Source organism: Sorangium sp. So ce145, assembly GCF_051525985.1.
Lineage (GTDB): Bacteria > Myxococcota_A > Polyangia > Polyangiales > Polyangiaceae > Sorangium > Sorangium cellulosum_B.
The window spans coordinates 8,532,826-8,647,055 of the sequence record NZ_CP150315.1; the positions used below are offsets into that span (position 1 = coordinate 8,532,826).

Annotated in this window: 96 protein-coding genes, 1 tRNA gene and 2 pseudogenes (1 of these 99 running past the window's edge); 56 read left to right on the top strand and 43 right to left on the bottom strand. The window is 71.3% G+C overall.

Annotation, left to right across the window (positions count from 1 at the left end):
- Window positions 1–985 carry the 5' portion of a hypothetical protein gene (locus WMF34_RS31500; protein WP_437990117.1) on the bottom strand. The gene continues 119 nt to the left of window position 1, outside the view, so only the first 985 of its 1,104 coding nucleotides appear in the window; the start codon lies at window positions 983–985; its stop codon lies beyond the left edge, outside the window.
- Window positions 986–1,205: 220 nt separating this feature from the next.
- On the opposite strand from WMF34_RS31500, the gene WMF34_RS31505 reads away from it, so the two are divergent.
- Window positions 1,206–2,258, top strand: a complete 1,053-nt coding sequence (locus WMF34_RS31505) for an RNA polymerase sigma factor (RefSeq protein WP_437990118.1) — start codon at window positions 1,206–1,208, stop codon at window positions 2,256–2,258.
- Between the two features lie 138 nt (window positions 2,259–2,396).
- Here WMF34_RS31505 and WMF34_RS31510 read toward each other — a convergent pair whose 3' ends face one another.
- Entirely contained in the window at window positions 2,397–2,786 is a 390-nt protein-coding gene (locus tag WMF34_RS31510; RefSeq protein WP_437990119.1) for a hypothetical protein, read from the bottom strand.
- A gap of 338 nt (window positions 2,787–3,124) precedes the next feature.
- Here WMF34_RS31510 and WMF34_RS31515 point away from each other — a divergent pair, with 338 nt between their 5' ends.
- Entirely contained in the window at window positions 3,125–3,694 is a 570-nt protein-coding gene (locus tag WMF34_RS31515) for a sigma-70 family RNA polymerase sigma factor (RefSeq protein ID WP_012238758.1), read from the top strand.
- 27 nt (window positions 3,695–3,721) lie between these two features.
- Here the strand turns inward: WMF34_RS31515 and WMF34_RS31520 are convergent, their stop codons facing one another.
- On the bottom strand, window positions 3,722–4,681 hold the full coding sequence (locus tag WMF34_RS31520) for an ATPase (protein ID WP_437990120.1): 960 nt from the start codon (window positions 4,679–4,681) through the stop codon (window positions 3,722–3,724).
- A gap of 1,128 nt (window positions 4,682–5,809) precedes the next feature.
- Between WMF34_RS31520 and WMF34_RS31525 the strand changes: the two genes are divergently transcribed.
- The 9 genes from WMF34_RS31525 (at window position 5,810) to WMF34_RS31565 (ending at window position 15,708) form a co-directional block, all read left to right on the top strand.
- Window positions 5,810–6,343 (top strand): hypothetical protein, encoded by a 534-nt coding sequence (locus tag WMF34_RS31525; RefSeq protein ID WP_437990121.1) that lies wholly within the window; start codon window positions 5,810–5,812, stop codon window positions 6,341–6,343.
- Between the two features lie 3 nt (window positions 6,344–6,346).
- The gene (locus WMF34_RS31530) at window positions 6,347–6,562 is read left to right on the top strand and encodes a hypothetical protein (RefSeq protein ID WP_437990122.1); all 216 of its coding nucleotides are present in this window, start codon (window positions 6,347–6,349) and stop codon (window positions 6,560–6,562) included.
- A 1,422-nt stretch (window positions 6,563–7,984) separates the two neighbouring features.
- Entirely contained in the window at window positions 7,985–9,625 is a 1,641-nt protein-coding gene (locus WMF34_RS31535; protein WP_437990123.1) for an ATP-binding protein, read from the top strand.
- A gap of 165 nt (window positions 9,626–9,790) precedes the next feature.
- Window positions 9,791–11,521, top strand: a complete 1,731-nt coding sequence (locus WMF34_RS31540) for an ATP-dependent nuclease (RefSeq protein WP_437990124.1) — start codon at window positions 9,791–9,793, stop codon at window positions 11,519–11,521.
- 337 nt (window positions 11,522–11,858) lie between these two features.
- Complete coding sequence (gene tnpA / locus WMF34_RS31545; protein WP_437990125.1) at window positions 11,859–12,071, top strand: IS66 family insertion sequence element accessory protein TnpA; 213 nt, start codon at window positions 11,859–11,861, stop codon at window positions 12,069–12,071.
- Window positions 12,072–12,280: 209 nt separating this feature from the next.
- Complete coding sequence (gene tnpA / locus WMF34_RS31550) at window positions 12,281–12,619, top strand: IS66 family insertion sequence element accessory protein TnpA (RefSeq protein ID WP_012234916.1); 339 nt, start codon at window positions 12,281–12,283, stop codon at window positions 12,617–12,619.
- Window positions 12,613–13,035 (top strand): IS66 family insertion sequence element accessory protein TnpB, encoded by a 423-nt coding sequence (tnpB, locus tag WMF34_RS31555; protein ID WP_012234915.1) that lies wholly within the window; start codon window positions 12,613–12,615, stop codon window positions 13,033–13,035. Before tnpA (WMF34_RS31550) ends, tnpB begins: the two co-directional genes overlap by 7 nt.
- Window positions 13,032–14,696, top strand: coding sequence for an IS66 family transposase (gene tnpC / locus WMF34_RS31560; RefSeq protein ID WP_012234914.1), 1,665 nt, complete (start codon window positions 13,032–13,034; stop codon window positions 14,694–14,696). The genes tnpB and tnpC overlap by 4 nt, the downstream gene beginning before the upstream one ends.
- A 325-nt stretch (window positions 14,697–15,021) precedes the next feature.
- Window positions 15,022–15,708 (top strand): hypothetical protein, encoded by a 687-nt coding sequence (locus tag WMF34_RS31565; RefSeq protein ID WP_437990126.1) that lies wholly within the window; start codon window positions 15,022–15,024, stop codon window positions 15,706–15,708.
- A 673-nt stretch (window positions 15,709–16,381) separates the two neighbouring features.
- Here WMF34_RS31565 and WMF34_RS31570 read toward each other — a convergent pair.
- From WMF34_RS31570 to WMF34_RS31585, 4 genes are all read right to left on the bottom strand, one after another.
- Window positions 16,382–17,086: a DUF4230 domain-containing protein gene (locus WMF34_RS31570; RefSeq protein WP_437990127.1), complete on the bottom strand. Its 705-nt coding sequence runs from the start codon at window positions 17,084–17,086 to the stop codon at window positions 16,382–16,384.
- Between the two features lie 208 nt (window positions 17,087–17,294).
- Entirely contained in the window at window positions 17,295–18,611 is a 1,317-nt protein-coding gene (locus tag WMF34_RS31575; RefSeq protein ID WP_437990128.1) for a hypothetical protein, read from the bottom strand.
- 122 nt (window positions 18,612–18,733) lie between these two features.
- Entirely contained in the window at window positions 18,734–21,055 is a 2,322-nt protein-coding gene (locus WMF34_RS31580; RefSeq protein WP_437990129.1) for a transglycosylase SLT domain-containing protein, read from the bottom strand.
- Window positions 21,056–21,176: 121 nt separating this feature from the next.
- Window positions 21,177–22,181 carry a hypothetical protein gene (locus WMF34_RS31585; RefSeq protein ID WP_437990130.1) on the bottom strand — a complete coding sequence of 335 codons (1,005 nt, stop codon included), beginning with the start codon at window positions 22,179–22,181 and terminating at the stop codon, window positions 21,177–21,179.
- A 110-nt stretch (window positions 22,182–22,291) separates the two neighbouring features.
- Here WMF34_RS31585 and WMF34_RS31590 point away from each other — a divergent pair, with 110 nt between their 5' ends.
- Window positions 22,292–23,380 carry a hypothetical protein gene (locus WMF34_RS31590; protein WP_157907030.1) on the top strand — a complete coding sequence of 363 codons (1,089 nt, stop codon included), beginning with the start codon at window positions 22,292–22,294 and terminating at the stop codon, window positions 23,378–23,380.
- A 78-nt stretch (window positions 23,381–23,458) separates the two neighbouring features.
- On the opposite strand, the gene WMF34_RS31595 is transcribed toward WMF34_RS31590, so the two are convergent.
- Entirely contained in the window at window positions 23,459–24,907 is a 1,449-nt protein-coding gene (locus tag WMF34_RS31595; RefSeq protein ID WP_437990131.1) for an MXAN_5187 C-terminal domain-containing protein, read from the bottom strand.
- 81 nt (window positions 24,908–24,988) lie between these two features.
- On the opposite strand from WMF34_RS31595, the gene WMF34_RS31600 reads away from it, so the two are divergent.
- From WMF34_RS31600 to WMF34_RS31610, 3 genes are all read left to right on the top strand, one after another.
- A complete protein-coding gene (locus WMF34_RS31600) occupies window positions 24,989–26,089 on the top strand; it encodes a histone deacetylase family protein (protein WP_437990132.1) in 1,101 nt (366 codons plus the stop codon).
- Window positions 26,090–26,281: 192 nt separating this feature from the next.
- A tRNA-His gene (locus tag WMF34_RS31605) sits at window positions 26,282–26,357 on the top strand.
- 185 nt (window positions 26,358–26,542) lie between these two features.
- On the top strand, window positions 26,543–26,791 hold the full coding sequence (locus WMF34_RS31610) for a hypothetical protein (RefSeq protein ID WP_437990133.1): 249 nt from the start codon (window positions 26,543–26,545) through the stop codon (window positions 26,789–26,791).
- A gap of 408 nt (window positions 26,792–27,199) precedes the next feature.
- On the opposite strand, the gene WMF34_RS31615 is transcribed toward WMF34_RS31610, so the two are convergent.
- Window positions 27,200–27,790 carry a Uma2 family endonuclease gene (locus tag WMF34_RS31615; protein ID WP_437990134.1) on the bottom strand — a complete coding sequence of 197 codons (591 nt, stop codon included), beginning with the start codon at window positions 27,788–27,790 and terminating at the stop codon, window positions 27,200–27,202.
- A 369-nt stretch (window positions 27,791–28,159) separates the two neighbouring features.
- On the opposite strand from WMF34_RS31615, the gene WMF34_RS31620 reads away from it, so the two are divergent.
- Window positions 28,160–29,428, top strand: coding sequence for a hypothetical protein (locus WMF34_RS31620; protein ID WP_437990135.1), 1,269 nt, complete (start codon window positions 28,160–28,162; stop codon window positions 29,426–29,428).
- Between the two features lie 82 nt (window positions 29,429–29,510).
- Here the strand turns inward: WMF34_RS31620 and WMF34_RS31625 are convergent, their stop codons facing one another.
- Window positions 29,511–29,792, bottom strand: coding sequence for a hypothetical protein (locus WMF34_RS31625; RefSeq protein WP_012238784.1), 282 nt, complete (start codon window positions 29,790–29,792; stop codon window positions 29,511–29,513).
- 254 nt (window positions 29,793–30,046) lie between these two features.
- On the opposite strand from WMF34_RS31625, the gene WMF34_RS31630 reads away from it, so the two are divergent.
- Window positions 30,047–30,550, top strand: a complete 504-nt coding sequence (locus tag WMF34_RS31630) for a response regulator (protein WP_437990136.1) — start codon at window positions 30,047–30,049, stop codon at window positions 30,548–30,550.
- Between the two features lie 155 nt (window positions 30,551–30,705).
- Window positions 30,706–31,140 carry a YqaA family protein gene (locus WMF34_RS31635; protein WP_437990137.1) on the top strand — a complete coding sequence of 145 codons (435 nt, stop codon included), beginning with the start codon at window positions 30,706–30,708 and terminating at the stop codon, window positions 31,138–31,140.
- Window positions 31,141–31,157: 17 nt separating this feature from the next.
- On the opposite strand, the gene WMF34_RS31640 is transcribed toward WMF34_RS31635, so the two are convergent.
- Window positions 31,158–31,844: a hypothetical protein gene (locus WMF34_RS31640; RefSeq protein ID WP_437990138.1), complete on the bottom strand. Its 687-nt coding sequence runs from the start codon at window positions 31,842–31,844 to the stop codon at window positions 31,158–31,160.
- A 141-nt stretch (window positions 31,845–31,985) separates the two neighbouring features.
- Between WMF34_RS31640 and WMF34_RS31645 the strand changes: the two genes are divergently transcribed.
- The 4 genes from WMF34_RS31645 to WMF34_RS31660 all read left to right on the top strand — a co-directional run bounded on the left by WMF34_RS31645 (window position 31,986) and on the right by WMF34_RS31660 (window position 35,710).
- Complete coding sequence (locus WMF34_RS31645; protein ID WP_437990139.1) at window positions 31,986–32,897, top strand: hypothetical protein; 912 nt, start codon at window positions 31,986–31,988, stop codon at window positions 32,895–32,897.
- Between the two features lie 19 nt (window positions 32,898–32,916).
- The gene (locus tag WMF34_RS31650; protein WP_437990140.1) at window positions 32,917–33,801 is read left to right on the top strand and encodes a protein kinase domain-containing protein; all 885 of its coding nucleotides are present in this window, start codon (window positions 32,917–32,919) and stop codon (window positions 33,799–33,801) included.
- Window positions 33,802–33,863: 62 nt separating this feature from the next.
- Window positions 33,864–35,054, top strand: coding sequence for a cystathionine gamma-synthase (locus WMF34_RS31655; RefSeq protein ID WP_437990141.1), 1,191 nt, complete (start codon window positions 33,864–33,866; stop codon window positions 35,052–35,054).
- Window positions 35,055–35,149: 95 nt separating this feature from the next.
- Complete coding sequence (locus tag WMF34_RS31660; protein ID WP_012238791.1) at window positions 35,150–35,710, top strand: hypothetical protein; 561 nt, start codon at window positions 35,150–35,152, stop codon at window positions 35,708–35,710.
- Between the two features lie 46 nt (window positions 35,711–35,756).
- Here the strand turns inward: WMF34_RS31660 and WMF34_RS31665 are convergent, their stop codons facing one another.
- Both WMF34_RS31665 and frr read right to left on the bottom strand, forming a co-directional pair.
- On the bottom strand, window positions 35,757–36,620 hold the full coding sequence (locus tag WMF34_RS31665) for a Stp1/IreP family PP2C-type Ser/Thr phosphatase (RefSeq protein WP_275935412.1): 864 nt from the start codon (window positions 36,618–36,620) through the stop codon (window positions 35,757–35,759).
- A 621-nt stretch (window positions 36,621–37,241) separates the two neighbouring features.
- Window positions 37,242–37,799, bottom strand: coding sequence for a ribosome recycling factor (frr, locus tag WMF34_RS31670; protein WP_012238793.1), 558 nt, complete (start codon window positions 37,797–37,799; stop codon window positions 37,242–37,244).
- A 331-nt stretch (window positions 37,800–38,130) separates the two neighbouring features.
- On the opposite strand from frr, the gene WMF34_RS31675 reads away from it, so the two are divergent.
- The 5 genes from WMF34_RS31675 to WMF34_RS31695 all read left to right on the top strand — a co-directional run bounded on the left by WMF34_RS31675 (window position 38,131) and on the right by WMF34_RS31695 (window position 44,123).
- Window positions 38,131–39,615, top strand: coding sequence for a sigma-54-dependent transcriptional regulator (locus WMF34_RS31675; RefSeq protein WP_012238795.1), 1,485 nt, complete (start codon window positions 38,131–38,133; stop codon window positions 39,613–39,615).
- Window positions 39,616–39,757: 142 nt separating this feature from the next.
- Window positions 39,758–40,231 (top strand): peroxiredoxin, encoded by a 474-nt coding sequence (locus WMF34_RS31680; protein WP_012238796.1) that lies wholly within the window; start codon window positions 39,758–39,760, stop codon window positions 40,229–40,231.
- A 5-nt stretch (window positions 40,232–40,236) separates the two neighbouring features.
- Window positions 40,237–40,896 carry a DNA-3-methyladenine glycosylase gene (locus WMF34_RS31685; RefSeq protein ID WP_437990142.1) on the top strand — a complete coding sequence of 220 codons (660 nt, stop codon included), beginning with the start codon at window positions 40,237–40,239 and terminating at the stop codon, window positions 40,894–40,896.
- A 76-nt stretch (window positions 40,897–40,972) separates the two neighbouring features.
- Window positions 40,973–42,166 (top strand): hypothetical protein, encoded by a 1,194-nt coding sequence (locus WMF34_RS31690; protein WP_437990143.1) that lies wholly within the window; start codon window positions 40,973–40,975, stop codon window positions 42,164–42,166.
- A 58-nt stretch (window positions 42,167–42,224) separates the two neighbouring features.
- Window positions 42,225–44,123, top strand: a complete 1,899-nt coding sequence (locus WMF34_RS31695; protein WP_437990144.1) for a DUF885 domain-containing protein — start codon at window positions 42,225–42,227, stop codon at window positions 44,121–44,123.
- 141 nt (window positions 44,124–44,264) lie between these two features.
- Here the strand turns inward: WMF34_RS31695 and WMF34_RS31700 are convergent, their stop codons facing one another.
- The 4 genes from WMF34_RS31700 to WMF34_RS31715 all read right to left on the bottom strand — a co-directional run bounded on the left by WMF34_RS31700 (window position 44,265) and on the right by WMF34_RS31715 (window position 50,288).
- Window positions 44,265–45,857, bottom strand: a complete 1,593-nt coding sequence (locus WMF34_RS31700) for a peptide chain release factor 3 (RefSeq protein WP_012238800.1) — start codon at window positions 45,855–45,857, stop codon at window positions 44,265–44,267.
- Between the two features lie 362 nt (window positions 45,858–46,219).
- On the bottom strand, window positions 46,220–46,888 hold the full coding sequence (locus WMF34_RS31705) for a hypothetical protein (protein WP_044966246.1): 669 nt from the start codon (window positions 46,886–46,888) through the stop codon (window positions 46,220–46,222).
- Window positions 46,889–47,073: 185 nt separating this feature from the next.
- A complete protein-coding gene (locus WMF34_RS31710) occupies window positions 47,074–48,939 on the bottom strand; it encodes an NAD(P)/FAD-dependent oxidoreductase (RefSeq protein ID WP_437990145.1) in 1,866 nt (621 codons plus the stop codon).
- A gap of 11 nt (window positions 48,940–48,950) precedes the next feature.
- The gene (locus tag WMF34_RS31715; RefSeq protein ID WP_012238803.1) at window positions 48,951–50,288 is read right to left on the bottom strand and encodes a hypothetical protein; all 1,338 of its coding nucleotides are present in this window, start codon (window positions 50,286–50,288) and stop codon (window positions 48,951–48,953) included.
- A 179-nt stretch (window positions 50,289–50,467) separates the two neighbouring features.
- On the opposite strand from WMF34_RS31715, the gene WMF34_RS31720 reads away from it, so the two are divergent.
- Window positions 50,468–51,406 carry a LysR family transcriptional regulator gene (locus tag WMF34_RS31720; RefSeq protein WP_437990146.1) on the top strand — a complete coding sequence of 313 codons (939 nt, stop codon included), beginning with the start codon at window positions 50,468–50,470 and terminating at the stop codon, window positions 51,404–51,406.
- Between the two features lie 39 nt (window positions 51,407–51,445).
- Here WMF34_RS31720 and WMF34_RS31725 read toward each other — a convergent pair whose 3' ends face one another.
- From WMF34_RS31725 to pilM, 5 genes are all read right to left on the bottom strand, one after another.
- Window positions 51,446–53,770: a type IV pilus secretin PilQ gene (locus WMF34_RS31725; protein WP_012238805.1), complete on the bottom strand. Its 2,325-nt coding sequence runs from the start codon at window positions 53,768–53,770 to the stop codon at window positions 51,446–51,448.
- 88 nt (window positions 53,771–53,858) lie between these two features.
- The gene (locus WMF34_RS31730) at window positions 53,859–54,512 is read right to left on the bottom strand and encodes a pilus assembly protein PilP (protein WP_437990147.1); all 654 of its coding nucleotides are present in this window, start codon (window positions 54,510–54,512) and stop codon (window positions 53,859–53,861) included.
- Window positions 54,509–55,147: a type 4a pilus biogenesis protein PilO gene (locus tag WMF34_RS31735; protein ID WP_012238807.1), complete on the bottom strand. Its 639-nt coding sequence runs from the start codon at window positions 55,145–55,147 to the stop codon at window positions 54,509–54,511. The genes WMF34_RS31730 and WMF34_RS31735 overlap by 4 nt, the downstream gene beginning before the upstream one ends.
- Window positions 55,147–55,791 (bottom strand): PilN domain-containing protein, encoded by a 645-nt coding sequence (locus tag WMF34_RS31740; RefSeq protein WP_437990148.1) that lies wholly within the window; start codon window positions 55,789–55,791, stop codon window positions 55,147–55,149. Before WMF34_RS31740 ends, WMF34_RS31735 begins: the two co-directional genes overlap by 1 nt.
- Complete coding sequence (gene pilM / locus WMF34_RS31745) at window positions 55,788–56,849, bottom strand: type IV pilus assembly protein PilM (RefSeq protein WP_012238809.1); 1,062 nt, start codon at window positions 56,847–56,849, stop codon at window positions 55,788–55,790. The genes WMF34_RS31740 and pilM overlap by 4 nt, the downstream gene beginning before the upstream one ends.
- A gap of 294 nt (window positions 56,850–57,143) precedes the next feature.
- Here pilM and WMF34_RS31750 point away from each other — a divergent pair, with 294 nt between their 5' ends.
- Both WMF34_RS31750 and WMF34_RS31755 read left to right on the top strand, forming a co-directional pair.
- Window positions 57,144–58,298: a DUF882 domain-containing protein gene (locus tag WMF34_RS31750; protein WP_437990149.1), complete on the top strand. Its 1,155-nt coding sequence runs from the start codon at window positions 57,144–57,146 to the stop codon at window positions 58,296–58,298.
- A 380-nt stretch (window positions 58,299–58,678) separates the two neighbouring features.
- Window positions 58,679–59,416: a sigma-70 family RNA polymerase sigma factor gene (locus WMF34_RS31755; protein ID WP_437990150.1), complete on the top strand. Its 738-nt coding sequence runs from the start codon at window positions 58,679–58,681 to the stop codon at window positions 59,414–59,416.
- Between the two features lie 13 nt (window positions 59,417–59,429).
- On the opposite strand, the gene WMF34_RS31760 is transcribed toward WMF34_RS31755, so the two are convergent.
- The gene (locus WMF34_RS31760) at window positions 59,430–62,156 is read right to left on the bottom strand and encodes a hypothetical protein (protein ID WP_437990151.1); all 2,727 of its coding nucleotides are present in this window, start codon (window positions 62,154–62,156) and stop codon (window positions 59,430–59,432) included.
- The gene (locus tag WMF34_RS31765; protein WP_012238813.1) at window positions 62,153–63,535 is read right to left on the bottom strand and encodes a 3-keto-5-aminohexanoate cleavage protein; all 1,383 of its coding nucleotides are present in this window, start codon (window positions 63,533–63,535) and stop codon (window positions 62,153–62,155) included. Before WMF34_RS31765 ends, WMF34_RS31760 begins: the two co-directional genes overlap by 4 nt.
- Before the next feature lie 58 nt (window positions 63,536–63,593).
- On the opposite strand from WMF34_RS31765, the gene uppS reads away from it, so the two are divergent.
- The 3 genes from uppS (at window position 63,594) to WMF34_RS31780 (ending at window position 66,850) form a co-directional block, all read left to right on the top strand.
- Window positions 63,594–64,454 (top strand): polyprenyl diphosphate synthase, encoded by an 861-nt coding sequence (uppS, locus tag WMF34_RS31770; protein ID WP_437990152.1) that lies wholly within the window; start codon window positions 63,594–63,596, stop codon window positions 64,452–64,454.
- 2 nt (window positions 64,455–64,456) lie between these two features.
- Entirely contained in the window at window positions 64,457–65,278 is an 822-nt protein-coding gene (locus WMF34_RS31775) for a phosphatidate cytidylyltransferase (protein ID WP_437990153.1), read from the top strand.
- Window positions 65,279–65,524: 246 nt separating this feature from the next.
- Entirely contained in the window at window positions 65,525–66,850 is a 1,326-nt protein-coding gene (locus WMF34_RS31780; protein WP_012238816.1) for a Glu/Leu/Phe/Val family dehydrogenase, read from the top strand.
- Between the two features lie 8 nt (window positions 66,851–66,858).
- Here the strand turns inward: WMF34_RS31780 and WMF34_RS31785 are convergent, their stop codons facing one another.
- Both WMF34_RS31785 and WMF34_RS31790 read right to left on the bottom strand, forming a co-directional pair.
- Window positions 66,859–67,548 carry a sigma-70 family RNA polymerase sigma factor gene (locus WMF34_RS31785; RefSeq protein WP_437990154.1) on the bottom strand — a complete coding sequence of 230 codons (690 nt, stop codon included), beginning with the start codon at window positions 67,546–67,548 and terminating at the stop codon, window positions 66,859–66,861.
- Window positions 67,545–67,847, bottom strand: a complete 303-nt coding sequence (locus tag WMF34_RS31790) for a hypothetical protein (protein ID WP_437990155.1) — start codon at window positions 67,845–67,847, stop codon at window positions 67,545–67,547. The genes WMF34_RS31785 and WMF34_RS31790 overlap by 4 nt, the downstream gene beginning before the upstream one ends.
- A gap of 403 nt (window positions 67,848–68,250) precedes the next feature.
- Here WMF34_RS31790 and WMF34_RS31795 point away from each other — a divergent pair, with 403 nt between their 5' ends.
- The 8 genes from WMF34_RS31795 to WMF34_RS31830 all read left to right on the top strand — a co-directional run bounded on the left by WMF34_RS31795 (window position 68,251) and on the right by WMF34_RS31830 (window position 80,193).
- Complete coding sequence (locus WMF34_RS31795) at window positions 68,251–70,347, top strand: serine/threonine protein kinase (RefSeq protein ID WP_437990156.1); 2,097 nt, start codon at window positions 68,251–68,253, stop codon at window positions 70,345–70,347.
- Window positions 70,348–71,193, top strand: coding sequence for a hypothetical protein (locus tag WMF34_RS31800; protein WP_437990157.1), 846 nt, complete (start codon window positions 70,348–70,350; stop codon window positions 71,191–71,193).
- A gap of 52 nt (window positions 71,194–71,245) precedes the next feature.
- On the top strand, window positions 71,246–72,355 hold the full coding sequence (locus WMF34_RS31805; protein WP_437990158.1) for a PEGA domain-containing protein: 1,110 nt from the start codon (window positions 71,246–71,248) through the stop codon (window positions 72,353–72,355).
- 26 nt (window positions 72,356–72,381) lie between these two features.
- On the top strand, window positions 72,382–73,950 hold the full coding sequence (locus WMF34_RS31810) for a PGRS family protein (RefSeq protein WP_437990159.1): 1,569 nt from the start codon (window positions 72,382–72,384) through the stop codon (window positions 73,948–73,950).
- A 612-nt stretch (window positions 73,951–74,562) separates the two neighbouring features.
- Complete coding sequence (locus tag WMF34_RS31815) at window positions 74,563–75,594, top strand: PEGA domain-containing protein (protein WP_437990160.1); 1,032 nt, start codon at window positions 74,563–74,565, stop codon at window positions 75,592–75,594.
- A gap of 248 nt (window positions 75,595–75,842) precedes the next feature.
- The gene (locus WMF34_RS31820) at window positions 75,843–77,225 is read left to right on the top strand and encodes a hypothetical protein (protein ID WP_437990161.1); all 1,383 of its coding nucleotides are present in this window, start codon (window positions 75,843–75,845) and stop codon (window positions 77,223–77,225) included.
- A gap of 452 nt (window positions 77,226–77,677) precedes the next feature.
- Window positions 77,678–78,472, top strand: a complete 795-nt coding sequence (locus WMF34_RS31825; RefSeq protein ID WP_437990162.1) for a PP2C family protein-serine/threonine phosphatase — start codon at window positions 77,678–77,680, stop codon at window positions 78,470–78,472.
- Between the two features lie 857 nt (window positions 78,473–79,329).
- The gene (locus tag WMF34_RS31830) at window positions 79,330–80,193 is read left to right on the top strand and encodes a helix-turn-helix transcriptional regulator (protein ID WP_437990163.1); all 864 of its coding nucleotides are present in this window, start codon (window positions 79,330–79,332) and stop codon (window positions 80,191–80,193) included.
- 750 nt (window positions 80,194–80,943) lie between these two features.
- Here WMF34_RS31830 and WMF34_RS31835 read toward each other — a convergent pair.
- The 5 genes from WMF34_RS31835 to WMF34_RS31855 all read right to left on the bottom strand — a co-directional run bounded on the left by WMF34_RS31835 (window position 80,944) and on the right by WMF34_RS31855 (window position 84,577).
- Window positions 80,944–81,900 (bottom strand): hypothetical protein, encoded by a 957-nt coding sequence (locus WMF34_RS31835; protein ID WP_437990164.1) that lies wholly within the window; start codon window positions 81,898–81,900, stop codon window positions 80,944–80,946.
- Window positions 81,901–81,993: 93 nt separating this feature from the next.
- Window positions 81,994–82,992, bottom strand: coding sequence for a CAF17-like 4Fe-4S cluster assembly/insertion protein YgfZ (ygfZ, locus tag WMF34_RS31840; protein ID WP_012238817.1), 999 nt, complete (start codon window positions 82,990–82,992; stop codon window positions 81,994–81,996).
- A 61-nt stretch (window positions 82,993–83,053) separates the two neighbouring features.
- Window positions 83,054–83,605 carry a hypothetical protein gene (locus tag WMF34_RS31845; RefSeq protein ID WP_012238818.1) on the bottom strand — a complete coding sequence of 184 codons (552 nt, stop codon included), beginning with the start codon at window positions 83,603–83,605 and terminating at the stop codon, window positions 83,054–83,056.
- Window positions 83,606–83,716: 111 nt separating this feature from the next.
- On the bottom strand, window positions 83,717–84,295 hold the full coding sequence (locus WMF34_RS31850; RefSeq protein ID WP_012238819.1) for a hypothetical protein: 579 nt from the start codon (window positions 84,293–84,295) through the stop codon (window positions 83,717–83,719).
- Window positions 84,296–84,334: 39 nt separating this feature from the next.
- Window positions 84,335–84,577 (bottom strand): hypothetical protein, encoded by a 243-nt coding sequence (locus WMF34_RS31855; RefSeq protein ID WP_437990165.1) that lies wholly within the window; start codon window positions 84,575–84,577, stop codon window positions 84,335–84,337.
- A gap of 49 nt (window positions 84,578–84,626) precedes the next feature.
- Here WMF34_RS31855 and WMF34_RS31860 point away from each other — a divergent pair, with 49 nt between their 5' ends.
- The 4 genes from WMF34_RS31860 (at window position 84,627) to WMF34_RS31875 (ending at window position 88,795) form a co-directional block, all read left to right on the top strand.
- Window positions 84,627–85,973 (top strand): vitamin K epoxide reductase family protein, encoded by a 1,347-nt coding sequence (locus WMF34_RS31860; RefSeq protein ID WP_012238820.1) that lies wholly within the window; start codon window positions 84,627–84,629, stop codon window positions 85,971–85,973.
- A gap of 7 nt (window positions 85,974–85,980) precedes the next feature.
- The gene (locus tag WMF34_RS31865) at window positions 85,981–86,679 is read left to right on the top strand and encodes a hypothetical protein (protein WP_012238822.1); all 699 of its coding nucleotides are present in this window, start codon (window positions 85,981–85,983) and stop codon (window positions 86,677–86,679) included.
- A complete protein-coding gene (locus WMF34_RS31870) occupies window positions 86,676–87,395 on the top strand; it encodes a TlpA family protein disulfide reductase (RefSeq protein WP_437990166.1) in 720 nt (239 codons plus the stop codon). The genes WMF34_RS31865 and WMF34_RS31870 overlap by 4 nt, the downstream gene beginning before the upstream one ends.
- An 89-nt stretch (window positions 87,396–87,484) precedes the next feature.
- Entirely contained in the window at window positions 87,485–88,795 is a 1,311-nt protein-coding gene (locus tag WMF34_RS31875; protein WP_437990167.1) for a MopE-related protein, read from the top strand.
- Here the strand turns inward: WMF34_RS31875 and WMF34_RS31880 are convergent.
- Window positions 88,760–89,287, bottom strand: coding sequence for a methylated-DNA--[protein]-cysteine S-methyltransferase (locus WMF34_RS31880; RefSeq protein ID WP_012238825.1), 528 nt, complete (start codon window positions 89,285–89,287; stop codon window positions 88,760–88,762). The two genes, WMF34_RS31875 and WMF34_RS31880, sit on opposite strands and share 36 nt — an antisense overlap.
- Entirely contained in the window at window positions 89,268–90,812 is a 1,545-nt protein-coding gene (locus WMF34_RS31885) for an AlkA N-terminal domain-containing protein (protein WP_012238826.1), read from the bottom strand. Before WMF34_RS31885 ends, WMF34_RS31880 begins: the two co-directional genes overlap by 20 nt.
- A 168-nt stretch (window positions 90,813–90,980) precedes the next feature.
- Here WMF34_RS31885 and WMF34_RS31890 point away from each other — a divergent pair, with 168 nt between their 5' ends.
- Complete coding sequence (locus WMF34_RS31890) at window positions 90,981–92,030, top strand: Glu/Leu/Phe/Val dehydrogenase dimerization domain-containing protein (RefSeq protein ID WP_437990168.1); 1,050 nt, start codon at window positions 90,981–90,983, stop codon at window positions 92,028–92,030.
- A gap of 3 nt (window positions 92,031–92,033) precedes the next feature.
- Here the strand turns inward: WMF34_RS31890 and WMF34_RS31895 are convergent, their stop codons facing one another.
- From WMF34_RS31895 to WMF34_RS31905, 3 genes are all read right to left on the bottom strand, one after another.
- On the bottom strand, window positions 92,034–93,782 hold the full coding sequence (locus WMF34_RS31895; protein WP_044966258.1) for a carbon starvation CstA family protein: 1,749 nt from the start codon (window positions 93,780–93,782) through the stop codon (window positions 92,034–92,036).
- Window positions 93,783–93,938: 156 nt separating this feature from the next.
- Window positions 93,939–94,742 (bottom strand): SDR family NAD(P)-dependent oxidoreductase, encoded by an 804-nt coding sequence (locus WMF34_RS31900; protein WP_437990169.1) that lies wholly within the window; start codon window positions 94,740–94,742, stop codon window positions 93,939–93,941.
- A gap of 360 nt (window positions 94,743–95,102) precedes the next feature.
- Window positions 95,103–95,660 (bottom strand): DJ-1 family glyoxalase III, encoded by a 558-nt coding sequence (locus WMF34_RS31905; protein ID WP_231864351.1) that lies wholly within the window; start codon window positions 95,658–95,660, stop codon window positions 95,103–95,105.
- Window positions 95,661–95,861: 201 nt separating this feature from the next.
- Between WMF34_RS31905 and WMF34_RS31910 the strand changes: the two genes are divergently transcribed.
- Window positions 95,862–98,363 (top strand): SUMF1/EgtB/PvdO family nonheme iron enzyme, encoded by a 2,502-nt coding sequence (locus WMF34_RS31910; protein WP_437990170.1) that lies wholly within the window; start codon window positions 95,862–95,864, stop codon window positions 98,361–98,363.
- A gap of 357 nt (window positions 98,364–98,720) precedes the next feature.
- Here WMF34_RS31910 and WMF34_RS31915 read toward each other — a convergent pair whose 3' ends face one another.
- On the bottom strand, window positions 98,721–99,314 hold the full coding sequence (locus tag WMF34_RS31915; protein ID WP_437994677.1) for a Uma2 family endonuclease: 594 nt from the start codon (window positions 99,312–99,314) through the stop codon (window positions 98,721–98,723).
- Window positions 99,315–99,763: 449 nt separating this feature from the next.
- Between WMF34_RS31915 and WMF34_RS31920 the strand changes: the two genes are divergently transcribed.
- Window positions 99,764–100,006 (top strand): hypothetical protein, encoded by a 243-nt coding sequence (locus WMF34_RS31920; protein ID WP_437990171.1) that lies wholly within the window; start codon window positions 99,764–99,766, stop codon window positions 100,004–100,006.
- Between the two features lie 331 nt (window positions 100,007–100,337).
- Window positions 100,338–101,105, top strand: a complete 768-nt coding sequence (locus WMF34_RS31925; protein WP_437990172.1) for a serine/threonine-protein kinase — start codon at window positions 100,338–100,340, stop codon at window positions 101,103–101,105.
- 408 nt (window positions 101,106–101,513) lie between these two features.
- Here WMF34_RS31925 and WMF34_RS31930 read toward each other — a convergent pair whose 3' ends face one another.
- From WMF34_RS31930 to WMF34_RS31940, 3 genes are all read right to left on the bottom strand, one after another.
- The gene (locus tag WMF34_RS31930) at window positions 101,514–102,659 is read right to left on the bottom strand and encodes a hypothetical protein (protein ID WP_437990173.1); all 1,146 of its coding nucleotides are present in this window, start codon (window positions 102,657–102,659) and stop codon (window positions 101,514–101,516) included.
- Between the two features lie 448 nt (window positions 102,660–103,107).
- A complete protein-coding gene (locus WMF34_RS31935; protein WP_437990174.1) occupies window positions 103,108–103,527 on the bottom strand; it encodes a hypothetical protein in 420 nt (139 codons plus the stop codon).
- A 165-nt stretch (window positions 103,528–103,692) separates the two neighbouring features.
- Window positions 103,693–104,085 carry a hypothetical protein gene (locus WMF34_RS31940; protein WP_437990175.1) on the bottom strand — a complete coding sequence of 131 codons (393 nt, stop codon included), beginning with the start codon at window positions 104,083–104,085 and terminating at the stop codon, window positions 103,693–103,695.
- 343 nt (window positions 104,086–104,428) lie between these two features.
- On the opposite strand from WMF34_RS31940, the gene WMF34_RS31945 reads away from it, so the two are divergent.
- The 3 genes from WMF34_RS31945 (at window position 104,429) to WMF34_RS31955 (ending at window position 107,866) form a co-directional block, all read left to right on the top strand.
- On the top strand, window positions 104,429–105,523 hold the full coding sequence (locus tag WMF34_RS31945) for a hypothetical protein (RefSeq protein WP_437990176.1): 1,095 nt from the start codon (window positions 104,429–104,431) through the stop codon (window positions 105,521–105,523).
- A 395-nt stretch (window positions 105,524–105,918) separates the two neighbouring features.
- Complete coding sequence (locus WMF34_RS31950; RefSeq protein ID WP_437990177.1) at window positions 105,919–106,893, top strand: NAD(P)-dependent alcohol dehydrogenase; 975 nt, start codon at window positions 105,919–105,921, stop codon at window positions 106,891–106,893.
- Window positions 106,894–106,906: 13 nt separating this feature from the next.
- A complete protein-coding gene (locus tag WMF34_RS31955; protein WP_437990178.1) occupies window positions 106,907–107,866 on the top strand; it encodes a helix-turn-helix domain-containing protein in 960 nt (319 codons plus the stop codon).
- Between the two features lie 65 nt (window positions 107,867–107,931).
- Here the strand turns inward: WMF34_RS31955 and WMF34_RS31960 are convergent.
- A pseudogene (locus tag WMF34_RS31960) lies at window positions 107,932–108,384 on the bottom strand (family 43 glycosylhydrolase); the annotation flags it as partial.
- Between the two features lie 460 nt (window positions 108,385–108,844).
- Here WMF34_RS31960 and WMF34_RS31965 point away from each other — a divergent pair.
- The 4 genes from WMF34_RS31965 to WMF34_RS31980 all read left to right on the top strand — a co-directional run bounded on the left by WMF34_RS31965 (window position 108,845) and on the right by WMF34_RS31980 (window position 112,783).
- The gene (locus WMF34_RS31965; RefSeq protein WP_231864353.1) at window positions 108,845–109,066 is read left to right on the top strand and encodes a helix-hairpin-helix domain-containing protein; all 222 of its coding nucleotides are present in this window, start codon (window positions 108,845–108,847) and stop codon (window positions 109,064–109,066) included.
- A gap of 198 nt (window positions 109,067–109,264) precedes the next feature.
- Window positions 109,265–110,215 carry a hypothetical protein gene (locus WMF34_RS31970; protein ID WP_437990179.1) on the top strand — a complete coding sequence of 317 codons (951 nt, stop codon included), beginning with the start codon at window positions 109,265–109,267 and terminating at the stop codon, window positions 110,213–110,215.
- Between the two features lie 532 nt (window positions 110,216–110,747).
- Window positions 110,748–112,340, top strand: coding sequence for a S1 family peptidase (locus WMF34_RS31975; protein ID WP_049876430.1), 1,593 nt, complete (start codon window positions 110,748–110,750; stop codon window positions 112,338–112,340).
- The gene (locus tag WMF34_RS31980) at window positions 112,340–112,783 is read left to right on the top strand and encodes a hypothetical protein (protein WP_437990180.1); all 444 of its coding nucleotides are present in this window, start codon (window positions 112,340–112,342) and stop codon (window positions 112,781–112,783) included. Before WMF34_RS31975 ends, WMF34_RS31980 begins: the two co-directional genes overlap by 1 nt.
- Before the next feature lie 79 nt (window positions 112,784–112,862).
- Here the strand turns inward: WMF34_RS31980 and WMF34_RS31985 are convergent, their stop codons facing one another.
- Entirely contained in the window at window positions 112,863–113,492 is a 630-nt protein-coding gene (locus WMF34_RS31985) for a hypothetical protein (protein ID WP_012238851.1), read from the bottom strand.
- Between the two features lie 186 nt (window positions 113,493–113,678).
- Window positions 113,679–113,921, bottom strand: a pseudogene (locus WMF34_RS31990) (hypothetical protein); the annotation flags it as partial.
- Window positions 113,922–114,230 lie beyond the last annotated feature (309 nt).

The window sequence follows — 114,230 nt, forward strand, 5'->3', positions numbered from 1 at the left end:
CGGTCGCTGCCCCGATCACACCGCCGGTGATGAGCAGGGCCGTGCCCACGCCCGCGGACAGGTTGCGCTCGTCTCGAAGGCGGAGCAGGTCAGCGCACGCCGGTCTGTCCGCCGCTTGAAAGCACCTGGACCCGCTCGGCGTCGCGCCGCCGTTGAGCCCGTCGCGGCGTTCGCTCAGATCGCCGTCGAGATTCGTGGCCCGGATCATGAGCAGGCTGCCCACCGACAGGGTGGCCGTCGTGGCGGCGATCCCCGCGATGCGCAGCGTCGCCGGCCACGACGCCGGCTGCCCGGGAGCCTGCGGGCGCGCAACGGGCGGCGCGCTCGAGCGCTTGGGCACGACGGGCGTGTCGCCCTTGCCGCTGCTCTCGGCCGAGCGCAGCAACTGGAACGTCATGATGGGCTCGGTCCCCGCCTGCGCGTCCAGCGTCTGGGTGCCTTCCCCGCGGTCCGGTGCCTGGGCCCGCACCATGTGCTTGCCAGGCTCGAAGAACAGTGTGTAGGTCCGCCTGGGCCGGCCGATGGACTTGCCGCCGACGAACACCTCGGCATCCGGCGGATCCACCGAGAGATAGAGGGTGGCGAGGAACGGAACGGCCTTGGCCAGGCCATCCGCGAAGCCTCTTTGCTGCTCGGGAGAAAGCGCCTTGCGCCGCTCAAGGCTCCAGGCCAGGTGCTCCGCCGCGTCACGGAACTTGCGCAGCTTGAGCTCGCAGAGGCCCAGCTCTCCGGCGATCTCGGCGGCCTCTCTCTCTGTGACGGATGTCGCGTCGATCGCCTCGAAGGCCGCCGTGTAGGCAGCGTGCGCCTCGGACCACTTGCCCGACGACCGAGCTTGCCGGGCGCGGCGAAGGTGATCTTTTGCGATCGAATCGCCGCTTCGTGCGGGGGCTGGATTCCTGTCCTCCGCACGGACCGGATGCGTCGTGCCAATCGCGACGCCAAGCACCAGGCATGCCCAGAGCGATTGCCCGACAAAACGCATGCAAGGACCCTACTTGCGCCAGCGGTGGCGCGTCAACGGCACGGAAAGTGTCATGACCTGAACGGTTAGATGAGAAAATCCCACCCCATCGGGGAATGCAGCTTCGCTGCTCTTGCGGTCGCGGACGCCGCACCCCCGCGTGTCGCACATTACCCGACCGACGCTGGGGCGCGCTGCATTTTTTTGAAGCCCTCCAGGCGGCTCAGGTGTTCTACCGGTTATGGGCGAGCCAGGCCGCACCCCCACCGGCTTCAAGTTCCTCCGGCGCCTCGCGAGACGATCCGGTGTCCCTGCGCGACACGCAGAGGACGTCGCGCAGGAGGCCTTGCTGCGGGGGCTGGAAGCGGATCAGCGGCTCGATCTCGGGGAGGGCCGGGCGGCCTACGGTGCCACCATCGTCCTGAACCAGGCGCGGAACCACGTCCGGAACGCACGCCGTCGGGGGGAGGTCCTGACCTCGTTCGACGACCACGAGCTTCAGGCGGAGGGCCCGACTCCGGAGGAGATGCTCCGCAAGCAGCAGCGGGAGGCGCTCCTCCGCGACCTGATCAGCCAGGTCGACCCCAGGTACCGCGACGTCTTGATCAAGCACGAGCTCGAGGAGGTGCCGCTCGTCGAGATCGCCTCCGAGCTGGGGCTCAACCCGAAGACGGTGAAGACACACCATCTCCGAGCGCTAAAGGACCTCGCCGCGGCCGTGAAACGGCGGAGGGCGCGGCAGCACCCGCACGGAGGGGACGACGTCGCGTGCGTCCCGTTCGCCTTCGGTCTGCGCGGCCGCGAGGGGTGGCTGAGCAAGTTGGGCCGCCTGGGCATCAAGATCCTGGCGCAGGGAGCGGTCGTCGTGCTGACCGGCGCCGTCCTCTCGACGTTGCCGGACTCGTTCAACCCGGAGTCGTGGTTGCGGGCGGTGGTGGCGCGCGCTCCTGCGCCCGCGCCGGCCGTGGAGGAGGTCGCGCCGCCGCCGGCCCAACTTCCCATGCGCGCGGCGGCCTCGCCGACCGCGCAGGAGATCGCGCGGCCCGCGCAGGGCCGAGACGCACGGGGGCTCGCTCCCTCAGGCGCGCCGGTTCGTCGCAGCCCGCTCCCCGTCCGCGCCGTGGTCCCAGCCGTCAGCGAGCGCGAGCAGCGCCTCATCGACGAGGCCCGAAGGGCCATCGAGGATCATGACGCGGTCGCAGAGGCGCGCCGATCGCTCGAGACGCACGCACGGGAGTTCCCGCAAGGACAGCTCGCCGCGGAGCGTGAAGCGCTCCTGACGCGAATTCGCTGACTCCTCGTCGTCACTCCGACAGCTGGCGGGCGGTGACGCAGGTGATGTCGTCGGACAGCACAAGGCCGAGATCTGCCTTGCGTCCCGACAAGGATGTTCACGTCCAGGAGACGAAACACGATGGATGGGATGGAGGATTTACTTGGCGCGATGTGGCTCATCTCGCCGCTCGGGCTCGCGATGATTGCCTGCGTCGCGATCGGCTTCGCGGTCACCGCGCGCGAAGCGCTGGGACGGGAGCGGGGGCTTCGCGAGGCGCGCGAGCACGCGCACGATGACGAGGAGGCCGCCCTCGCCGATGCGAAAGAGCAGGCAGCGGGGGAGCGGGACCGCTACCGGCGCCTTCTCGACTGTCACGTCGACGCGGCGCTCGCGGAGCTGACGGACGCGCGCGCGCCCCGTCCCCTGGCCAGGAACGGTCCTCGAGTCGTTCTGCGCGACGATGCCTTCGTGGAGGAGAAAGCTGGCCGAGAGCACGGGGTTGGAACCAAGGGAGGTGGAGCGCTTGCTGAGGAGCGATCTCCCCATGACGCCCGGCCTCGCGCGGCAGCTGGAGGGGAGGCCGAGCTCGCCCGTCGCGCCGCGACCCTGACGAGCTTCCCGCTCCAGCGTGACGAAGGCGGGCCGGGTTCCGCGAACGCCCCCGATTGGGAGGACGTGGAGCGCTCCGCGCTGAACACGACGCTTCCGGGAGTAGGGGACCATGGGTGAGCGCAGCCATGCTTCGCGTTCGACTGAGCAGCGACGGCTGGCGTCTTCCTTGGGGCGCAGACGCCTGCGGGGAAGGCCGCGAATCGGTGCCGCAGGAGTGCGGGTACGCGACATCATCAGATGAAGGGCGATTTCCCACGAGAGAGGGTGAAGCCATGGGTCGTCCGTCGGATGAAGACGAGCGTGCCGCCGCGTACGCGCGCTTGTTTTGCCCGGCGCTGGTTCGCGCCGTACCGCGCTGGCTCGCGAGGCTGGGGGTCCCGCTGTGGCATCGTGCCGACGTCGCAGGCCAAGTCTGGCTCAACGCCTGGGAGAGCTGGCCCAGGTTCGATCCGAAGCGCGGCAGGCCTGAACGCTGGTTGAACGCGATCGCCGTACACGTCGCCGCGCACTACCACGAGCGGTTGCAGCACCGCAGGGAGGAGCTCGTCGATTTGATCGATGTGCCCGATCCAGCACCGGATGCCTTTGCTGCGATGGAATCCCACAGCATCAGAACGGGCACCATCGACGCGGTGAACGAGCTTGATCCGCAGCTGCGCTTTGTTCTCATGGCACACGATCTGGATGGGATCCCGATGGGCCAGGTGGCAGAAGACGCGGGGCTACCTCTCTCTACGCTCTACAAGCGACGCACAAAGGCCCTCGGCGCGCTGCGCGACGGCCGATCGCCTCGTGCACGCCACGAGCCGCAACGTGATCCCCGAGGACGACGGCGCGGCTGAGGGCGCTGGCGATCGTGATGCGCGAGCTCAGGGCGATTGCCCCTCATCGCCCGGCTCGTCGTCTCCCGACGCGCTCTCCGCCGACTCGCCGTCTTCCGGCTCGGCCTCCTCCGGCTCGCCGCCATCCGTCCCCTCCTCTTCTCCTCCGCCGTGGGCGCCGCGGGAGACGGGGAACGGCGCATAGTCCTTCATCTTGTCGGTGCCCGCGTACCAGTACTCCGCGGCGGCGCGCAGCCTCCGCTCGGCGTTCACGACGAGGGTGTACGCGGCGTCGCGGAGCTTGCGCGAGCGCACCGTCTCGAGAGAGAGCGTCTTGTCGGCGAGCATGCGCGCGAGCACCGGCGAGAGCTCGCGGAGGCGGTCCGCCGCGGCGGCCTCGCCGCGAGGCGCCTTTTGAACGGCCTCCGCGTGCTCGGAGCAGAGCAAGAGGAGATCGGAGGCGTCCTGGACCAGATCCGCGTCGCCGCTGCCCGCCCGGATCGCCATGAGCCGCTTTTGCCCTTCGGGGCTCTTCTTGAAGCGGAGATCGAAGAAGCGGAGGAGCGATTGCTTGATCTGGACGGCCTCGGCGGCCGGCTTCTCGAAGGCCGCGGCGGCCCGCTCCTGGCGCTGCTGCGCCGCTTGCCAGCGCGATTGCACGACGCGCAGGAGCTCGATCTTCTCACGAAGCCCGCGGATCTCCTCGCGCGTGAGCGGGGGCTCGTCGTCGGGAAACGGCGTGCGCACGAGATCCGCCGCGTCGCGCTCGGCGGCGAGCTGGATGCGGCTCGACCAGATGACGCGGCGAGCGAGCTTGCCTGGAAAGAGAAAGGCGTTATCGCCGAGCGACTCGGCCTCTCGGAGCAGCTCGGCCTCTCGCTCGGCGCTCAGCGTGAACTCGGGCGCACCGCCCGACGAGCGGCGCGCGCCTCCGGCGTCGCTCGAAGCGCGCGTGCTCTGGGCGTTCTTGGTCCTGGATGAAACGGCGGTGGGTGCCTTCGGTGCCATGGCGATGAGATGTCTCCTTGTCGAGGTCAGCGCCCCTCCGAGCAGAGGCGCGGTCGCTCAATGAGGGAATCGGCGCCGCCGAGGCTTCGGGTCACAGGAGAGCACGATACCGACGCTTTCGTCGCAAGGGCGCAAGGGCGCAAGGGCGCAAGGGCGCAAGGAGACAGAGGCCCAGCGCAAACGGACGCCGAGGCTGCGCAGCAGCGGCGACGGCCGTGCGCAGGCGTCGCGCTATAGTAACGTAGACCACCAACTGGGCGCGTAGGAGGGCGCCGGGGCTGCGCAGGAGCTAGGTGATCGTACGATAGGACACCAAAGTGGATGCGCAGGAGGGTTGCCGGGGCCGCGCAGGAGGCACGCGATCATACGATAGGACACCCGAATGGGTGCGCAGGAGGGTCGCGGGGGCTGCGCAGGAGGGCGCCGGGGCTGCGCAGGAGGGCGGCCGGGACCGCGCAGCAGGAGCGCCGGGGCTGCGCAGGAGGGCGCCGGGGCTGCGCAGGAGGACGGCCGGGACCGCGCAGCAGGAGCGCCGAGGCTGCGCAGGAGGGCGCCGGGGCTGCGCAGCAGGAGCGCCGGGGCTGCGCAGGAGGGCGCCGAGTCCGCACAGGAGGGCGGCCGGGGCTGCGCAGCAGGAGCGCCGGGGCTGCGCAGGAGGGCGCCAAGGCCGCACAGCAGGACTGCCGGGGTGAACGACCGGGGGCCCTGGTAACACGTTCCTGAGCTACAGGTCCCTGCTCCGGGAGGACTGGAAACAGGGACCGGATCCTCGTCGACGCGACACGCTCGCCGCACTTTCTCGGACCGCCTGGATCTATACACGAACCGCTCCCCGTGGTCGCGGTACACACGAGCCTCTCCTCATGATCCGGCGTGAGTTCGCGCAGGTCACCGCGCCATGGCGCGCGTTGATGGCGACGGGGGCGGCAAGGCACCTTGACCTGCGGTGATTACGCCTGCTCTGCCTGCACCGGCTCGAGCGGGTCGAGGCGCGCCAGCGGGCGGCGCTCGAGCGGCGCGGCTGGCCGGTAGACGGCCCCGGCTGCCGCCCGTCGATGTGACGCGCGCTGGCATGCCCCTCGCTGCGCAATTCCGCGAGCGACGGATCGCGTCTCGTGGAGGTGGCACATGCACACCAGGATCGGCCGGACCATGGCGGTGCTCGTCGGAGCGTCGGCCTGCGGCACAGCGGACGAGGAGGCCGAGGCACCGGCGGACCCCGACGGTAACGTCGAGGTGCCGCCGCGGAGCTTCTACGTGGAGCTGAGTCAGGACACGACCGCGGAGAGCGCGCTCCCGCAGATCATCCAAGCCGGTCGGCACGAGTTCGCGGCGGCCTGCGCCGATCGCCCGGACGCGTCGCTCCGCATCTTCAACCCGTTCGACCCCGGCGACTTCGCTGACGTGCCCTGCGCCTCGATGGTCTGCGACGGCGAGAGCGGCGGCGCGCCGACCCAGGAGGAGAGCGGCGAGCCGATCGGAGCGGCTCAGCAACCGTGGAGCCCCATCGGCTTGGGGTGCAGCATCTTCATGTTCGGGGCCGGCATGGTCGCAACTTCCGCGGTGTGCCCCAGAGCAAGGGATCCGCGGGATGCGCAGCGCTGCTCCAACTACTCAGGTGCGGCGCTCGGCACCCTGGGAGTCCTCTGCAGCTTCATCTGAGCCATGAGCAAAGAGCTGAGGACCATCGGCATCCTGGCCTCCGGCGCGGCGATTGTCGCCGCGGCGTGGCTCGACGCGCCTGTTCCTGAGGGGACCTTCCCGCCCCTCGGCTGGCTCCGCGCCGGCCTACCCGTCTACCTGTACGTCTTCGGCCAGTGCTGGCTGGCCGAAGGTCGTGCCCGCGAGCGGCGCGCACGCGGGCTCAGGGACGAGAAGTAGGTGCGCAGGCATCGGATCCCTCCGGGGCACGACCCGTCGAGCTCGCGCCCGACGTGCTCGCCGTCGAGGAGGTCGTCGAGGCCGAACTGGACGTGGACGCCGTAGCGCTCGCCTCGGCCCCTCCGGCCCCGCCCACTCCACGCGCTCGCTTCCGACGCAACCGGCGACGCCCCCAGCCGATCCTCTGCCGAGGACCGCGGACGAGCTCCGCGATCTCATCCCCGAGGGCGAGGGCGCGGCTCAGGGCGCTGTCGAGCGATGGGGCGACGGCGGCCCGCGGCGATGGGCTGGTCGGCGCGACTCGTCGAGGCGCAGGGCTTCAGGGTGGGGCCGCTTGAGCCTAACTTCGAGGACGTGCGATCCGCCATCCGGCATCACACCCGTCGGAATGCCGGCGAACGTGATGAACGCAACGGTTCAAACGCTGCGCTTCTTTCGCCATGGAAACCAGCGACCATCTCCCTGACACTGTCGCTGCTCCCACGACGCGCTCGGCCGAGCAGGTCCAGGGCCGCAACGCCATCGCGTTCGCGGATGCGCCTCGACCCTGCTCCGGGCTGCTACTGTCCTCCCATACCGTCCACGCGTCGCCTTGCCGCTGAGATCGTCCGCATGGTGCCACCGCGCGACCGCGCGCTGCTGCTTCGGTTCGGCCTCGACCTGAACAATCCAACGGACGCGGAGCTCTTCGTTGAGGGCGTCCGAGCCGCCGAGGACGCCATCGCGGCGCAGCAGCGCTGGGAGCGAGCAGCGGCCAGCCCGTCGAGCCGCACGCGATCACCTTTAACGCGCGCTGCACGTCGTCGCGCGTCGCGCTGACGTTGCGGCCAAGCTCCCGGAGCGCCGCGTTCCGCTCTGCGCGCTGGTCGCGCTTGGCGCACAGAGTACTACTTCCTGTACCTGGTGGTGGACGTCTACAGCCGCAAGCACGTCGGCTGGTCGGTCGAGACCGAGGAGTCGATGCTGGCTGCCGGTCGCCCCCACCGGGCGTCAGGCTTCGGGAACTCGCGCAACCGATCCGTCGCCCCAGACCGCTCTCGTTGCCACGCTCTCCGAGACGCTCACCCGTGCTGTCGCACCCGGGGACGAGGCGGCGGCCCCCGGGTCGTCTATAAGGCGATCGGCCAGCTGCTCGGATTACCCCGCGGCACCGGGGGCGGCGAGCAAGCCAGGGCCGACCTACACGCCGCGTCGGATTCTGTCAGCAACAAAACCGGCAGGATTCGGGAGCCGACGCCCTCGCCATCGTTGCCGGCATGGGTGTACCGAGGAGACCATCGCACGCGCGAGCATATCGCTTCGCTAGTGCAAAGGCGCACGCCCATTGACGCAACGCGCAACAATTCAGTTCGAGTCGCTACTATGACGCTCTTGACATTCTCAAGCTAGTTCGGATTTCCTCTTCATCTGGAGACGAATCTCATGGACATTCGCAACACTGGGCACCTCATCGGCAAGGTCGCATCCGTAGACGGCTCAGCCATAGTCGTCGAGGCCGAGCGGCTGTCACTCGAACTAAGCGACGACGTCGAAGTACATGTAACAATTGGATCTTTCATCAATTGCGGCGGCACACACGGTGACGTACTGTGCGCAGTGATCCGGGTATATGAGGAACAGGTCGAACGCCCTAACCGTGAGATTCAAGGACAGCGACAAATCATCACCGTACGAAAGATCGATCTCATCGTAGTTGGCACGGTATCTGACTCACGAGGATTCGAGCGGGGAGTTGATCAGCTTCCGCCCGTTGGAACGAGCGCATTTTTCGTTACTGGTAGCGCCTTCGAGGAGATTCTGGAGCGCTCGCTAGACCATACAGCCCGATTGCGGCTGTTTCCGGTAGGAGAACGTGTCGGGACTGGTTCCGGCAGTGCTCGATTTGATCTCGATCGATTCTTCGGCCGTCATGCCGCCATTCTGGGCACCACTGGTTCCGGTAAGAGCTACACGGTCGCAGCACTGGGGCAAGCGGTCCTCCGATCCTATTCGCGCCCACGACTTATACTCTTTGATATACACAACGAATATCCTCCTGCGTTCCAAGGTGAGTTCTCAGCGCGATCTCAGTGCATCCCCTGGAGCAGCTTCAAGCTCCCGTTCTGGATGCTCACTTTCGACGAGTTCGTAGATATCTTCGGCGGCGGCAACCTCGGCTCGACTCAAAAAGCCGTACTCACAGACGCCCTACAAGCTGCGCGACGGCAAAGCCCACACAATGTGCTCGGCAAGGACGACTCTCGCATCTCTGCCGATTCCCCTATTCCATTCTCCTGGGACGACCTACACTCAAACCTGAAAAGTACGATAAATTCAAAGAAACCATCGGAACAAGGTAGCCTCCCAGCGATGCTTGAAAAGATGGATGTTCGGCGACAGGATCCACGCTTCGAATTCTTTTTCCGTTCGGCCGAGAATACGGACGCTGCCGGTGCCTTCTTCGCGAAACTATTCGGCTTGGTCGATGGCGACACCCACATTACCGTCCTCGACCTCTCCGGGCTCCCAGCAGAGGTCAGGTCAACCGCTATCGGCGTACTCGGTCGTCTGATTTTTGACTATCGATATTGGGACCCTGACCCTAACAACCTTCCAATAGCTCTCGTTCTCGAAGAGGCGCACACATATATACCGGCCGAGTCGGACAGCCGTTACCGTGTAAGCCTCGAATCGATCGAGCGCATTGCCAAAGAAGGACGGAAATACGGCCTGAGCCTCGTGGTTGTCTCACAGCGCCCCTCCAGCGTATCACCAAGTATTCTTTCACAATGCGGAACATTTGTTGCTCTTCGACTCACCTCGGACACCGACCAAGACAAGGTGCTTCGTCTGCTACCAGACACGTTGGGCAGTCAGAAGGGCGTACTTGCTTCACTGCGTGATGGGGAGGCCATCGTCTCCGGCGACGGCGTCACGCTGCCGGGGAGAATCCGCTTCAAATTTGCCGACCCCAAGCCGGGGAGCGCCGACATCCGCTTTCATCAGGCCTGGGCTGCCGGTCCACCTAACGACTATTCTCCCGTTGAGATCGCACGCCGATGGCTTCGGCAGGAGCGCCACTAGATGATTCTACATCGCATTCGCCTTGGTGGCTGGCGCTCATACGATCCGACGTCTCAAGTCGATCTCACAGACCTGAATCAAGTCAATGTTATAATTGGCCCAAACAACGTCGGAAAATCAAATCTTACGCGTTTCCTGGTCCGATTGAGAGAATCTTTGGCCGGCATGGCAAACATGGATCCATGGCGCAAGGGAGAGGACTGGAAGAAAACATTAGGCATCGACATTTCGATCGACGAAGCAGATCTTTGGCTCCGCGAATCAGGTAAGATAAGTGCAACTTTAGAGCTCTCCGTGGAATCATGTGATATTCCTGAAGACGTAGCAAACCTCGTATGTCCTGATGGGAAGCTGCGAGCTGAATGTACGATTGAGAGGTCTGCTTCCGAAGGCCGTAGCGGATCGAAAGGCAAATATCTGCTGCAGGTCATCCCAGTTACCCCGAACGGCACCCCTGTCGTGCGGAACGAGAACGGGAGCCCCAGCGTCCTATTAGCAAATAGTACGTACACCGGATTGGTTCAGAACGACCATCTTCAGCGGGGAGTGGGACTGGCGATCTGCCGCCTCCTTGCTCGTTCCATCCTTGAAATTCGAGCGCTTCGACACCACCAGCGCGAGGGTCAGACGGATAGTCCTCTTTCCACGGACGGCGGAAAACTGTTAGACGAGTTGCGCGCGCTGCATGACGACAACAATCAAGCGAGTCGCTGGAGCGCCGTTGAATACGATCTTGAGCGCTGGTTCAGCGTTCTACTCGACGAGCGGATTGAGCTTGATTTGACGTCCAATGCTCTTCGCCTGAAGCTGCAACGGGGTCAAGATGTTGGTCGCGGGCGCGCGAGCCGATCCAAGCTTTTATGCAACCTGGATGACCTTGGCTCAGGCGTCGCAGAACTCATGATGATGCTTGCATTCATGCGACTTCACGAGGGCCAGGCACACCTGGTCCTCATCGAGGAACCGGAGGCTCATCTGCACCCTGCTGCAGTACTCGAATTTGTGCGAATTGTCCAAGAAGAGATGCCTCATCATCAGCTTCTCATCTGTTCACATTCTACGGCCCTTGTAGACGGCACCAAACACGACTGGAAACTCTATCGCGCGCGCCGACTCCAAAGCGGTGGAACCGTCATTGACCAACTTCCCACCGATGCCAGACGTCTCGTTGTTCTCGAGGATCTCGGCATCAGACCGTCGCAACTTTTTTTGGCCAATTGCACGATCTGGGTAGAAGGACCGTCGGATGCTCATTACATTCAGGCGCTGCTTCAGCATGTAACAAAAGCACTAATCCCCGGACGCGACTATGCATTTGTCTTCTACGGCGGCGCATCGGCGGCACACATCGACCTCGATCAGAATGACGACGACAAGGTCGTAAGCGTACTCAAGATCAGCCCACGATCGGCCATCATACTTGACCGCGATTGCAGGGCCGACGAAGAGATCCGCAAATTGGCAGTTCGCCTACAACAATGCGCGAAGAAGCTCCCCCCCGAGCAGGTGCACATATTGAACACACCGGGACTCGAGATCGAAAGCATGATCAGAGGCGACGTTTTTTTGGAAATCCTGAGGGAGGAAGCACCGCAAAGATTCAACAGCCCTGTCCGCCGACTTGTGTACAACTCGTTTGAATTGACACAAAACGACGAGTTCGATCGCCTTATGGTCGAAAACGCACGATACGATGACGGCTCGGAGCTGAGCGATGAGGATCGCAGAAATCTGCGCAAACGATTAAACGACCTAAAGACGACACTTAGCAGTCTCATTGCGAGACGAGCATCAATGGGCGCAAGCGTATTTCGTGAGGAGTCGATTCGTTGGGGAGAGAATCTCGCAAATTGGATACAGAGGCAACGGACGACTGACGGGTCAAGACGGACATAGGTGGATGTCTAGCCTCCCAGCGCCGCCGGTGAGTCGCAGCGCACGCCTGTGGGCGTGCGTACGGAGCAGTTCGTCCACCGTCGATGTAGGCAAGGTGGTAAAATGCTGACGCTGCGCGGTCGTGTCCGGCAGCATGCGGACAAGGACATCGATCAGCGAGTCGCTGCTCGTCATCAGCAATCTATCTTCGTAACCGGCTCGGCGATATGGCATCCGCGCAGGCCTGCCTAGCAAAGAGACGCTCGGGCGATGCCGTCGTAACGTAAGCGCCCGACCAACGCCATCGTGGTCGTCGGCGCGGCACCCGTTATCGATCTCCATCGCGAAGGAGAAAGCGATGGCGACGAAGGTGGAGTGGGCCGAGCGGGTGCAGCGATGGGAGCAGAGCGGGCTGAGTGCCGAGAAGTTCGCGCGGCGCGAGGGGTACAAGCCCAAGCAGCTGTACTGGTGGCGCTGGAAGACGGCGCTCGGAGTAGCGCGCGACTATTTCGCCCAGGCGTCGGTCAGCAACTCGTCCAGCCGGTCCAGCACGACTGCAACTTACCGGTGACGTCCGTCGCCCAGACGAGCAGGCTGATACCATCATCCTACAGGAGCCGCAGAGCATGTAGCCGATGGCGAGGCGTTCGGGCGACCCTCTACGTCCGTTCAACCTCGACCATTCCCTTGAAGGGCACCTCGAGCGTAAGCGCCCGACCAACGCCATCGTGATCGTCGGCGTGGCGCCGGTTACCTATCCCCATCGCGAAGGAGGAAGCGATGGCGACGAAGGCGGAGTGGGCCGAGCGGGTGGAGCGATGGGAGCGCAGCGGGCTGAGCGCCGAGAGGTTCGCGCGGCGTGAAGGATACAAGCCGAAGCAGCTCTACTGGTGGCGCTGGAAGCTGCGAGCTGACCGGCCCTCACAGCCCTCGCCGTCGTCGTTGACCGAAGCACCGCGCTTTCTGCCGGTCCACGTGGTGGCGGACGCATCGATCGTCGCGCCGGAGCCGATCGAGATCGCGCTGCCCAACGGGCGGGTGGTGCGGGTCCGGCCGGGCTTCGACCCGGCCACGCTCGAGCGGGTCCTGGCGCTCGCGGCCGAGGAGACGCCATGCTGACGCTGCCGCCGTCGGTGCGCGTGTACATCGCAGCCGAGCCCACGGACCTGCGCAAGAGCTTTGATGGGCTGTCGGCCTTGGTCTCTCAGCGCTTCGGAGCTGACCCGCTCTGCGGGCATCTGTTCGTGTTCAGGAATCGGCGTGGTGACCAGGTGCGCGTCTTGTTCTGGGACCGCACCGGCTACATGATCGTGGCGAAAAAATTGGCCCGCGGGCGCTTCCACCTCGCCCGCGACCTGCCCAAGGGGGCCACCCACGTCGAGGTCGAGGCGGCCGAGCTGTCGCTGATGCTCGAAGGGTTCGACCTGTCCGAGGCCGTGCGGCGCAAGCGCTGGAGACCCAGCGTGAGAAAAATTGCTCCGTCGAAGCAAAGCTTGATGGATGCGCGTGGGATAGCTATCTCGCGCGCCACGTGACCAGTCCTCTTCAGTCCCAGGCACAACTGCCCGCCGATCTGGCGGACGTGCGGAGCAAGCTCGAGCAGCTGGCGGCCGCCGGGCAGCTTCCGGAGCTCATCGACCTGGTGCTCGGACTGCTGGTCCAGCTGCGCGACAAGAACACCGCGCTCTCGGCGAGGCTCGCAAGCGCGCTGCGCGAGCTGTACGGCCGCAAGAGCCAGCAGGTCTCTACCGAGCAGCTGATGCTGATGTTCGCCGAGCTCGGGGCGGAAGCTCCGCCGGGGGCGGCGGGCTCGGAGCTCGGCGCGGACGCTGCGCCGCAGCCGGAGCAGGGGCTGGTGCCGCAACCCCCTGAGCCGCCGAAGCCGCCGCGAGGACGGGGCGGGCGCGCGCCGCTTCCCGAACACCTTCCGCGTGAGACGCGCGTGGTGCCCGTCCCCGAGGCCGAGCGGACGTGCCCGCAGTGCGGCGCGGACAAGAAGTGCATTGGCCATCGTACGAGCGAAGTGCTCGAGTTCGTGCCGGCGCAGTTCAAGATCATCGAGGAGCAGCGGGAGAAGCTCGCCTGCCCGCGCTGCCCGGAGCAGGGTGTAACGACGGCGGACAGCGAGAAGGTGATGGACCGAGGGCGTCCGGGACCGGGGCTGCTCGCCAGCATCCTTGTCGAGAAGTTCGAGGACTCGATGCCGCTGTACCGGCAGTCGCAGCAATACGCTCGCTTCGGCGTGTCGCTGTCTCCGTCGACTCTGGGCGACTGGTCGGCCTTCGCGCTCGACGTGCTCGCTCCGGTGGCTGAGAGGATCGCGGAGCGGGTGCTGGACTCGTTCTACTTGCGCGCCGACGACACGGGGATGCGGGTGCTGGATCGAGATCATCCGGCGGGGGTGAAGCGAGGTCATATCTGGGCCTTCGTCGGGGCGGGTCTCGTGGCGTTCCTGTACGCACCGGACTGGAAGGCGAAGCATCCAGCCGCGCTGCTGCAGGGCTTCACCGGCTACTTGCAGGGCGATGGGTACGCGGGCTATGGCGCGATGCTCCGCGGAGGCGACGACGGCGAGATGATCGTGCCCGAGGAGCGTCGGCTCGGCTGCGGGATGCACATCCGCGCCAAGTTCGAGAAGGCGGCCAAGGGTGGCGACGCGCGAGCGGCGGTAGCGCTCTCGTACTTCAAAGCCATCTACCGAATCGAGTCGACCTGCAAAGAGGAGGCGCTGTCCACGGAGGCGCGGCTGGCGCGCCGGCAGGAGCGGTCGCTCCCCGTTGTGGACGAGCTGTATCAGTGGATTCACGAGCTGCACCTTCGGCTCGTACCAGGTACGCCGCTCTGCATCGCTACCCAGTACGCCATCAATCAGGCGGCTGCGTGGCGGCGCTGCTTCACGGATGGACGCTTCGAGATAGACAACGGCGAAGTCGAGCGGCAGCTAAGACGTGTAGCCCTCGGAAGAAAAAACTATTTATTCGCGGGCTCCGATAAGGGCGCTCAGCGCCTGGCCATCGGCTATACGATCTTCGGCTCGTGTCGGATGCACGGAGTCAACCCGCTCGCCTGGGCGACAGACGTCATCGGCAGGTTGCAGGCGGGCTGGCAGCGCGACCGCCTGGACGAGTTGCTGCCCGACGCATGGGCGAGATCGTCGCGCGCTGCTCCGAGCGCCGGCGATACCGACGCGACCTGAACAACGCGAGCCTCGGCCGGCGACGCAGGCGGATGCCGCTTCGCCGGGCCTTCTTTCAGGACCGTCTGTGCCCGCGCCGAGTCGTGGGCCGACGCCGCCCCGCGCCCAGCATCGTCGACCCCGGCGAGAGCCGCAAGGGGCTGTGCCCATGGCGTTGGCCGGGCGCTTACCCTCGAGCTGACGTAGTGGTGCAAGGGCGACCCTCATGCCCGAGTACCTCACCCGCCTAAAGGCACCAACCGAGACGAGCATCCGTCGTTTTCAAGCGAGCGACCTCGCCGAGGCGTACCGAATCGCGAGATCGCTAGCGCGCGCGGCGGGCGCCGTGCCCACCGCGACGAACGTCGTCGAGAAGTTCCGCCTCAGAGCCGGCGAGCGCATCGTCGAGCAGCCCGGCACGCCGATCGCAACGATGAGCCACGCGGAAGAAGGTCGCGCCACATTCGAACCGCTCGATATCGCAGCGCGGCGGGAGATCTGCCTGCTCGCGCTTCGCGGCCTACGCCTTGCCGAGACGCCACACCTCCGGAGGCTCGGTCACTTCCTGCTCGACCGTACGCTCTGGTTCTGGACGGCGGACGCGCTGGTGAAGGGCGAGTACGTCCGCGACGCAGTAAAGCGCGACGTAGCGGCGCTCCCGCACACGGCCGCCGCGGCGCGCGTGTTGAGCCCGAGCGAGCTCCGTCACGAGCACGCCGTCCCGCGGAAGATCGTGCGGGAACACCTGACGTCGCTCCATGTGCGATGGAGCGACGTCGACGAGGACACGGCCCTCGCGGAAATCGCCGAGGTGCTCGATCGGTGTCCGCCGGTGCTTGTCACGATCGAGGAGGACCGGCAGCTCGGTGGCCAGCTCCGCGCTGGCATGGGCAAGGGCGGCTCATTCGAGGATACGCCGTTCGCGCGCTACGTGCGCGCCGGCCTCGTGGCGAGCGCGGGCGAGCTCCGCTTCCCTCCGAACGGGTTGTGGACACCGGAGGGTCGATATCGTTCGTCGGCGAAGCACCAATGAGCGCCTCGAGTGCGCGCTGTCAGGCCGCCATGATCTCCGACGCCGCCCTGATTCTGATGAGGACCTGGTCACGACGCCGCTTCTCCTGGTGTACTGCGTGCCAATAGCTGAGAGACTACTGCGGCAGCGGTGCGCCGGGCATCATCGTCCCCTCCGCTCACGTTCGCGAGCGAGGTCGAGTACGTCGGCTGCGTCCTCGCTTTGGGGGGCTGGCCCTCCGAGCAGGCGCCCGATCGCCTCGTGCGCGACCCGCGCCGTCTCTACATCACCGGCCACAATAGCCGCCCGGAGTCCCTCCCCGAGATGCACAAGCAGCGTCGTCCTCACCGACGCCGCCCTCGCCCCCTCCCCCTCCCCGCAGCGCTCTCCCCCCGCCCCGTTCCCCTCGATCGAATCGCCACGCGCCCCCTCCGAATCGTCACACCCCCGCTCCAACCGTGTCGATCCGTCGCCACCCCCCTCCAAATTCCCCAACAATTTCGCCGCTTCGCCCCCGTTCCCCCGCCCCAGAGCGCCTTTTGAATCCACCGCGTCTGCCATTCCGCCGCGGGGCCCATCCTCAGCCAAGCCTGCGCCACGGACCAAGCCCGCGACACGCGCTCAACCACCACCACGACAAGCGCAAACGGCTCTCCCGCGGCGTGATGGTGCGCGCCGTGCCGCCCGCCCCGCGTCAGCCGCCCCCGCCGCCGACCTCGCGCCAGCGGATCTCCACCCGCTTCGCGCCGAGCTGCGTCGCGAGCGCCGTGATCTGCCGCTCGGCCTGCGCCTTCGCGCGCGTCATCACGTTCCCCTCGAGGGCGGCCTTCTCGATCGCCGCCGTCGCCTCCTTCCGGGCCCGCCCCTCCAGCTGCTCGTTGCGCCGCGCGAGCAGGCTGGTCGACCGCGTGTAGACGTACGTCTCGTCCTCGTCGAGGCGGGTCGAGAAGACCTCGGGCGCCGGCAGCGTGAGCCGCGCGACCCCGGTCTCCGGATCCATCGCGATGTCGCCCTCGCCGATCCGCGCGAGATCGACGCCGATCGTGACGTGGCCGACCGCGACGAGCAGGAGGGCGTCGGTGGCCTGCACCAGACCGAACAGGCGGTTCTGCCGGTCGGCCAGATCCACGACCTTCTCGACGTGCACCTCCGTGGTCTCGAGCCGCGACAGGTCGCGGATCGCGATGAGGAGCGCAGGAGACGGCCGCGCGACCACGACGCTCGAGGGCGCGGGCGCGGGACCGCCGAGGCGCGGCGCCACCACGAGCGCGCCGAACCCGACCGACGCGAAGAGCGCCACGACGAGCAGCGCGATCCGCGCGGCGCGGCCCGCCTGCGCGCGAGGGCGCGGCGCGTGAACAGCAACCGAGGCGTAGGGGTCCTGGATCGGGCCTTCCATCGGGGGGGGTCTACCTTGGAGGACCACGGGCGCGCAGCAGGCGCCCGCGGCGGCTCGGCTGGACACCGACCCGAGGAGCCGCGCGTCCTCCACAGAGAGTACCCAGAACTGGAAGGCCCGAGGGCGAGAAGAATCGACCAGCCCAGCCCAGCCCGCTTACTCCACCCGCCCGCACAGCGCGCCGGCGGCTATGCCGCCGCAACCCGCCTCACGCCGCTCGCGCCGCAGACCGCGGCGGCGCCGCCGCTTGCTCCGCCCCCGAGGACGAGAGCGCCTGCTCGAGCATCCAGTCGTCGACGTCGCCCTCGGCCGCATGCTCCAGGGCGAGCCGCACGTCTCGGTTCGCGCAGCCCTCGGCCGCGATCCGCAGCCGCTCCTCGGTCTGGCCGTCGCGCGAGCCCGCGAGCGCCAGCGCGGCCCCGATGCGGAGCTCGGCCGGCGCCCCGCCGTCCTCGAGCACCGTGAACGCCTGCTCCCGCGTGAGCTTCGCCGTCCGGTAGTCGGCGCCGGCCTCACCCACGAGGCGGCGCAGCGCCGCCCGCCAGGCGGGCGCGGGCAGGCCGCGGCGCCCGAGGAGCGCCACCACGCGCCCCGCGTCGTGCGCGCCTCGCCCGCTCCGCTCCCGCAGCAGCGCGAGCAGGTGCTCGCGGCGCCGCTCCGCGAGCACCATGCTGAGCCCCGTCTCGCTGGGATCGCGCAGCAGCTGCGGCGGCACGAGGGTGAGCGAGAGCTCCTCGCCCCCGGCGAGCGCGAGCTCGACCCCGAGCGCCGTCTCCTCGACCCGCTCGATGCTGCCGAAGGAGATGAAGCGCTCGCCGGCGTCGTCCCGGAGCGAGAGCCCGTCGCTGCCCGCCACGAGCACGCGGCGCGCAGAGCCCTCCCTGAGCAGCGCCGCCAGCACCCACGCCGAGGCGCCCGTGACGACGCCGAGCGAGAGCGCCACGTCGAAATCGAGCACCGACCAGCAGAGCAGCGACATGAGCGCCGCGACCCCGACGAACAGGCGGCGCCGCGGCAGCGACGGCGCGTCGTCGTAGAGCCGCGCGCTCCACGTGCCCCGCGCCCGCCCGGCGGCGATCACGCCGAGCAGCCGCTCCGCGTCGCCCGGATCGTCGACGCGCACCCGGATGACATCGCCGTCGTCGGTCTTCAAGGCCACCTCGCCGCCGGAGCTCGAGAGCCGCGCGCGCGTGAGCGACAGGAGCGGGAACGCGCGCCGATCGCCAGGGCGCTCGATCCACAGCGCGTTGCTCACCCGGACGACCGCCGCGCCGGACGAGCCCACCGCCGCCCAGAGCCACGCGATCGGCGTGTAGAGCAGGCACGCCAGGCAGAGCAGCGCGAGCAACGACCCGAGCAGCGCGAAAGGCACCATGACGGCCGCCACGAGCGGGCCCGCGAGCGGCTCCACGAGCGACGCGACGGAGAAGACGACGAGGAGCCACGCCAGCGCCGTCGAGAGCAGCCGGCCGATGGATCGAGCGTCGGCGTAGGGCTGGATGAGGACCCCACACCGCTTGAACACGCCGTCACTTCCAGCGGTCCCTGCCACCCCACCACGGTGAAGGCACCCGCCTGCGAGTTCAAGCGCACAGCGCAATTTCAACGCAGGAGGAACCCCTGCGCTGCCGTCCCCGGCGATCGCGCTCAGTACGCGTCCGCCGGCGCGCGCGCGTCCGCGGGGAGCGTGAGCGGGAGCATCTCCACGGCCGCGTCCCCGCCGGCCAGCCACTGATACCGCGCCAGGTTCGAGAGGACGCGGCCCACATAGGTGCGCGTCTCGTCGTACGGGATCCGCGCCACCCACACGTCGGTGTCCCGGTCGATGCCCCCACCGAGCCAGTGCGACACGGCCTTCGGACCGGCGTTGTACGCCGCCGTCGCGAGCGGCAGGCTGCCCTCGAACGTCCGGAGCAGCTTGCCGATGTAGAAGCCGCCGAGGCGCAGGTTGAGCGGCGCGCTCTTGAGCTGCCCGAGGTCGAAGCCGAGCGAGAGCTCGCTCGCGGCCTTCTGGGCCGTCGACGGCATGAGCTGCATCAGCCCGACCGCGCTCGCGGGGCTCACCACGACAGGATCGAACGCGCTCTCCTGGCGCATCAGCGCGTGAACGAGGCCCCTCGGCAGCCCGTGCTGCGCCTCGAGCGCGCGCACCTCGCCGGCGTACGGCTCCGGATACACGCACTCCCACGTCCAGCGATCGGCCTGCGAGGGCGCGCGCTGGAGCGCCGCGGCGGAGACCGCCTGCGTGCCCACGCGGTAGCGGCGCTTCGCGGGCGAGAGCATGCCGTACATCCGGCAGAGCGCCTCGCTCTCCTGCCCCGCATAGGCCGCGGTCGCCTCGCGCTCGTTCTCGGCGAGGTAGCTCTCCGCGTCGCCGTCGAGCCCCATCGACGCGAGCAGCGCCGCGGCCGGCGGCAGCTTCACCTCCACCGCCCGGGCGTCCCCGAGAGACGCCGGGGTGAGCAGCGGCGGCATGGGCGCGCCCACCGCCGCGAGGCGCGAGCGCGAGAGCAGCGCGCCCCACGAGAGCGGCTGCTCCCGCATCACCTGCGTCCAGAGCCGCACCGCGCCGTCACGATCGCCGCCGCGCAGCGCCGCGAGCCCGGCGAGCTCGCGCAGCCGCGCCGCGTCGGCCGGCCTCGCGTCGCGCGCGAGCTGCTCCAGCGGCCGCCGCGCGCGCGCGGCGCCGCCCGTCGAGAGCGTCGCGAGCGCCCGCTCGTAGGCCGCGTCGCCGCGCCGATCGCTCCGCGGGTAGGCGTCGAGGAACCGGCCGTACTGCGTGACGGCCTCCGCGTAGCGCCCGACCTGCATGAGGAGCCGCGCGGCGAGCAAGCTCGAGAGCTCCCCCCAGCGGGTCTTCCGGAACCTGCGGGCGACGGCGAGGTGCCGCTCGATCGCCTCCGCCTCGCGCCGGAGCCGCGAGAGCGAGCGCGCCGCGAGGTGCAGCTGCTCGGCCTGGCGCGCCGACGGCGAGGCGGCGACCTTGAGGAACGCCGCGGCCGCGGCCTCGTAGTCGCGCGCCTGGTAGAGCGCCGTGGCCCTGCGGTGGTGGAGCTCCGACGCCGGCACGCCCGACATCTTGTCGAGCTCGGCGATCGCCTCCGCCGCGCTGCCCCCGGCGACCATGGCGTCGACCTTCTGGAGCCGCTCCTCCTTCGAGAGCTGCCCCGGCAAAGCGGCGAGGAGCGCCGCGGCCTCGCGCCCGTCGGGCGACGACGGCGCGCTCTTCACGATCCACCGGAGGTCGGCCTGCGCGAGCGCCGCCGCGGCGGCCTTCTCCCCCGGGCGCTCGGCGGCGTCGCGCACGCCGAGCTGGACGCGCGCCCGCGCCATCCGCGCCGCGGCCTCGTCGCGCGACCTGCGCGCGCGCTGCGCCGCGGCCACGGCCCGATCGGCGAGCGCGCGAGCCTGCTTGAGATCGCCGCCCTTCATGGTGGCGAGCGCGGCGCGCGCGAGGCCGGTCGCGCTGCCCGAGCGCTCGAAATACGCCGCCGCCTCGAGGAACGGCCCCGCCACGAACGCCGCCTCCGCCCGGTAGCGCGCCACCTCGCGCGAAAGGAGCGGCAGCCCCTGCTCCAGGCCATGCAGCAGCTCCACCGCCTTGCCGTGATCCCCGAGCTCGAACGCGACGCGCGCCCGCGCGTACTTCATCGAGGGCAGCGCGCGCTGCTCCATGGGCAGGGCGTCGATCCGCTCCGCCGCCTCGGCCCAGCGCTCGAGCCGCACCGACTCGACCCAGGCGCCGTCCACCATGGGCGGCGCGAGGGCGAGACCCGCGGGCGGCGCGACGGCGAGACCCGCGAGCGGCGCCGCGGCCGGCGCGGCGCGCGCGGTGCTCTGCGACGGGGGCGGCCCGGCCGCGTGGTGCTCCGCGCACGCGGCGAGCGAGAGGCCGAGAACCGACGCGACGGCCAGCCGGCGGCGCGCTCCCCTTGAAGACGGCTTCGGTGGCGACGGAGCCCGTTTCATAGCCGACCCGGCGCGTTGGACGACCCGCCGGCAGCGCGCCGTGAGGACGGAGCGCCGCGGAACGACGGCCTCCGCGCGCAGGCCGCTCGAACCGCAGCGCACGCGCTGCCGACCCCTTTAGCTAGCAAGCCTGGGCCCGAGGTCGCAAACAAAGTGTCGGGCCCGACGCGATCCACCGCTTCCCGATCTCCACGTCCTCCTCGAACAGGAAGGCCGCGACCTCGTCGAGCGACCCAGCGCGGTTCGGCGGCGCACCCAGACGGAGCGCGGCGGCCTTGCCGAACGCGGCGACCACCGGGTGCGGCGAGCTCGCGAGCCGCAGGAGCTCGGGTACGAGCTCCACCGCCCCGAACGCGCCCGCGAGGATCGCCGCCAGCGGCCGCGGATCGGCGGGGCAGTCGTAGCTCCACGACAGCGCCGAGCGCAGCGCCGCGATCGTCTCCGGCGCCGCCGCGCGCGCCGCCGCCGTGCGGTAGCCGCCCCCCGGCAGCGCGAGCTGCGCGTCGCCGCGGCTCGTCGCGCAGATGCCGTCCGCCGCTTGCAGCAGCGCCACGGCGATCGGCTCGGTCACGCCGTCGCCGAGCACCGTCAGCCCCTCGACGTCGGCGGCGACGGGCCGCGACGCCTCCTGCGCATACCCCTCGAGGTTGGCGAGGAGCCGCTCCAGGTCCACCGCGCCCGCGGCGCGGCCCGCCAGCACCTCGCGCTCGGTGTGCACCGTCACGACGCTCGACACGACGGCCGGCGTCCCGCCGCGCATCGTGTGCGACACGTCCACGTTCACCTGCTTGACGGCGGGCCACCGCAGCACCCGCGGCTCCGTGTCCGGGTCGACGACGATCCCCCAGGGCACGATGGCCATCGTCACCTCGCGGGCGCCGCGCTGGATCGGGGGGCGGTGCTCGGCGCGGACCAGCGCGAGCAAGCCGAGCGCGCTCCCCATCGCGATGAGCCCCAGCGAGAGCGCGTGGCTCCCGGCGCTCCAGACGGCCGCGGAGGCGCCCGCGAGCCCCGCGGTCCCGGCCGCGGCGAGCGCGCCGGTCGAGCCGGGCTCCGGGTGGAGCCACACGTAGCGGAAATCCGGCGGAGGCAGCTTGCGCAGCACGGTGACGACCCCGGACGACAAATCTAGGCTGCCGCGCCATCACGCGCCACCACGCGCCACCGGGTGCGCCGGCGCCCACCACGCCGATGGCGGCGTTCCACGCGCGCTGCGCGGTGGTAGCTTCGCGGGCGGTGCTGCTCTCCCGCGTCCGCCTCGTCCATCTCGGCCCGTTCGAGGACCTCTCGCTCTCGCTCGAGGACGCCGCCGGCGCGCCGCGCCGGCTCGTGGTCCTCTTCGGCGGCGACGGCGTGGGCAAGACCTCGATCCTGTCGGCGATCGCGTCGACCCGGCCCGGGTACGCGGTCGCGCAGCCGAGGCCGCGCGGAGACGACGGCTCGCAGCCGCTCGTCGTCGCCGACTGGATGCTCGGCACGGACGACCCGGCGCGCGCGCACCCGCTGCGGGTCACGAGCCCGAACGCGCGCCTCGACGAGCCCGAGGACGCGGCGATCTTGCGGCGGCGGGAGCAGTCGCTGTTCGAGCGGCGCGCGGCCGAGGGGGGCTTCGTCCTGGTCGCGCTCTCGGGGGCGCGCTGGTTCTCCCGCAGCGCGATCGTGCTGACGACGCCCGAGCGCAGCATCCTCCGCTACGACGTGCGCGCGGCCGCGAGCTTCGACGACGCGACGCGCACCGACCTCACCCGCGAGACGAAGCAGGTGCTCTCGTTCGTCCCGATCGCGGCGGCGCTCGCGCGCGACGGCCGAAAGAGCCGGCCGGAGGTGCTCTCCGACGTGCAGCCGGACGGCCAGGCAGAGCGCCTCGGCGCGCTCGATCGCGCGCTCAAGGAGGTGCTCGAGGCGCTGCTCGACGGCCACGGCGTGACGTACGCCGGCGTCGACCCGCTCCGGCTCGAGCCGGTCTTCGAGCGCGCGGACGGCCAGCGCGTCGACTTCGACGATCTCGGGCGGAGCGCGCGGCACACCGTCGCGTTCGGCGCGCTCGCGCTCCGCGCGCTCGCGTCCGCGCACCCGAGCGGCGATCCGCGCCTCGCCGAGGGCGTCGTGCTGATCGACGACATCGAGGCGCAGCAGCCGGTGCACCGCCAGCGATCGCTCGCCGCGCGCCTGCGCGCAGCGCTGCCCAACGTGCAGTGGATCGTCACGACCTCATCGCCGGCGATCGCGCTGGGCTGCGAGCTCTCCGACGTGATCGCGCTCCGCCGCGAGCCCTCGTCGGGGCGCGTCGAGCTGCACGAGGGCCCGGACGCCGTGCTGCACTGAAACACGCGGCGCGGCGCGCTGCCGAGCGGCGGGCGGCGCCGCGCCCCCCTCCGCTCCCCGGCTCCCGCGCCGCGCGCGTCAGGCGAGCGGCACGGCGAGGAGCACGACCTCCTTGCCGCGGACCTCGATCTTGTAGCGCATGGGCTTTCCGTGCTTCCGCCCGAGCTCCTGCTCGCTCGCCTTGAGGCGGGCGACGAACGCGTCGCGGGTGATGTGGTCCACCGGATCGCCGAGCGACTTCTTCGCGGCGATGTACTCGGCGAAGATGCGCGCGTAGTAGGCGTCCTCCGGCTCCTCGAGCAGCGCCTTGGCGTCGGCCGGGATCTCCCCCGCGGACAGCGCGGCCATCCGCTCGTCGACCTCGAGGGCGTCCCGGAAGGACGCCGACGTCGGCGCGCGCGACGGGCGCCCCTCGGCGTCGGTCTCGTCCTCCTGCACGCCGAGCAGCTGGTTCAGGAGCGAGTTCAGGCGGAACACGAGGCCGCCGAGCTCGGCGTGCTCGATCTGGAACCGGAGGTCGGTCCGGCCGTTCATGATCGCGAGCAGGCCGTCCTCGATCTCGGAGACCGGCTGCGAGATGTACGCGTCCAGGAAATACGCGGCGATCACGACGAGCACGAGCCCGAGCGCGGTGACGCCGAGGAGCGGCCAGAGCAGCGCGCTCGCGAGCCCCGGCGTCCGGAGCTGCGCGATGCTGAGCAGCACCGCGCGCCGCCCGTCGCCGTAGCCGTCGAGCGCGTGCCCGACGGCGCTGTACTCGCCGGACAGCCCGCCGATGTCGACCGTCTGCCCGGAGCGCAGCGCCTTCAGCGCGCCGTCCTTCGCCGGCGACGCCGTGAGCGCCGCGACCAGCTGCGGGGACGCGTCGCGCGATTTCGCCACCACGTCGAGCCCGTCGCCCGACTGCGTCGCGACGACGAGGACGCGCCCGCTCGTGCGCTCGCTCGCGTTGGTCAGCCGCTCGTCGTTCAGCGCGGTGCCCACCGCGACGGCGCCGACGATCTGCCCGGCGTCGTTGCGGATGGGCGCGTAGGACGCGAGCAGCTGCTCGTTGCGCGCCCGGCTGACCCACACGTCCGAGCCGGTCACCCCCTGCTCGATGGCGAGCTTCAGCGACGGGTAGACGGCGCCGAGGTTGTCTCCGCGCATGAGCGCGGAGGCGTTCCGCCCGAGCACCACGCCCTTGGTGTCCACCAGGACCACGAGGGAGGGCGGGGTCCTGGCCAGCTCGGGCGAGGCGGCGACCGCCTCCCGGATGACGTTGGCGGCGCTGGTGGCCGCCTCGGCGCGGGCCGGGGCGGTGCCGGCGTTGAACGGCTCGCGCAGCTTCGGGTCGCTCGCGTAGGAGTCGAGCCACCGCTCCAGCACGAGGCCGTCCACCTGGAGCTGCGCCATGGCGGCCGCGAGCGCGCGCGGCGCCTCGCCGGGGCGCCCGATCTCCGCGAGGGAGGCGCGCGTGAGGGCGTAAAAAAGCCCTCCGACCATGAGGACAATCACGGCGAAGACTGCGATGATCTTTCCGCGCATCCTGCGTCTCCACTCCTTCTTTCCGGGGCTCAGGGCAAGCTACCATCCGCTGCGGCGCTGCTACAACTCTCCACCCAGCTCATGGTGCACTTGAATCAGCCGCACTCCGAAGCCCCGCGCCTCTACGTCGTCGACGACGCGCTGTTCGAGCAACATCGCTCGCGAGGCGCGCACCCTGAGCGCCCGGAGCGGCTCGAAGCCGCCCGCCGCGCCATCGAGCGCTGCGCCGCGGCCGGCCTCGCGCTCGAGCACGTGGCGTCGCGCGACGCCACCGACGAAGAGCTCGCCCGGGTGCACGCCCCGCGGTACCTGGAGTCGCTCGGCCGGCTCAGCGGCCACTACGCGGCGCTCGATCCCGACACGTACGTGGTCCCGCGCTCGGTCGAGGCGGCGCGGCGCGGCGCGGGCGCCGCGGTGGCGCTGGTCGACGCGGTGCTCGCCGGCCCCGGCCGGCTCGGGGTCGCGCTGCTCCGCCCGCCCGGCCACCACGCCACGCGCGACGCCGGCATGGGCTTCTGTCTCCTGAACAACGTCGCCGTGGCGGCGCGGGCGGCGCTGAGCAGCGGGCTCTCGCGGGTCGCGGTGGTCGACTTCGACGTGCACCACGGCAACGGCACGCAGGACATCTTCTGGGACGATCCGCGGGTGCTGTTCTGCTCGCTGCACCAGTGGCCGTTCTATCCCGGCACCGGCGCCGCCGACGAGCTCGGCGGCGGCGACGGCGCCGGTTACACGGTGAACGTGCCGCTGTCCGACGGCGCGACGGACGCGGTCTACGAGGCCGCGTTCGACGAGCTCCTCCTTCCGGTGCTCGACGAGTATGCGCCCGAGCTGATCCTGGTCTCGGCGGGGTTCGACGCGCACGAGCGCGATCCGATGGCGGCGATGAAGCTGTCGCGCGCCGCGTACGCGGCGATGGGCCGCCGGCTCGCGGCGATGGCGACCGCGAAGGCGAGGGGGCGGCTCGCCATCTTCCTGGAGGGCGGCTACGACCTGACCGCGCTCGAGAGCTCGCTCACGGCGGCGCTGCTCGCGGCGTCCGGCTGCGAGGCAGCAGACGACCCGGCTGGAGGGTCGGTGCCGCCGGCGCCGCCCGCGCAGCGCGCGCCGATCTCGACCCGCCACCGCGCGGACCTGGACCGGGCGCGCCGGGCCGCGCTGCGCCGCTGGACGACGCTCTGAGCGAGGCGACCGGCGGCGCGCTCTGGGAACGCGCGCCGGGAAACCGCGGCCGAGGGCGTGAACGGGGCCGGGACGGGGCCGCCGGACGCCGGACCAGAAGGAAGAGCGACACGCGGTGCGTTTCCGTGATTGCACTCTGCGCGGAGCTGAGTATTCTGCCAGGCCTTCGCAGCCCACGGGCCGCGAAGAACGGTGGGTATAGCTCAGTTGGTAGAGCACTGGATTGTGGCTCCAGTTGTCGCGGGTTCGAATCCCGTTACTCACCCCAGGTAGAACAGCCCGAAATCGTTGGCGAAAGCGGCGACCCGAGGGCTGAACAGGTGGACGAAGCCGGGGGGACTTGGGTCCAGCGGTCGGTCCAACCCCGTTCCTCGTGAACCGGCGCCCGCCACCCAGGCCTCGCCGCGATCTCCGGTCGACGTCGAGGGCGCGCAGGGTGGCGCCGCGCCAGCGGTGCCCATCGTCCGCGCGGGCAGTCCCCCGCCCCTCCCCGGGCCGGGAGCTCCGGGGGCGAGCTCGCCGCGAGCGGTCCTGCTGGCGCAGCTGACCGAGATGGTCCGGGCCGCGCTCGCCGTCGACGACCTCGAGGCCGCGCGCGTCGCGAACGAGGCGCTCGGCAAGCTCCTGGCGACGCCCGAGCAGACTTCCAGGGATGCGTCCGACGTCGTTCGCCTTTCGACCGAGCGCGCGCGGCGGGGATGATGAGCGCCCGGGGTAGCGCGCAGCTCGCCACGCTCGCGGGGCTGCTCGCCGCGGCGTAGGCTCAGAAGGAACCGGCCGGCGAGGGCGGCAACCCTCCCGGCCGACGACGCGAACGAGCGAGGTTCACGTGGTCAGCAGGACACGGCTGAACGTCGAGGCGGGCAAGCGGCTCCAGACGCGCAGGGATGAGGCGCCAATCTGGGGCGACGACTTCAATCCTGATGATGCGTTTCGAGTCTTCAGTAGCAGGACAAGGCCTCCGAGAGAGGACCGCGAGCCGGAACCGCTGCCCATCAAAGAGCTCGGTGCGAAGCTCGCGAAGCTCCCACATGCAGCCGGATCGCCACGAGCGTGCCCAACGTCCTCGTCCACTCGGGCGACAGCATCGTGCTGATCGGTGACGGCCGCCTACCTCGCCCAGAGGACCGAGCGATCGAGCTCGATGGCCTCGAAGGGCTCGACGCGAACCCGTGCGGCATCGCGGTGGACCACCGCGGGCCCCCAGCCCCGGCCCGGGAGGAGGGAGAAGACCTCTAGCGTCCGCTTGATGGGGTCGACGAGCCATGCGTGCCGCACGCCCTCGCGCGCGTAGATCGGCATCTTCTCGTCGCGGTCGACCTCCTCCGTCGAAGGGCTCAGCACCTCGCAGATCCAGTCCGGGGCGAGCGCGAAGTAGGCCGTCTCGGGCAGCTCGGGCATGCGCTCGATCCGCCAGCCGGCAAGGTCGGGCACGAGCGCGTCGATCTCACCAGGCGCGTGCGGGTCGGGGAAATGCAGCTCCGGCTCGTCCAGGATCCACCAGCCACCGGGGCCGCCCTTCCCTGCATCGAACGGCCCGCCGAGCTCAATTCCGAGGCGAGACGATGCCCGTGCATGAGGCGGCGCCGGCCTGGGGAATACGTGCAAGGTGCCCCCGATGAGCTCCGCCACCTTGTTCGGCGGCACGGCCTCGAGGTCGGCGTATGTCGCGCGGCGCTGCTTCTCGGCGGGCTGGCCCATGGGCGAAGCCTGCCCGGAGATGCGCGGCGAGGCAAGGCGGTGAGGAGCAGGGACGAGCGCGCCCGCACACCAAGCCATGGACGAGCTCGCGCGGCGTCGCGAATCGCTCGCTTCGATAAGCGATCTTCGCGCGCCTCGGAGCTATCGATTCATGGATATCCATCCACGGCAGTGAGCCGTTACCCATTCTCCCGGAGACAGCAAGTCTCATTTCTGTAACCGACTCGCCACACTCCCCGCGTAGCGTCCGCGCGCATGAAGACCACTCTCCCCGGGAGACGCGCGTCGACGGCGCGCCTCATCTCCGCTGCTTTCATCGTGATCAGCGCACCTCAGCTCGCGGCGTGCGCCGTGGATTCGAGCGATGCCGTGGATCCTACCGAGTTGCCGGCCCCCGGCGCCGTCGACGTCGTCCGCCCGCTCACGCTCTCGGAGCGCGCTCGTGTACCCGAGAAGGAGCCGGGGTTCGTCGCCGCGGCGCTCGGGGACCACGAGCTCGTCATCACCCATGACGGCAGCATGACGCCCTTCGCCGCGGGCGACGTGCTCGGCGGCACGCAGGGAGGCGGCTACCTCGCCCGCGTCGTGAGCGTACGCACGATCGACGCGACGCGGGTGGCGCTCGCGACGACGCCCGCTCCTCTGACGGAGTTCATCACCGAGGGCCATTTCCACGTCCACTACGACGCGCGCGAGTACGCGCGCGCCATCGACGATCACGTCGCGCGCACCCGCGACCTCGGCGTGGAGGACGGCGAGCAGATCGCGAGCGCCGCGGAGGCCCTGAAGATCTCGTCCGGCGCCTCCATGAAGCTCCTCGATCTCTCCTCGGCCTCGCTCCCGGCGTCGTGCGGGATCACCGCGCACGGGACGGCGGTGCTCGACGTCACGGCCGAGCTCTCGCCGGCGCTCGACCTCGAGGTCCACGTCGGCCCGAGGGGCAAGCTCAACCCGGTGCCGGAGCTGAAGCAACTCCGCCTCGTCGCGTCGGGCCAGCTCGACGTGAGCGCCAGGCTCCAGGGCACCGGCACGGTCACGGGGAGCTGCTCGGTCGATCTCCTGGAGCTCGCCGGGGGCGTCCCGAGCCTGCCGCTGCCGGCGCTGACCTTCTGGGTGGGCCCCGTCCCCATCGTCGTCACGACGGACGTCGTGCCGAGAGCGGAGGCGGATCTGGGGCTGTCCTTCACGGCCGCCGAGGTGGAGGCCGTCGCGCAGGCGACCGCCGAGATCGAGGCCGGGGTCGACTACAGGAACGGCGCGTGGAGCACGATCTGGGAGCCCTCCGGCTCGGCCTCGGGCTCGGCCTTCATCGGCGCGCCCGGACCGATCACGGCGTCCGGCAAGGTGAGCGCCGGGGCGGAGCTCCGGGCGCGCCTGTACGGCATCGTCGGCCCGAACGTCGGAGTCCAGGCGTACGCGCGCGTCACGGCGGAGACCGCGCCGCCCTACTGCTCGTACGACGCGCGGGTCGACGGCGGCGTGCGGGCCTACGCCGAGGCGGTGGCAGGCGTGTCGGTCGGCCCGCTGGATCTGACGCTCAAGCGCCTCGAGCTCGTCGATCTCGAGCTCCTGCGCTTCGACGGACCGCGCGCCTCGGGCCCGCTCCGCGACGCGCCCGAGTGCGACGCGGAGCCCTGATCGCGCCGCGCCTCATCGCGCCCTCTGTCCGGGAGGCGAGGCGCCCTCGCCTCCCGCGCGCGGGGAGGCGGGGGCGCCGCGCTCAAGGGTCCGCGCACGCGACGTAATCACAGGACGCCTCGCTCACGCACTCCTCGGTTCGCTCCACGAGGTCATTCCCCTCGAGGCCGAGGCACGCGGTCTCGCAGCTGGTCTTGCTCGGCGGCGGAGCGTCGTTCTCCTCCGCGCAGAGGATGCGGTGCTTGCAGAGCTCACTGCACGCGTTCAGGATCTCTTCGTCTTTGCACCCCGCGGCCCCCGCGGCAAAGAGGCCGAGGACGGCGGCGATGACGAGCGGGATCGATCGGAGTTCTGCGTTCTTCATGGGCAGCTCACCTCGGTTGTGGAACGGCGACTCTCCCCGGCGAGCGACCCAGCATAGACGAATCCCTGGCCGCCGCCCACCGCGCGGCGGCAGCGGGAACGGGGATGACGAGATGACGCGAAGACCTCGGCCCCGCGCCGACGTCATCTCGTCATCTCCGTTCCCGCTGCCGCACCCCCGCGCTGGCTCGATGCGCCGGGCGTGGTACATTGCGTCATCGCGCGCCCTGACGCGCCCTCCACGATCGACGACGAATGCCCTCCAAGGAATCCGACACCCTGCTCGAAGCCGAGCCAGCCGAGCGGTCAGATCGCGAGACCCCCGAGTCCACGCGGCTCCCCCTCGTGCTCCTGGTCGACGGGGACAGGAGCATCTGGCAGCCGCTCGGCGCCCTCCTCTCGAAGCGATATCGCCTCGTCGTATGCTCCTCGGCCGTGGACGGGGTCGCCGCCTTCACCGAGGACACGTGCGCGGTGATCGTCGATGTCCGGATGTCAGGGCTGGAGGGATTCTGGGTCTGCGACCAGATCCGCAAGGTGCAGCCGGAAGTGCCCGTGATCTTCTATTCGGCTCATCACGACGAGAAGGACTCGTTCGAGGTCATCAACGCGCACCGGCCCTTCGCCTATGTCGACAAGCACGGCGCGGAGCAAAAGCTCCTCGACGCCCTCGAGAAGGCGACGCGGATATTTCAAAGCACCCTCCGCAGCAGGCGGATCATCGAGCGGCTGCAGCGCCGCCGGCTGGAGGCGGTCTGACGCCTCCGCAGGGCGAGCCGCGCCCGCGCGGCGACCGGCGAGATCTGTGGCGCACGCTGGCCCAGCTGGCGCTGAGCCTGTCCGCGCTCTTCGCGGGGATCGCGCTCGCGGCGCACCTCGCCCGCGAGCAGCTCGACGCGCTCGGCCGCGGGTTCGTGGACCGCTTCGGCCTCGCCGGGATGTTCGTCGGCACCTTCCTCGCCGACGCGTTCTCGTTCCCGATCCCGCCGCAGTTCTACATGCTGACCGCGATCACCTCGGGTGGCTCGCAGGTCGCGCCCCTGATCGCCATCTCGACCGCCTCGCTCGCCGGCGGCTGCACGGGTTATCGCCTCGCCGGCCGCCTCGCGCGGCTCCGCCTCTTCGCGGCGCGCATCGAGCGGACGCGACCCAGGATAGACCGGCTCTTCGAGCGTTACGGATACTGGGCGATCGCCATCGGGAGCATCTCGCCGATCCCCTTCTCGATGCTCTGCTACCTGTCCGGGCTGTACCGGATCCCGCTGCGCTACTTCTTGACCATGGTGCTGTTCCGGGTGCCCCGGCTCCTCCTCTTCTACGCGCTCATCCGGGCGGGATGGAGCCAGTGAGGCCGGCGGCGTGAGCGCTACCTGGGGCTGTCCGTCTCCTCGGGCGACGGGTTCACCCTGACGCGCTCCAGGATCTGGTCGACCATGCCGAGATCGATCCCGGAGCGCTCCACGACGTTCCTGGAGAACAGCCGAGTCGCCTCCTTCGCGAGCTCCTCGTCCGGGAGGAACGGCCGCGCGGGCGACCGCGGCGCCGGCAGGCCGATCTCCTTCTCGAGCTCGGAGATCGCCCGGATCATCTCCTGGTAGCAGGCGGAGGCGATCTGCACGGCGAACGGGAACACCTGGGCGTTGCCCCGGCCGGCGCGCACGGCGTGCAGCGTCGCGGCGGCCTGCTCGGCGAACTGGCGACTCCCGTACGCGTTGGCCATCTGCGCGTACATCGCGATGGACTCCTGGTCCGCCGCGAGGTCCTCCTCCTTCGTGCGCGGCGCTCCGGACGAGGGCGCCGACGACCACCGGACGATCATCCGCGCGTAGTCGTCGAGCGCGCGCCGCTGGAGCGCCAGTCGCTCCAAGAGCGCTTCTCGCCGCTGTCTCTGGAGCTCCGCTCTCTCCTCGTGCTCGGCCCGCCGCTCCGCGCTGAGATCCGCCGATCTCCGCGCCAGGTAAGCGCCGATGAAGAGGGCGACGCCGTTGCTGACGGCGATGAAGAGCATCTCCAAGATCTTGGGATCCATGCCGGTGCCCACGACTTCTATCACGTTCGCGCTGAACGCAGTGAGTTGCCGCAGATTGCGGAGAAAAGTTGGCCGCCGCCCTCCTCCCGTGCAGGTGCGCCGTCATCCCACAGGCGGCCGTGGCCGCGCTCGGAGCCGCGCGGGCAGGCGTGATAGGATGTCCGCATGACCGGTTCACTCGACGCCGGGGCCGGCCCGCACCTGGACGGGCTCGCGGGCCCGCTGCGCGAGGCGCTGGAGAGGAGCCTCGCCGACCGGCTCGCGCGCCGCCCCGGGGCGGAGCTCAACCTGGACAACGCGTTCTGGGGCGCCCCCGAGCCGCGCGACCTCGGCGAGGCGCTCACCCGGTTCGGCCCGACGTGCGTCAACGTCGTTGTGCGCATCTTCGAGCGACTCCGCGGCATCGACCCGACGCTCGGCCTGTGGATGCAGATCAGGTATCTGCGCAACGTCTGGTGCGGCGGGAGCGCCGGATTCAAAGTGGTCTACGTGGAGCCGGCGGCCATGCGCGAGCGCCTCGATCGCCACTTCGCGGGAACGGGCGGCCCCCGCGTGGCGCGCGACACGCTCCTCGGGGGGATCGAGCACCAGCGGGGCGCGCTGCTCGGCTCGCTCGCGGCGAGCATGGCGGAGCTCTTCCGGGGCGGCGAGCCGCTCGACGCGGACAGCTGGCGCGAGGTGCACCGGCCGGATCGGGAGGCGGTCCACGTCTGCGTCGGCAAGCACGAACCGCGGCCGCCGGAGCTCGACGACATTCACCTCGACTGGAGGTCGCCCGTGGTGGGCGTCGACGAGGAGCGCCGCCGCTGCCGGTACGGGCTCCTCATCGGCGTGGTCCACTGGGTGCAGGCGCGGTTCGGGCTCGGCAAGCCGGTGTTTCCGTTCCAGTGCATCGATGACAGGGTCGCCGCCCTGGCCGGGCGCCGCGAGGCGCCGGCGCGCTGGGCCGAGTTTGCGGCGCGCTGGCGCGACGCGCGGTGGCCGCTCGCCCTGCGCGGCGGCGCCGGCGCGGAGGAGGCGCAGACGTGGCTTCGGGAGTGCGACGAGCTCTGCGCCGCGCAGCGCGCGGACGCGTGAGAGGCCACAGGCGGCCGGCATGCCCTACCCCGCTCCCGACGGCACCCGGCTGATCGAGCACCTCGGCGCCGGCGCCACGTTCGACGTCGCGCTGGTGCGGCTCGGAGGCTCGCCGCCCGGCCCCACGCTGGTGTGCAAGCGCCTCGTCCCCGGCGTCCTCCACGAGCACGCGGGGCGGGCCGCCATGGTCCGCGAGGCAAAGGTCCTCTCCCTCGTTCGCCACCCCGCCCTGCCCGCGCTCGCGCGCGTCGGCGCCGATCGCCACGGCCCCTTCCTCCTCGAGAGCCGGCGCGAGGGCACCTCCCTCCGCGACGTGCTCGACGGATGGCGCGGCCTCGGCCGGCCGCCGCCCGCGTCGCTCATCACCCACGTCGTCAGGAGCGCGATCGAGACGCTCGCCGAGCTCCAGGAGATCGAGGACGCCGGTGGCCCGGTCCGCTTCGTTCACGGTGATCTCGGCCCTGATCACGTGCTGCTGGGCCCGCTCGGCGACATCGGCCTCGTCGACCTCGGCGCCGCGCGGTTCCGCGGCATGGATCCGGACCTCGAGACCGCCGACCGGGGCACGGTTCCCTTCGTCGCCCCCGAGATCGCCCGCGGCGAATCCCCGCCGACCCAGCGCGGCGACGTCTACTCCATGGCGGCGACGCTCGTCTCCTTCGCCACCGGCGCGCCCCTCACGCGCGCGCGCGAGCAGGCCGCGGCGCTCGTCGAGATCAGCGAATCTGGCCTCTGCCTCGACCCGCTCTCCGTCACGGACGCGCTCTCGCCGGGGCAGCGCCGAGCGCTCGCTCGCGCGCTCGATCGCGATCCGGAGCGCCGCGCCGGGACGGCGCGCGCGCTGCTCGACGCGTTCGACGCGGCCGCTCCGCGGGCCGAGGGCGGCGCCGGGTCAGCGCGCTGACTCGGCCCTCCTGCGCGCCAAAACCGTGGACGCAAGCGGCCCATGAGATAAGTCTCGCCCGCATGAAGCCCCACCTAGGTCACGACAAGCTCGGCCTCGACACGCTCGCGATCCACGCCGGACAGCCGCCGGATCCGACGAGCGGCGCGGTCATGACGCCGATCGTCCTCTCGAGCACCTTCGCCCAGGAGCGGCCGGGCCACCACAAGGGGTTCGAGTACTCCCGCAGCGGCAACCCCACCCGCAAGGCGCTCGAGGAGTGCATCGCCGCGCTCGAGGGGGGGCGCCATGGCTTCGCCTTCGGCAGCGGCTCCGCGGCGACCGCCACCCTGCTCCACACGCTCCGCCCGGGAGATCACGTGCTCTCGGGCGATGACGTCTACGGCGGCACCTTCCGGCTCTTCGACAAGGTCATGCGGCCGATGGGCCTCGCCTCGACCTCGGTCGACATGAGCGACCTCGACGTCGTCCGCAAGGCCCTCACCCCGGCCACGCGGATGATCTGGATCGAGACCCCGACGAACCCGATGCTCAAGATCTTCGACATCGCAGGGCTCGCCGAGATCGCGCGCGCGCACGGGGCGCTGCTCGTCGTCGACAACACCTTCGCCACGCCGGTGCTCCAGCGGCCGCTCGACCTCGGCGCTCACGTCGTGGCGCACTCGAGCACGAAGTACCTGAACGGGCACTCGGACGTCGTCAGCGGCGCGCTGGTCACGTCCGAGGACGCGCTCGCGGAGCGGGTCGGGTTCCTGCAGAACGCGATCGGGGCCGTCCCGAGCCCGTTCGACTGCTACCTCGTGCTCCGCGGGATCAAGACGCTCGGCGTGCGCGTGCGCCAGCAGTGCGCGTCGGCCGCGCTCATCGCCGGGAGGCTCGCCGGGCACCCCGCCGTCCAGGCGGTGCACTACCCCGGCCTCCCCACGCACGCCGGCCACGCGCTCGCCGCGCGGCAGATGCGCGCGCCCGGGGCGATGATCTCGTTCGTCGTGCGCGGCGGCCTCCCCGTCGCCTCGGGGTTCCTCGAGCGGCTCGCGATCTTCGCCTGCGCCGAGAGCCTCGGCGGCGTCGAGTCGCTCGCCGAGCACCCCGCCCTCATGACCCACGCCTCCGTGCCCGCGGCGGCGCGGGAGGCGCTCGGCATCGCCGACGGCCTCCTCCGGCTCTCGGTGGGCCTGGAGGCCACCGAGGACCTCTGGAACGACGTCGCCCAGGCGCTGGACGGCGCGCAGGGGCGCGCGGCGGGCGCGTGAGCGCGCGCGGCGCTGCCGCCGTTTGATCGCGGACCCCCGAGTACGATAGAAGCGAGGAGCGGCCTCGGGGCCGCCACCTACCACCGGAGCTTTCCATGCGTCTCGCTCGCCTCAGCTTCGTGCCCGTGCTCGGCCTCCTCCCCCTCCTCGGCCTCGGCTGCAGCGGCGCGGAGCCGCCGACCCCGCGCGGCGCATACAAGATGAACTTCGCCGACCCGGGCATCGACTGCTCCGCACCAGGGCATATTGCGACCCTTGGCGAGGTGACCGATATCCAGAAGGTCCGGCTGGTCACCGACAACGAGGACAGCGTCTCGGTCGACTGCTCCGTGTCCGGCTCGGGCACCTTCGCCGTCTCGGCGGTGACCAAGAACCCCGCCGAGGCGTCGGAGATCCACGTCAAGATCGACGCCATCTCCCCCGCGGCGACCCGTGACGCGCCGGCCACCGGCAGCATCAGCTTCTCCTCGGCGAGGACGGGCGGCCAGACCTTCTACTCCGATCCGGCGACCCCGTGTAAGTTCTGGTTCGAGAACAAGCAGGGGGTCGACGCGGGCAAGATCTGGGTCGGCTTCGAGTGCCCGGCGATGCTGAACGAAGGCGAGATATGCCAGCTCAGGCTGGGCGTCCTGGCCTTCGACAGCTGCGGAGGCTGAGCGCGCTGGCAGCTGACAGGCGGGCGCGCGGGGGGCGCCCCGCGCGTCAGCTCTTCTCGGAGCGCGAGGCCGACACCGCCGGGACCGTCGACCGATCGCCCATGCTGACCTGCTGCGAGTCGGCGGGCGGGCCGATCGTCGCGCTGTTCGGGAGCTCGGCGTCGTCCTGCTCGTCGATCCGGATCACGAGCGCCGTGATGTTGTCCTCTCCGCCGTTCTCGTTCGCCTTGGCGATGAGGCGGCGGCACATCTCCGGGACCTCCTCGGTCGAGCTCACGATGTGGAGGATCTGGTCGTCCGAGAGCATCCCGCTCAGGCCGTCGGAGCAGAGCAGGTAGACGTCGCCGGGCTGCGGCTCATCGCTGATCAGATCGACGGAGACGCTGTCGTGCATCCCGAGCGCGCGGGTGATGACGTTGCGCGGAAGCTCGGCCCGCTGCTCCTCGGTGAGCTCGGGCATCGCCATGATGTAGTCGTTGAACAGCGAGTGATCGCGCGTCAGCTGGCTGATCGAGCCCTTGCGGACACGGTACGCGCGGCTGTCGCCGACGTGGCCGACGTAGATCCGGTTCTTCTTCTTCGAGAAGAGCGCCCCCACGACCGTCGTGCCCATCCCGGCGCAGTCGCGCGACCGGATGCTGCGCTCGAAGATCTGGCGGTTCGCGACCCGGATGCCCGCCTGGAGCCGGTTCTCCTCCTCCGACAGGCTGGTGTCGAAGTGGAATGGCCAGGTGGCGTCCTCCCGCGACGTGGACCGGAAGAAGTCCGCGATCGACTCGGTCGCCAGCTTGCTGGCTACGTCCCCCGCGCGGTGGCCCCCCATGCCGTCCGCGACGATGAACAGATCGTACTCCGACAGGACGGCGTAGCTGTCCTCGTTGTGGTCGCGTTGGAGACCAACGTCCGTCATTCCTGAAGCGATCGCTCGCATAACCTCGGGAATCCTTGAGACGGCTCCGGGCCTTCGGCTTCGAACACCAACCATTTCACGCTAGCGAAAACCTGTCAAGCAGGGCCTCTCGCCCCCTAATGGGCGTCTTCAGAGTCTTCGCGCGTCTTCGCGCGTCGTCTCACGCCTTTCACGCCTTCTCACGTCACGCTCACGTCACGCCTTTCACGCCTGCGCACGCCCAACCGCCGACCTTCCTGATCCTACCGACTCCGACCGGGGGGACCGCAAGCCTCTTTTTCACTTCTTCGCTTCACGGGACGGTTCATTGTGAGCTGGGCTGGTCCCGGCCACGCCTCGCCCCGAGGCGCTCGGACGCAAGCGCCAGCGCGGGCGGCAGCCGCGGGTCGCGCGCGGGCAGGACAACGAGGCTGCAAAGCGTCGCCAGGCCGGGCCGGGCTCGGCGCGCGCGGCGTCGCGACAGGCTGGGGCGCTGCGCGGCAGGCGATGTCGCGCATCGCACGCCGCCGCGCCGCCCTCTTCGAAGGGCCCGGTTCGATCGCGGGCCGCGGGGAGGGGCGGCCGCACGGCGCTCCGGTCGACCAGGCTCGGTCGCCGTCGCCCGCACGGCCGAGGGCCCGCTCACACGTCCAGGATGTCCTTTTCCTTGCCGGCGATCACCGTGTCGACCAGCTTCGTCCCCTCGGCCACCACGTCGTCGACCTTCTTCTTGGCCCGATCGGCCTCGTCGCCGCTGACGTCGCCGTCCTTCTCGAGCGAGTCGATCATCTCGTTCGCGTCCCGGCGGTGCTTCCGGATGGCAACTTTACAGTCCTCTCCGTTCTTCTTCGTCAGCTTCACCATCTCCCTGCGCCGCTCCTCCGTCAGCGGCGGGATCGGGAGTCGGATGAGATCCGCGTCCACCTGAGGATTCAGGCCGAGATCGCTCTCCCGGATCGCCTTCTCGATCGCTTTCACCTGGTTCTTCTCCCAGGGCTTGACGCTGATGAGCCGCGGCTCCGGCACGGACACCGTGGCCATCTGCACGATCGGCGTCGGCACGCCGTAGTAGTCGACGCGGATGCCGTCGAGCATGGCCGCGTTCGCGCGCCCGGTGCGCACCTTCGCCAGGTCCCGCCGGAGAGCTTCGATGGCCTTCTCGATCCCTTCGCGCAGCTCCTTGATGACGTCCTCGAGCATGATCCGGCTTCCTCCGTGTGGGGCTCGCCCAGCCCGCCCTCTTCGCGGGCGGGGGCGGAGCTTACCGCGTATTTCCGGGCCGGCGGAGAAATCGATCCACCCGACCTCACCGGCGTCGCGGTCGGAAGAGCGCTCGCCTCCGCCTGGGCGCAGGCGGACACGCACGCGCCCGAGCGCCGCCGCGCCGTCCCCCCCGCCCCAGCGCGGAAGGCGCGGAAGGCGCGGAAGGCGCGGAAGGCGCGCGGCGGCAGCGGCGAAGGCCGCCGAGCGCGCCACCTCCACTGTCGCGATCGTGCCGAGCTGTAGTAACTCTGGGAGGCAGAGCGACCCGATGCGCGATCTGGACTGGAACAGCTTCGACGTCCTCGTCGTCGACGACGAGCAGGACAACCTCGACGCGTTCCGGTTCGCCTTCAGGAAGTCGTTCAAGATCCATTATGCGCTGGGCGGCGCCGAGGCCCTCTCGCTCCTCGATCGCCTCGATCCTGCGGTGATCGTGGCGGACCAGCGAATGCCGGGGATGAGCGGTATCGAGTTCCTCAAGCAGGCGAAGGAGCGGCGGCCCGACGCGGCGGGCGTGCTGCTCACCGCCTACGCGGACATGACGGTGCTCATCGACGCGGTCAACTCGGGCGCGGTCGACCGGTACGTCCAGAAGCCCTGGAACTCGAAGGAGCTCGCCGTCATCCTCCGGCAGGCGATCGCCGGGGTCGCCACCCTCCGGGAGAACCGGCGGCTGCGCGAGCAGCTCGCGCAGTACGCGGGCTACCTCGAGCGCGAGCAGCGGGACCCGATCGATTTCGGCGAGATCGCCGGCGAGAGCGAGGCCATGCGCGAGGTCGCCGCCCGGATCGGCGAGGTGGCGAAGGCGGCGACGCACGTGCTGATCGAGGGCGAGGAAGGGGCGGAGAAGGAGGTCGTCGCCCGGGCGATCCACGTGGGCTCCCCGCGCGAAGAGCGGCCGTTCGTCAAGGTGACCTGCGCCGCGTTCCGGGGCGACACGCTCGAGCGGGAGCTGTTCGGCTGGCGGCGAGGCGCCTTCGACGGCGCGTTCGCCGAGCGGGCAGGCCGGCTCGAGCTCGCCCACCGGGGGACGATCTACCTCGACGAGCCGGCGCCGCTCACGCCCTCGCTCCAGGCGAGGCTGCTCCGCGTGCTCACCGACGGCGAGGTCGAGCGGCTCGGGTCGACGGAGACCACGCGCGTCGACGTGCGCGTCGTGCTGTCGCTCACGCCCGGCATCGACGAGGCCTGGGCGCGCGCGGGCGTGCTGCCCGAGCTCGTCTCCCGGCTCTCGGTGTTCCCGCTCAGGCTGCCCCCGCTCCGGGAGCGGCGCGAGGACATCCGCGCGCTCGCCGAGCACTTCCTGCGCAAGGTCGCGCGGCGCAACGCCCGCGCGGCCACCGCGCTGTCGGAGGAGGCGCTCGCGAAGCTCGCGGCGTACACGTGGCCGGGGAACACGCGGGAGCTGGAGAACGTGGTCGAGCGCGCCGCCATCCTGTCGCGCGGCGACGTGATCCTGCCCGAGCACCTCGCGTTCACGGCACGCGCGCAGCCGGCCGAACCGCCCGCGCGCGCGCCCAGGGCCGCCGCGCCGGCGGAGCCGGAGGCGGACCCGGCGGGAAGAGAGCCCGCCGCGCCGGCGTGCGCGCGGCCAAGGCTCGACCTGAGCTCCCAGCTCGACGACATCGAGCGGCGGGAGCTCCTCGCCGCCCTCGAACGCTGCGGAGGCAACAAGGCGGAGGTCGCGCGGCAGTTCGGCATGCAGCGCACGACCCTCTATTACAGGCTGAAGCGGCTCGGAATCGAAGGTTGAAGAAGGTTGAAGAAGCTTGAAGGCGGTCGACGAGGGCTGGCGCTCCTCGACGACGCCCGACGGTCGCCGGCGGCCCCGCCGGGACGCCGCGGCGCGTGGCCGCGGTCGACGCCGGGGGCGACTTGCGGCAGATTGCGTCGGCATGCTGAAGGTCGGCGAGCGCGCGCCGGAGATCGACACGCTGGCCATCGACGGCCAGCGCTTCGTGCTGTCGGCGCAGGGCGGGCTCTGCACGGTCGTGTACTTCTTCCCGAAGGCCTTCACGCCCAGCTGCACCGTCGAGGCCCAGCTCTTCCGCGACAACCACGCCGAGATCGCGCTCGCGGGCGCCAGCATCGTCGGCGTCAGCACCGACGACCACAGGACGCAGTGCCGGTTCGCCGAGGCGCAGAAGGTCCCTTACCCGATGATCGCCGACCGCGATCGCAGCGTGTGCCGCGCCTACGGCGTCCTCTGGCCGCTCATCGGCCTCGCCCGGCGGATCACCTACGTCGTCACGCCCGCCCTGGAGATCGCGGCGGTCTTCCACCACGAGCTCCAGGCCAGGAAGCACCGCGACGACGTGCTCTCGTTCATCGACAAGCGCTTCCGGGCGGCGCGCCCCTCCGCGGGGTAAGCGCGGTGCCCGCCGTGCGTCCCGTCCCCGAGCCCCGCGCGCCCAGCGAAGGCGCCGCGCTCCTCGAAGGAGCGGCGCCGCTGCCGCGTGACTTCTACGCTCGCCCCGCGCTCGTCGTCGCGCGGGCGTGCATCGGCAAGGTGCTCGTCCACACGACGCCCGAGGGCACCGCCGCCGGACGCATCGTCGAGACCGAGGCGTACCGCGGCCCGGAAGACCTCGCCGCGCACAGCGCGGGCGGGCGACGGACCGTGCGGACGGAGGTCATGTTTGGCCCGGCGGGCTATGCGTATGTGTTCCAGCTCTACGGCATGCACTGGGCGTTCAACATCGTCGTGGCCTCGGAGGGAGAGCCGCACGCTGTCCTCATTCGGGCCATCGAGCCGGTGATCGGCCTCCCGCTCATGAGCCGCCGGCGAGGCGTCGCGCCTGGGCGGATCGAGCTCACCAACGGGCCGGGGAAGCTGTGCAAGGCGCTGGGGCTCGACCGCTCCGCGTACGGGATGGATGTCTGCGGAGCGCAGCTCTCGCTGCTGCCCGGCGCTGCTGGGCCCATCGGCAGGTCGCCTCGCATCAACGTCGACTATGCAGGTGCGTGGGCGAAGAAGCCGTGGCGATTCTACGAACGCGGCAATCGCTATGTCTCCGTTCCACCTCGCCATTGAGCGGGGGTGAGGGCGCGAGCGCTCGAAGCGCTCGAAGCGCTCGCGCCCGGGCCCAGGATCGCGCGACAATGGGCTCATGGGATTCTGGCCTTTCGGGGGGCGTGAACCTGCCAACGTCGAGAGCGCGTCGCAGGTTGTCACCGCGGGCACGCATCGGGAGACCCTGCGGGGAAAGTTAACGCTCTATTTCAAGGAGCCGCAGACGCGGAGCGCCGCGGACAAGGCCACGGAGCGGTGCGCGCAGATCGCCGGCGACCTGCTGCGCGAGAACGCGGAGCGCGAGGCGCTCGTCGGCAAAGAGGCGGAGCTCGCCGCGGCCATCGCGGCCCGCGCGCCGCGCGGCCTCCCGGGGCTCCGCGCGATCGAGCTCGCGTCGCTGCACGTCGTGACCGAGCGCACCACGCAGTCGCGGCGCGGCGAACCGGCGCCGCCCGTCCAGGATCCCGCGCGGATCGCGGGCGCGCGCGCGCCATCGAACAAGCCCTCTCCGGGCGGCGTGAGCCGGACCACCGGCGTGCCGCCGGCCAGCAGCCGCGCCTTGGCGCAGGCTTCCGGCGCGCCGCCGGCCGTCGGTCGCAGCACGCCGTCGAGCATCCCGCCGCCCATCAGCGTCCGCTCGCCGCCGAGCTCCGGCGCGCAACGCGCCCGCGCCGCCGGAGCGAGCGCCGCGCGGGCGTCGAGCCCGGGGCTCATCGGCTCGCCCCCCACCGTGATCGCGGCCGCGCTCGCGCCGCTCCTGCGCGACGCGTCCACGCGGCTGCTCCTCGGATGCCTGCGGGCGCACGATCTGATCATCGTGCGCCGCGTCGCGATCGATCCTGGCGCCGCCGATCAGCTGGCCGCGCTGCTGCCCGTCTCCGAGGCGCCGCCGGGTGAGTTCGAGGCGAGCCGAGCCGCCGAGATCTCCCGCTGGCACACGGTGCTCGGCTCGCCCGTGATCAGCCAGCTGCGCACGGAGTCATGCGCGATCAGCGCGCAGAAGGCCCGGGCGGCGCTGGGCGCCGCGAACATCGCGGCGGGCGTCGCGGGGGAGCTGATCGACGCGCTCTGCCGCACCGCCTTCCCGGGCCTCGCGCTGTCGAGCGCCCACGTCGATCGCTACGCGGAGCAGGATCTGAGCGAGCTGGCGGCCGAGAGCATGGCGCGCATCCTCCGGCACCCGAACTCGAGGCCGCTCCGCCTCGCGCTCGGCCCGCTGCTCGACGCGGTGCACGGCGACGTGGACGGCATCTCCCGCCTCGCGAAGGCCTCGCTCGGCAGCGCGCACTGAGGCCGACGCCCCCGCTCGGCGCGTTCCCTTCTCGGCGAGCTGGCGCTAGGAGGCGCAGGTGCGACACCATGAACTCTCCGATGAGCTCTCTTTCTCCCGCAGATCGCTCCGCGGCCACCTCTCCCTGCTCGTCGCGCTGCTCTGCGCGTGCGGGCCGGCCGAGCGCGCCGCGCCCGCGCAACCCCTCACGAAGGCGGCCGTGGTGAGCCCGGCCGACGCTCGATCCGACGCGGCGGGCGCGGGGGCCGACGCAGCGGGCGCGGAGGCCGGCGCAGCGGGCGCGGAGGCCGGCGCCGAGCAGGCGCTCGCGGCCTTGTCGGCGCGCGTGCTCGAGGCGTACCTGCGCGACGAGCCGGTCCGCGCCACCGAGGCGGGGGACCACCGGTACGACGCCGTGTGGCCGGACGTCACCGCGCAGGGCGAGGCCGCGCGCCGGCGCACGATCGAGGCGGCGCTGTCCGAGCTCGGGGCGCTGCCCGCGGCGCGCCTCGGCGTCCAGAGCCGCGTCGACGCGGCGATGATCGAGAACCAGCTGCGCTCCTGGCTGTTCGCGATCGACGAGCTCCGCGAGGCGACGTGGAACCCGATGGTGTACACGGGCCTCGTCGGCGACGGGCTCGATCCGCTGATCACGAGGAGCTTCGCGCCGCTCGAGGAGCGCCTGCGGAGCCTCGGGGGTCGCCTCTCGGGCATCCCCGCGCTCGTGCGCGCCGCGGAGCAGCGCCTCACGACGGCGCCGCCGCGCATCCACACCGAGACGGCGATCGCGCAGAACAAGGGGCTCATCGCGCTCTGCAAGTCCGAGCTCCCGGCGCTGTTCGCGTCGGCCCCGGCGCAGCAGGCCGAGCTCGAGGCGGCCGCGAGGGCGGCGGCGGCGGCGCTCGAGGGCTTCCAGGCGTTCCTCGAGAAGGACCTGCTCCCGAGGAGCAACGGCGACTTCCGGCTGGGCCGCGCGCGCTTCGAGAAGAAGCTCCGGTTCACGCTGGACGACGCGACCATCGACGTCGACGGCGTGGTCGCGAGCGCACGCGCCCTGCTCGCGGCGACGCACGCCGAGATGCTCGAGACCTCGAGGGAGCTCTGGCCGGCGCTCTTCGGGAAGCAGCCCTTCCCGAAGGTCGAGGCGCAGGACGAGAAGATGGCCGCGATCAGGAAGGTGCTCGACGCGCTCGCGGCCGATCACCCGACGAACGCGACCATCGTGAAGGCGTCCGAAAAGCTCCTCGCGGAGGCGACCGACTTCGTCCGCGCGCGCGATCTCGTGCGCATCCCGGAGGAGCCCTGCCGGGTGATCGAGATGCCCGAGTACCGCCGCGGCGTCGCGATCGCCTACTGCGATGCGGCCGGCCCGCTCGAGGCGAAGCAGGAGACGTTCTTCGCGATCGCGCCGACGCCGAAGGACTGGCCGAAGGCGCGCGTGGACTCGTTCTACCGCGAGTACAACTCGAGCATGCTCGCCGACCTCACCGTCCACGAGGCGATGCCGGGCCACTTCCTGCAGCTCATGCACAACAACAAGTTCCCCTCGAAGCTCCGCGCGGTCTTCTCGAGCGGCCCGTTCGTCGAGGGGTGGGCGGTCTACACCGAGTGGCTGATGGCGCACCACGGCTTCGGCGGCCCGAAGGTGAGGATGCAGCGCCAGAAGATGGTGCTGCGCATGTCGGTGAACGCCCTCCTCGACCACGGGGTGCACGCGGGCGCGATGGGCGAGGAGGAGGCGCTCTCGCTCATGACGAAGGACGCCTTCCAGGAGGAAGGCGAGGCCGTCGGCAAGTGGCGGCGCGCCCGGCTCACGAGCGCGCAGCTCACCACGTACTTCCACGGCTTCACCGAGATGATGCGCCTGCGCGCCGAGCACGAGCGCAAGCCGGGCTTCACCGAGCGCGCCTACCACGACCGACTGCTCAGCCACGGCTCGCCCTCCGTGCGGCACCTCCCGGCGCTGCTCGCGGAGTAGCCCTCCCACGAAGCAGAGCGACGCGCTCCCGCACAGGAGACGGGCCCAGATCGGCGTTTTCGGCGCGGAGGCGCACTCCAGTGCGCTGAGCACCGAAAACGTCGAGGTGGGCCCGTATCCGAAGCGGGTGCGCGTCGCTCGTCAGACGGGGGAGATCGAGCCGCCGAGCTCCACGAAGCGCGCCTGGGGGAACGCCTTCTGGCAGGACTCGAGCTGCCAGTCGCCCTTGAAGAGCACGACCGGGTTGCCGTGCACGTCGAGGGCGCCGTAGCCGTAGAGGTTCGACTCGAGCTCGGCGAGGGGCACCGGCTCGCCCTCGACCCAGCGGGCCAGGCTGAACGAGAGCCGCTCGATCCGGGCGTCGACGCCGTACTCGGCCGCGAGGCGGTGCTTCACGACGTCGAACTGGAGCTCGCCCACGACCCCCAGGATGGCCTCGCCCTCCCGCCCCTCGGGCGGCCGGAAGAGCTGGACCGAGCCCTCCTGCGCGAGCTGCTCGAGCCCCTTCTTGAGCTGCTTGCGCTTCATCGGATCGATCATGATGACGCGGGCGAACTGCTCCGGCGGGAACTGCGGCAGCGGGGCGTACTTCACCGGCGAGCCGCTGCAGAGCGAGTCGCCGATGAGGAAGAGCCCCGGGTCGAAGACGCCGATGATGTCGCCCGCGAAGCCGTCCTCCACGAGCGTGCGCTCCTGGGCCATGAACTGCACCGGGTTGGTGAGCCGGATGTCGCGGCCGAGGCGCACGTGGTGCACCTTCATCCCGCGCTCGTAGCGGCCGGAGCAGACGCGGAGGAACGCGATCCTGTCGCGGTGGGCCCGGTCCATGTTCGCCTGGATCTTGAAGACGAACGCTGTGAAGCGGTCGTCGTCCGGGGCGATGGGGCCCTTGTCGCTGCCGCGCGGCGCGGGCGGGGGCATGAGCTCGATGAACGCGTCCAGGAACTGCGGCAGGCCGAAGTTGGTGATGGCGCTGCCGAAGAACATGGGCGTGACCTCGCCGCGGGCGAGCTTGTCGCGATCGAGCGCGTCGCCGGCGGCGTCGATGAGCTCGATGTCCTCGCGCAGCTGGCGGGCGCCCTCCTCGTCGAGCGCCGCGACGAGCTCGGGCGCGTCGAGCGAGACGACCTCCATCGGGGCGATCTCGGCGCCGTGCGCGACGAGCTCGAAGAGGAAGACCTGCTTGCGCTCGCGGTGATAAACGCCGCGGAACTTGCCGCCCGCCGAGATGGGCCAGGTGACCGGGTAGACGCCGATGCCGAGGACCTCCTCGACCTCGCCGATCAGCTCGAACGGGTCGCGCCCGGGGCGGTCGAGCTTGTTGACGAAGGTGAAGATCGGCATCTGCCGGAGCTTGCAGACACGGAAGAGCTTCTTCGTCTGCGTCTCGACGCCCTTCGCGCAGTCGAGGATCATGATGGCGGCGTCGGTCGCCATCAGCGCGCGGTAGGTGTCCTCGCTGAAGTCGGCGTGGCCGGGGGTGTCGACCAGGCTCAGGAGCCGGCCCTTGTACGGGAACTGGAGAACGCTGGTGGAGATGGAGATGCCGCGCTCGCGCTCCATCTCCATCCAGTCGCTGACGGCGTGGGCGCGCGCCTTCTTGGCCTTCACGGCGCCGGCGAGCTGGATGGCGCCTCCGTACAGCAGGAGCTTCTCGGTTAGGGTGGTTTTGCCAGCGTCGGGGTGGGAGATGATCGCGAACGTCTTTCGACGGGCGATCTCGCGGGTGAGCATCGGGTCGGGCACAGCGGCGCGGCAGGATAGAGTCCGTGGGGGCTGCGTCAACCCAGGGGGCGACGGAGCCAGGGCGGGCGGGGGTGGTGCGCGAGCGGGCGGCGGGGGTCCCCCCACGAACTCGGGCCTTTTGGAGGGCTATTGCCGCGCTGGACGGGGGACTCGGTCCGAGAGGAGGGCGCTGCGGGGCGGGCCGGCCCTCGGGTTCGTGGGGCCCACCCCCGCCGCCCGCTCGCGCACCACCCCCGCCCGCCCTGGCTCTTTGTAAGGAGGTTTTTGGAAGAGGCGGGGGCGGACGCCGGGGTTCGTGGGCCCAGCGGCGGTCGCGCAGGACGGTTCTGTCGGGGGTTTGTAAGGGGTCGTTATTTCGGGGCGCGAAGGGAGAGGGAGACGGTGACGCCTACGGGGTCGGCGCTGGGCGTGCCGATGGGCTTGTTCTTGAGGAACTGACGGATGCAGCGCTGCGCGTCGGAGGTGACGCCCCGAGAGTCGAGGATCTCGACACCCTCGGCACGGCCACGCACCCGGACAAGGAACTGGATCTTGATGCTGCCCGACGCGCCTGAGAGGCCGCCGTGATCGGCAACACACTTCGCAAGGTCGGGGGCCACCTTTTCGAGCCGCTTGGCCACGTTCGGGACGTCGCCGTTCATGAACTCGGGCTCCTTGATCTCCACGAGAGGGAGTGGGGCCGACACGATCGATGCGTCAGGCACGCCACCGTCGATGGGGCCGGCGTCGCCGGGAACTCCGCCGTCAGGCGGGGGGGCGCCGTCAGGAGGGGAGGCGCCGCCGTCGGGAGGGGGCGGCTCGGGCTGCGGCGACGGCGGGAGCCAGCCGGCATCGGCCTCGCCCGGCTCGAGGCACCGCACGAAGCCACGGTGCGGATCCTCCAGCGCGCCGTGCGGACAGCGCGGAGCACCGCCCGCGTCAGGCGCCGCCGCCGTGATCCACCCCTGCTCCGGCGGCTCCTGCCGCGGCGGCGCGCCGCCCTCGGCGACCGCGCCGACACAAGCGCCGACAGCGCCCATCGACAGCGCCACGGAGACGGCCCACTGACCCAGACGCCCACCTGCTGCTCTCCACCGCATCGGGCGCTGTGATACTGCGGAACGGGCGCGGGTACAGGAGAAACCGCGGGGAGTTCGTCGAGGCAGCCGCGAGGCGCTCGCCGACGGCGGCGACGAACGCGGTCCCGGAGCCCGCGAAAGCGGGCTCAGAGGGCGATGTGAGCGAGCGATCCCGCCGAGGCGTCCCAGAGCGCCCGCGCCCGGGACAGGGCGTCCGCATGCGCCTTGGTCCCCTCGGCGGGCCCTGTCACGGAGATCACGCCGCTCGCGCCGAGCTCGATCCGCTCGACGCCGGCGTCCGGGAGCTCTTCGCGGAGCTCCTTCGTCAGCCGCTCGGCGATGCGCTGGAGGAGGCGCGCCAGCCGCTCGGGCGTGATGTCCCGGAACACGAGCACCTGCGGGAGAGGGAGCTCCGAGACGAGGCGAGCGCGGTCGGAGAGGCCCCGCTCGCCGAGCCGCCTCTCGACGAGCGCCGCGAATACGCTCCCGTACGCCCGGTCGACCTGCTCCCGCCGGAACCGCTCGTCGATGGCCGGTCCGAGCCGCGTCTCCAGCTGCGCGACGCCGTTCAGCCCGTTGGCGAAGCGCCCCTCGTTCTGCGCGAAGTACTCCCCGCGCGCGCGCAGGTCGCTCGCCAGCGACGCGAAATGCTCGCCCATCGTCGAGAGGGCGCGCAGCACGAGATCGGTGAACCTGAGCTCCTCCCGGATCCAACCCACGTCCGTCACCCGGTCGGCCATGAACGGCCAGACGACGAGGTTGTAGTAGTTGTTGAAGTCGAGGAGGTACTTCAGCCGATAGAGCTCGAAGCTGCCGAACACCGGATACATGCGCTCATAGAGCCGGAGCGTGCTGTCGTACTTGAACCGGTAGTACGCGTCGTAGGCCGCGACCTTCTCCTCGAACCCGGCGCGGTCGCCGCGGACGTCGGAGAGGATCATCTGCGTGATGAACTCGTTCGCGGTCGCGATGAAATCCGAGCCGGGGCTGTAGAAGGGATCGGTGAACGCGCCGGCCTCGCCTGTGACGGCGTAACGGTCGGTCGAGAAGTACTGGTCCGCGTGGTACGGCAGGTGGGCATAGCTCTGGAAATCCTCGAGCTCCGCCCCCTCGAGCAGCTCGCGCGCGGCGCGGTGGGCGCCCAGGAAGCGCTCGAACTCCGCGCGCGTGCGCGGCCCGGGCAGCGCCCCGGCCGGCGCGTTGCCCGCGCCGATCCGGTCCTTGTCGAACACGACGCCCACGCTCATCAACGCGGGTCGGGGATCCGCGTTCGCGGTCCCCTCCAGGTCGCCGGCGAGCGGGATGAACCAGATCCAGTACCCGTCGTACATGAAGTGGTTCGTCGACAGGTGGCGCGACGTGTACCGCGCGCGCGACCGCCACGCCGCGTCGGTGACCGCATCGAGCCCCGCGACGCCGCGGTAACGCCCCCACGCGGCCGCCGTGTTGAGCCGCGCCTCCTTGTGCACCTTCACGCCGAGCTTGCGGAAGAGCACGTGCCGCCGCCCGGAGGCGTCGCACACCCAGCGGCAGGCGACCTCGCGCCGCTCGCCGCCCTGCTCGTAGACGACCGTGTGCCGCCCGCGCCCGTCGATCGCGACGTCGACCACCTTGGCGCCGAGCTCGACCTCGGCGCCCGCGGCGCGGTTCATGGTCACGAGATCGCGCTCCAGCCGCGCGCGCTCGAGCTGGAAGCTCGGGTGGAACGGCATGTGGTCGGAGCCAATCTCGCTCATCCGGGGCAGCGGGAGATCCCTGTCCGGAGAGTCGAAGAAGAAGCGGAGCCCGTTCTTGGGCAGCTGGTGCTGGTAGAGGTACGTGCCGAGGTTCAGCCGGCGAACCATGTAGTTCGCCGCGACCTCCACCGTGCTCTCGCCGACCTTGTAATCCTCCATCGCCTCGGCGGCCTCGAGCACGAGGACCCCGAGGTCGGGGCACGTCAGGCGGAGCTGCCGCGCGAGGAAGCCGCCGGCGATGCCGCTGCCGATGATGACGATATCGAACGTGCGCATGACGAGAGCCCTTATACCGCGCCACCGCCCGGCGGCGCGGGCTCTCCGAGAAGCTCGGCGCGGAGCGCGCCCGGCATCGCCGCCGCCTCGTCCGGGCGGAGCAGCCCGTCGCCGTGGATGATCGACGCCGAGAGGCGACCGCCGAAGCGGCTGAAGATCACCTGGAAGCCGGGCGGCGCGACGACCGCGGGCAGCGGGTACGCCGAGCGCACCGGGAGCCCCGCGAACCGCTCCACCGTCACCGCGCCGGGGTTCGAGACGATCAGCGAGGCGAGCTCCCCCTGGAAGGGCTGATCCCCCAGCCAGCGGTAGATCGGGCCGGGGAGCCAGCGGGCCAGATCGAGCGCGGCGATCATGGCGAGATCGAGCCTGTCGCGCACCACGGCGCGCTGCTGCTCGGCGAGGCGGGCCACCGCGCGCGCGTCGTCGTGGAGCTCGTCGCGGCCGAGCGAAAGCAAGGCCATCGTGAGGTGATTGCCGAAGAGCCGCCGCGCCCCCCCCTTGGGGTCGAGCGAGAGGGGCAGCGGGATCACGTGGTGCGGCGGGGCGAAGCCGCGGCCCGCGAGCGCCCGGTCGGCGAGCCGCGTCGCCGCGATCAGCATGAGGCTCGTCTCGGCGAGCCGCGCGCGCTGGCGCACCCGGAGATCGAAGGCGCGGGTCTCCTCCGCCGAGAGCGTGAGCCGGAGGACGCGGGAGGCCGAGGGCCGCACCTGAGGACAGGCGCGCGCGAGCGACAGGATGGGCGCGCGGCCGAGCGCCAGCACGTGGGCCTTGTACGCGCGCGCCAGCGCGACCCGCTCGTCGCGGTCCATGGCGGCCAGCAGGCGCTCCGGCGCGTCGTGCCGCTCCTGCCGCGGCGGCGGGTCGTCGGGCGCGTCGCCGCTCCCGGAGCCCAGCCAGGCGGCGAGCCGATCCGCGCCCCTGCCATCCGTCAGCGCATGGTGGTGGCGGAGCACGACCGTATCGCCGTCGCCCACCTCGCGCACGACGTCGAGCGCCCACGGCCGCTCCGCGGAGGTCCGGTCCGCGAGCAGCGCCTCGAGGCGCGCCGCGCGCTCGCGCTCGCCCTCCACCTCGTGGAGGCGCAGCCCGGGAGCGCGCCGGTGGTGATCGACGACCCAGCGGGGCCGCCCCGCCCGCCCGAGCACGCTGTTGTCCAGCCGGAACCGGAGCTCGGGGAGCGCCCGGGTCGCGCGCTCGAGCCGCACCGCGAGCCGCGCCAGATCGAGGCGACCGTCGAGCTCGATCACGAACAGGCAGTGGTTGCCCGCCTGGCCGCGCGATCGCATGGCGCGATCGTTCATGAGGTGGAAGAAGTCGATCCCCCCGAGCAGAACGGGCGATGTCATGGTCTCCGCAAGGCACCGCCGATCAGGGGGGAGCCGCGCGCGACCCTAGCAGCCACGCGGGCCGCACGACAGCGCCCGCAGGCGCGGGATCACGCCTCCTCGCCCAGTACGCCGCGCGACCGCGCAAGAAAACGAAAGTATCCACACCACGGATACATGACCGATCGTATATTCCCGGAGTGAATCTTTCGGCGATCGACGTCAACCTGGTGATCGCGCTCGACGCCTTGCTGCAGGAGCGCAGCGTGACGCTCGCGGCCCGCCGGGTGGGCCTCAGCCAGCCCGCCATGAGCCACGCGCTGACGCGACTGCGCGAGCTCTTCTCCGACCCGCTGCTCATCCGGGTCGGCCGGCAGATGGCGCTCACCTCGCGCGCCGAGGCGATGACGCCGCAGGTCACCGCGATCGTCCACGATCTCGCGGGCCTCTTCGGCGAGACGACGCCGACGTTCGACCCGGCGACGAGCGATCGCGCCTTCCGGATCGCCGCCACGGAGTACGTGGAGCTCGTCCTCATGCCGCGGCTCAACGCGGCGCTCGCGCAGGGCGGACCGAGGCTCGCGCTCCACCTGCTCCCGCTCGACGGCCGCGCCGTCGACGCGCTCCGGAGCGGCGAGATCGATCTCGCGATCGGCGTCTTCCCGCAGGAGAGCCTCCCCCCCGACCTGCGCCGCGCGCCCCTCTTCGACGATCGCTTCGCGGGGCTCGCGCGCATGAGCCACCCCACGGCGCGCGGGCAGGTCGATCTCCAGACCTACGCGGCCCTCCCGCACGTCGTCGTCCCCAGGCGCGGCGCCCACGACGGGGTCGCGGACGATCTCATCGCGGCGCGCGGGATCGCGCGCCATGAGGCCATGACGGTGCCGCACGTGCTCCTCGTGCCGCACGCCATCACCGCGTCGGATCTCGTGGCGACCGTGGCCACACGCCTGGGCAGGGCGTTCTCCAGCCTGGTGCCGCTCCGCACCTTCGACCTGCCGTTCGAGCTGCCGCCCATCGAGATCGCGATGGCGTGGAGCAGCCGGACCGAGCGCGATCCCGCGCGGGCGTGGCTGCGCGGCGTCGTGACGGACACCGCCCCGAGCCCGCGGGACGCGGCCCGGCGCAAGCGCGCCTGAGGGGGTTCAGGGCGCGGCGAGGCGCGCCGCGCCCGGGGGCTACCGGCCGAGCGCCTCGGCGCGGTTCACGATGCGCGGCGTGAGGAAGATGACGAGCTCGTTCCGCGTGTCGCTCGCGCGGCGCCGCTGGAAGAGGAGGCCGAGGACCGGGATGTCCCCGAAGAACGGCACCTGATCGAGGTTCCGGCCGGTGTTGCGGGTGAAGATCCCGCCGATCACCGCCGTGTGCCCGTCCATGATCAGGAGGTCGGTCTCCGCCTCGCGCTTCAGGATGGTCGGGTCGCCGCGGGCCGACGTCTGGTTGAAGTCGGGCTCGTCGCGGTTGATCTTCACGTGCATCGCGACGCTGCCGTCCGACGTGACGTGCGGCTTGACGAGCAGCTGGAGCTTGGCCTCCTGGAAGGTCGTCTGCACGCCCTGGGCGCTGATCTGCGAGAACGGGATCAGCGTCCCCTGGCTGATCCGCGCCTCCCGGTTGTCGAGCGTGAGGATGCGCGGGCTCGAGACGACCCGCAGCATGCCGCTCGCCTCGGCCGCGGAGAGCCGGACGCCGAGGTTGACGGTGTTGTTGATCGAGCCGAGCGTGAAGCCGAGCGCGCCGCCCTGCCCGGCGCCGACGATGGCCGGCAGGTTCACCGCGAAGTTCGGGTTCGAGACCTGGCTCGAGAACGGCGAGAGGCCGCCGGTCGGGCTGTTCGAGTCGGTCGCGCCGCCGGCGATGCCGATCGCCGAGGGGAAGACGAGCCCCGTCGGGTTGCCGGTCGCCGCGCTGAACGTCCCGTCGCCGCCCCACTGGATGCCGATGTCGCGCACGTAGCGGCTCGTCGCCTCCACCACGCGCGCCTCGATCAGCACCTGCGGCGTCTGCGTGTCGAGCGAGCGGACCAGCTCCTCGATCTGGTTCAGGTTCCCCGCGACGTCGCGCGCGATGAGCACGTTGGTCCGCTCGTCGACCGCCAGCGAGCCGCGCGGCGAGAGCATGTCCTTCGAGCGATCCTGGAGGTCCTTCGCGTCCGCGTAGTTGATCGGGATGAGCCGCGTCTCGAGCGGCGCGAGCTGGAGCTCGCTCTTGCGCCGCGCGATCGCGAGCTCCCGCTCCTTGTTGAGATCGGCGATCGGGGCGACGCGGATCATGTTGCCCTGCCGGACCACGCCGAGGCCCTTGGCCTGGAGCACCGTCTCGAGCGCCTGGTCCCACGGGACGTTGCGCATCCGGATGGTGACCGTCCCGCTCACGTTGTCGGCGGTCACGATGTTGACCCGCCCCACGTCGGAGATCAGCCGGAGGACGTTGTGGATGTCGGCGTCCTTCAGGTCGAGGTCGATGCGCCGCCCCGTGAACCGCCGCTGCTGCCCGGCGATCGCGGGCATGAAGGCGCCGGCCTGGTCGGGCTCGACGAGCGACTCCTCGCTGCTCGCCGCGCCCTCGAACGAGGTCTCCACCTTCGGCGCCCCGTCGTCGAGGAGCGCCTCGCGCGCCACCGTGCGGGTCCGCCTCGCGGCGCCGCCGTCCGCGGCGATCCCCGAGAGCGCCGTGGGCAGCGCGCCCTTCGCGACGCTCAGCACGAGCGCGTTGCCCTCGCGCGCGACCACGCCCGAGGCGCCCTCGACCTGCTCGACCTCGACGACGACCCTGGAGCCGTCGCTGTTGCGCCGGAACGTCGAGATGGCCCGCACCGGGCCGCCGAACGCGCCGACGTCGAGCTTGCGCTGGAGGGCGTCGGGGAGCCGGACGCCGCTGAGCTCGATGACGCGGCGCCCCCCCTTGCCGGTCGACTCGCGGTAGCTCGGGATCGACGAGAGCTCGATGACGACCCGATCGAGCGTCGCCTGGTGCTCGAAGCGCACGTCGGTGATCGCCGCCGGCTCGCGCTCCGGCGCCGCCGCCGCGGGGCCGGCCGGGGCCCGCGCCGCCATGGGCGCCGTCGCGTCGGCGGCGGCGAGCTCGATCACGAGCGCGCCCTGCTCGGCGCGGATCCGGTAGGCAGCCGGGCGCGCGAGCTGCACGAGCACCCGCGTCGTCCGCTGGGTCGCCTTGCCGAACCCCTGCGTCATCACCCCGGCCACGATCGCGTTGCCGCTCGTGATCGCGCCGGAAGCCCCGCCTGCCTCGGCGCCCTCGAGGTCGATGAGGAGCCGCTTGCCGCCGTCCGCGACCCGCGCCGAGAAGCGCGGCTCGCCGGTCGTCGCGACCACGATCTCGGCCTTGCCCTCGTCCGGTGCCGTGAGCCTGACGTCGCTGACCTTGATCGGGGCGGCGGCGTCTGCGTCTCCCGCAGGAGCGCCGAGGATCAACATCACCCCGAGTGCCGCAGCACGGCGAAGCGCGCCCCGCCTCGGGCGATAGTCTCGATTGCTCTTCATTGCACTCCCGCTTCGCGGTGACGCGAGATCTGCGTCACGCTGCCGGGAGGCTACTTCGGGTGCCCGGCGCGGGCCCAATTCGTGGCGGTCACGGGCCGCCGAGGGCCGCCTCGCTCTCCTCGCCGAGCGGCCTCAGCGCGATCACGCGCGTGGTCGGCGGGATCTCCGGGTGCGACGGGTCCTCGCGGATGAAGACGACGTCCGAGTCGCGGATCCGATCGATGCGCCAGTTGACGGCCACGTCGACGCCCGTGGGGCCGCCCGCGTGCACGATCTCGGCCTTGCCGACGAAATCGCCCACCTTCACCACCCACCCGAGCCCCGTGGGATCGGTGAGCAGCGCGCGGGCGGGCGCGCGCGAGACGACGCCGACCAGCCTGAGCTCGTCGAGCGCAAAGCGATCCACGAGGACCTGGCGCTGGATCGTCACCCGACCCCGGGCCTGCGTCGCGAACAGCGACTCGAAGCTCCGGAACGGGTCGCGGCTCCGGTCGCTCTCGGAGAAGTCGGCCTCCTGGAACTCCCGGAGCGGCAGCGGCGGCAGCTCTGGCGCGCCGGCGTCCGCGGCCGCGGACCCGGCGCCGGCCGCGGACGCGCGCGGCGGCGAGGCGGAGGCCTGCGCCCCGGGCGGGCGTGGCCGGGTGGAGGAGGTCACCGGCGCTTCCTCCTCGCACCCCGCGAGCGCGAGGGCCGCGGCGGTGGTCGCCCCGAGGGCGAGCAGCATCATCCGGCCGGCCTTCACCGGACACCTCCGCCGCTGCGGCGCTTCACGCCGCTCGTCGCGGTCTCCCCGGCGCGCACGGCGCGGAACGCGGTCGCGAGGCACTCCACCTTGACCTCCACGTCGGTCCCCACGACCTTCGGATCCTTGATCTGGACCTCCTCGAGGTTGATGATGCGATCGAGCTGCCCAACGCCGTGGAAGAACTTCGCCACCTGGTGGAACTTGCCGGAGAGCGTGAGCTGCATCGGCACCTTGGAGAAGAACTCCTGCGGGATCTCCTCGGTGGGGCTCCATGACGTCAGGTTGACGCCGGAGACGGTCGCGACGCCCTGGATGGCGGAGAGGAAGGCCGGCGTCTCGGACTCGTCCGGGAGGATCTTCTTCTGCTCGCGGCTCATCTGCTCGCGGCGGGTCTTCTCGTCGAGGTCCTTCTGGTAGGCGGCCTTGGACGCCTGCGCCTTCGTGAGCTCCGCCTGGAGCACGCCCTGCTTCTGCACGGCGCCCTCGATCTGCGAGTCGACGTCGGCGTAGAAGCCGACGAAGTACAGGATGCCGACGAGCGCCGCGAAGAGCGCGCCGACGCCGAGCTTGGCGAGCGGCGGCAGCCGGTCGAGCGCCGAGCCGGCCTGCGCGGGCATGGGCTTCGTGGCCATCAGTACCTCACCTTCAGCTGCAGCGCGAACGAGACGAGCTCGAGCCGCGACGCCTTCTCGTTCTCCTTCTTCCCCGGGAGCAGCTGCACGTCGTAGAAGTACGAGGACAGCTTCAGCCGCTGGGCGAGCTCGTAGACGTCGGTGCCGTCGCGCGCGAGCCCCTCGACGCGCACGATCCGCTCGGACTCGACGTAGCTCGTGAGCCACAGCCGGCGGCTGTCCCAGGACGGGTTGTAGACGGCGAGCGGGTTCTCCTTGCGGAGCTGCGCGAGCTTGTCCGGATCGGCGGTCGGCCCCTTGCCGTTCGTGAGCAGCTGCGCGAGCTCGAGGAGCACCGCGGTCGGCCCGCTGCGCGCGGCCTGGAGCTTCGCGATCGCGTCCTCGCGCGCGCGCAGCACCTCGAGCGCCTTCTTGATCTCCTCGTGGTTCGCCACGAGCGTGCGGATGTCCTGGATCTGGCTCTGCAGCAGCGAGTTCTTCCGGTTCTGCTCGTCGAGCTCCTCGACCTTCGTCTGGTGGAAGAGGAAGAGGGCGACGATCTCGAGGATCACGACGCCGAGCGTGACGAGCAGCCACCGCTGGCTCGCCTGGGGCGCGGCCCCGCGCGTGCCGCGCCGCTGCGGGAGAAGGTTGACGCGAATCACGAGCGCTTCTCCCGGTCCTTGCGCATCGCCAGCCCGAGCGAGACGCAGAACTGCGCCGCCCGGAGCCGGAGCAGCTCCTGGTTGACTTCCTTCGCTTCCACGGTGATGCGCTCCATCGGCTGGATCAGCTCGACGGCCACCCGGGCGCGCCGCCCGATCGCGGCGGGCAGCGCCGGCAGGTTGGACGAGCCGCCGGTCAGGTAGATGCGGTGCATGTCGCCCTCACCGCTCGTGGCCAGGAAGAAGTCGAGCGAGCGCTGGATCTCCCCGGCGATCGAGTCGCACACCTGCTCGATGGTCTCGATGACCTGCGCGGGCACGCCGCCCGGCCCCGAGGTCACGCTGGCGCACTTGAACTCCTCGGCCTGCTCGAAGCTGATGCCGAGCTTCCGCTGGATCTGCTCGGTGATGTAGTTGCCGCCGTTGCCGATGTCGCGGGTGAACGCGCTCGCGCCGCGCGACACGATGTTGATCGACGCGAGGCTCGCGCCGACGTTGATGATGGCGAACGTCTGGTCCGGCGGGATGCCGCGGTTCACCTCGAACAGGTTCTGGACGGTGAACGCGTCGATGTCGACCACCATGGGCTTGAGCTTCGCCGTCCTGGCGATCTGGGTGTAGTCGTTGATCTCGTCGCGCTTCGCGGCGACGAGCAGGAGGTCCATCTGCCCGGCCTCGGGGCGCCGGCGCAGCACCTCGTAGTCGACGTGGACGTCCTTGATGTCGAAGGGGATGTGCTGCTCGGCCTCCCACTGGATCTGCTCGTCCAGCTCGGCGGCGGTCATGAGCGGCACCGTGATCTTGCGGATGATGACCGCCTGGCCGCTGATGCTGAGCGCGATCTCGCGCTGGCGGATCTTGGCCTCGGAGAAGGCCCGGCCGAGCGCCTCGACGATGGCCTGCGCGTTCATGACGTGGCCGTCGACGATGGCCTGCGGCGCGAGCGGCGCGTAACCGAGCCGCACGAGGCCATAGCCCCTGCGGCCTTCCTTGATCTGAGCGATCTTGATCGCGCTCGATCCGATATCGACCCCGATCAAGTTCTTGCCTTCCGACATCCCGTCCGTCCTGCTCCGCGCCCGCCGTGGTGAAGCAAGGGAAGCCCGGGCTGCGTTGCCCGGCTCCCGGGCGCCCGATCCCCTGCGATCGCCTCTGGTCGCTTCTGGCGAAGCTTCGCACCACCGACGATCGCTGGGCAAAAAACCGCTTTACGCTCGCCTCCCGCCCGCCTATCGAAGTTCGATATGCGGCGCGGCGCCGCCGGCTCGGGCCGGCGAGCGCGCGCCAGCCCAGGGTAGCACCGTCCGGGGCTCGGTCGTCGGGCACGGATGACGTCAGGTCAGAGTCCCCTCATGCATCCGGAGTTCTCCCGTTTCTGCGGCCTCGGCCCCCGCGCCGGGGCCGAGATGGAGCCCACCTCTTCGTCATCGCGGCCATCGCGGCTGCGATGTGCGCTCGCCGCCCTCGCGGCGGCCTTTCTCCTGAGCGCCGCGCCCGGCACGGCGGTCGCCGAGGACGGCCAGCACACGGTCTACGCGGGCCAGACGCTCGGCAAGATCGCGAAGCGGTACCGCATCACGGTCGACGCGCTCCGCGAGGCGAACGGGCTCAAGCGCGGCCAGCGGATCCATCCGGGCCTCGTCCTCGTGATCCCGGAGCGGGGTGAGCCCGCCGCGCGGGCCAAGGGCCGGGCCGCCGCGCTGCGCGACGAGCGGGAGCGGAGCCGCGGCGCCAGCGCGAAGGAGCGCGACGCCGGGGCCCGTCCCCCGGGGAAGGGGTCGACGAAGAGGGACGGGGCGATGCCGCCCAACAAGCGCTATGCGCAGCGACCCAAGCGCCCCGGGTGGGTCCGCCTGGTGCGAGGCGCCGAGCGGCTGGACGTCCAGCTGCTCACGCCGAAGGGGCGGCTCGTGCCCAAGGCCCTCCCCAAGCTCAGCCGGCTGATGCGCGCGTCCCCCACCGCCTCGATTCCCATCGATCCGCGGCTCGCCACGCTGATTGGCATGGTGAGCGACCACTTCGGCGGCAGGCCCCTCCGCGTCGTCAGCGGTTATCGCCCCTACTCACCCACCCAGTACACCCCGCACTCCAACCACAACCACGGTCGCGCCGTCGATTTCATGGTCGAGGGCGTGCCCAACACCGTGGTCCGCGATTTCTGCCGAGGTTTCCGCAACGCAGGTGTCGGATATTATCCCAACTCTACGTTCGTTCACCTGGACGTCAGATCAGATAAAGTGTACTGGGTGGATTACTCGGGGCCTGGAGAGCCGCCGCGCTACGCGGGAGCGAAGGGTTCTGTCGCGGCCGATGAAGCGGCGCGCGATGTCCCCGTGTCCGCAGAAGAAGAGGTCTATGGGTCAGGCGAGCCCCGTGCCACTCAGTCGCAACCCATGAATACTACAGGGACAAACTCGGATACGGCGCGCAGCGGCAGCGAGAAGGAGAAGGTCCTGGGGTCAGTTTCACCCACCCCTGCTCCTGAAACCTCGCCCGCGAAGAGGTGAGCTGTCCCGGCCGCTGGCTATAATCCACACACTGAACATCCGCACCAGACACAATTGCACGGCTCTGCCTTGCACGCTGCGAGAGTTGTGGCACCAATCCACCTCACGTGCAGCAATCGACCCGACTGCAGCGGGAGGGGCTCGCTCCTTCCATGTCGCTCCCCGCGTGCTGTGACGGGGGCGGGTTCGTCCAGCCGGTCGCCTTTGGCGCGACGTGTCCGGTCGTTCCGTGTGAGCACGCGCTGATCGAGGCGCCTTCTGCGCTCGGCCTCGATGGAGCGCCGAGCGTCGCGGTGCAGGATCCGGGGTCGTCGCTCTCGCGCGAGCTTTGGGAGTCCGCGGAGGCCGCGTCAAGGTGCGCGCACGAAATTTGGGAATCCGTGGAGGTCACATCGGCCTGCACCTACGAGGGTCCGTGGCGGCTGTTGGAGCCGAACAGCGAGCCGGACATCGCGCAGGACGGCGGCCCGTGTAGCCCGCCGCGCTGTACCGAGGCGGCCTGCGCGGGCGGGCCGCGCGACAGCGAGCCGACGTGCGCGCCGCTCCGCCCGGAGGTGCTGCGGGGGTACTTCCCGCTCGTCCGCAAGCTGGTGCGGCAGGTGTCGCGCCACCTGCCGCCCAACGTGCAGCGCGACGACCTGCTCAGCGCAGGGATGCTCGGGCTCGTCGACTCGCTCCGCAAGAACGGCGGGAGCGATGGCGAGACGTTCGCCGGCTACGCGAAGCTCCGGATCCGCGGCGCGATCGTCGATGAGCTCCGCGCGCAGGACTGGCTCTCGCGGCGAGCGCGCGAGGCGGTCGAGGCGGAAGCCGCCAGCAGGGCCGGCGGCGCGACGGTCTTCGTGAGCCTGAGCGAGGTGACCCCGACCGAGGAGTCGGCGCACATGTCCGGCGAAGACGACCCGATCGAGGCGATCTCGGCGCAGGCGACCCGGCGGGCGCTGTCCTTCGCGATCGCGCGGCTCCCGGAGCGGGAGCGGCGCGTGATCGGCATGTACTACTTCGAAGGGGCGAAGCTGAAGGACATCGGCGCAGAGCTCGGGATCGGCGAGCCGCGCGTCTCGCAGCTGCACACGCGCGCGCTCGGCATGCTGCGAGGCATGCTGTCCCACGCCTGACCGCCGCCCGCGCTCAGGGGGCGAGCCGGCGCGCCCGGCCGGGCATCGCGACGCCGACCGCGAAGAGCGCGGTCTCCTCGTAGGTCTGCTGGAGGGCGGGGTCCCCGGAGGCCCGGTGCACGAACGCGTTGCGGTGCGCGCCGCGATCGAGCGCGACAACGCGGGCGCAGCCGAGGTCGAGCAGCGCCTCGGTCGTCGCCTCGTCGCTGTCGAAGGTGGTCGTGGCCACGAGCAGCGTGCCGTCGTCGAGCACGCAGGCAGCGCTGCGCCGGCGCATGGTCCCGATCTCGCGCGCCTCCGGCCGCAGCCTGCCGTCGTCGGCGGTGAGCGGCAGCTCGGTCGCGTCCGCGCCCGGCGCGAGCGGAGCGCCGCCCGCCGGGCGGATCTCGACGCGGCCCTCCCGGACCAGCAGCAAGCCCCCCTCGCCGCGGAAGCGAAGGCCGACGGTGCCGCCCACGGCGAGCCCGCGCGGGCCCCGCCGCCGGCCGGTGCCGACGCCGATCGCCGCGAGGACCTGCCGCCGCTCGTCGGCCGGCACCTCGGCGTCGAGCTTCGGCGCGCTCCGCGGCGAGATCTCGCGCGAGCCGGCGCGGAGCCGGAACAGGAACCGGTCCGGAGCGAAGGCGTGGACGCGGACCTGCGCGCCGAGGTGCACGGTGTTGGCGGCGTACACGGCCGGGCTCCACGCCGGGGGCGGCTGCGCGCCGCCGTCCGCGGCCCACCCCACGCTCTCGCCCGGCAGCGACAGGTCCGGCGCCGGGGGAGCGTCCGTCCAGCGCGACTCGAAGAAGAGAAAGGGGCGCGGCGACACGGCCGCCGCGTGCTCCGGCGGCGCGATCGACATCGCGGGCGAGAGGCGCTCGGCGGTCAAGACGCCGTCCTGCTGGGGGCTCAGGAAGGCGACGCCGAGGGGGTCCGGCGCCCTGCCCAGCGAGACGCCGGCGAGGCACCCGGCGCGCTCGAGCGCCGCCCGGAGCGCGGCCGCGTCGAGGGCGCTGCCCCACGCGTGGACCACGAAGCCGCGATCGGTCATGCAGAGCGCCGCGCGCTCGACGACGAGGTCGTCGCCGTCGCCGGGCGAGAGCGTCGCGCTGGCCGGGGCGCGCTCCGCGGGAGGGGCGGCGAGGAGGGCGAGCGGGGCCGCGGCGCTCCCCGCCTCGAAGAGCGAAGGGCCCTGCCAGAGCGCCCAGGGGAAGCGCGTGGATCCCTCCGCGCGGGGCGCGCCGGGGCTCGCCGCCGGGCGCTGCCAGAGGGCCCAGGGGACGCGCTCGACGTCCCCGCCGGACGGCCACGCGCCGAAGTACGGCCGGCCCGAGAGGTCGACCCCGAGCGTCGCCGCGCCGTCGCGCGGGGGCACGAGCGCGCGGCCGCCGACGACCATGCCGAGCGCCTCCGTCCCCGCGTGGGGCGCGCCCGGCTCGGGCGTGGAGGCGCCGAGGCCGATGGCGCCGCGGAGCGTCGACGCGTGGGGGAGCTGCCCCGTGCCGCGCGGGCCGACGGTCGGCCTGGGGGCCTCGTAGCCCGCCTGCAAGGTGAACCGGATGTGCCGCGTGTCGATCGCGAGCAGGTGGACGCGCAGCTCTGGCCGCCGCGGGTCGGGCCGGAGGGTCGTCGCGGCGAACGGGCTGGAGGGGCGCTGCGGATCCTCCTCGACGCCGGGGAGCGCGCGCGGGAGCGAGGGAGCCACCAGCACCCAGGCGCCCTCCCCCGGGAGCGGGGGATCGACCGCCGGCGCGACCGGCGGCGGCGGCCAGAGCGAAGGCCACCCCTCCGGCGCGGGCTCGGCAGACGCGGGGCCGCGGGTCACGTACGCGGCGGCCGGCGCGGCGCGCAGCTTCGCCGCCGCGCGCTCCGCGGCGAGCGCGAGCCGCTCGACCGCGGCCGCCGCCGTCGGACCGAGCAGGCGCTCGGCGGACGGCCCGGCGAGCTCGCCGAGCGAGGGCACGCGGCGCGGGAGGTGGTGCGCGCGGGCGACGAACGGATCACGCCCGCCCGTGTCGACCTCGCCGGTGCCGGCGTTGAGCGCCGCCGGGACCGCCTCCGGCCCGAGCGCCATCACCAGGCCCTCGTCCACGAGGTCGAGCCGCGCGGACGCGGGCGGGTTGTCGAACGAGATCTCGGTGCGCGACGCGCCGTCCACGCTCCCGGTCTCGAGCCAGCCGTCGATCGCCGCGCGGAGCCGCTCGCCGGCGGGCCGCGCTCCCGCGCGCCCATCGCCGCCCAGATCGAGCTGCGTGATCCCCTGCACGACGCCGAAGGCGGTGGTGGTCACCGCGACGCGGCTGCCGCGGGCGACGAGGCCGCGATCGTCGCCGAGGGGCGTCCCGGTCAGGTTGCGCACGCCGTCCAGGCTCACCGGCCGGCCGGAGCGGGTGAGCCGCACGCGCGCCCGGTACAGGTCGGCGGCGCCGCGCCCGTCAGGCGCGCGCTCCGCGTCGGGCCCGCGCTCCGCGGCGCCCGGACCCGGGACGCGCGGGACGTGCGGGACGCCAAGGAACAGCACCCGGCGGCCCAGGAGCGCGTCGGAGAAGAACCCGCCGCGCTCCTCCCAGACGAAGTCGTCCGGGTTGACGGCGCCGTCGATCGCCTCCCCGAGCATCCCGGCGATGGCGTCCGCGGTCCGCGCAGGCGGGGGCGGGGTCGAGAGCCGCGCGACGGCCCCGAGGAGAGCGACGCCGAGCGCGATCGGGAGCCGACCGCGCAGGTGATCGATCCACGGCGAGAGCGGTCGGTCCGTCATCCCTGCGCGCGCGCGCTCCCTCCGGAGGCCGCGCCGGCCTGGGCCGCCGCGGCGCGCGGGCGGATCCCGAGGAGCTGGCGCGCGCGGTCCGGCTCGACCACCTCGCGGCCGACGCTCCGCGCGAAGGCGGCGGCGCGCGCGACGAGCGGCGCGCTCCCCTCGGCGAGCACGCCCTTGTCCAGGTAGATGTTGTCCTCCAGCCCGACCCGCGCGTGCCCGCCGAGCTGCATGGCGAGCTCGGTCATCGGGCGCTGGTGGCGGCCGACGGCGGCGACGCCCCAGGTGGCGCCTTGCGGGATCTGGGTGATCATGAACCGGAGCACGTCTTCGCGCGCCGCGATGCCGCCGGGCACCCCCAGGACGAACTGGAAGTGGAGCGGCTCCGCGAGGAGCCCCTCGGCGACAAGGCTGAGCGCTTCATGGATATGGCCGACCTCATAGCACTCGAGCTCGGCGACGCTCCCCCCGGCGCGGATCCGGGCCGCCATGTCCCGGATGAGGGGCCGGGTGTTGTCGAAGATCCCGTCGCCGAAGTTGATCGTGCCGCAGTTCAGGGTGGCCATCTCGGGGCTGCAGAGCAGCGGCTGGGCGCGCTCGTCGACGCCCATCCCGACGGCCCCCCCGGTCGACGTCTGGACGATGACGTCCGTCTTCTCGTTGATCGCGGCGATCGCCTCGGCGAACAGCGCCCGCGACTGGCTCGGCGATCCGTCCGGGTTCCTGACGTGCAGGTGGACCACCGAGGCGCCCGCGTCGCGGCAGCGGGCGGCCTCCTCGGCGAGCTCGCGCGCCGTGATGGGGAGGTGCGGCGTCTGCGCCCGGGTCGTCTCCGCGCCGACGATCGCGGCCGTCAGGATGAGGGCGCTCTGCGGCGGCGTGACAAGGATCCGGGGGGGCGGCGTGATGATCGGCCGCGGCTCCGGGAGCTGCGCGTGGTCCGGGGGCGGCGCCGACAGCGCCGGCAGGACGAGGCGCGGCCGACGCTGGAGCTCCTTCGGGACGACGCAGGTGCCGAGCGCCCGGCAGACGATGAGCGGCTCGGCCAGCGCGTCGGCCGCCGAGGGCGCCACCCCGGCTTCGCGGACGCTGGCGACGACCTTGCGCGCCTCGAACGCCATCGTGCGCGACGTGGCGCCGACCTTGGTGACCACCCCGGTCGCCTCGATGAAGTCGCCTGCTCGGACCGGGGCGAGGAACTCGACCGCCTCGTACGCGCGGAAGAGCCCCTCGTCGCCGTCGAGACGGATCAGGAGCTCGGTGGCGACGTCGCCGAAGAGCGCGAGAATACGCGCTCCATCGCACAGCTCGCCCGCGTAATGTGCGTCGTGCGCGCCCATCCTGACGCGCAGCGTGACCGTGAGACCAACCCCTGTGCTCATGGGCGTGAAGACTCAACAGTCGACAGTCGGTAGTCAACAGAGGAAACTGCCCCCGCCGATGAACCTCGTAGAAGCCAGAAATCTCCCGCGCCACGTCGGAATCATCATGGATGGCAACGGTCGCTGGGCGGAGCTGCGCGGCGAGCCGCGCGAGGCCGGGCACAAGGCCGGCAGCGCCGCCGTGCGGCGGATCGTGCGCGTCTGCCGGAGGCTCGGCGTCGAGGCGCTGACGCTGTACGCGTTCAGCGAGCAGAACTGGGCGCGGCCTCGGAACGAGGTCGACGCGCTGATGGGGCTGCTGCGCGAGTACCTGATGAGCGAGCGCTGCGAGATCCTCGAGAACGACATCCGCCTGGTCGCGATCGGCGACATCAGCCGGCTCCCCGAGGGCGTGCGCGACGTGCTCGACCCGCTCCGGAAGGCGTCCGCGACGAACCGCCAGATGACGCTCGCGCTGGCGCTGTCCTACGGCGCGCGCGAGGAGATCGCCGCCGCGGCGCGCGAGCTCGCGATGGAGGCGGTCGCGGGCAGGCTCGATCCGGAGTCGATCGACGGGGCGCTGCTCGCCGCGCGGCTGCCGAGCCTGAGCGTCGGCGAGCCGGATCTCATCATCCGCACCGGCGGCGAGCAGCGGCTCTCCAACTTCCTGCTCTACGGGGCCGCGTACGCCGAGCTGTCGTTCACCGAGCGGCTGTGGCCCGACTTCACCGAGGACGACCTGTTCGCCGCCATCGCGGCCTACCAGCGGCGCGACGGCGCGCCGCCGCCCGCGCGCGACGCGGAGGGCGGCGCCGGGGGGGAGCCGGCCAGCGCGCGGGGCGCGCTCGACGCGGAGCGGCCGTGGCGCGCGCGCGAGATCGCCGCGCCCGCCTCGCAGGCCTCGCACGGGTCCCACGACGGCTCACGGACGGGGGTCTGAGATTGGCTGCTTCCAACCTCACGATGCGGGTCCTCACCGCGCTCGTGGCCGCTCCCCTGCTCCTCTCGCTCCTCTACCTCGGCCCGAGCTGGGGCTGGGCGGCGCTCGTCGCGGTCGCCTCCGCCATCGGCGCGCTCGAGCTCTTCGCGATGACGCACGCGGACGACCGCGTCGCGCGGGCCATCGGCGTCGCGCTCACCCTCGCCGTCCTCGGCGTGATCTGGCGGTTCAGCGGCTCGCCGGGCGCGCTCCTCGCGCTGATCTTCCTGCTCCCGTTCGTCGCGATGCTCGTCACGCTGGTGCGCCTCGGCGAGATGCGCACCGCGGCGCTGCGCGTGCTGGCGATGACCTTCGGCCCGCTCTACGTGGGCGGCGGGCTCGGCGCGCTGGCGCTCCTCCGCCGCGACGGGGGCGCCGACGGCCCCTCGTTCGTCGTGCTGGCGATGCTGCTCTCCTGGTTCTCCGACACCGGCGCCTATTTCGCAGGCCGCTTCCTCGGCCGGCGCAAGCTCTACGAGGCCGTGAGCCCGAAGAAGACCGTCGAGGGCGCGCTCGGCGGCCTGCTCTTCGCCGTGATCGGCGCGCTCCTTGCTCACTTCTGGTTCCTCCGGTCGCTGCCGCTCGTGGACGCGCTCGCGCTCGCGATCGTCGCGGGCGGCCTCGGTCAGGCGGGAGACCTCGGGGAGTCCCTGTTCAAGCGCTCCTTCGGGATCAAGGACTCTGGCGGGATCGTGCCCGGCCACGGCGGCATCCTCGACCGCGTCGATGCCCTGCTCGTGACCGGGACCATCACGTATCTGTATGTCCTGTGGTCGAGGCCCTGAACGGCGTCGCGCGCGGCGCGCCGTGCGCCGCCCCGACACCGCGCATCCATCGATGCGCGACACCCACATCGCACGCACGCGCCGCAGCCTCGCCCCCGACGCGGCTCTCCTGCCGTCAACGCGGCGCCTCCTCGCACACTGGCAGCCTGACGCATCGCCCCGCCCGTCCGGAACCGTGATGACGCATCGCATGGTTGCGCCCGACGTTGAACGGAAGCGCCCGGCGCACTAGAAAGTTACATAGCCATGGAAGAACAACTCAGTACCAAGAACACGACTCCGCCTGTGAGCGTCCCTGCTGTTCCGAGCCACAGGCACAAATACGAGTTCTTCAAAGTCGTCCAGGGTTATCTCGACGAGGCGGCCCGGCTGATCGAGGTACCGGGCTACATCACCACGATCCTGAGCCAGCCGAAGAACGAGATCATCGTCAATTTCCCTGTACGGATGGATGACGGCAGCATCCGGCTCTTCAAGGGTTACAGGATCCAGCACAACAACCTCCTCGGGCCGTTCAAGGGGGGCATTCGATATCACGAGACGGTATCGCTCGACGACCTCAAGGCGCTGGCCGCGATGATGACGTGGAAGTGCGCGCTCATGAACCTGCCGCTCGGCGGCGGAAAGGGAGGAATCAAGTTCAACCCGAACGAGGTGTCGCGCGCCGAGCTCCAGCGGATCACCCGCCGCTTCTTCCATGCGCTCGGCGGAAACATCGGCCCGGAGACGGACATCCCGGCTCCCGACATGGGCACCGACGCGAAGACCATGGCCTGGGCCATGGACACATACATGAACACCGTCGGCCAGCTCTTCAAGCAGGCGGTGAAGGGCGTCGTGACGGGCAAGCCGGTGGCGTCGGGCGGCACGTACGGTCGCGAGAAGGCGACGGGCCAGGGCGTCGTCCACTGCATCACCGAGTGGGCCGAGGACAACGACGTGAACCTCGGCGGCGCGACGCTGCTGGTGCAGGGCTTCGGCAACGTCGGCTCGAACACGGCCGTGCTCCTGTCGAAGCTCGGCGCCTCGACCGTCGCGGTCGGCGATCACACCGGGTATCTCTACAATCCGGAAGGGTTCAATCCGCACAAGCTGCAGGATTACGTGAAGAAGAACCGCTCGATCGCGGGCTACCCTGCCGGCAAGCCAATCAGCCGCGAGGAGTTCTTCCGGCTCAAGGCGGACATCTTCATCCCGGCGGCCCTGGAGAACCAGGTCGGCGTGGAGGAGGCGGGCTGGCTGCAGGTCCGCCTCGTGGCAGAGGGCGCGAACGGGCCGTGCACGCCCGAGGGGGAGAAGATCCTCCTGGAGCGCGGGATCCATATCCTGCCCGACATCCTCGCCAACTCGGGCGGCGTCACGGTGAGCTACTACGAGTGGGTGCAGAACAAGCGCTCGGAGACATGGACGCTCGAGGAGGTCGACTCCCGCCTCGAGAAGGCCATGAAGCGGGCCTACCGCGAGGTGACCGAGATGGCGCGGCAGAAGAAGTGCACGCTGCGGCTCGCGGCGTATGCGGTGGCGCTGCAGCGGCTCGCGGCGGTGTATGGTGAGCGGGAGATCTTCCCCTGAACCGTACGCTACTCCCCTTCCGCCGGCGGGGCCTCGCAGATCCCTTGCTGGCGGAGGGCTCGTCCCAACCGTTCGCGGAGCCGCTCATCGAGCCTCTGGGCGAACTTCTCGTGGACGCTGAGCTCCTCGCCGACCTTCGCCCAGGAGAGGTCGCCTCCGTACCGCAGCGCGATCAGGCGCCGCTCGCGCTCGTCGGCGCGATCGAGCGCCTGGGCGAGCGCGTCCAGGGTCTCGGCGCGCACGAGCGCGTCGTGCGGCCCGGCGTCGAGGAGCTCGGGGCAGTCGCCCAGGAAACAGGCGAAGGCGAGCGCTCGGCAGGAGCCTGAGAGCCGCTCCAGCGTCGCGCCGTCGCTCTCGAACGGATCGCCCTCGAAGCGGAGCGCGTCAGCGACCTGGTCCCCGGCGTCGACCCCGGCACGCGAGGGCGACGCCTCGCGAGCGATCCAGTCCCTCACCGCGCCGACGACCCTCTTCCACGCGAAGTGGACGAGGGGCACACCGCGGGACGCATCGAACCCGGAGAACGCTTCGACGAGCGCCTGGCAGGCGATCTGCTCGCATTCCTCGATCACGTCGCGCGCGCGCACCCCGTAGGTGCGCGCGACGGTTCGCGCGATGCGGCGCACCTCCGGGAGAGCGCGTACGACGCGTGGATCGCGGCGCGGGTCCGGCGCGCGAGGGGGCCGAGATTCGCTCACCCGCGCTCTCCCCACGTGCCATCCGGCCACACCGGGGCACCGTCCTCGTGGTCTCCGTCGCTCTCCTTCGGCACGGCGGCGCTCGCGTCGAGGGCCGCTCGCCCGCGGAGCCGCTCGTACAGCGGGGCGGCCGAGGGGTGCGTCTTGATGAACACGGTGAGATAACGCCGGTAGCCCAGGAGCTGCTCCGGCGAGAGCGCCTTCGTGTAGGGAGCCAGGGCGTCTCGAAGGCACGCCTCGATCACCGGATCTTCGCCTTCGTCAGCCAGCGTGTCGTCCTGCGACGCGTCGTCTCTCATCGTGGCCCTCATGCGCGCCGTCCCGCGCGCTGCCTGGATGGCTACGGGGACCGGTGCCTGCCGTGTCCCTCCTTGAGATAAATCACTGGCTCGCGGCAGGTTCGGACAGAAAAAGTGGTCTCGGCGTGACGATTTCTCCGCGGGGCCGGGCGAGGCTCGCCCAGGGCGCTCCGCCCCGGCGCCCGAGCGGCACGTAAGCTCTGGAAAGGGTTGGACTTGTCTCGAGCCCGGGACGACGCGTGCATTTTTTCTGTCTGAACCGGGGTCGAGGAGGTGAATTTCCATGTAGGAGCCCTTGCACCTGGAGCCCTCGCATGCGCGCCCGCCGTCGCCCCCCGCGACTCGCCTCCGCAGTCAGGAGACCCCGTACGCCCTCTCGGCGCGACCGCCCGGAGGTCCGCGCATGAGCCTCCCTGCGCCGCTCCGGCCGGGCGACACCTTCCTGGAGTACCGCATCACCGATGTCGTCGATCGCGGCGGCATGGGCGAGGTGTACCGGGCCGTCGACGAGTATTCCGAGGATATCGTCGCCATCAAGTGCATGTCGCCGCGGCACCGGAGCCGTGAGGACTTCGCGCGGCGCTTCCGGCAGGAGTGCAAGTTCTACCCGAAGCTCCGGCACCCGCACATCGTGTCGATGCGGCGGGCCGGCGTCTCGCCGGACAACGTCGCGTTCATCGTCATGGAGTTCCTCGAGGGCAGGACGCTGCGGCGGCTGCTCACGAGGGCGTACCGCTTCGACTTCCTGAACGCGCTGTACATCATGCTCCAGGTCGCCGAGGCGATGCGGTTCGTCCATTCGAAGAAGATCTGGCACCGCGATCTCAAGCCCGAGAACATCATGATCGGGACGGAAGGCGACGCGCGGGGGCACGTGTGGCTGCTCGATTTCGGCATCGCCAAGTTCGCCGACGGGGGCATGAACACCGACGACATGCCGGACGTGGGGACGATCCGGTACATGTCGCCGGAGCAGGTGAAGACGATCTACAGCCTGGCGAAGAAGATCCCGCACCAGAAGCCGGACAGCCGCGCCGACATCTACGCCTTCGGCGCGATCTTCTACGAGGTGCTGACGGGGACGCACCTGTTCATCAACGACGCGGATCCACCGACGGCCGAGGAGACGCTGGCGGGGCACCTTCTCGCCGAGCCGGTGCCTGTGCACGAGCTCGTCCCCGACTGCCCGGACATCGTATGGCCGCTCGTGGCCCGGTGCGTCGCGATCGACCGCAACGCGCGGTTCCAGACGTTCACGGAGGTGGAGAGCGCGCTCCGCGCGCTGGTGGACGAGTGTGTCCTGCAGCGCCAGGTGCCGCCGGCCCATGCGCTCGCGCAGCACCTCGCGCACGGGCGGTGGACGGTGGCGCGCCAGGCGGCGTTCTCCGCGGCCGATCTCGACCGATCCGACAGCTCGGGCGGCGCCGGCGCGCGGCCGGCGAGCGAGGCGGAGGCGGCCGCGACGGCGAGCGCCGCCCACGCGACGGTGCCGCTCGATCCCCTTCGCCTCGTGCCGCTCGCGAGCGCGCTCCCGTTCGCGCCGGCGAGCGGCGGCGCCTCGGGCGAGCTGCGCGGCAAGGGGTTCACGGAGCGGATGCCCACGACCCTGCCGCTGCCCGCGTGGCCGGCGCGCGCCCGGTCCGAGCCCGACATCGGGACGCAGGCGTTCGGCGCGCCTCCGGACGCGCTGCGCGCGAGTCACGAGGGCCTCCTGCCGCACCAGGAGGTGCCTGGGGCGGTGACGTCCTCGCGGGCGGCGCCGGCGTCGCCGTGGATGTCGGCGGCGGCGCCGCCTCCGGAGCGGCGCTCCGAGGTGGGCGAGCGGGCGTCGCACGTCGAGCCTGGCGCGCTTGCCCCGCCAGGACCGCGGCGCGTCCCGGGCGCGCTGCCGCGCTTCGCGACGGCCCCGACGCTGGGGCTGGTGTTCGTCGCCCTGGCGGCGACGGGCGTCCTCGTCGCGCGCGGCATCGAGGCGGGATCGCCGGAGCAGCCTGCGCCTGCGCTCGCGAGCTCCGCGGCGGCGAGCCCGGCCGTGGTCGCCCCTGCGCCGGACGCGCCCACGGGAGCCGGCCAGCCGCCGGCCGCCCCGGCGGCGACGGCCGCGGTGGAGGTCGCCGCGGAGCTCGCCGCGCGCGACGTCCCGCCGCCGCCACCTCCGGCGTCGTCCACGACCGCCGCGGTACGGCTCGAGGCGGCCGCGCCGCCCGCCGGAGCCGTCCCCCCGGCGGAGGCCGCGCCGCCCGCGAGCGCCGCGACGCCCGCGGCGACTCCTTCACGGACGCCCGCGGCCCCGCGCCGGAGCGCGCCGGCCGCGCTGTCGGCCGGCCGCGCGTCGCAGCCGGCGCGGCCGTCGTCTCCGCGCAGCGACGGCGACGACCGCCTCTGGCCGGACGACCTCCGCGTGGATCCCGACGACTTCTACCCGATGCCGAAGAGCCCGCCGAGGCGCGGCCCCGTGAAGCAAGCGCCGGCGCCGAAGCCGCACCCGAGGAGGCCGTAGATGGGCGCGAGGGACGACGACGACATCCGCAAGTACATGCCGGATCTGAAGACCATCGCGCGGACGGCGGATCCGGCGCTGGCGGAGGAGCGGTACCGGGAGGCGATCAACAACCCGGAGCTCGATCGGGCGCTCGACGATCTCCGGCAGGGGAACGGGGCTGGGCAGGCGCCGTTCGAGTTCCCGGTGGTCGTCGCGGCGCCCAAGCCGGCGGAGACGCCGGCGCCGGCGCCCGCTGCGCCGGGGTCCGCTGCGCCGGTCGCGCCCGTTGCGGCCGCGAAGGTCGCGGGAGGGCAGACCGGGGCGGGTCCCGCGCGAGACGCCGCGCCGCCGCGGGACCGGCGGCGCGGCATGTCCCGCGGGCGCATCGCCGTCCTCCTGACCGTCGTGGTGCTGGGCCCGCTGGCGACGTACCAGGTCTTCTCCCGGCTCAGGCGCGCAGAGGCGCCGGTCGCCTCCGCGGCGCCGGTGGCGCCGTCGGGGGCGATGACGGCGCCGGGGCGGCCGAGCGCCGAGGCGGCGGGGGCAGGCGCGAGCACCGGGGCGCCGGCGGCGGCGGAGCCAGGCACGCGCCCAGGGGCGCCGCCGGCCGTGGACGCAGGCGCGAGCGATGAGGTGTCGCCGCCGGCGGCAGGCGCGAGCGACGAAGCGCCGCCGCCGAAGGCAGGCGCGAGCGACGAAGCGCCGCCGCCGAAGGCAGGCGCGAGCGACGAAGCGCCGCCGCCGAAGGCAGGCGCGAGCGCACGCCCTGCGGTCCCGGCACCGCGCGCGCCGGCCGGGGCCCGCCCGCCTCCGGCGGAGGTCTCCCCGGCGCCTCCCGAGATCGCGGCGGATATCATGCACTGAACGGGACGGCGCAGGCCCGCCCCAGGACACTCATTCTGGTCTGGAGCTCTTGATGATGAACCGACGATGCCTCGCTTCCGTGCTCGCCCTCGCGTGCGCGCTCGCTCCCTCGGGCCGCGCGCTCGCGCAGCCCGCGCCGCCGCAGAGCGCGGCGCCCGCATCGCCGCAGGCCGCGGCGCCCGACGAGGCGACGGCGCGCGCCGACGCGCTCTACAAGCAGGGCGTGCGACTCTACTCGGAGAAGAAGTGGAAGGAGGCGGAGGCGGTCTTCCTCGAGGCCTGGGCGCTCACGCCGACGTTCGACGTCGCGTACAACGTGGGGAGCGCGGCCTACCAGCAGGGAAAGCACGCGCTCGCCGCGGAGCACCTCTCGTTCGCGCTCCGGCACTGGCCGCTCCTCAGCGCCGTCGCCCACCTCAAGCCCACCGCCCAGCAGCGGCTCGCCACGTCGCGCGCCCACGTCGGCGCGCTCGCCGTCACCGTCAGCGCGCCGCTCGCCGAGGTCCTCGTCGACGGCAAGCCCGCCGGAAAGGCCCCGCTCGCGGGAGAGATCTTCGTCGAGCCCGGCGAGCACGAGATCGAGGCGCGCCTCGACGGCTACGCGCCGGCGCAGAAGAGCGTGCGCGTCGCCAAGGGAGAGACCGCCGCGGTGACGCTGACGTTGGCGGCGACGAAGAGCGAGGCAGCAGTGAAGGCGGACGAAAAGAAGGGAACGACGGCGGTGCCGCACCGGCCCGTCGCCGACCAGCCGTCCGCGAAGCCGGGATTACCCGTCGCGGTTCCGGCGCCCGTCGAGCAGCGCAGCTGGATCCCCGTGATCGCGCTCGGCGCGGCGAGTGTGGTGGGGCTTGGCGTCGGCCTCGGGCTGACGGTGGCGTCGAACGACGCAGTCGCGGATAAGGACGAGCGTAAGCAGAGGATTTTGCAAGAGGGCGGACAATGCATCGAGCCTGTGGCCGCGTTCGCCGAGCGGTGCACAGCGCTCCGCAGCGCGGGCTCGCGTGCCGACACGCTCGGCAATGGAGCGCGCGTTGCGTTCATCGCGTCAGGCGCATTCGCTGCGGCCTCAGTGACGTACCTGCTGTGGCCGCGCGCCTACGCGACGGCGGTACCAGAGGTGCGCGCAGACGGCGCGGGGCTCACCCTGCTCGGCGCGTTTTGACAGGTTCGCGAGAGGTTGCCATGAGGATGCAGAGAAGGAATCGGTCCTTGGTCGGCGTGGTCCTCGTCATCACGAGCAGCGGGTGCGAGTCGTTCTGGAGCAACATCGCCGGAGACTGCGAGGAGATGCTTACCTGTGAACACTTTCGTCCGACGAGCAGCGGTAGCGGGCCGCACGCTGGGTGTGTGCCAAGCGAGGAGCCGTCCGCCGTCGATGACCGCTGCGGCGTGTTCGTCGCCGCGAGCGGCAACGACGGCAGCGCGGGCACCAAGGCCGAGCCGGTCAAGACGCTCGCCGAGGCGCTCCGGCGCGCCGGCGAGACGGGCAGCGACGTCTACGCGTGCGCCGAGCCGTTCGCCGAATCGGTCGAGGTCCCGGCCGGCGTCGCCCTCTTCGGCGGCCTCGACTGCGCCAACGGCTGGATCTGGATCGGCGCCCAGACGAAGACCACCGTCGCGCCGGAAGCGGAGGCCATCCCGCTGACGCTCGCGCGCGGCGAGGGCACCACGCGCGTCGAGGACATCGAGGCGCGCGCCCCCGACGCGCTGGCCATGGGCGGCTCGTCCATCGCCGTGCTCGCCGACGGCGCGAGTGCGGAGCTGGCGCGCTGCGCGCTCGTCGCTGGCAACGCGGCCGACGGCGACGACGGCGACAGCGCGCCGAGCGAAGCGCCGGAGCGCGCGCCGGCCGGCAGCAACGGCGTCGACGCGTGCAGCGACCTCGACGACGTCGAGGGACCCGACGCGACGCTGCCGGGCGGCGCGCTGGTCGAGAACACATGCGACGGCGGCGTGCTCTCGATCGGCGGTGCAGGCGGCAATGGAAACGTGAACACGGGCAGCGATGGCGCAACCAGTCAAGGCACCGCCGAGACGGCACGCGGCGGTCTCGGCGAGCCGGTCAACGGAGCCTGGGATTGTGCTGGCAACGAGCCCAACGGTGGCGGTGACTTTGGAGTGAGCGGCGCCCCCGGCCCCGCGGGCGCCGGCGCAAGCGGCCTCGGCACCCTGAGCGCTGCCGGCTACATCGGCGTCCCCGGCGGCGACGGCACGCCCGGCACGCCCGGTCAGGGTGGCGGCGGCGGAGGCGGTGCCAAGGGCGGCCCCGTCTGCACCGGCGGTGTCTCGGGCGCGGGCGCCAGCGGCGGCAGCGGCGGCGCCGGCGGTTGCGGCGGCCTGGCCGGAAAGGGCGGCGCTCCAGGCGGCGCCAGCATCGCCCTCGCCAGCGTCGATGCCAGCGTCACCCTCATCGACTGCACCCTCACTGCGGGACACGGCGGCAACGGTGGCAAGGGCGGCGACCTCCAGCCGGGGGGCTCAGGCGGCTTGGGTGGCACCGGTGGCGTCGGGCTTGGGGCTGCCAGCGACGGCTGCGCCGGCGGTCAAGGTGGCAAGGGCGGTCCCGGCGGCCCCGGTGGCGGCGGCCTCGGCGGTCCCTCGCTCGCCATCGCCTTCCGCGGCACGCCCGTCGTCCAGCAGGGCCAGAGCACGCTCGCCCCCGGCGCCCCGGGCACCGGCGGTCCGGGTGGCAGCAACAACATCACCAAGAACGCCGGCCAGGACGGCCTCGCCGCCGACACCCAGGAGCTTCCGTGAACCCCCGACAGCTTGACCCCACGGCTTCCCTCCCCGCCCCCGGCCACAGCTTCGCTGCGTCATCCAACGCACAGCGTCACCGGGATCGCGGCGAAAAAAATGAAGCCGGCGGACGATTGTGCAGCAATCCAGGGCCGCTCGCCGGAACTAGACAGGTAGAGGAGACCGGAAACGGCTCGACAGGGCGACCGGCGGACCACCCCCGCAGCGCGGGAGTGGCCCATCACGCCGGTGGGTTGGTTGGCCGAGGGACAGCTGGATCGTCTTCAACCCCCGCGCTCGGCGCGCAGTCCAGGAACAGCGACTCCCTCCTCGCCTTTTCTCTTGACCCTCGCTTCGCTTCCGCACGGCAGCCGCGCCATCGCGCGGCGCTCGGCCCCCGCAGCGCCGCGCCCACAGGCAGCGCTCTCGGGCGGTGCGGCCGGAGCGCAGTCCCACGCGGAGGTGTGCGGCTCGATGTGACCGGCGCGCGGTAGCGCGCGCGCACGCTCTCGGCGCGGGCGTGGCGGGCACCTCTGCCCGCCACGCCGCGCGCGACGAAGGACGGATCGAACTCGGTGCGGGTTGTGCCGGCTCCGGCGCGACACGGCGGGCGTGCGCCCGCCATGAGGCATGGGTGACACGATGGCGATGGAGCACGATCGAAGAACGACACCACGGCGCTCCTGTCGCAGCGTCGCGCCGGCGGTCGCGCTGCTGCTCGCGAGCACGCTCGTCACGCTCGGCGACCGGGCGGAAGCGCGGCCGGCCTTCGACGTGGCGTACAACGTGGGCAGCGCGGCCTACCAGCAGGGCAAGCACGCGCTCGCCGCGGAGCACCTCTCGTTCGCGCTCCGGCACTGGCCGCTCCTCAGCGCCGTCGCCCACCTCAAGCCCACCGCCCAGCAGCGGCTCGCCACGTCGCGCGCCCACGTCGGCGCGCTCGCCGTCACCGTCAGCGCGCCGCTCGCCGAGGTGCGAGTCGACGGCAAGCCCGCAGGCAAGGCCCCGCTCGCGGGAGAGATCTTCGTCGAGCCAGGAGAGCACACAGTCGAGGCGCGGCTCGACGGCTACGCGCCGGCGCTGAAGACCGTGCGCGTCGCCAAGGGAGAGACCGCGGCGGTGACGCTGACGTTGGCGGCGACGAAGAGCGATAGCGATGCGGCGGTGAAGGCGGACGAAAAGAAGGGAACGACGGCGGCGCCGCACGGGCCGGTCGCCGCCCAGCCGTCCGCGAAGCCGGGGTCATCCGTGCCGGCCAGCGGCGCGGAGGAGCGAGGCGGCGGGCCGAGGAGAGCGGTGCTGATCGGCGGCGCGGCGACGGCGGGGGCGGCGGCGGTCGCGGGCGTGGTGTTCGCGGTGCTTTCGTCGGCGAACACAGGTGATGCCAGTGAGCAAGAGGCCGCTCTCCTAGCCACGGGCGGACCGAACGCGTGCGCGGCTGGGCGGCGCGCAGCTGAGTGTCACGCGCTCCGCAGGCTGCAGGAGAACGCGGCAACGTTCGGAAATGTCTCGGCATGGAGCTTCATCGGGGCGGGCGTAGCGGGAGCGGCAACGGCCATCGTCTGGGCCGTCGACTCGCGTGCAGAGGGGAGAGCAAGGCTCCATGCGAGCCCCATGGTTGGTGCCCATGAAGGCGGCATCATGGTGAGGGGCACGTGGTGACGACCAGAGCCTCTTCGTCCTGGGAGGAAGATAGGATGCGGCGCAAATGGTGGACCCCTGCTGTGCTGGTTGCAGCGGGCGCGACGTTCGGAGCTCAGGTTGCGGGCTGCTTCTTCGTTGCGCCAGACTGCACGCTAGGGATGTGCCGGGAAACGCTGCCACCTGGTGAGGGGGGTGGCGGTGGCAGCAACGCCCTGTGCGAAGCGGACCCGACGGAGCACGCGAGCACGGTAACGGAGGAGTGCGCGGTGTTCGCGAGCGCGAGCGCGCAACTTGGCGGCGACGGGACGAAGGCGAAGCCGTACACGTCGCTCGGGAAGGCGATCGCGAACGCGAACGGCAAGCGCGTGCTTGCATGCGCCAGCGGAGCGTTCGCGGAGAGCGTAACGATCGAGGCCGGCGTCGAGGTGATCGGCGGCTTCGACTGCGGCGCGGAGTGGACGTGGAGCGAGGAGGCGCGGAGCGCGATCGAGGCGCCCGCCGATCAGGTGGCGCTGACGGTGACGAAGGATGCGGGTGGCGCGAAGGTCAAGGGATTCGCGATCACCGCGGCGAGCGCAACGGAGGCGGGAGGTTCGTCGATCGGCGTGGCCGTGGCGGACGTGGAGGCGGAGCTCGCGCACGTCGATGTGACGGCGGGCGACGGGATGGCCGGAGACAACGGGGCGACGCCGACAGAGGCGCCCGTCGCGGGCGCGAGCGCGGAGGCCATGAGCGCGTCGAACGCGTGCGTGGCGCCGAACCTGGTCATCGGCGGAACCGCGGGCACGACGACGTGCGAGGACGGCGAGACGCGCGGCGGAGACGCTGGGACCGGAGGGCTCACGGGGACGGAGGAGGGCAACGGGCTGGCGGGGCAGGATGGAGAGCCGCTGCCGGAGCCGAATCCGAACCAGCGGGGGCTCGGTGGCATCGGCCAAACCGATCCGGCAGGACAATGTGAGCGCGGCGAGGGTGGCGCGGCGGGCTCCCCCGGCGGCCCAGGCGCATCGGGCGCCGGTGCGACGCTGACACTCGCCGGAATCAGCGGCGGAGACGGCAGCCAGGGCATGCCGGGCGGCCGTGGTCAAGGGGGAGGTGGCGGCGGCGGCACCAAGGCGGGGATGTTCTGCTCGCGCAACTCGACCCTCGTCGATGGCGTAGGCGCGAGCGGCGGCGGCGGTGGCGCTGGCGGCTGCGGAGGGAAAGGAGGCGGCGGAGGCAAGGCGGGCGGGTCGAGCGTCGGCATCCTCAGCCTGGGGACGAAGCTGGTGCTGACCGAGGTCACGGTGACCGTCGGCAAGGCGGGCAAGGGCGGCGACGGCGCGGCCGGCAAGGCGGGCGCGTCTGGTGGTTCAGGCGCGGCTGGCGGAGAGGGCTCCGGGCTGGGCGATTCGAAGCCCGGTTGTCAAGGAGGAAACGGTGGCCTCGGCGGCCGCGGTGGTTCCGGCGGCGGAGGCCGAGGCGGTCACGCCGTCGGTATTGCCTTCGCGTCGACCCCAGCCGTGACGCCCGCGCTGAAGGCGTTCACGCCGGGCACGCCCGGCACCGGCGGAAACGCCGGTCCCGGCGGACCGGTCGAGAGCAATGGCGTCTCGGGTGACGCCGGCATGTGCTGGAACTTCGGATCAGGTCGATCGTGTGAGAATTGAAGCCCTCTGGAGGGAATGAGTTTCTCCGGAGAAATCAACGACAACATCGCTTCAGGAGGCTAGACGTAGAGAGCGCCCAGGAAGCACCTTCCGATGTGCTGCGGCAACGCGGGTCGGTGGGCTGCTCGGGGCTAACAACACTGCTGGGAAAGCGTGAGTGTCGGGCGGGTGGGCCGATGGTCTGCTGAAATCCTCCACTGCTTCGTCAGGCCTATAGTCTGGATATCTATCCAATGGCCATTGGCAGCAGCCCGGGAGAAGCGGCCCCTTTTTGGCCAGGCGGATGACGAGGACGAGTGCGCGCCGCGCGCGTGCGTCGGCGTGGCCCACGCGCACCGAGCAGGAAGCAGCGCCTCGTGCGCTGAGGTGTTCGAGGAGGATTGAGCGCGCCGCGCATCGCGGCGCGCCATGGCTCGGCTCGTCTTGGCGACGAGCACGCGAGGAGGACGATCGTGTACCCACAGCTCGCCATCGAGGCGGCGGCGCAATCGGACGTAGGCCGCCACCGCAGCCACAACGAGGACAGCTTCGCGGCCCTGCCGCACCTGGGGCTGTTCATGGTCGACGACGGCCTCGGCGGCAGCGCGGCCGGAGAGGTCGCGTCCCGCATCGCCATCGAGGTGGTCCAGCGCTGCTTCGAGGAGGACGCCGACCTGGAGCGGACCTGGCCCCGCGGCGGCGCGGCGCCCGCCGCGGCCTCGACCCCCGCCGACCGCGACGAGGTGCGGCTCGTGCTCGGCGTGCGGCGCGCCCACCGGGCCATCTACGAGGCCAGCCAGCAGCACGACGAGCAGCGCGGCATGGCGACGACCTTCGCCGGCGTCCTGCTCGCGCCCGGCATGGCCTACATCGCGCACGTCGGTGACTCGCGCGTCTACCGCATGCGCGGCGGCACGCTGGAGCGGCTGACCCGGGATCACACGGTGCTGGAAGAGACGCTCCGCGACGGCGGCGGAGCGCGGGAGGCGGTCGAGGCGCTCAGCGAGCGGGCCAACGTCATCACCCGCGCGCTCGGGGCCGGCGACGACGTCGATATCGAATCGCGCGTCGAGGCCACCCTGCCGGGTGACCTCTTCCTCGTCTGCTCCGACGGGCTGTGGGGCCCGGTGCCCGAGCGGCGCATCGCCGACATCCTCGAAGCGCACCGCGACCTGAGCTTCGCCGCCGAGTTGCTCATCGACCTCGCCAACGAGCACGGCGGCCGAGACAACGTGACGTGCGTGCTCGCACGCCTCGGAGGGCGCTGAGCCATGGCGATGAGCACTCCTCGGCGCCGCGTCGCTCCGGGCTGGTGGCGCGGTGCGCTGCGTCGGCCTCCGCGCGTCCGGGCGGACGGCTTCAACCTCCAGACGGGAGGCCTGGGCGGCAACGGCGGCGCGGGCGGCGTCGGTGTCGGCAGCACCAATCCCGGCTGCGCCGGCGGTCAAGGCGGCAAGGGCGGCCCCGGCGCCGGTCAGGACGGCCTCGCCGCCGACACCCAGGAAGCTGCCGTGAGCCTCCGACAGCCCGGCCGCACAACTCCCCGCCCCGGCTTCGCTGCGTCATACAACGCACGGCGTCACCGGGGCCGCGGAGAAAAAAATGCAACCGGCGGACGATTGTGCAGCGAACCGGGGCCGCTCGACGGAACTAGACAAGTAGAGGAGGCCGGAAACGGCTCGGCAGGGCGATCGGCGGACCACCCCCGCAGCGCGGAGGGGGTCCATCATGCCGGCGGGTTGGCCGAGGGACGGCTGGATCGTCTTCAACCCCCGCGCTCGGCGCGCACTCCAGGAACAGCGACTCCCTCCTCGCCTTTTCTCTTGACCCTCGCTTCGCTTCCGCTGCGCAGCGCCGTCGCGCGGCGCTCGGCCCCCGCGACGCCGCGCCCGCAGGCAGCGCTCCCGGGCGGTGCGGCCGGAGCGCGGTCCCACGCGGAGGTGTGCGGCTCGACGTGACCGGCGCGCGGCAGCGCGCGCACGCTCTCGGCGCGGGCGTGGCGGGCATCTCTGCCCGCGACGCCGCGCGCGACGAAGGACGGCTCGAACAGGGTGCGGGTTGTGCCGGCTCCGGCGCGACACGGCGGGCGTGTGCCCGCAGGGGTGCTCACGGTTCAGGAGGGAACATGGAAGACATGCTGGGTGCGATGTGGCTCGTCTCGCCGATCGGGCTCGCGATGATCGCGTGCGTCGCGATCGGCTTCGCGGTCACCGCGCGCGAAGCGCTGGGACGCGAGCGGGGGTTTCGTGAGGCGCGCGAGCAGGCGCGTGATGAAGAGGAGGCAGCCCTCACCGATGCGAAGGAGCAGGCAGCGGGGGAGCGGGACCGCTACCGGCGCCTCCTGGACTGTCACGTCGACGCGGCGCTCGCCGAGCGGAGAGACGCCCGAGGGCGCCCCGTCCCCTGGCCGGGAAGGGTCCTCGAGTCGTTCTGCGCGACGACGCCTTCGTGGAGGAGGAAGCTGGCCGAGTGCACGGGGTTGGAACCGAGGGAGGTGGAGCGGCTGCTGAGGAGCGACCTGCCCATGACACCCGGCCTCGCGCGGCAGCTGGAGACCTTCACCGGCACGCCGGCGCGGTACTGGGAGCGCCTCTGGCGGCTGCACGACGACCGCCGAAAGGACGAGGAGGATACCGTGGTGTTCCGGGTCGGCGAGCCCGTCGCCGAGCGCGGGAAACCGGCGCCGCCGGCGCCGCCGGCGGTACCTCCCCGCGCGCTCGACACGCCTCCGCCCGTGGTGCCGTCTGCCGAGCTCGCGGCCAGTGGCCCGCGGGCGAAGCTCCCGCCGCCTCCCCTGGCGCAGCTCCGGCCACCGCGCCCTGTCCGGGCCGCCACGGGGGAAGAGCTCGCCCGTCGCGCTGCCACGCTGACGAGCTTCCCGCTACAGCCCGACGAAGGCGGGGCGAGCGCCGCGAGTGTGTCCGATTGGGAGGAAGCAGAGCGCTCTCCGCTGAACACGACGCTCCCGGGAGTAGGGCGCCACGGGTGAGAGCAGCCGAGCCTCGCACTCGGGCCGTTGTCCTGCCTCGCGAGGCCGTCGTCTTGCCGCTGGGACGCGCTGTCTTGCTCCGCGAGGCCGTCGTCTTGCCGCTGGGACGCGCTGTCTTGCTCCGCGAGGCAGTCGTCTTGCCCCGCAAGGCCGTTGTCTTGCCGCCGGCGCCTCTTGTCCTGCCGCTGGCCCCCGCTGTCTTGCCCCGCGAGGCCGTTGTCTTGCCGCCGGCGCCCGTCGTCGCCCACGGCATGGCCGGGCTCCCCGAACGCAGCGCCGGCGGTGCATCACCCCCGGCGCAGCCGGCGACGGCGGCAGCGCCGCCCCCGGCGGTCCGCCGGAGAGCGCCGACGTGCCGGGAAGCGGTGAGAGCTGCTGGAGCTTCGCGACCGGCCAGCGCTGCGGACAGTGAGGAAAAATCATCTCACCCCGTGAGAATCTCGGACGGCCAAAGGCAAGACGGCGAGGACACCACGCCGTCCGCCAACGCGCTACGGACGCGCGGCGAGAGCGACGGCAAGCCGGCTCATCTGGCGCTCGCGCGGCCGCGTCGTCCGGACTACACGAAAAACTGATCGCCCTGACGTCGAGTCAAGAGCGGAATCTCGAACCGCCAAGTCGCCAAGGGCGCCAAGGAACCAGGGAAACAAGAGGGGGAATGCCGGGACGGCCCTCCCCCTCTTCTCTTCTTGGCGGCCTCGGCGCCTTGGCGGCTCCTCTGCTGATCCGAGGCAACTTCCCGCAGCAGAGCTAACCGCCGGCGAGCTCCACGCTCCCGCCGGTGGGCTTCGCGTCGCTGCCCGCCTGCGGCGGCTCCGCCGCTTCCGCCTTCTTCTTCGTGTTGCGGTTGAACAGCCGCCGTGTCGAGATCGGCACGAGCCGCGGAATCGTGGGATCGATGCCGTGCGCCCCGTCGAACGCGCGGATGATCTGGCCCATGATCAGGATGTTGATCCCGTCGGCGCGGTCGAGGACGCCTTGGGTCACCTTCGCGTCCACAGGGCGGTTCGTCGCGCCGGCCACCGCGACGCGGAGCTCCCTGGCCGCGTCTTCCAGCTCCTTCGCATAGGATTCGTCGAGGCTCGCGAGCTCGAGCCGCTCCGCGAGCGCCTCGTCGTCGCTCTTCAGCCACCGGCGCAGCAGCTTCGCGGTCTGCTGGAGGCCCCCCGCCAGCGTCTCGCTCGTGGCGGCGGTCCCGAACGCGGCGTCGACCTGCGCCCGCAGCGTCTCGTCCCGGCCCGACGCGTCGCGGAGGGCGTCATGGGCCTGGTCGCGGAGCTCGATCGCCCTCGACTGCGCCGCCTCCGACGCCTTGTCCTGCCCCGCCCTCGCGATGCCGGCCGAGGCGTTCGTCGTCGCGCGCTGCCGATCGAGCTTCTCCAGCGCGAGCGCCTGCTGGACGGCGAGCGCGAGCAGCGGCTTCGAGAAGCCACGGAGCCTCCGCTTCTGCTCGTCCGTGGCCTGTTGATGGAAGTCCCAGGCTTTGCGGTAGATCCGCGCGGCGTCCGTGACGATCCTGCTCGACAGGATCGTCTTGCCGACGCTGACGAGATCCGCGTCAGTCGTGCCGGCGAGGATCGCCTTGAGCGACGACTTGGGAGGCTCTCCGACGGCCGCGGCGAGGAGCTCGAGCGCGTGAGTCGCCTCCAGCTCCGCGTCCTGCGCTTCGTTCACGTCGCCCTTCGCTGACGCCTTCTTGTTGGTCATCGGACGAATTCATCGTCCTCCGCGCCGAGAGTCCAGTCCAAACGGCAAGGGACACCCGTCGACTTCGTGCCCGGTCACCGAGGCTTCCCGCAGTCAGACCTTGGCCCGACCCGGCCCGTCCCCCGCCCTCGGCGCGCGCGTGATCTCGGCCGCCCGGCCGGCGACACGGAGCGCCGTGCCCTGGACGGCGTGCTTGTATTTGACGTAGCCGAGCGCGAGCAGCCCTGTCCCGCGCGGGTCCTCGACCTGGCTCGTGACGGCGCCGACGGCCGCGCCGTCGGGCAGCGCGATCTCCGCGCCCGCGGGCACGCCGCCCTCCCCCTCGACGGCGAGCTGCACGAGCCGCTTCTTGGCGTGGCCGCGCGCCTGGAGCATGAACACCGTCTCCTGCCCCAGGTAGCACCCCTTGCTGAACGAGACGGCGCGATCCTCGATCGACGCCTCCTGCGGGAAGTTCTGGTCGTCGAAGTCGACCCCGAACCGCGGGACGTTGTTCTCGACCCGGAGCACCTCCCACGCCGCCGCCGTCACCGGCAGGACCGCGCGGGCCTCCCCCTCGGCGAGGAGCGCCTCGAGGACGGCGCCCTCGGCCTGCCGGGGCGCCACGAGCAGCGCGCCCCCGAGGCCGGTCCAGTCGACGATCGCGGCCTCGGCGCCGGCCGCGCGCCCGGCCGCCGCGAGATCGGCGGACCGCGGGCCGTGGACGAACGCCCACGCGTGCTCGCCGGACGCGTCCTGGACCTCGGCGTCCTCCATGATGAGGTGGCGGTCGAAGAGCTCGCGGAGCTGCTCGACGCGCTCCCGCAGCGCGCCGACGTAGATGCGATCGGCCGCGATCACGATCCACACCTCGGCGAAGATCTTCCCGGTCTTCCCCACGTTGAGCCCGTACGCGCCGCCCGCGGGAGGCGCGGCCTTCGCCCCGGCAGGAAGCGGCTTCTGCGGCGCGAGATCGCAGGTGACCAGGCCGTTCAACCAGGTCTGCCGGTCCGAGCCGGTCACGATCAGCGTCCCGAGCTCGGGCATGGCCTGCACGAGCGCCCCTTCGCGGAGCGCGCGCCGCCGCTCTTCCAGTCCGTGAGCGTTGCTCATCGAGGCCGGATCGTGGAGGAGGGAGCCCCCGCCGTCGAGGGGCGGCCCGAACTTTCAGCGCTCAGGGATCGACCTCGGCGACGAGCGCCGGGAACTGAGCCGACTTGTGGACGCCCGGCGGGACGATCGCCGCGTCGACGTGGCCGACGAGGCGGCGGAGCGCGTCGGCGTCGGCCGAGGGCACCTCGGCGACGACGGTGAGCGCCCTCGGGAGCGACGCGACGGCCTCGATCACCGCGTCCGCCGACGCGCACCGGACCAGGACCGCGCGCGCGCCGACCTTCGCGGCGGCCTCGGCCCCCTCCTTGCTCTCCGCAAGCGCGAGCGGGAGCATACGCATCGTCCTCGCCCCCTTCGCGAGGCGGTCCCAGTCGTCGAGCGGCAGCGTCGCGTCGATGCAGACCCCGTCCGCCCCGTGGTAGCGCGCCGCGAGCGCGCCGTCGCGATCGCCCACCCGCGACAGGCAGAGCGACGGCACCGTCCTCGTCGCCCGCGCGGCCCCCTGCATGGCGGGCCCCGCCTCGGCGAACGCGAGCGCGGAGATGTTGAGCTCATGCAGCCGCGCCGCGTCCTCCGCGGGCGCCTCCGAGCCGACGAGCCCGACAAGAGCCATGTTCTTCCTGCGGGTGGAGATCACCTGGAGAAGATCGCGTGTGGACGGGACGATCGATCCTGCATCGAAATCCTGCATGGGGAGGGCCGGTAGACGAGACGAACGCGCGGGTCAAGCAAGGGATCGCTCCGGGTCCTCGAGCGCGGGTCGGGAATCCATGGCTGGAACGTCCTGCACGCGCATCCACACGGCGGTCTGATCGCCCTCGTAGCAGACGCTGCCTTCGTGACGGAACTCGAACGAATAGCGGATCATGTGCCGCTTGACGCCGAGCCGGGAGCGCGTCGCCACGCACGTCGCCTCGATGGGCGCGCCCGGCTGGACCAGCTTGCGAAAGACCACCCGGTGAATGTTGGTGCCATAACCGATCCAGCCCTCGCGGTGGCGCAACCCGAGCAGGTGGTAGGCGTGCACGAAGCCGAGCATCCCCGTCGCGTGCACCATGATGGCGCCCGCGACGTGGCGCGGGTGCAGCAGCGGATGCGCCCGCTGCGCGTCGACGAGCGGCATCGGCCTGTCGGTCGGCATGCGACAGCGCACGAGGCCCTTCTCGGCGTCCACCTCGAGGAGCTCGTCGAAGAAGAGCACCGAGGGGTCGTAAGGGAGGTCCGCGAGGAACTCGGCATCGAACGGACCGAGCTTCACAGGAAGGGGCGCGCCGCTCGCCGCGCCGGGTGCAGAGGTCGTCATCGGTTGGCTCTGGGATCCCGAATCCCCCCGGGCCGGCTCCTAGCAGCGGCCGATCGCGTGGGCAACGGCGACCGGCGCCCCGCGGCGCGCGGCGCTCGGGCCGGCGGGCTCGGCGAAGCCTGCCGGCGGGCTCAGCGCGGCGCGGTGCAGCACGAGCACGCGCACGCGCACGAGCACGAGCACGAGCACGAGCACGTGCACGAGCACGAGCACGTGCACGAGCACGAGCACGTGCACGAGCACGAGCACGTGTACGTGCGCGTGCGCGACGCCCGCGCGCACAGGCGTCCTTATTTGACGCGTTGCCCGGCGTCGCGTAATCCACTCGGCCATGTCAGGCAGTCGTGGACCTCGCGGGCCTGCGGCGCTCGCGCTCAGCGGGTCGCTCCTGGGGCTCGCGTTCAGCGCCTCATCGACGTTCGATTACATCCGGCACCTCGACCGGCAGGTCCACGACCTGCACTGCAGCTTCGTGCCGGGCCTCGGCGCGCAGGCGGGCGCCGACACCGCGTGCCGCGTGGCCATGTACAGCCCCTACTCCGCCCTGTTCCGCGAGAGCTTCTGGGGCGGTATCCCCATCTCGCTGTTCGCCCTCGGGGCGTTCGCGTTCTTCGCGGCGTTCGCGCTCTATGTGCTGCTCTCGGCCCAGCACGCGCCGCGGCGCGCGGCGCACTTCCTGTTCGTCGCGGGCCTCACGCCGCTCGCCGTGTCGCTCCTGATGGCGACCATCTCGGCGATGCGCCTCGGGGTGTTCTGCAAGACGTGCGTCGGCATGTACATCTCGTCGGCGCTGCTCGCGGCCGGCGGCGTCTGGGCGTTCCTCGAGGACCGCAGGGCGGCCCGCGCCGCGGCCTGGTCCAGCGCGGCGCCGCGCGCGCCCTCGTCGGCAGGCGCGGCCGGGGTGGGGCCCACCGTCCCCGGGGCGCCCCTCGGGGTCGACGGGCCGGGCGGCGTCGCCGCAGCGCCCGCCGCCCCCCCGCGCCGCGTGGGCTCGCTGCTGCTCCTGCCGGGGTGGCTCGTCGCGCTCGGCGTGTGCACGGTGACGCCGGCGCTGCTCTACGCGAGCGCGCTGCCGAGCTACGCGAGCTACATGACCGGCTGCGGCAAGCTCGAGAAGCCGACCGAGCCGAGCGGCGCGCTGCTCCACGTGACGCGCCCGGGCGCGGTGCAGCCGGCGACCCTCTTCGTCGATCCGCTCTGCCCGACCTGCAAGGCGTTCCACCAGCGGCTCGTGTCCGAGGGGGTGTGGGAGAAGCTCGACGCGACGGTGGTGCTCTTCCCGCTGGACAGCGAGTGCAACTGGATGCTCGACCGGCCGGTGCACCCGGGCGCGTGCCTCCTCTCGAAGGCCATCCTGTGCAGCGATCACCGGGCGATGGATGTGCTCGAGTGGGCCTACGAGAACCAGGAGACGCTGCTCGAGGGCGCGAAGGCGGGCGCGGGCATCGCCAACGTGCAGGCGGCGATCCGGCAGCGCTGGCCCGGGCTCGACGCATGCATGGACTCGAAGGAGACGGCGCTGCGGCTGAACCGTATGCTGCGCTACATCGTGGACAACAAGCTCCCTGTCTCGACGCCGCAGATGTTCCTGGGCACGACGCGGCTCTGCGACGAAGATACGGACATCGGGATGTCGTACGCGATAAGGCAGCTCGCGCCGGCGCTCCGGACGAAGTGAGGAGATCATGAGAGGCGCAGGGATCATCGGGATCGTGGCCGGGTGCGCGCTTCTGGTCGCGTCCGGGGTGACGGTGCACAGCGAGGTGCAGGCCGCGTCGCAGCGCCTGAAGACGGGTGTGGCCGCGGCGGTGAAGCCGGCCGTGGCCATCGCCGACGACGCCGAGGCGCCGTATTGCACGCCCGCGTTCAAGACGGTGCTGCAGCGGGTGCTCAACGCGTGCGGCCTCGTCGGGGCGGAGGCGCGGCGCGGGTGCCAGCCGGCCGACGTGAAGACGCTCGCGTCGATCAGCGACGACGACTTCAACGCGCTCTTCACGCCGCTGAAGCAGCGCGGCGGGGTCGTGATGTTCGACGACGGCTCGGAGAAGCTCGACGACGACGGCAAGAAGATGATCGAGGAGATGTGGCTCGATCGGCGCGGCGCCCGCTATTTCTTCATCGTCGCTCGCGCGTCGAAGACGGGGACGCCGGAGTTCAACCGGACGCTGTCGCACAAGCGCGCGAACAGCGCGTTCTTCGACATCTCCGACAAGTTCAAGGAGCAGGACCTGGACAAGAAGGTCGGGATGCTGTGGCTCGGGAACGAGTTCGCGCAGCTCGGCGCGGAATACTGCCAATGGAACGTCTCGCGCAAGAACAAGGCATGTACGGCGGAGGCCATCAACCGGAGCGCGTTCGTCTCGTGGGTGGACTGTCAGCTGTGAGCCCCGCGAGGAAGAGCGGCGCCCTCCGGTGCGCCTTCGCGGCCCTCGCCGTGACCGCGGGGCTCGCGGGCGGGTGCGACGCGGACAAGAAGGCCGATCTGCCGCCGCCCCCGACGCCCGGCCAGGGGCGGAGCAACGCGGTGACGGCGCCGGGGGCCGCGGCGCCCGCGAGCGCCAGGGCGCCGGCGAGCGCCACGGCGGAGGCGGCGCCGGCCGCGCCGCGGCTCCTTTGCGCGGGGCAGTCTCCGCGGCCTGCGCCCTCGTCGGGCGGGCTCACGGCGGTCGCCGCGAGCGGCGCGGAGAAGCTGCCGGCGAACATCGGGTTCGGCGTCGGCAAGTGGGTGTGGGTGAACTTCTGGGCGGCGTGGTGCAAGCCGTGCCTGGAGGAGATGCCGCGGCTGCTCGGGTGGCAGCAGAAGCTGCGGGCGGCCGGCGTGCTCGTCGACCTGGCGTTCGTCTCGATCGACGACGACGAGCGGCAGCTGTCGCGGTTCCTGGAGGCGCAGCCGGGCACCGGGGTGCGCGCCTCGTACTGGCTGCCCGACGGGCCCCAGCGGGCCGGGTGGCTGCGGGCGCTCGGCGTGAAGGAGACGACCGAGCTGCCGATCCACGCCATCGCGGCGCCGAGCGGGCAGGTGACGTGCGTGATCCAGGGCGCCGTCGAGGACAGCGACTATCCGACGATCGCGGCGCTCCTGGGGTCGAAGAAGCCGTAGGCGGGGCGCTCTTCGAGGCGCGCCGTCGCAAAGCGGCGCTCGGCTTGAGCGGAGGTCGCGGTCGAACCTATCGTCGAGGGAGCGCCCTCGTGAAAACCTCCCTGCTGAGACGCCGGTTCGCCTCCCTCTTTCGTCTGTCCTCGCTGGTCGCGTCGACGGCGCTCCTCTTCGCGAGCTGCAACGGCAGCAACGGCGGCGCCCCGCAGCCAGGGTCGGGCGAGCCCTGCGAGAGCGCGCAGGACTGCGCGGACGGCGTCCCCTGTACGGTCGATCGCTGCGTCGGCGGCCGGTGCGAGTCGGAGGCGGACGACACCCGCTGTCCGGGCGGGCGCTGTGATCGGGCGAGGGGCGCCTGCGTCAACGACAAGGCGTGCGCGACGCCGGCCGACTGCGCAGACGCGGATCCGTGCACCCAGGAAGAGCGCTGCAACGAGTCGCTCCGGCAGTGCGTCTTCGAGGGGCTGGACGGCGACGGGGACGACGCGCTGCCCGTGATCTGCGGCGGCGCGGACTGCGACGATGACGATCCGCGGAACGCCCCGACGCTCGCCGAGCTGTGCGACGGCGCCGACAACAACTGCAACGGCACGGCCGACGAGGGCGAGGACCGCGCCCTCTGCGGCGCCGACGGCGCGCGCTGCGTGAGCGGGCGCTGCGAGTGCCCGGCCGGGCAGGGGTACTGTCCGCTCGCGTCTGCCACGGGGTTCCACTGCATCGACGTTCAGTCGGACCCGGAGAACTGCGGCGCCTGCGGGGCGTCGTGCCCCGCGGACACGACCTGCGTCGGCGGGCAGTGCACGTGCGCGGATGGCCTCGCGCTGTGCGGGTCCACGTGCGTCGACCTCTCCGAGGACGAGCGCCACTGCGGCGCGTGCGGCGAGGCGTGCGGCGAGATGGACTGCATCGACGGCGCCTGCACGGCGTGCGGCGGGGTCGGCGAGCCCTGCTGCGACGGCGCGAGCTGCCGGGACGTCCTCAGCGAGTGCGGGGAGGGCGGCACGTGCGTCGTGAAGGCGTGCGCGGAGCCGATCGAGGCGCTGCCGGACACCCACCTCCCGCGGTGCTCGGCCGACACGGAGCCGTGCATCGACGCGTGCACGGTGAGCTCGTGTGTCGATGACTGCTTCGAGGCGGACAGCACGGCTCCCCGCTCGTACCGCGGTGTGTCGTTCGACTGCGCCGGCTGCGTGGACCATCAGATCCAGGCCTGCACGTCGCGGATGTGCCAGCGGAGCCTGGCTGTGGCGTCTTGCTGCGTCGTGGAGCACTGCCGCGGGGTCATCGACAAAGTGTGCGAGGCCCAATGCGGCGAGGAGCTCGACGCGTTTTATAGCTGCTCCGACGCGACGGAGTGCGGCTTCTTCCTAGTGGCGGACGAGCCGCTCTCCTGCTTCCCCTGAGGCGCCCTCGTGCGCGAGCAGCCACCGCTTCCGCTCGATGCCGCCCGCGTAGCCCGTGAGGTCGCCGCGGGCGCCGACGACGCGGTGGCAGGGGATGACCAGGCAGACCGGGTTCCTGCCGTTCGCCAGGCCCACCGCGCGGGACGCGGACGGCTGCCCGAGGGACGCCGCGACCTCGCCGTAGGAGCGCGTCGCGCCGGGAGGAATGCGCTGGACCTCCGCCCAGACGCGGCGCTGGAACGGCGTGCCGCCGGGCTCGACCGGGACGCCCGAGAGCGCGCCGAGATCGCCGCGCCAGTAGGACCTCAGTCGGCCGGACAGGCCGTGAGGATCCGCGGCGCTGCGCAGCGTGACCGCGCCGTAACGCGCCTCCAGCAACGTGCGAAGGCGGGGCGCGCAGTCCGCGAAATCGAGCCCGTGGACCGCGCCGCCGCCGGCCGCGAGGAGCATGACCCCGAGCGGCGACTCGACCTCATCCAGCAAGAGATCCATTCGACACCTCCCTCTCCGCGGGCCGCGCGCCCTGCGCGTCCGCCGTCCACAACAGCACCGCGGCGTAGGCCCGCCACGGGCGCCACGCCTCCGCCATGGCCGCGAGATCCGCGCCGGAGACGCCGCCGAGCGCGCGCCGCAGGCCGAGATCCGTGGCCGGGAACGCGTCCGGCTCGCGCAGCGCGCGCATCGCGATGTAGTGCGCGGTCCACGCGCCGACGCCCGGGACCGCGCAGAGCGCGCGCACCGTCTCCTCCAGGCCGCGCGAGGCGTCGAGCGCGACCTCGCCGGAGGCCACGCGCGCCGCGAGCGCCGCGATCGTCGCGGCGCGGGCGCGCGGCAGGCCGAGGCCCGTCAGATCGGCCGCGGCGAGCGCCTCGGGCGCCGGGAAGACGAAGCGGAGCCCCTCGGCGCCCTCGGGCAGGCCGCCGCGGACCGCGAGCGGCTCGCCGTGCCGCTCGACAAGGCGCCCCGCGAGCTGCGTCGCGGCGCGGACGCTCACCTGCTGGCCCAGGATCGCCCGCACCGCGAGCTCGAAGCCGTCCCACGCGCCCGGCACGCGCACGCCCGGCATCGCCAGGACCCGCGGGGCGAGCCGCGGATCGGCCCCGAGGTGCGCGGCGATCGCGTCGGGATCGGCGCCGAGGTCGAAGAGCCGCCGCAGCCGCTCCGCGCAGTGGATGAGCCCCTCCGTGCCGGGCAGCCGCAGCCGCGCGAGGAGGTACGGCTCGCCGGGCGCCTGGCGCACCTCGACGACGCCGTGCCCTCCGGCGACGCGCACCGTGCGGCGGTACGCGCCGGGGTCCGCCGACTCCACGCCGGGGATCGCGCGCGCCCCGAGGAAGCCCGCGAGCGCGCCCCAGTCGAGCGGCGGCCGGAACGGGAGGCGGAGCGCGATGTCCGGCGCACCGCCCTCCCCGCCCCCACCGTTCCCACCCCCACCCTCCCCTCCCCCGCCCCGCTTCGATACGGCCTTTCGCAGCTCGCGCGGCGAGCGCTCGTAGGCGGCGCGGATCGCGTCGTTGAAGCGGCGGACGCTCGAGAAGCCCGACGAGAGGGCCACCTCGGTCATGGAGAGCGCTGTCTCGTCGAGGAGCTTCTTCGCGAAGAGCAGGCGCCGCGTCTGCGCCACCGCGAGCGGGGAGGCGCCGACGTGCCGCAGGAAGAGCCGCCTCAGGTGGCGCTCGCCCACGCCGAGCCGCGCCGCGAGCGCCGGGGCGTCGGCGTCGTCGAGCGCGCCCTCCGCGATGAGCCGGAGCGCCCGTGAGACGAGGGCCGACGTGCCCAGCCACGCGGGCGTCCCGGGCGAGGCCTCGGGGCGGCAGCGCAGGCACGGGCGGTAGCCGGCCTCCTGCGCGGCGGCGGCCGAGGGGAAGAACACGCAGCGCTCCCGCTTCGGCGTGCGCGCGGGGCAGATGGGGCGGCAGTAGATGCCCGTCGAGCGCACGCCCGTGAAGAAGCGACCGTCGAAGCGACGGTCGCGGGTCTCGAGCGCGCGGTAGCACGCGTCCTCGTCGATCCGCATGCAGGGCGTCGTAGCGCGGCTGTCGCCGCGGCTCTGGCGCTTTTCGGACCTGTGAGGGCGGACGGGTCCCGCCGCCCCCGACCGCCCCGGCTCGACAGGCCGCTGCGCGGACGCCCGCCGAGCGCGCCGGCCCTGGGGGTCGCCGCGGAATGGTACGCTCGGCGCGGCATGAAGAGCGTGTTCGACACCCTTGCCGCCATGGGGCACGAGCAGGTGCTGTTCTGCGCGGACGAGCCCGCGGGCTACCGCGCGATCATCGCGATCCACAGCACCGCGCTGGGCCCGGCGCTCGGCGGGACGCGGCTCCTCAGGTACGCGAGCGACGAGGAGGCGCTGGTGGACGCGCTGCGCCTGTCGCGCGGCATGACCTACAAAAACGCGCTCGCCGGGATGGACGTCGGCGGCGGCAAGGCGGTCGTCCTCCGCGGCGGCGCGGGGCCGCTCGACCGGGAGCGGCTGTTCCGCGCGCACGGGCGCTTCATCGAGCGCCTCGGCGGCAGGTTCATCACGGGCGAGGACGTGGGCACCACCCCCGCGGACATGGAGCTCATCCGGCGCGAGACGCGCCACGTGAAGGGCCTCGCCGGCGAGGGCGGCGACCCCTCGCCGTGGACCGCGCGGGGCGTGCTCCGCGCGATCCAGGCCGGGGCCCGCCACCGGTGGGGCAGCGACGAGCTCGCGGGCCGGACCGTCGCGCTCCAGGGCTGCGGCAGCGTCGGCGGCCGGCTCGCGGCGGAGCTCCACCGGCTGGGCGCGCGGCTGCTCGTCGCGGACGTCGACCCGGATCGCGCCCGCCACGTCGCCGCCGAGCTCGGCGCCACGATCGTGCCGCCGGACGCGATCACCTCGGCCCAGGCCGACATCTTCGCCCCGTGCGCGCTCGGCGGCGTCCTCGACGACCGCGCCGTGCAGGAGCTGAAGGCCGAGATCGTCGCGGGCGCGGCCAACAACCAGCTCCTCGAGCCGCGCCACGGCGACGCGCTCGCCGCGCGCGGCGTCCTCTACATCCCCGATGTCGTGGCCAACGCAGGCGGCGTGCTGAGCGGCGGCGCGGATCTGTTCGGCTGGTCCCGCGCCGAGGTCCACCGGCGCGTCCAGGCGATCTACGACACGGTCCTCAGGGTGCTCGAAATCGCGACGAACGACGGCGTCTCGCCGCAGCTCGCCGCCGAGCGGCTGGCCGAGGCGCGCCTGCGAGAGCCCGCCGCGGCGGGGTGATCGCTACCGCGTCAGCGCACCCGGCCCGGGCGCCGGCTCGGCGGCGGGGCCGTTCTTCAGCGCCTTCACCGACTCGACCATCAGCGAGACCGCGAGCCCGATCAGCGCGAGCCCCACGACGCCGTTCATCGTCGTCGCGTTCAGCGCGAGCCCCTCGGTGCGCACGGCGGCGAACGCGGTCCGCACCTGGAGGATGAGGGCCCACACCGTGATCGTCATGACGAACACCATCGGGATCGCCGTGTACCAGATGCGCCGCTTCTCGCGGTGCAGCCAGACGGTGACCGCGAGGAGCGTCAGCGCCGCGAGCAGCTGGTTGCTCGTGCCGAACAGCGTCCAGAAGTCGAGGTACGCGGGCCGGACGCCGGGCGCGGGCGGGCGCGCGGTCATGATGAACAGCGTGGGCGGCGCCAGCGAGATCGCGGTCGCGGCCGCGGACACCGCGCGCCCCTTCCAGTTGAAGAGCTCCTGGAGGATGTAGCGGCTGAGGCGCGTCGAGACGTCGAGCGTGTCGAACACGAAGGTGGAGAACGCCATGGCGCCGAACGTCGCGGCGAACAGGAAGTGCTCCTTGCCGATGATGACGGTGAGGAACTTGCCGATCCCGTCGCCGTAGATCTTGCCCGGCCCGGGCAGCTTCGTCCCCTGCGCCACGATGACGAGCGTCGCGAGCGCGATCAGCGCGACGAACGCCTCGGCCAGCATCGCGCCGTAGCCCACCGGGTGGGTGTGCGTCTCCTTCGAGATCTGCTTCGACGTCGTCCCCGAGCAGACGAGCCCGTGGAAGCCCGAGCAGGCGCCGCAGGCGATGGTGACGAACAGGAACGGGAAGAGCATGCCGGTGGCGCCGCCGGCGTTGAACGTGGTGAACGCGGGCTGGCGCAGCTCGAACTCCCCGGGGTAACGGAGGTTTCCAAAGAAGATCCCGATCACGCCGACCGCGAGCGCGATGTAGAGGACGAACCCGCCCAGGTAGCCGCGCGGCTGGAGGAGCAGCCAGACCGGCAGGAGCGAGGCGATGAGGCAATAGACGAGGATGATGAGGCCGAACGCGCGCTGCGGGTTGTCGAGCGGCAGGACGAACGCTGTCGAGATCTTCGTGCCGAGCCAGACGACGCCGAGCGTCGCGGGCACGAAGAGGAGCGTGGTGAGCCAGAGCGGCGGCTTGAGGTACCGCTCGACAACGCCCATGACGATGGAGAGGCCGAGGTAGGCGGCGCTCGCCGCGGCGACGGCGCCGCCGGGGTTGAACTGGAACGCGCCGCCCTCGAACTCCTCGGTCTTGCCGACGAAGGTGCTCGCCGTGATGTCCGTGAAGGCGACGATCACGTAGGACAGCGCGAGCCAGATGAAGATCATCATCGACAGCCAGGCGCGCCGGCCGATGTGCCGCTTCGCGATCTCGGCGACGCTCTCCGCCTCGTGGCGGACGCTCGCGATGAGCGCGGAGAAGTCGTGCACCGCGCCGATGAACACGACGCCGATCGCGATCCAGAGGATGCACGGGAGCCACCCGAACGCCTGGCCGGCGAGGATGGGGCCGGCGATCGGCCCGGCGGCGGCGATGGCGCTGAAGTGCTGCCCGAAGAGGTAGAACGGCTTCGTGGGGACGTAGTCCTCACCGTCGTTCACCTTCACCGCGGGCGTCACCGCGCCGTCGTCGAGCGCGTAGTTGCGCGCGACGATCCGCCCGTAGAAGCGGTAGCCAAGGCACAGCACGACGATGACGGTCAGGGCGAGCAGCGGCAGCACGCGGCGGAGTATAAGGCCATCCGCGGGCGACAGTGATCCGGCAAACGAAGGGCAAGGGCGGCGGTGGGTCGCCGGACGGGCGCAGGCCCCCACCCATCACGGCGCCAGAGCCCGATGGTCCGTCCGGAGGAGCCCCCCCTCGGAGACGCGCGGCTCTCAGAGGCCGGCGTTCAGCGTGTCCCAGTAGCTGTGCAGGCCACGGAGGTTGTTCCCGCCGTCGACGAACACCGTATCGCCGGTGATCCAGCGCGACTCCTCGCTGCAAAGGAACGAGACCACGGGCGCCACGTCGGTCGTCTCCCCGATCCGCCCGAGCGGCGTGCGCTCGAGGAACCTCTGGGCGCTGAGCCCCGCCGTGAGCCCGATGCCGTCGACGAGCGGCGTCCGGGTGAGCCCCGGCGCCACCACGTTCACCCGGATGCCGTGGCGCCCGAGCTCGGACGCGGCCCCCTTGGTCAGCTGCGCGAGGGCCGCCTTGGAGGCGCAGTAATGCGACAGGCCGTCGGTCGGCAGCACCTGGTTGATGGAGCTGATGTTGACGAAGGCGCCCGGCTGTTTCGCGGCGATGAGGCCGCGGGCAACCGCCTTCATGAAGAGGAAGGGGCCCTTCAGGTTGGTGTCGAGGACGCTGTCGAAATCCTCCTCCGGCAGGTCCGTCAGGAGCGCGAGCGTGGCGATCCCCGCGTTGTTCACGAGGATCCCCGGCAATCCGAACGCCGACGTCGCCGCCTCGACGGCGCGCGACACGTCTTCGGCGCGGGACGCGTCGCCCGCGAAGGGCAGCGCGCGCGCCGCACCGCCGGCCGCGCGGTTCAGCTCCTCGGCCGCCGCCTCGACCTTCGCCGCCGTCCGGCCGAAGAGCAGCACGTTGCTGCCGCGACTCATGAGGTCTCTCGCGATCTCGAGACCGATCCCCTGACCACCCCCGGTGACAATAGCGCTCTTGGAAATAAGCTTCATCTCGACCTCCGTGAATGCGGAAAGCAAATCCAACGTCCTTGATCGCCTAGTACTACAGCCGTACTTGGTCCGAGGTGCGGCTGTAGACATCAAAATCGTCGAGAAATCCGTGCCCGTCCGCCCGTCTACAGCCGCAAATGGACCGCAAGTACGGCTGTAGTACTAGAGGGACAAACGGGCTGAAACCCCGAAAAAAGCGGGAATTTCACAAGGAGGCGGGGAGGCGGGGAGCGAGAGACGGCGAGAAGGAAAGACTCTTATTTTTTCCTCCCCGCCTCTCCGCCTCCCTGTGAAAACTCTCCGGGTTTTAACATGATCGGTGTTCTAGAGGAACCTCGGCCGGCCGGGCGCCGATCTCGCTCAGTCCGTCAGCATCATCGGCGCGCGCACCTTCGCGGCGATCTCCTCACCCCGGAGCCGCGCGACGAGCGCGAGCGCGAACGCCATCGCGGTGCCCGGCCCCTGGCTCGTGACGAGCAGCCCGTCCTCGACGACCGGGCTCGCGAGGAGCTCGCCGTGCGCCGACACAACGTCGTTCACGGACGGGTGGCACGCCATCCTGCGGCCCTGGAAGAGCCCGTGCGCCGCGAGCGCGATCGGCGCGGCGCAGATCGCCGCGACGACCCGGCCCGCCTGCGCCTGCGCATGAAGGCGCTCCCCGACGGCGGGCGAGCTGGCCAGCCGGTCGGCCCCGCCCTTGCCGCCCGGGAGGACCACCACGTCGAAGTCGCCCGTCACGGCCGAGAGATCCGCGTCCGGCACGAGGCGCACGCCTCGGCTGCAGCGCACCGGGCCCGGGCCATCGAGCCCGGCGAGGACGACCTCGACCTCGGCGCGGCGCAGGACATCGACGATGATCGTCGTTTCCATCTCCTCGGCTCCCTCGGCAAGGATCACGAGCGCTCGCGGCGTCTTCATGGGTGCCGGCATGGGGCCGCGGGCCGCCGGATGCAAGCCGGACGCACACAGGACGCTGGGGGGGCGCAAGCCGGACGCAGGCTCAGCGAGCGTATGCGAGCAGATCGAGGATCGAGCCGCGCGAGCGCGTGCGCGCGCCGGCAGAGGCGGGCGGCGCGGAAGCCCCTTTGCCTGGGCACGTCGACGCGCTAGGAGCGGGGCATGGCGGAGCCGTCCGACGATCCGTTTGGCCTCTCGGGGCAGACCATCGAGGGGAAATACCGCGTCGCCGCCGTGATCGGCGACGGCGGCTTCGGCGTCGTCTACCGGGGGATGCACGAGGGCTTCGGCGAGCTCATCGCGATCAAGTGCCTGAAGCTGCCGGCCTCGCTCGACGCCGCGGAGCGCGACGCGCTGCTCGAGACGCTGCGGGGCGAGGGGCGGATCCTGCACCGGCTGTCGCGGGCCACCTCGGGCATCGTGCAGGCGCTCGACGTCGGCGCGTTCACCACCCAGGCCGGCGTGTGGGTGCCCTACCTGGTGCTGGAGTGGCTGGAGGGCCAGACGCTCGGGCAATACCTCCGGGAGCGGCGCGAGCGGGGCGAGGCCGGCATGTCGATCGCCGAGGCGATCCAGCTGCTCACCCCGGCCGCGCGCGCGCTCGCCGTCGCGCACGCGCACAAGGTCGCGCACCGGGACGTGAAGCCGGCGAACCTGTTCCTCACCCACGTCGGCGGGGCGCGGACGCTGAAGGTGCTCGATTTCGGCATCGCCAAGGTGCTTTCCGACCACCCGACGTTCACCGAGGCGCTCGCCGCGACCCGGCAGGGGCCGAGCGCGTTCACGCCGCGCTACGGCGCGCCCGAGCAGTTCAACAAGGCCCGCGGCGCGACGGGCCCGTGGACGGACGTGTTCGCGCTCGGGCTCATCTTCGTCGAACTCGTGAGCGGCAGGCGCGCGCTCGAGGGGGACGACCCCACGCAGCTCTACGTCGCCTCCGCCGATCCGGCGGTGCGCCCGACGCTGCGCGCGCGCGGGCTCCCGGACGCGCCCGAGGCGATCGAGCGCGTGCTCGACAAGGCGCTCGCGATCGAGCCCAAGCACCGCTTCACGAGCGCAGGCGAGTTCTGGGACGCGCTCTCGGCCGCGGCGCACGGCGAGCGCGCGGGGTCCTTCGCGGGTCGCGGCGGCCCCTCCGCGGAGCACGCGGCGGGGCAGTCGACCGCGGAGTACGCGGCCGCGCAGGGGCTCGGCGTGGCCGTCGGGCCGAGCGAGCCGACGATGCTCGCCGACGCGCACGCGCCCGCCCCGGCGCGGCCTGCCATCGTCAAGGTGAGCCACGGCGCGAGCGGGCCGCAGGCCGCCGGCGCGAGCGGGCCGCCGGCGGCCGGCGCGACGGGCGGCGCGGCGCCTCGGGCGAGAGACGGGGGCGGCGCGCTGGCGACGGGGGGCTCCAGGACCGCGCAGGTCGAGGACTCCATGATCGAGACGGTCGCGCCCGCCAGCCCCCCTGCGGCCGGCGCGGCCCCGCACCCGGGCCCGGCCCCGCGCCCCGGCGCGGCCCCGCACCCCCAGGCCGCGGCGGGCGGACCGCCGCACGCCGCGCCGCCGGTCGCAGCGCCGCCGCAGCGCCGCAGCGCCGCGCGCGCGGCGCTTCCCTGGTTCGTGGCGGCGCTCGTGCTCGGCGGCGCCGGCGCGACGGCGTATGTCCTGACGCGGGCTCCCGACAAGAAGCCGGCGAAGGCGCCGTCCGCGCGCGCCACCGCGACGTCGTCCGCCGGGCGCGCCGCGACGGCCGCGGCGGGCGTGCCGGCGCCCGCCAGCGCCGCGCCGGCCGCGAGCGCCTCCGCCGCGGCGCCTTCCGCCGAGCCCGCCGCGCCCGCGGCGCCGCCGGCGGACATGGTCTTCATCGGGCCCATCTCGACCACGATCGGCGCCGCGGGCGAGGCGCGCCAGGTGACGCTCACCCGCGGGTTCTACATCGATCGCAACGAGGTGACCGTCCGCGCTTACCGGGCCTGCATGCAGCAGCGCATGTGCTCCACGGCGGATCACGTCTCGCTGACGCCCGAGCTCATGCCCGGCGCGCAGGCGCCGGCGACGCCCGAGGAGCAGCGGGAGGTCGAGCTCTGGACGCGGCGCTGCAACGAGCCCCGCAACGCGACCGGGCACCCGATCAACTGCGTCGACTACTCCCAGGCCGAGAGCTACTGCCGCTTCCGCGGCCGGCGGCTGCCCACCGAGGCGGAGTGGGAGGTCGCCGCGCGCGGCGCGGCCGGCCGGGCCTTCGTCTGGGGCGACGAGGCGCCGGCCTGCGAGCGCGCCTGCTACGATCGCAACGAGGGCTGCCTCGCGCGCGGCGCCGACGTCTCGACCTGCGCGTCCGGCGCCCACCCCAGCGATCGCACCCCGGAGGGCGTCTACGACCTCGCCGGCAACGTGTCCGAGTGGGTCTCGGACGGCCTCGTCTTCCCGCCGCCCGGCGGCGAGAACCCGCAGGGCGACCCGTCCTTCCCGCTCAAGGTCGTGCGCGGCGGCAGCTTCCTGGACGGCCCCGAGAAGCTCTCCGCCACCTACCGCACCGCCGCCGCGCCCGTGACGGCGCACGCCTGGATCGGCTTCCGCTGCGCCATGGATGCGCCGGCGCAGGAGGGCGCCGCCGCGCAGCCGCCCGCGCCCGAGCAGCAGGCTGCGCCGGCCGCGGAGGGCGCAACCGCGCCCTGAGCTGAAGCGCCGCGCCCCTCGTCCTCCCGCGCCGTGCCCGGATCCGGTGCCCCGCGTCCACGGCTCATCGAGCCGGCGGGCCCGGGCGGTCCGGTTCGCTCGATTCCTGAGCGGTCTCTCTGGATCCCGGGCAGATTGATCTGGTTCCCAGAGTTGATTCTCTCGATGTGGCTTTCGATCACCTGGATCCGAGAGATGCAACTCTGGATGGAGCTTTCATTTAGCCGGAACCAGAGTTGATTCTCTAGATTACGCCTCCATTCAGCCAGTTTCCTGGCCGCATTGTCTCGATGCCGCTGATCCCATGGCCCCGGTTCCAGGCGAGGGCGAGAAGATCGGCCCTGGGCGGCGAAGCGACTACTTCGCCCAGAGGACCGAGAGGTCGAGCTCGATCGCCTCGAAGGGCGCGACGCGAACGCGTGCGGCGTCGCGATGGCACGGACCGCGTTCCCAGCTTCGACCGGACACGAGAGAGAGCACCTCGAGCGTGCGTGCGATCGGGTCGACCAGCCACGCGTGCCGCACGCCCTCGCGCGCGTAGATCGGCATCTTCTCCCTGCTGCGGTCGACGTCCTCGGTCGACGGGCTCAGGACCTCGCAGATCCAGTCCGGGGCGAGCGCGAAGTACGCCGTCTCGGGCAGCTCGGGCATGCGCTCGCGGCGCCAGCCGGCGAGGTCGGGCACGAGCGCGTCGATCTCGTCAGGCGCCGTCGGGTCGGGGAAGTGCAGCTCGGGCTCGTCCAGGATCCACCAGCCGCCCGGGCCGCCCTTGCCATGGTCGAACGGGCCGGTCAGCTCGGCACCCAGGCCCGAGCTCGCGCGCGCGTGCCGCGGCGCCGGACGGGGGAACACGTGCAGGGTGCCGCGAATGAGCTCCGCCACCTTGTTCGGCGAGACGGCCTCGAGGTCGGCGTACGTGGCGCGGCGCTGCTTCTCGGCGGGCTGCCCCATGGGCGAAGCCTGCCCGGGGCGGGGCGGCGGGGCAAGGCAGGGCACCTGCTCTTCCAGCACGGCGGCCGCCGCGTCGGCGCTGGGTGAGCGATCTGAAACATCCGCCGACTCACCGAGCGTCGTGAGAAAGCGGGCGATGCGGCTCGACTCCGTGCTCATGGCGACCAGCTTCATCCTGGCTTTGGAGGCCGGGCACTCGCGGATCTCGATCGCAAACGTGCGGCGCAGAAGCTCCGCCCACGGCCGGTAGCCGCCCCGCTTTGACGCGCACCGGCGCGAATCGCCGCGTGCAAGGGGAAGCCGTCCAGCGAGGCGCACAGCGGCTCGTCATAGGCGAGCGCGCTCGGTGCCAGCGGCGAGAGCCCAGGGAGCCATTGCGGTCCGGCGGGCGCCGCTCGTCCGGAGACGGCCGAGGCGCGCAGCACGGCCTCGCCGTCCTTGTTCGCGCCATGCTCGAGCTCGAAGAGTCCGTGCCGTCGCATGGTGCGCTTCATGCGCTGGACGGCGTCCTCGAGCTCCTGACCGACCTCGCGCGGCTACGGATGACCGAGCTCGTGTCACACGAGCTCTGCGCCGTCTTCCTGGTAAGCCCCGTTGAGAAAGACAACGTGCAGATGTGGATTGAGCCGCAGCTCGCCGGACGTGCGTCGCACGGCGGGCACCGCGCCGCTCTTGACCGCGCTCAGACGTGATCAGCAAGCAGCTGGCGGGCTGACCGCGCCAAGGGCTCGACGAGCGCTGCCCGCCTGGGCGACCTCGTCCCGCGCGGCGTCGAGCGCCGGCGACGCTGACGCGCCTGAATAACGCGAACCGCGGTCAGCGACGCAGGCGCGGGACGCCTTACCGGGCCTCCTTGCAGGCCTCCCAACGCCTAGCATCGTCGACCCCGGCGAGAGCCGCAAGGGGCCGTGCCCATGGCGATGGCCAGGTGGTTAGGTTGCAACTACTAGTGCCAGACTTGACACGTCCCGAGCGAATGCTTACCTGAGCGGCCGCCCAAACCGGGTGCTGGAGAAGCTTCCAATGAACTACAGCTATGACCCGAACCCACTCGCGGTCGGAGGCGAAAAATCCGTCCATAAAGCCGTTTGCGTGGAGACACGACTCGACGTAGTCGTCAAGTTCCTCAAACGGCCATATACCCAGGAGGACGTGATGCGGTTCAGACATGAGATCCAGCGCCTGCGGAACGCGAAGATGACGGCAGGAGCAGGGGTATCGACGATCTTGGATTTTAACCTCGATTACGATCCACCATTCTACGTTGAGGAATATTTTCCCGACGGCTCGTTGGCGCAGAAAATGGCAGCCATTTTTCGCCAAGGGAGCCGCTTTCAAGAGGGCGCCGCGCTAGGGTATTGCAGGCAGATCCTGAACGCACTCCAGGGCATCCACAACTCGAACCAGATACATCGAGACATCAAGCCGCAGAACATAATGTTTCGGGCAGCGGACAAGCAGATGATCATTACCGACATGGGCATTGGTCGGACGCTGGCTCGCCCGACACCACTTCAGACCAGGGCATTCGTGGGCACGCGGGGTTATGCGGCACCCGAACAAGAAAACGCGTCAGCAACAGATCATCGCACCGATCTGTATCCGGTCGGGGTCATTCTCCATGAGATGCTCACCGGTGAGCGGGGAGCATGGAATTATAATGTCTATACCGGAAATCCACGAGTCGCTCGCCTCATAACCGGTCTCATGGCGTTCCTCCCTAACCAGCGATACTCTACCGCCTATGAGGCGGTCCTGTACATCGATCGGCTCGGCTTGTCCACGCGTTGAACGCGCGGATCTGCGGCGCGAAATATTAACAGGCGGGCCGCCCAACAAGGCGCTGGAGCCGACCAAGGGCCCCGGAGCGCTGCTGCACGCACCCCACGGTTCTGGAAACTGCCTCGCAGGGCGCGGTCCGACGCGCTGGCGCGCCAACGTGGGCGGCGAGGACGCCGATCCCATTGATCGAGCGTGAAATGAGCCGCCAAGACGCCACAAGACGCCAAGAACTGAACACTATCTTGGCGTCTTGTGGCGTCTTGGCGGTATGAAATTCTGCTCTTTTTTGGCGGCTTCAACCCGTTTGTTGCTCTAGGTCCTCCTGTGCACGAACTGTCGCAAGGACCTGTCGTCCTCGGCTGCCGCCAGCTCCCCGCGGTGCTCGCACACGGCGGAGCAAGGAAGGTGCCCAGCAGCTCACAGTACGATGAACTTGTCGTCCGTGTACACGAGGACGAAGCGCGTGTCCGCGGGCGCGCCGCTGGCATCGAAGCAGGCGACGTTGACGTTCGCGTTCGTCTCGGTGCCGGACCAGCCGACGACCTTGCAGTACTCCGGTCCGCTGCCGTACGCCGTGATCTGCACGTTCGAGCCCGACGCCGACATGCCGGGCAGGCTGACGGAGTAGCGGCCTGCGGACGTGCGCCCTGCGGTGATGTCGGCCTCCACCTCGCCCAGGTCCCCCGCGATGTAGCCCTCCTGATAGGAGAGGCTCGGCGTGTACGCCGCCGCCGTGGCGTTGTTCGCCCAGGCGTAGCTGTAGGAGAGCCCGCCGTTCACCTGCCTCGAGCGCGCGAAGTTGAGGGTGAACTGGCTATCCGACGGGGCGCCCGAGCTGTCGAAGCAGCGCACGCGGACCACCGCGTCGTCTCCGGACTGCCCCCAGCTGCCGACCTTGCAGTGATCGCTGCCCGGGCCGTAGGCCGTCACCTCGACCGTCGCGCCGCCCGCGGTCTGCCCCGGCAGGGTCACCGCGTAGTAGCCCACCCCCTCGCGCGCGATCGTGTTGTTCACGCCGCTCGAGTTGAACTGGTACGTCGCGGCGGGCGTGTACGCCGCCGCCGTCGGGTTGTTCGCCCAGACGTACGCCTCGTCCGAGGATCCGGTGCCCGACTTGTGGACATAGGCGACGCTGAACAGGGTGTTGACCGGCGCGCCGCCGGCGGTGAAGCAGTTGACATAGACATCCACGTCATCGCCGCTCCTGACCCAGGAATTGACCTTGCAGCGCTCGGCGCCCGCGCCGTAGGCCGTGACCTGGACATGACCGCCCGGCGCCGCGCCCACGTCCGGAAACCGCACGCGATACTGGCCCGCACCGAGCTGCGTGACGGTGTTGTTCACGCCCTGCCCGAATGCGTCTCCGGAGGAGCTCCGCGAGTAGCTCGAGCTCGCGGTGAACGAGCCCGTCGCCTGGTGCGCCCACGCATACGCCCACACATGAGACACGAACGCTTGCTGGGCGTCGCCCACCTCACCCTCTTCGGCCTCGTACGCCACGGCGCAACCTGCGCTCATGATGCCGACGACGAGCGATCCCAGCAGCAGTGCCTTGCTCTTCATGACATGCTTCCTTTCCACGAGTTCGATGTTGGATAACGGCCATCGCTGCCCCGGCGCGACCGCGACAAGGCGATGACAAGGCGTTTGCAACGTGCATGTGCAACGCGCATGCCGCACGCGGCCACACGGCGCATCCAGCGATGGCGCTGCCTCCTGTTCCGGGGTCGAGACGCCGGATCGGGCGCGATCAGGCCATTATCGCGGCACGCCGGCCGCGACCGGCGACCGGGTTGCTGCGCGTCGCCGTCACGCGCTCATGACACCCTCGCTGTCACGCTCCCATGACAGGCGTCATCTCCGCGTGTCAGCGCGAGGGGGCCAGCGAGGAGCGCGCCGCTCAGGGGATCTCCAGGCGATCGCCGGGCGCCGGGCTCACGATGGCGCCGTCGGGTGAGCGATCTGGAACGTCGGTCGACTCGCCAAACGCGGTGAGAAGCGGGCGATGGGGTCAGTCCACGAGCTCGGCGTCGGCGAGGTCGTCCGCGCCGGTGACGTGCACGCCGTCGAACGTGACGAGAGTGCCTAGCTCGCCCGCGCCGGGCGCGAGGGCGAACCGGACGGTCCATTCTCTGCCGCTGAAGAACGTGAGCTCCGGACCCCAGCCCACCCAGTCCGCCGCGCCCCCGGCATCCCCCACGGAGACGGCGGCGGCTCGCAGGTGCGGCTCGACGTCCGTGCAGACGGCGTCGATGAAGTCGACGTCGAATGAGCCCCACGCCCCGTCCTCGATGAGGCTCACCGCGATGTCGGGGAGCCGGCGCAGTCGGCCGGTGTAACAGCGGATCCCCGCCGGCGCATCCACCTCCTCGAGCGCCTCGACGGCTCCGCGCAGGCCGAGGCGGCGGGCGGCTTCCGAGATGTCCGTCATCGACCTGAGCCTAGGCCAATGGACCGGTTCACGAGCGTCCGCGAGCGTCGGCCGAGCCCACCCCCGGTCCCCGCGGCGACCGATCCGCTGCGCTGGCCGTCGAGGCGGGCCCTTCGGGACGCCAGCCGTCGAGGTCCTTCCGGCAGATTCGTTGCCATCCCGGAGTCAGCGCTTGATCTGGGCGTCAGGCCAGAGCCCGAGGATCTCTTGCAACTGCTGCTCGGGGCCGAACTCCTCCCAGACGATCCCATTGCAATCCCGCGTCTCGGAGAAGGCGCTGGCGGCGTCGTCCTCCCAGCCCAGATGACGCAACGCCGGAGCTTCGCCGGCGGGGATCTGACGGATGGAGAAGTTCACCGTGTCGGTGTGCCAGAGCGCGTACTGGTCAGGCACGATCACGTGCGGCTGGGCCGCCAGGCGCTGGGTGTAATCCGCGATGGAGTCCGCCAGTGAACGCACGCCCAGAGCGATGTGAATTCTTCGCATGTACGATCCTTCGCGCAGCGCCAGCTCGATGGGACGCACCATGATGGAGCGCTGCGCAGAGATCGATACCATGGGTGAGGCAAGGACACCAGCCTCGGCGTGCGAGCCCGGCGGACGCGGACCATCCCGTTGATGCGCAACCAGATCAGGCCGCGATCCCGCGTGCGGTACAGCTCGCCGAACAAGGGACGAGGGCTTCCGGGCGCTACGGAAACCCGTGGACGCGGACCTCGGACCAACGCTTCGAGGACGGCGGCGCGATCCGACGGGCGTCGGGCCTGCTCGCCGCCGGATCGAGCGAGCGAGCCGATCTCACCAGCGTGGTGCTCAGCCAGCGTCAACCCGCAGCAGGATTGACCTTGCGGACGCCAGGTTCCTATGATGCCTGGCCCCTGAAATTTCAGGAGGGCCATCAATGACATTCATCACGCTGGCACATTCCTCGGGCAACCGCCCGCCTCTTTACATTCGGCCCCTCGCCATCGAATTTCTACTACAAGAGGAGAAGGGAACGCTCCTCAATGAACTTCATGGACGACGCTACCTGGAAAGTCGCCCGATCGAACCCTTGTTAAGCGCCATCCAACGGGATAACCCATTCGCAAAGATTCCATTCTCGAAGAACTCGATACGCACATGGGGATACATTCGCCTCAGCGCAATCGAGTATATCACGAACATCGACGACACGACGACGGTCCACACGTCAAGCGGCCGAGATTACATGGCCGCAGAGCCGCCGATCGAGTTGATGGCCAGGTTCCCCGATGAGACATTCGATTGCATGCACGGCAACGAGGGACAAGTCATTTACTTTCGTCGCGAGCGACTGCTCGGAGCGTCTCCCCTCGAAGATTCATCCACCTACGCTTACACCTTCGACAGCCGGGAAAGCGTGCACAGCGACCAGCTCGAGCCGAGCTGGACGATGAACATGACAGTCGCTCAGGTCAAAGACGGTCGAGCATTTTTTCGGGCGAACCGGATAAAAGGCTTCCGGACGGACCAAGGCGGAACCATTGAATTACACGGCGCGGTCAAGCTTGGAGGCCTACCGGCCGAGGCTGTGCTGAAAGCATGCCCGATCGCGCATCCGGTGTCCTTCGGGCAATGCGCCGCCGGACAAGGCGGAGCGGAACATAGGTACGACTGGGTGCTGGATCGGGACACGATCCATGCGATTGTCCCGAGAAATCCGGGGTTGGGCCTGGACACCCACATCGGCACCTCATTCTCAGGCCTCGACACGGTCGATCCGATCGACAAACTCATAGCTCAGCTCGATTTGACGTCATTCATTCGATTGACGCGCAATTCGAACGGGCGCGGCGCGAACGTTCCATCGGACTACAACAAGCAGCATCCGTGGGCCTACTATCGCCCGGAATCTATTCTGACCATGGAAGCGAGAGACCACGGAACAGCAATCACAACGAGCACCGATTCGCATGTCGTCGATGAAACACCGGAGGAAGTCCTAGATTCATTCATTCCCCCAGGAAAGCGATAGAACGTTTTGCGCATCTGGCAGAGGCAATGGGTTCATCGATCGCCTTGCACACCGCCACCGTCCACGATGGGGCTGCGGTGCTGGCGCGTGCCGAGCGGGCATCGCGCGGACATCGTCGTCCCATCAGTTCTGGTGAGCGCCGGAGCGCTCGATCCCCTCCGAGGTGTGTACGCTCGCCTGGTACGGCCAGAGGTCTGGCCGGGATCGCCGCCGAGCAGCCCACGAGCTCGCGGTGGAAGGCCCTACCACAGGCCCGAAGGGCGGTTCGGGCGTGGCGCATCGCCCCGTGAGATCCCGCGCCGGCGCGCCCGCGCCGAGCACATCCCGGAAAGGGATCCGTCTTTCCCGGATCCGATGCTTTCGGGCACACCCGCCGCATCCTTAGTCTGCTCCTCATGCAGATGAAGGCAGCCGTCTACGAGCGATACGGTTCTCCCTCGGTCCTCGAGCTGCGCGAGATGCCCGCGCCGGAGCCGCGGGACGATCAGGTGCGCATCCGGGTGCACGCGACCACGGCGACGGCGGCGTGCCAGATGATGCGGCGAGGCGACACGCTCATGGCGCGGGTCGTGCTCGGCTTCTTCCGGCCGCGGCGGCGCTTCCGGGTGCTCGGGATCGAGGTCGCCGGCACCGTGGAGCGCGTCGGCCGGCGCGTCACGCGGTTCCGCCCCGGCGATCGCGTGTTCGGCTTCACCGGGTTCGGCTCCGGCGGGTACGCGCAGTACGTGTGCCTGTCCGAGGACGCGTCGCTCGCGCACGCCCCCGCCGGCCTGAGCCACGAAGAAGCGTGCTCGCTCGTCGACGGACCGACCACCGCGCTCTACTTCCTCCGCGACCGGGCGCGGCTCCGGACCGCCGAGCGGATCGCGATCGTCGGCGCGTCCGGGAGCATCGGCACGGCCGCCGTCCAGATCGCGCGGCACCTCGGCGCGGAGGTGACGGCGGTCTGCAGCGGGCGAAACGCCGAGCTCGTGCGCTCGCTCGGCGCGCACCACGTCGTCGACTACACGCGAGACGACTACGCGGCGCGCGCCGGCGCGTTCGACGTCGTGTTCGACACGGTCGGCGCGAGCTCGTTCGCGCGCGCGCGGCGCTGCCTCTCGCGCGGAGGCAGATACCTGATCACGGTCGGGGGCGCCGAGCTCTACCTGCGCGACGCGTGGAGCCGGATCTTCGGGAGCAGGAAGCTCGTCTTCGGGATGTCCGTCGACAAGAAGACAGCGCTCCCCGAGGTCTCGGAGCTCGTCGCGCGCGGCGCGCTCCGGCCGGTCATCGACCGGCGCTACACGCTCGAGGCCATCGCGGATGCGCACAGGTACGTCGAGACGGGGCGCAAGCGGGGCAACGTTGTGATCGAGGTAGGCGCGTGATACCCCGATCCGCGTGGGCACACGGGACGCGCTGAGGCTCGGGTCGATCGCGCAGATCCACGGGCTCATCGGGCGCCCGCCGCCCGCGCACCCGCTGATCTCCGTGATCGCCGCGTCGTGGCAGGAGCCGCTGCGCATCGAGATCCCGATCATCGGGCGCCCCATCGAGTCCGGGCTCTACGTGATCAGCCTGAAGCGCGGGGACGAATGCCACGCCGAGTTCGGGCGACAGGTGCACGACGGACAGGCGGGGATCATCGTCTTCGCGTCACCGGGCCAGGTGATCACGCCGATCGGCGGCGAGAGCGAGCTCGCCCACGAGGGGGAGGGCTGGACCGTCGTCTTCCACCCCGACGCGCTGCGCGACACGCCGCTCGCGGACGCGATGCACCAGTACCGGTTCTTCGGCTACGCGACGCACGAGGCGCTCCACCTCACACGGCCGGAGCGAGAGACCTTCACGGGCCTCGTCCGGCAGATCGAGCGCGAGTCCTCGGTCCCTCCCGACGCGTTCGCGCCGGACGTGCTCTCGGCGCAGCTCCAGCTCCTCTTCACGTACTGCCAGCGCGCGTACGCGCGCCAGATCGAGGTCCGAGCGCGGGCGGGCGGCGTGGCGGAGCGGCTCGACCGCCACCTCGACGCGTGCTTCGCGTCGGCCGCGCAGGTCGAAGGCGGGCTCCCCACGGTTCGATCCTGCGCGCGCGCGCTCGGGTACTCGCCCGACTACCTGAGCGATCTCCTCCGCGCGGAGACGGGAACGAGCGCGCGCGACCACATCCACCGAGCCCTCATCGAGGCCGCCAAGGCGCGGCTGCTCGCATCGGACGCGAGCGCGAGCGCGGTGGCCTACGCGCTCGGATTCGAGCACCCGCAGCACTTCTCGAAGCTCTTCCGGCAGAAGACCGGACAGTCGCCCGGCGAGTGGAGACGTGCGGCGAAGGGGCCGACTACGCGCCGCGAGACCTCGGCGTGATCTCACGCGCCGCACGCGTGGTCCGATAGCAGAGCGCTGCACCTTTGGCGGAGCAGGCGGTCACCTCAACCTGGGTCGGGTCGCGCCGCCGGCCAGACCGACGTGTCCGGCGAGACGACGCCGCCCTCGAAGCGGATCGGCGCGGCAAGCAGCGCCCGGAACGCCTTGTACCCTACCGCCCCCGGGCGGAAGGCGTGCAGGAACACGTGGTGGCGCCCGTCGACGCCCACGGCCACGGACGGGTGCCCTGGCCCCCACCATTCCTCGCTGGAGCTCAGGAGGACCTCCGACGACTTGCGGTACGGGCCCGTGGGGGCGTCCGCCACGGCCGCGCCGATGCCGTAGTACGCGGTCGAGAAGTCGTTGCCGGCGTAAAGCAGGTGATAACGCCCGCCCTCCTGGGTGATCCAGACGCCCTCGATGAGGTGCGCTTCCCAGGGCTGGTCGTTCTCGAGGATGACGGCGGGCTCCCCCTCCAGCCTGCGGCCGTCCGCCGACAGCCGCTGAGCGTAGATGCGGGTCTGCGGGCGAGCGGCATGCGGGTCCCGAGGTCGCGCGCCAGCGCCTCGAAGAGGTCGAGGTAGCCCGGCTGCTCCGCCCGGGCGAGCTCATAATGCCGCGCGTCCTGCCCCGGCTCGGTCACCTGGAAGCTGCGCGGCCCTCTGCGGTCGACGGTGACTCCGAACGTGAACGGTGCGCCAGGCGGCGTCTGCAGGACGATGGCGTCGGCGTTCATGCGACGGGCTCCTCGAGGACTGCCATGCTCGGCAACAGGGACCCGGGTCCGGTCGCGCTGCCGTCCGCCGGAGGCTCGCCGGGCGCGGCACGGCCCCGGCCGCCGCTACCCCGGCCCGGGAATGCTGCGATGTTGTACCACGGTCGCTGTCCTCGACATGCTGTACGTGTTCATGACGCTGGGGCTCGCCGGCGAAGCTGAGCGCCAGCGACCCAGGCGACAACCGACATGGAATGAGCCGCATGCCGAGCAGAACGAAAGAACGAGCGGAATCTTCACTTCCGAAGGGCATCGGGAAGCCGGCGCTGCGGGCGCTCGCTTCGGCCGGCGTCTCTCGCCTGGACCAGGTCGCTCGGCTCACGGAAGCCCAGCTCATGGCGCTTCATGGCGTGGGCCCGAAGGCGATCGGGGTCATCAAGGCTGCCCTTGAAGCCGAAGGAAAGTCTCTTGCCAAAGACGCGTAGCCCCCGTCGTCCAGGCGCCGCATCCCGCGCGCGCCTGCTCCGGGGGGGCGCCGGCGATCCGATGGTGAGCGCACGGGGCGCAGCGTCGAGGGGTGCTGAGGCCTCGCCCCGGACGCGATGCAGGGTGTACATCGCCGTCAGCGCTCCGAGCTGGCGCGCAGCGTCCCGCGCGCGGCTTCGCGTAGGATGGCGAACACCATGAGCAACCCGGAGATCGAGGCAGCGCTCGCGCTCGAGCGCTGGGAGAAGATGTTCCCCGTCAAGGACGAGCGCGCCCAGCTCGCGAGCTGGGACCCGCCGCACTTCGCGCCGGGGCTCGGCCTCGTCGCGGAGTTCAGCCTCTTCGAGGCGCGCACGAACCGAGGGCCGTCCGGCGAGCTGGTCGTCGTGCCGCTCGCGCGGATGAGCGAGCCTGCGAGGGTGCTCGACGAGCTCGCCGCGACGCTCGAGGGGCTCAGGTCTCGCGGCCTCGCCTCGCAGCTCGACGCGCCGATCGAGGCGACGGTGGGCCTCGCGCCGGCGCGGTACGACGACCCCGCGGATCCGCCGACGTGCATCGCGCACAATTACGCCCGCGACTCCGCGGAGACCTGGAGAGACAGCGAGCCCACGCCCCTCGCGGTGCTCGCTGCCCTCGCGCGCGAGCGCATCTCGAGCCCTTACGAGGAGGAGCCGGCGCCGCTGCCAGTGTACGCCGCGCTCGCCGCCATGGAATGGTTCGAGGAGGCCGATCGCGAGGCCCTCGCCGAGGACCCGCCCGCGCAACGGTGGCTCGAGGCGGACCGCATCCCGACCCTCGGCACGTTCGGGCCCGCGCTGCCGCCCGGCGCCGGGAGCATCCGCGTGGGCTCGCCCGATGAGCGCGTGAAGGCGTGGAAGACGCAGCCGCCGCGCGTGCGGACGTGGATCGAGTCGGCGAAGCGCGATTGCGCCGAGGGGCGGCCCGCGGCGGCGCTGACGTTCGGGCTCGACCTGCACTGGCTCGGTACGGAGGAGCACCGCGACGCCGCGCTCGAGCTGCTGGTGATGGCGTACGAGAAGCTCGGGCGGCGCGCGCACGCGGAGACCGTGAAGGTGCATTACGCGCACCGCGATCTCCGGAGCGTGGGGGTGTTCCTCCAGCCGGGCGAGGAGGACGGCGGACCTTAGAGCTGCGAGCGGCTCAGAAGCCGTTCAAGATGCACGGGGCCCGTCGGCCGAGGAACAGGCGCGCTGGCGAGGCCGGCGGTCGTCCGGGCATGCTGACGGCCTGCGATGCGATCGAGCAAGCGATCCATCACGTCTCGGATGCCGTCATGTCCGACAGCGTGTTGTCGAGCGATGTCTCGAGCCCCCTGAAGATCCCCAGCGCCTCGCGTCACCCGATGCCGAGTCGACATCGACTGGCACCAGAAACGATGAACCGCAGCCGCGCACGGGGGCGTCGAATCCGGGATTGCCTGTCCGCTAACAGCGGAAACCTCCGCGTCGATTGCAGCGACGGGCTGAGCAATGGGGCTCGACACCGCGCCTGAGGTAGATATCGTGGGCGCTGCCGAGGAGCATAGGGCTTCTTGGTCGCTGGAAATGGCTTCCAGCCGGAGCTGCGAACGCCGAGAGGCAGCTCAGAGGCTAGGTTTCAGGATTTCGTGAGCACGGGATGAACCAACTGCGGACCCTCGGGGTTTGGTTGCGCTGCGCGTTGCGGTTCGGATTCGGCGTTTCGGCGTTGTTGCTGGCGCCGCGCTTCGCGGAGGCGAAGTCGGTGCGGCCGGTGGAGCCGATCAAGGTGAACGGCAGCGAGCTCGGGACGATCACGATCTCGAACGTGATCCTGAAGGCGCCGAACCTGGACGACGTGCTGATCGTCAAGGAAAAGTTCCTGGTGATGTTCCTGGAGGAGATGCGCGGGCTCGGCTACCGCGCGCTCGGCCGCGAGAACCTGGCGCTGAACCTGGATCGCTCGAGCGAGGCGGCTTTCATCCTGGCCGGGACGATGACGGCGGCGGACTGCGCCGACGAGCGAGGCCTCACCTGCGGCATCACCATCAAGTGGGAGCTGCTCGATCGCGCCTCCAAGACCGTGGTCTATCAGATGACGTCGAACCACGAGGAGATGGAGATGCGCGAGCTCGACCGCGCGGCGGCCGGCAACGCGCTGCTGCTCGGCAGCCTGCGCTCGCTGCTCGCCCGGCCGATGTTCGTGCAGGCCCTCCGGAGCTCGGGCGCCCCTGCGGAGGCGCCGGCCGCGCCCGTGTTTCCGCCCGGGGAGATGCGCGGCTGCCCGGCCCGCACCCTGGCGATGCCGAAGATGAGCGAGGAGGTCTTGAACGCCACGGCGCTGGTCAAGCTCGACGACGGCGTCGGCAGCGCGGTCGTGATCTCGCCGGATGGCTTGCTGCTCACCGCGGCGCACGTGGCGACGACGCCCGAGGTGGTGGTGCGCTTCCGCGACGGCAAGGAGTTTCCGGCGACCGTGATGCGCGTCAACGAGCAGTCGGACGTCGCGCTCTTGCAGCTGAAGGATGGCTCGCGCGAAACGCCGTGCTTGACGCTGCGCATGCCGCCCCCCAGCACCGGCGACGACGTGTTCGCGCTCGGCGCGCCCGGCGGCGAGAGGCTGTCGTTCTCCGTGACGCGCGGCATCGTCAGCGGCCAGCGCACGTTCGACGGCAACAGCTTGATCCAGACCGACACCAGCATCAGCCCGGGCAACAGCGGCGGGCCGCTGGTCGACGACAAGGGTCAAGTGGTCGCGATCATGACGTTCAAGGCGACCGGGCAGGGCATCGAGGGCCTGGGCTTCGGCGTGCCTTCGGCCACCGCGCTCTCGTCGCTCGGGCTGAGCTTCGGCGAGACGACCGGGGCGCTCAAAGTCGAGCGCAAAACGGCGACGGCGTCGGGCGGGCTCGCGCTCGGCGGCGTGGCCGACAAGCCCGATCCGCCCTGGTTTTATGTGGGCAAGGACGCGCCCGGCAAGACGCCGGGTTGGGTCGGGCAGGCGAACGGCTGGGGCTGGGTGGTGATCGCCGCCGGCGGCCTCACGGTCGGTACGACCGCGATCATGAACATCGGCAGTACGCCCCCCGAGTTCGGCACGCTCCGCACCTGGAACACCGTAGGTTGGGCCATCACCGGGCTCGGCGCGGGCATGGTGCTGAGCTCGTACGTCTTTGCGCCGAACAAGGTGCCGCCCGCGACCGCGCGGCGTTCGACGCCGGGCCGCACCTTCGCCGCCGGTGTCGGCGCGCCCGGCATCGGGCTCACCTCACTTTCCATCATGGGGACGTTCTGATGTTGCTCCGCACGCTGTGTGCTGCGCTGCTCCTTCTTTTGCCGGGAGCCTGCCTGCTCTTGCAAGACCCGCCGACGAGCTCGCTGGGCGGCGAGTGCGAAGACGACGACTGGTGCAATGAAGGCCTGATCTGCGTCTTCCGGTATGGGACGAACAACCCGGGTGAGTGCAGCACGCCCAGCCCGCCCGGTACGTGCTCCGCCGACGGCGATTGCCCCGCGGGTCAGCTCTGCCAGGGCTCCACGATCGACACGCTCGGCGCGTGTCAGGTGAACACGGGCTGCACCTCCGACAAGGCGTGTGCGGAGGGCGCCACCTGCTACCGCGGTAGCTGCTTGTTCTTGTGCGAATCCTCCCTGGAGTGCCCCGAGGACACGTACTGCAGCACGCTGGATGATTGCCCGTACCGTATGACCTGCTCCAGGGCCTGCGCGTACCTCTGAGGCGCCGTCGAATCGCGCGTGCTTTGGGCCGAGGTTCGGCGGGTGAGGGAGCCGAATCTCCGAGGGAACCCTATCTAACTCAAGGTCCCCGCGCGGGGGCGCGCAGCGCGGGATCGTCGCCCGAGAGCTGGGGCAGCATCGCGACGAACGCCCACTCCTGCACGCCCGAGTCGTCGAACGTCAGGTGAACGCGGTCGCCGTCGCGCTCGAACGTGATGATGAACAGCGCACGGTCGAGCACGGCGTCGTCCGACGTCGTCGTGAACTGCTCCTCGAAGTCCTCCTCGACGAGGAACTCGCCAGACGCCGCCGCGCGAGCCTGCGGATCGTCCACGCGCACCACCAGCCGCGGCAGGTCGGTGCAGCGCACCGCGCCGAGCCCGCGCAGCAGCACCTCACGCAGCCACGCGCCGCCGAGATCGAAGCCGCCGCCCCAGAAGAACACCAGGCGATCGACGCTGAGCACGTTCGCCTCGTCGTTGAACAGGCCCTTGAGCAGGAACCGCGACGTTGCGTCGCCCGGCCACGGCACGCCGTGCCGCCGGCCGAGCTCGACGAGCGGCGCGGGCACGGCGCCCTCGCTCCACGGCGCGTCGGCGGTCTCCTCGTAGGTGACATAGTCCGCGACGAGCCGCCGCAGCTCCGCCGCGGCCTGCTCCGCCGCGGCGACCGTCGAGAACTCCGCTGCCTGCATCACGACGTGGCTCATGCGTGCAGCGTATGCGATTCCACGGGGCGACGGCGAGGAAGCCGTCGATTCAGGCGAAGACCATCACGGAAGGGAAGGACCGTGATGAAGCAGGGACCGGAGCCCCCTGATTCCAGTCGCGTCGAGCACGGGTACCCCGCTGCTCGTGCCGGAACAAGCGGAGTCCTGGCGGGTGCGCCCCGCGTCGCGCGCGCGGTACTCGGCGATCATCTCCTTCGTCACGTCGTGATCATAACAGAGAGGCGCCGCGCCTCCCGGCCGCGAGTAAGCGCTGCGCTTGCCGCATTGTCTGCCCGCTCGATCGGTATCGTAAGGACACGGGCAGCTCCCGCTGTACGCCGCTCGCGACTCGGCGATGAGCGCCTTCCGGATCGCGGCGTCCGTCTTCGGCGCATCTGCCCTGGCCGAGGACGCCGCGAACATCGCCATTCCAACGACGAGCCAGTACCCAAGCCGCATCCTGGCATCGTACCGACCCTCCGGAGCCTCACAACATGTTCTTTCGTTCATGTGCCCCCGTGTGCTCCCATCGGTCGAGCGGCTCCCTCGCGCGGCCGTCACCGCGAGCGCCGAGCCGACGGCGCCAGCTCCCGCCGCCGACACCGCCCGGCGCGACGTGGGCACCGGCCTGCCCTCGGGCGGACGGGTCCTCGGCTCCGTCGGATGTGGCCTTTCATCGACTGATCCGAGCGGCTCGATCCTCGAGTCATCCAGCGTGCGATCGACCTGCTCGACGCC

Bases quoted from the DNA above. Each gene is read 5' to 3' on its own strand.
- WMF34_RS31880 (WP_012238825.1), bottom strand. From the start codon at position 89,287: ATGGATCTCTTGCTGGATGAGGTCGAGTCGCCGCTCGGGGTCATGCTC.
- WMF34_RS31760 (WP_437990151.1), bottom strand. From the start codon at position 62,156: ATGACGGACCGACCGCTCTCGCCGTGGATCGATCACCTGCGCGGTCGG.
- WMF34_RS31665 (WP_275935412.1), bottom strand. From the start codon at position 36,620: ATGACGGACGTTGGTCTCCAACGCGACCACAACGAGGACAGCTACGCC.
- WMF34_RS31710 (WP_437990145.1), bottom strand. From the start codon at position 48,939: ATGCGCACGTTCGATATCGTCATCATCGGCAGCGGCATCGCCGGCGGC.
- WMF34_RS31900 (WP_437990169.1), bottom strand. From the start codon at position 94,742: ATGAAGCTTATTTCCAAGAGCGCTATTGTCACCGGGGGTGGTCAGGGG.
- WMF34_RS31965 (WP_231864353.1), top strand. From the start codon at position 108,845: ATGCCGAGCAGAACGAAAGAACGAGCGGAATCTTCACTTCCGAAGGGC.
- WMF34_RS31935 (WP_437990174.1), bottom strand. From the start codon at position 103,527: ATGACGGACATCTCGGAAGCCGCCCGCCGCCTCGGCCTGCGCGGAGCC.
- WMF34_RS31845 (WP_012238818.1), bottom strand. From the start codon at position 83,605: ATGGCTCTTGTCGGGCTCGTCGGCTCGGAGGCGCCCGCGGAGGACGCG.
- WMF34_RS31530 (WP_437990122.1), top strand. From the start codon at position 6,347: ATGAGCAAAGAGCTGAGGACCATCGGCATCCTGGCCTCCGGCGCGGCG.
- WMF34_RS31660 (WP_012238791.1), top strand. From the start codon at position 35,150: ATGCGTCTCGCTCGCCTCAGCTTCGTGCCCGTGCTCGGCCTCCTCCCC.
- WMF34_RS31980 (WP_437990180.1), top strand. From the start codon at position 112,340: ATGTTGCTCCGCACGCTGTGTGCTGCGCTGCTCCTTCTTTTGCCGGGA.
- WMF34_RS31830 (WP_437990163.1), top strand. From the start codon at position 79,330: ATGGAAGACATGCTGGGTGCGATGTGGCTCGTCTCGCCGATCGGGCTC.
- WMF34_RS31715 (WP_012238803.1), bottom strand. From the start codon at position 50,288: ATGACATCGCCCGTTCTGCTCGGGGGGATCGACTTCTTCCACCTCATG.
- WMF34_RS31510 (WP_437990119.1), bottom strand. From the start codon at position 2,786: ATGGGGAGATCGCTCCTCAGCAAGCGCTCCACCTCCCTTGGTTCCAAC.
- WMF34_RS31690 (WP_437990143.1), top strand. From the start codon at position 40,973: ATGGGATTCTGGCCTTTCGGGGGGCGTGAACCTGCCAACGTCGAGAGC.
- WMF34_RS31540 (WP_437990124.1), top strand. From the start codon at position 9,791: ATGGCAAACATGGATCCATGGCGCAAGGGAGAGGACTGGAAGAAAACA.
- WMF34_RS31625 (WP_012238784.1), bottom strand. From the start codon at position 29,792: ATGAAGAACGCAGAACTCCGATCGATCCCGCTCGTCATCGCCGCCGTC.
- WMF34_RS31835 (WP_437990164.1), bottom strand. From the start codon at position 81,900: ATGACCAACAAGAAGGCGTCAGCGAAGGGCGACGTGAACGAAGCGCAG.
- WMF34_RS31570 (WP_437990127.1), bottom strand. From the start codon at position 17,086: ATGGAAGGCCCGATCCAGGACCCCTACGCCTCGGTTGCTGTTCACGCG.
- WMF34_RS31700 (WP_012238800.1), bottom strand. From the start codon at position 45,857: ATGCTCACCCGCGAGATCGCCCGTCGAAAGACGTTCGCGATCATCTCC.
- WMF34_RS31850 (WP_012238819.1), bottom strand. From the start codon at position 84,295: ATGACGACCTCTGCACCCGGCGCGGCGAGCGGCGCGCCCCTTCCTGTG.
- tnpA (WP_012234916.1), top strand. From the start codon at position 12,281: ATGGCGACGAAGGCGGAGTGGGCCGAGCGGGTGGAGCGATGGGAGCGC.
- WMF34_RS31795 (WP_437990156.1), top strand. From the start codon at position 68,251: ATGAGCCTCCCTGCGCCGCTCCGGCCGGGCGACACCTTCCTGGAGTAC.
- WMF34_RS31675 (WP_012238795.1), top strand. From the start codon at position 38,131: ATGCGCGATCTGGACTGGAACAGCTTCGACGTCCTCGTCGTCGACGAC.
- WMF34_RS31580 (WP_437990129.1), bottom strand. From the start codon at position 21,055: ATGAAACGGGCTCCGTCGCCACCGAAGCCGTCTTCAAGGGGAGCGCGC.
- WMF34_RS31525 (WP_437990121.1), top strand. From the start codon at position 5,810: ATGCACACCAGGATCGGCCGGACCATGGCGGTGCTCGTCGGAGCGTCG.
- WMF34_RS31985 (WP_012238851.1), bottom strand. From the start codon at position 113,492: ATGAGCCACGTCGTGATGCAGGCAGCGGAGTTCTCGACGGTCGCCGCG.
- pilM (WP_012238809.1), bottom strand. From the start codon at position 56,849: ATGTCGGAAGGCAAGAACTTGATCGGGGTCGATATCGGATCGAGCGCG.
- WMF34_RS31790 (WP_437990155.1), bottom strand. From the start codon at position 67,847: ATGAGAGACGACGCGTCGCAGGACGACACGCTGGCTGACGAAGGCGAA.
- uppS (WP_437990152.1), top strand. From the start codon at position 63,594: ATGAACCTCGTAGAAGCCAGAAATCTCCCGCGCCACGTCGGAATCATC.
- WMF34_RS31535 (WP_437990123.1), top strand. From the start codon at position 7,985: ATGGACATTCGCAACACTGGGCACCTCATCGGCAAGGTCGCATCCGTA.
- WMF34_RS31860 (WP_012238820.1), top strand. From the start codon at position 84,627: ATGTCAGGCAGTCGTGGACCTCGCGGGCCTGCGGCGCTCGCGCTCAGC.
- frr (WP_012238793.1), bottom strand. From the start codon at position 37,799: ATGCTCGAGGACGTCATCAAGGAGCTGCGCGAAGGGATCGAGAAGGCC.
- WMF34_RS31615 (WP_437990134.1), bottom strand. From the start codon at position 27,790: ATGGGCCAGCCCGCCGAGAAGCAGCGCCGCGCGACATACGCCGACCTC.
- WMF34_RS31815 (WP_437990160.1), top strand. From the start codon at position 74,563: ATGGGTGACACGATGGCGATGGAGCACGATCGAAGAACGACACCACGG.
- WMF34_RS31595 (WP_437990131.1), bottom strand. From the start codon at position 24,907: ATGCGCGGAAAGATCATCGCAGTCTTCGCCGTGATTGTCCTCATGGTC.
- WMF34_RS31910 (WP_437990170.1), top strand. From the start codon at position 95,862: ATGGCGGAGCCGTCCGACGATCCGTTTGGCCTCTCGGGGCAGACCATC.
- WMF34_RS31600 (WP_437990132.1), top strand. From the start codon at position 24,989: ATGGTGCACTTGAATCAGCCGCACTCCGAAGCCCCGCGCCTCTACGTC.
- WMF34_RS31885 (WP_012238826.1), bottom strand. From the start codon at position 90,812: ATGCGGATCGACGAGGACGCGTGCTACCGCGCGCTCGAGACCCGCGAC.
- WMF34_RS31520 (WP_437990120.1), bottom strand. From the start codon at position 4,681: ATGGCACCGAAGGCACCCACCGCCGTTTCATCCAGGACCAAGAACGCC.
- tnpB (WP_012234915.1), top strand. From the start codon at position 12,613: ATGCTGACGCTGCCGCCGTCGGTGCGCGTGTACATCGCAGCCGAGCCC.
- WMF34_RS31705 (WP_044966246.1), bottom strand. From the start codon at position 46,888: ATGGGCGCTGTCGGCGCTTGTGTCGGCGCGGTCGCCGAGGGCGGCGCG.
- WMF34_RS31515 (WP_012238758.1), top strand. From the start codon at position 3,125: ATGGGTCGTCCGTCGGATGAAGACGAGCGTGCCGCCGCGTACGCGCGC.
- WMF34_RS31925 (WP_437990172.1), top strand. From the start codon at position 100,338: ATGAACTACAGCTATGACCCGAACCCACTCGCGGTCGGAGGCGAAAAA.
- WMF34_RS31890 (WP_437990168.1), top strand. From the start codon at position 90,981: ATGAAGAGCGTGTTCGACACCCTTGCCGCCATGGGGCACGAGCAGGTG.
- WMF34_RS31915 (WP_437994677.1), bottom strand. From the start codon at position 99,314: ATGGGGCAGCCCGCCGAGAAGCAGCGCCGCGCCACGTACGCCGACCTC.
- WMF34_RS31780 (WP_012238816.1), top strand. From the start codon at position 65,525: ATGGAAGAACAACTCAGTACCAAGAACACGACTCCGCCTGTGAGCGTC.
- WMF34_RS31810 (WP_437990159.1), top strand. From the start codon at position 72,382: ATGCAGAGAAGGAATCGGTCCTTGGTCGGCGTGGTCCTCGTCATCACG.
- WMF34_RS31920 (WP_437990171.1), top strand. From the start codon at position 99,764: ATGCTCGAGCTCGAAGAGTCCGTGCCGTCGCATGGTGCGCTTCATGCG.
- WMF34_RS31945 (WP_437990176.1), top strand. From the start codon at position 104,429: ATGACATTCATCACGCTGGCACATTCCTCGGGCAACCGCCCGCCTCTT.
- WMF34_RS31905 (WP_231864351.1), bottom strand. From the start codon at position 95,660: ATGAAGACGCCGCGAGCGCTCGTGATCCTTGCCGAGGGAGCCGAGGAG.
- tnpA (WP_437990125.1), top strand. From the start codon at position 11,859: ATGGCGACGAAGGTGGAGTGGGCCGAGCGGGTGCAGCGATGGGAGCAG.
- WMF34_RS31805 (WP_437990158.1), top strand. From the start codon at position 71,246: ATGATGAACCGACGATGCCTCGCTTCCGTGCTCGCCCTCGCGTGCGCG.
- WMF34_RS31765 (WP_012238813.1), bottom strand. From the start codon at position 63,535: ATGAGCACAGGGGTTGGTCTCACGGTCACGCTGCGCGTCAGGATGGGC.
- WMF34_RS31725 (WP_012238805.1), bottom strand. From the start codon at position 53,770: ATGAAGAGCAATCGAGACTATCGCCCGAGGCGGGGCGCGCTTCGCCGT.
- WMF34_RS31950 (WP_437990177.1), top strand. From the start codon at position 105,919: ATGCAGATGAAGGCAGCCGTCTACGAGCGATACGGTTCTCCCTCGGTC.
- WMF34_RS31750 (WP_437990149.1), top strand. From the start codon at position 57,144: ATGCATCCGGAGTTCTCCCGTTTCTGCGGCCTCGGCCCCCGCGCCGGG.
- WMF34_RS31655 (WP_437990141.1), top strand. From the start codon at position 33,864: ATGAAGCCCCACCTAGGTCACGACAAGCTCGGCCTCGACACGCTCGCG.
- WMF34_RS31970 (WP_437990179.1), top strand. From the start codon at position 109,265: ATGAGCAACCCGGAGATCGAGGCAGCGCTCGCGCTCGAGCGCTGGGAG.
- WMF34_RS31735 (WP_012238807.1), bottom strand. From the start codon at position 55,147: ATGGCCACGAAGCCCATGCCCGCGCAGGCCGGCTCGGCGCTCGACCGG.
- WMF34_RS31930 (WP_437990173.1), bottom strand. From the start codon at position 102,659: ATGAAGAGCAAGGCACTGCTGCTGGGATCGCTCGTCGTCGGCATCATG.
- WMF34_RS31630 (WP_437990136.1), top strand. From the start codon at position 30,047: ATGCCCTCCAAGGAATCCGACACCCTGCTCGAAGCCGAGCCAGCCGAG.
- WMF34_RS31650 (WP_437990140.1), top strand. From the start codon at position 32,917: ATGCCCTACCCCGCTCCCGACGGCACCCGGCTGATCGAGCACCTCGGC.
- WMF34_RS31865 (WP_012238822.1), top strand. From the start codon at position 85,981: ATGAGAGGCGCAGGGATCATCGGGATCGTGGCCGGGTGCGCGCTTCTG.
- WMF34_RS31940 (WP_437990175.1), bottom strand. From the start codon at position 104,085: ATGGTATCGATCTCTGCGCAGCGCTCCATCATGGTGCGTCCCATCGAG.
- ygfZ (WP_012238817.1), bottom strand. From the start codon at position 82,992: ATGAGCAACGCTCACGGACTGGAAGAGCGGCGGCGCGCGCTCCGCGAA.
- WMF34_RS31645 (WP_437990139.1), top strand. From the start codon at position 31,986: ATGACCGGTTCACTCGACGCCGGGGCCGGCCCGCACCTGGACGGGCTC.
- WMF34_RS31505 (WP_437990118.1), top strand. From the start codon at position 1,206: ATGGGCGAGCCAGGCCGCACCCCCACCGGCTTCAAGTTCCTCCGGCGC.
- WMF34_RS31800 (WP_437990157.1), top strand. From the start codon at position 70,348: ATGGGCGCGAGGGACGACGACGACATCCGCAAGTACATGCCGGATCTG.
- WMF34_RS31680 (WP_012238796.1), top strand. From the start codon at position 39,758: ATGCTGAAGGTCGGCGAGCGCGCGCCGGAGATCGACACGCTGGCCATC.